We start from the raw sequence: 111,529 nt of genomic DNA on the forward strand, positions 1-111,529 counted from the left end.
AGGCATTACCGATGCGGCGCCGCGCGTTCAAAAACGCGGCGCCACATCGCTCTTCTAAAATAGTTGGCTGGCGGTCAGCCGAGCAACTGGCTGAGCGCCATGGCGACCGTCATGTCGCCCTCGACCTTCAGCTTGCCGGCCATGAAGGCCATGGTCGGGTTGAGGTCGCCGGCGATCAGCGAATCGAGATCGTCGAGCGAGAGCTTGATCGTGCAGTCGGTCGGGGCGTCGGCGGTCGAGACGGTCGCGCCGTCGATCACGATGACGCCGTCGCTGCCAGTGTCGAACTTGACCGAATGCTCGAAGCCGGCGCTTGCCACGCGCGACCTGATCTTGTCGGCAATCTCCTGAACGCCCATGGCGGTTCTCCTCGTTTGGTTGCGTTTGACGCGCATCGGCCTTGGCCGCTGGGCGAAGCGCCGCGTCGCGCGGCAGCGTGACGACAGCCATCGGCGCATATAGCTTCGGGTTGACGTTTACGTCAACGTGGCTGCCATGCGGCATGTCGCATCACCAGACGAGGGTGTGAACCCGCCAGTCGATCGCCGAGAGCCGATCAATGCTCCGGCTGGAACGGCTTGGTCATCGCTTGCGCGGTCTCGCCGGCAGTCTTGCGGCGGCGGATGGCGTTGTCGCGGATTTCGTCCTTGGACAGGAAGTTGACCTGGTCGATCAGCACGTCATGCACCAGCTCGACGCCGACGCGGGCGTTGACGGTCTCGCGGATCGCTTTGCGGAAAGCATCGAGATCGATCGTGTCCTTCTTGGTGAAATCGATCTGCGGATTGGAATAGAGGTAGGAATAGACCTGATCGGTAATGATCGCCGGCGCCGGGATCGACAGTTTCTTTATCTGATCCGGCTCCACCGTGTAGACGAGTTTGGTGAGAAAATAGCCGTCGATTTTGGCATCGCGGACGAGCGGTACCGAAATGATGTCGGTCTTGACGTAGTCGAGACCGCCCAGCATCGGCTTCGGCGGCTCACCGACGCCGCGCTCGCCCGCCGCCTGGAACGAATAAAACACCGCGCCGAGGGTTACGGCGCAGATCCAAAGCGCTGCGGCGAGGAATTTGATCACCGAATCCTACCTTGCTCCGCAGTCATCTCATTCAAGCCCGGGCATATCCGAATTCGCCTGCCGAGTAGGTGCCGTCGGCATCGGCGCGCTGGATGGCGTTCTTCAACAGCGTGGCGACCTCGTTGACGGCATTGAGATGGGCAAGAATAGCCGCCTCGTTCTTTGCCAGCTTCTGGCGCAGCCGCGCCAGCCCTTCGCGATGCTGCTCGAGGAACTCGATCTCATTGGCGCCCTTCAGCGCGCGGGTCAGTTCGTAGAGATAGCGGCTCTTGCGGGCATTCGAGGCCTTAAGGTCGTAGCTGGTGCCGCTGCGGATACCCGCCGTCTCCTCGTCCACCGCCTCCTCGATCCGGCCAATGATGGCGGCGAGGTTGCCAGGCCGTGCAGATGCCATCGGTGCTTCCGCGGCGGTGGTTCGTGCAGGCAGGTTGGAAAGGTCCGTTTGGTCGGCCATGTAGGTCCCTAGATCTTGATGTCCGTTTTTATGGTTGTGTCGTCACCGGTCATAGACCGGGCGGCCTTGCGCTCGAGCTCGTCGACCAGGGAGGTCGAAAGCCTGGTCTGCTGGTCGATCTCGGCTTTCTCCGGTCCGCCCCCAACGGACCCGACCGGCACCTTGTGTTTGCCGTCCAGATAATGGTCGGCAAGCATCGATCCCGCGATGCCGATCCCGCCATGCGCGGCCATGACATCGGCTACCTTTTCGGCAAGCTGCGATTTCCACATGTCGCCGGCCAGACCCTTGCCGTAAACGCCCTCGGTGTCCTTAGGCATCATATTCTGGATAAAAGTGGTCAGCACCATCGCCTCGAAGCGCTGGAACTTTTTAGCCGGATTTGCCGCTTCGGCCTTGTCGGCAGCGGCGCGCGAGAGCACCGAGCCCGCATTGACCGAGGCAGTCTGGTCGATCGAGAAGGTCTCCCCGGCACCGCCGGCCCGCCTCACGAGTGCTGCCCGCGCGGCCTCGACGTCGGCCGGCTCCGCCGCACGGGCGACGTCCATCACGATGTCGCTGGGAGGTGAAATCGCCAAGAAAGCACTGCCTTTTGCCGGTTTTGTCCGCTGCACAATGACGCAACAAGCTTGTGGCAGGCTTGCGGGATGGCGAGGTGCAGTGCAGCCCGCTTCAAGCGGCGGCGCGCCCGCCGCCAGGGAGTCACCTCATCGATCGATCGTTCGGCCGAGTTTGCGGACGTTCGGTCTGCGCGGTTCCTCTTCAGCAAATATCCGAACCCGTCCGTAGCTTCGTACAAGCTCAAATCTTATTTTAGCAGGTATTAATATTTTAACGGCGTTGCCCCGCCGCCGGCGCAATTCGGGGTTTGAAAACGACTAATTAACCCCGCCCCCTCATCCTCGAGACCACGCCTTGGAGACGTTGATCGTGAAAAGCGATGTCGTGCTGATCGCATTTCTGCTGTCGGTTGCCAGCCCATTTGCCGCCCAGGCCGGAACGGCGATGCAAACCAAAGGCAAGGCGTTCCCACCGCCGGCCTTCTATTCGTTCTGCAGCCACCAACCCAGCCTCTGCAGCACGGCCGGCGGAACAAAGGTCGTGGCCCTGCGGCCTCAGCTCAGCGCGCAATTGAACGAGATCAACCTTTCGGTCAATTCACGCATTACCGAGGTCAGTGATCGAGCCGTTGTCGGCAAGAACGACGACTGGCGCGTGCCGACCGTGTCCGGCGATTGCGAGGATATCGCGATACTGAAGAAGCTCGAACTGATGAAGCGCGGCTGGCCGGCCTCGGCGCTGCTGTTGACCGTGGCAAGCTATCACGGCGAGGGACACACGGTGCTGACGGTGCGCACCAACGAGGGCGACCTGGTGCTCGACAACCTCACCAGCGCGGTCCGTGATTGGTCCAGCACGCCCTACAACTATTTCGCCCGGCAGGCGCAGGGCAATGGCAGGCGCTGGGAGCGGATCGGGGCGGCCAAGTCGGTCGGCACGACGGCGACCGGCATCTGACAGCCTCGTTCGCCGCGCGCCGGATCCACCGCTCTATCTCCTTGGTTTGACGCAAGTCCGGACGGGAGGCCACGGCGACGTCGCCGAGCCCAACCGTTTCATGCTTTTCCTGATTGCCCTAGTCATGTCCCCGCTTCTGGGCAATGAGGTCCAGCCGCTCGCGGTCTGAGCGTTCGCGCTCGTCGCGGCGGCGAGCGTCCCTATAGGCGCGCTCGACCATGTTGGTCCGCGCGGTCGCGGCGGCGATCAACGTCGCCTCCTCCCGGGCGCTTTCAAGATTCTGTTTTTGTTGGCCGAGCGCGTTCGCAATCCGGCGATGGTAAAGTTCCGGGAACAGGCTGGCCAGCGAGCTGTCAGCGTCGAAATGCCCGATGAGTTCCTTTGCTTCCGATTCGGCCGCCGCGGCCGCGGAGAGGAAGCCCGCATGACGAGTTTCGTGCACCGCCTTCAACTGCTCCTGCACCTTGACCAACTTCTTCAGTCTGTCCTTGCGCGAGGCCATCGCGGCTACCTCGCTAGCGTCAGGTCGACAAAGCCGTCGACGAACAACGACAGCAAGGTGCCGATGGCAAAGTAGAAGATGATCAGCCCGCCGGCGATGACGAAGGGCAGCGAGATGAAATACACCGGGATCTGCGGCGTCAGCTTGTTGACGAAGCCGATCGTCAAATTGACCAGAATGGCGTAGGCGACGAAGGGACTGCCGAGCCGGATGACCAGGAAGAAGGCGTCCGACACCGTGTCGGTGACGTCGACCAGCGCCGCCTGCGGGTTGAAGAATACATTGACCGGAGCAACCGTGTAGGAGGCGACCAGCGCGCGCACGATCTCGTGGTCGAAGTCGAAGACGAAAAGCAGGAGCAGCGCCGAGAACGAGATGATGGCGGCAAGCGCAGCCTGCGGCTCCGGCTCCTCGATCGCCGGGCCGCCTGAGCCGCCATAGCCGATCATCATGGCGATGGCCGAGCCCATGAAGCGCAGCGCTTCCATATAGAGCCTGGTCATGGCGCCGATCAGCCCGCCGACCAGAAGCTCGGAAACGATCATCGGCACCAGAACCTGCGGGCGCGGGTCGACATAGGGATAGATGCGGTCCCAGAGGAATGCGAGCAGGCCGCCGGTGGCGGCGATCGACACAAACAGCCGGACCTGGAGAGGCACGCGGGCGCTCGACAGGCCGGGCATCAGCATGAAACAGGCGCCGATGCGGCAGAAGGCGAGGAAGGCGGCGATGACGACGCCTTGCGAGAGCGCGTTCACGAGATCGTTCCGAGCACCTTGATCTCGACGCCCTTGGCGATCTCGACGTGGCTGAGCACGGGCAGCGTGGTGAACAGCCGCTCGATGATCATGCGCACATAAGGCCGCGCGTCCGGCGCGGTGACCAGCACGAAGCGCTCGCCGGCTTCGAGATGCTTGCGGATCGCCTTGGTGGCGTCCTGGCCGAATTCCTCGAGCTGGCGCGGATCGATGTCGAACTCGCGCACCTCGCCCTTGGCGTCCCGCTTGAGGCTCTGGTGAAAGGCGAGGTCCCATCGGTTGCCGAGGCGCAGCACCTTGAGCATGCCGCCCTCGGAGAGATCGCCGCAGATCTGCTGCGCCATGCGGATGCGGACATGCTCGACGATCTGCTCGGTGCGGCGCACATGCGGCGCGATCTCGGCGATGGCCTCGATGATCAGGTGCAGGTTGCGGATTGAGACACGCTCGGCAAGCAGAAGCTTCAGCACCGCCTGCAGGCCGGGATAGGAGATGTGCGAGGTGCAGATCTCGTCGGCGAGCTTGCGGTATTCGGGGTCCAGCCGCTCGAGCAGCGCCTTCATGTCCTTGTAGGACAGAAGCTGCGGCAGGTTGTTGCGGATCACCTCGGAGAGGTGGGTGAGCAGCACCGACATGTTGTCGGCAAAGGTGTAGTTCTCGCGCTTCAGATCTTCGGCGAAGGTTTCCAGCACCGAATAGGCGCGCATGCCGAAGGCCGGCTCGCGGATTTCCTCACCGGGGATGTCGGGCACGCCGCGGGTGCCAAGCAGCACCATGATTTCGCCGACGCGCATCTGGTATTCGGCAACGACGGTGCCGTGGACCTTGATCTGATAGCTCTTCGGCGGGATGGCGAAGTCGTCGGCGACGCGCACCTCCGGCACCACGAACCCATATTGCTGGGCGAATTTCTTGCGCATCTTCGACATGCGGAACACCAGCTCCTGATGTGCGACCAGCAGCCTGGTCGAGAGCTGCTTGCCGATCAGCAGCTCGATCTCGGCAGTCGCAAGCGAGGCCTTGACCGAATTCTTCTCCTCCTCGACCTTGTCGGCCTTCTCCTTGTTCTTCTGCGCTTCGGCTGCCGCCAGCGCGCGGTTGTGGCGCAGCGGGATGACGTAGCCGAGGCCGGCCATGGCGCCGGCAAGGGCAAAGAACGGGAATAGCGGCAGACCGGGCATAAGGCCGAGGATGACGAGCAGCGAGGCCGCGACATAGAGCGCGCGCGGATGCGCGCCGAGCTGGCCGAACACCGCCTGATTGGCGGAGCCCCGCGTGCCGCCCTTGGAGACGAGCATGCCGGCGGCGAGCGAGACGATGAGGGCCGGGATCTGGGTGACGAGGCCGTCGCCGACCGACAGCTTGATGAAGACGTCGGCCGCCTGGCCGAGGCCCATGCCGTGGCGCAGATAGCCGATGGCGATGCCGCCGACGATGTTGATGGCGGTGATGATGAGGCCGGCGATGGCGTCGCCGCGCACGAATTTCGACGCGCCGTCCATCGAGCCGAAGAAGGAGGATTCTTCTTCCAATTCGCGGCGGCGAAGCTGCGCCGTCTTCTCGTCGATCATTCCGGCGGAAAGGTCGGCGTCGATCGACATCTGCTTGCCGGGGATGGCGTCGAGGGTGAAGCGCGCACCGACTTCGGCGATGCGGGTGGCGCCCTTGGTGATGACGATGAAGTTCACCACGATCAGGATCATGAAGACGATGAGGCCGATGACGAAGTCGCTCGACATCACCAGCTTCGAGAAACCCGAGATGACGTAACCGGCGGCATGCGTACCCTCATTGCCATGCGACAGGATCATGCGCGTGGTGGCGATGTTGAGCGAGAGCCTGAGCATCGTGGCGATGAGCAGCACGGTCGGGAAGGAGGAGAAATCCAGCGGCCGCTGGATCCAGAGCGCCACCATCAGGATCAGCACCGAGAGCGCGATCGAGAAGGCAAGGCCGATATCGATGAGAAAGGCCGGGATCGGCAGGAACAGCACCGCCAGGATGACGACGATGCCGAGCGCGAAGAAAACGTCGCGGCCGTTCTTGGCCGCCAGGCCGGACGGGATTGTTTCGCTGATCGCCATATCGTCCTCGAATCCAGACTTGCCCAGCGCAAAGGCAGGCTCCCGACCTTAACCGGTCAAGCTTGCGCGAAGGTGGGAGAGGGGCTACGGGATTTGAGCCGGCTGGCGAAAGGAAAGGCGCATGCTCCTCATCATCGGCACGATTCGGCTGCCACCCGACAGGCTCGAGCAGGCAAGGCCGGCGATGGGACGAATGATTTCAGCGAGTCGCGCCGAAGCCGGCTGCCTCGCATATTCCTATGCGCAGGATGTTCTCGATCCCGGCCTGATCCATGTCTCGGAAGCCTGGCGGGATCGTGCGGCGCTCGAGGCGCATTTCAAGTCAGCGCATATAGCCGAATGGCGCGCGAGCTGGGCGGAACTCGGCATTGGGGATCGGAAGCTGGCGCTCTATGAAGCGGGCGGGGGTGCTGCGATCTAACCGGCCGCGCCCGCGATCGCGACGGCGACCAGCCAGCGCCGGACGGCGCGCTCTTCGTTGGCCGAAAGTGCGGCGGTCAGCTCGCGTTCAAGCCGCTGCACCCGCTCGCGACATTTCTTCAGCAAGGCACGGCCGCTGTCGCTAAGATCAAGGTGCTGGATGCGCCCGTGCACCGCATGCGGCCTGCGGACCACGGAACCGGCCTTTTCCAGATTGCCGACGATCACGCTCACCGTCTGCGGCGTCAGCACCGCGAGCCGGGCGAGGTCGGCATTGGAGATGCCTGGATAGGCCGACAGCATGGTCAGCGTCGCGAATTGCGGCTGCGTGACGCCGAACTCATCCAGCGCCCGCTCGACCCGCAGCCTGTAGGCGCCGGCGGCCTGGCGCAGCAGGTAGCCGAGATAACCTTCCTCGCCGCGCTTGCCTTTGCCAGGGGCCGGAATTTCCGGTTTCTGCTTGCGCACGATGTAAGAGCTCTTATATGTTGTTCGAACTCTGATATTATCGCAAGATGGAATGGAAGACGATGGGCTATCGCATCTTTCTTGCTGGTGGTTCCGGCGCGATCGGCCGCCGCCTGATCCCGCAACTGGTCGCTGCCGGCCATCAGGTAGCTGCGACAACGCGCCGGGCCGAGAAGGCCGAGGAGCTCCGCGCGATCGGGGCCAGCCCGGTGGTGATCGATGTGTTCGATGCCGGCGACCTGCTTGCGGCGGTCGCCGAGGTGAAGCCGGAGGTCGTGATCCATCAGCTTACCGATCTGCCGGCCGGACTCGATCCCAACAAGATGGGCGAGGCCATCATCGGAAACGCGCGCGTCCGCGACGAGGGGACCCGCAATCTGGTCGAGGCCGCGGCGTCGGCCGGCGCCCGTCGCCTGATCGCGCAGAGCATCGCCTGGGCCTATGCGCCCGGACCCGAGCCGCATGCCGAAACCGATCCGCTCGACAGCGGGCGGAAGGCGGCCGCGGCATCAGCGTCGGCGGCGTGATCGCGCTCGAACGCCAGGTTCTCGAGGAGCCCATGACGGGCATCGTGCTGCGCTATGGGCATCTCTACGGGCCTGGTACCGGAGCCGACGCTGCCGCCGACCCGGCGCTGCATGTCGATGCCGCCGCTTATGCGGTGCTGCTTGCCGTCGAGCGCGGTGCGCCGGGCGCCTTCAACATCGCCGAGCCGAACGGCCATGTCGCGACCGACAAGGCGGTCAGCGAACTCGGCTGGCGGCCCGACTTCCATCTGGCTGTGTGAGGCAGACGGAGGAATTGCCGCCAAAGGACAGACCTGGTTCGAGCCGCCGGGCACGGTGCATCGTTCGCGGAGAAGGCGAGCGCAATGGAGCCGGCGGAGCTGCTGGCGACCTTCGTCGCGAGGGACGATTGCGGGCCGCTGACCATCTTCGATCAGTGACATTTTCCCGTTCTCGCAGCGAGGGTAGCCGGCCCAACCGTCGCTAATCGACGCAACGCCAAAATGGCGCCACAAGGGGTCGGCATTGCGGTTGCCACTCCATGCCGTCGGGCGTATCAGGCGCGGCAGCATCCATCCTCCGCATACCGGCGAGCCGCTCCGTTGCCTGCCATAGACGAACCGCAAGTCTACGCCCGCCGGCTTCGGGCGGTGCTGATCAATTCCATTCCCGTGCTCGAGGCGCGCGGCATCGTCATTGTGCTGATGGCGGGGATGGTCGGCATGATCGCGGGCGCCCTGGTCACCGGCATGAGCGCGCTGGTGCAAGCCATGCACTTCCTGCTCTTTGACGTGCAGCCGGGCGGGCGTCTTTCAGCGATGTTTTCGCTGGCCAGTCCGGTGCAGGCGATGTTTCCGGCGATCGGGGGACTGCTGCTCGGCCTTTCGGTGATCTGGCTGAGAAGGCGGAAGTTCAGAACGCCTGTCGACCCGATCGAAGCCAACGCGCTCTACGGTGGGCGCATGTCGCTCACCGATACGTTCATCATTGTCGGCCAGACCATGATCTCCAGCGGCTTCGGCGCCTCGGTCGGTCTGGAAGCTGGCTATACGCAGGTTGGTTCCGGCATCGCCTCGCGGCTGGCGCGCGCCTTCCGGCTGCGCCGCAACGACGTGCGAATCCTGGTCGGCTGCGGCGCCGCCGGCGCGATCGCTGCCGCCTTCGACGCGCCGTTGACGGGTGCCTTCTACGGCTTCGAACTGGTCATCGGCATCTACTCGGTGGCCAATGTGGCGCCGGTCATGACGGCGGCGATCGCCGCCTCGCTGACGGCTGAGATGTTCGGCGGCGTGCCGTTTCCACTGGAACTTTCCGGCCTGCCGACGCTGACCGCCAGCCAGTATGTGCCGTTCCTGCTGCTGGGACTGCTCGGCGGGGCGGCGTCCATCGCAATCATGCATCTGGTAAGCCTTATCGAGCGCGTCTTTGTGCGGCTGGCGATCGACGCTTCCGTCAGACCTTTCATCGGCGGCATCGTTGTCGGGCTGCTCGGGCTGGTCACGCCGCAGGTGCTGTCCAGCGGACACGGCGCGCTCCACCGCGAGTTCGCCATGAACTACGCGCTTCCCGTGGTGGCCAGCGTCTTCGTGCTGAAGCTTGCTGCCTCGGCGATCTCGCTCGGCTCCGGTTTCCGGGGCGGTCTGTTCTTCGCCTCGCTGTTTCTGGGGGCGCTGCTCGGCAAGGTCTTTGCCGGCGTCATGGTGATGGCCGCGCCCTCAACCGCGCTCGATCCGGCGGTCGCCGCCGTCGTCGGCATGACCTCGCTTGCCGTCGGTGTCGTCGGCGGCCCGCTGACCATGACTTTTCTCGCGCTGGAATCGACGCGGGACCTGACGCTCACCGGCGTGGTGCTGGCAGCGTCGATCATGTCGGCCATCCTGGTGCGCGAGACCTTCGGCTACTCCTTCTCGACCTGGCGCTTCCATCTGCGCGGCGAGACGATCCGCAGCGCCCACGACGTCGGCTGGATGCGCAGCCTCAATGTCGGGTCGATGATGCGCAAGGACGTCCGTACTATCGCTGCTTCGATTACCTTGGCCGAGTTCCGCAAGGAGATCCCGCTCGGCTCGGCGCAGCGCGTCATCGCCGTCGAAGGGGGCCGGCACTATGTCGGCGTGCTGCTCGTGGCCGAACTGCACAGCGACCTCTCAGACGGCGAGACTCCGGTGCAGGCGCTCGCGCAGTTCAAGGATGCGGTGCTGGTGCCGTCGATGAACGTCCAGTCCGCCGCCGAGACCTTTCAGCGCGCCGGCGCTGAAGAGCTAGCGGTCGTTGAGGATTTCGACGACCGCATCGTGCTTGGCCTGCTCACTGAAAGCCATCTGATGCGGCGCTACGCCGAGGAGCTGGACAAGGCGCGGAGGGATCTTTCCGGCGAGGGCTGAGCCCTGATTTAATCGGCGGTCTTGCGGCCCTGCTTGGCGACTTTCCGCAGCATGGATGGGCCCAAGCGAAGAGACTCGGCTCGAGCTTTTCCATCTGTTTTGGCGCCACCCTGCCTTGCGACGAGATAGTTGGTCATCAACCTTGCCTCAACAGGCTCCGACATAAAGAACCCTTGTGCGCCGTGACAGTGTTCGTGGATCAGAAAGTCGAGTTGGGCTTCGTTCTCCACCCCTTCCGCAACAACGGTCAGGCCTAGCGAATTGGCCAGCGCGATGATGCCTCGGACCACGTTCTGTTTCTTCGTGGAGGAAGCCAGATCGCTGAGGAACGAGCGATCGATCTTCAATTGGTTCAAGTCGAAATCGGCAAGGTATCCGAAGCTCGCATAACCTGACCCAAAATCGTCGAGTGCCAGGCTCACTCCGAGGTTTCTAATCTTGCCGATACTCTCCAGGGCATTGCGGCTGTTCTGCATGAATATCCCTTCAGTGATCTCCAACTGCAGACGCGATGGAAGCAACCCCGTTTGCCGCAGCGTCTCGGTGAGATGCGTCAGATAGGCATCGGTCTGGAGGCTTCTTCCGGAGACGTTGACCGAGCAGATGAACTCTTCGGTGGAAATAGGCATCCATCGGGCGGCTTGCTCGCAAGCCTTGCCCAGAACCATCTTGTCGAGTTCCAGTATCAGCTCACTTCGTTCCGCGATCGGAATGAACGATGCCGGCGCACGAACCGCTCCCGAGACCGGGTCGTGCCAGCGGACCAGCGCCTCGGCCCCGATCATGCGGCCGGTCGCCAGCTCGAACTGGGATTGCCAGACCAGGAAGAACTCGTCGCAATTGAGGGCCCGCTTGATGGCCGCTTCTTCACCGAGCTGCATGTCGATCTGACTGAGGATCGCGGGCGAAAACGTCACGAAACCGGACCGCCCTTCAGCCTTTGCCGTGTAGAGAGCGTTATCGGCACTGTGCAGCAACGTGGAAATGTCGGAACCGTGCTGAGGGAAACATGCCATGCCGATGCTGGCGCCAATGCGCACCTGATGGCCCTCCAACTCTGCGAACCTGTTCAGCCGTTCGCGCAGACGTTGCCCCAAATTGTCATGATCATTCCGATCGGCAATAGCCATGATGGCGAATTCGTCGCCGCCCAATCGCACGGCGGCTACGTCGCCGGGCCGCTCGACCGACTGAAGGACCTCGGCAACCGCCTTCAGCAGCAGATCGCCGACGTGATGGCCGAAGGTGTCGTTCACGCTCTTGAAATGGTCGAGATCGATCAGGAGCAGCTGAAGCTGCCTACCGGTCTCCCTCGCCCGGTCCAGCATGGCGTCCCTGTTGGCTGCCATCCAGGCACGATTCTTCAGTCCGGTGGTCGCATCGCGCCAGGCGAGAAATTCCAGCTTCTTTATCGTTTCCCGGCGCCCGATGAACAGAACCGCCGTCCCGATTGCCAGCAGCGACAGGATCGTCAAAGCAAAGGCTATCTGATAGTTGAACCGATTCAGGCTGACTTCCGACGCATAGAGATCGGCGTTAACGCCCTCGCCGTATTTGTAGTACTCGTCGTTCATCCGGCCGACGATCTGCTCGAGTTCCAGACCCAGTTCCTTCAAGCGCTGCTGATCGAACGGGAGTCCCGCCGCGATTACGGCGTCGAGCCGCGTTACCGCGTCGTTCACGCGCGGCACGATGCCTGCATATGCGGGAATTGCGCTGATCGTTTCGCCGCCGTCGATCCGCGTGAAGCGGATGTAGACCAGGTCGTTTGCAGCGGCCAGATGATCGAGGCTCGCCTGAGAGTTGGGCGCGACCTCAGCGAGCGAGATCATATCCCTCAGGTGGGTCACGTCGCGTATGGCAATATGGAATTCGCGGATGGCGAAGAATCCGAACCGGGGCAGCGAAGACTCGATCTTGCTGATACTGACAAACAGCATGACGATGAGGATTGCGGAACCGATCGCCGCCAGCCCTATGGCACTGCCATAGGTAAGCGGAATTCGCCAGCCTCTCAGTCGAGATCCCACCATGGAGGCCTACCAGCCGGTCAGTTGTCGGACTCGATCGTCTTGATCAGCCAAATCCATCGCGGTTTGCGGATCGGCGTGTCGAAGGCGGGGAAGTCCTTGAGAGGATAGACCAAGCGGGTCGGACCTTGTGTTCGTCGGGTGAGCAACTCCCCGTCCTGGCGCGTCGCGAGAAGCAGAGGACCTTCCGTCCAATCCTCGTGCGGAATCACCTGCACGTAATCGTCCGCGGCCCTTAGAGTGACGGAATCCCTATCCGCCAATCCCACGGACTTGAGCACGTCTCGGAACAGGACGCCTTCAAACGTCAATTGCCCTTGCTCGAAAGGACTTGTGGTGATGACCTTATAGAGGCCGAGCTTTTCCAACTGCCGCAGCGTGAGCGGGATCTGCTTGCCGTCCTTCTGAACGGTGAAAGCTACGGAGTCTGGCGGCTCCGGATAGCTGGCCGGTTCCAACGCCCCTGCAGTCAGAGTGCCGATCGCCAAGACAGCCAGCATCAGCAGGCTGCGCATGAGCATCAACGGTCCTTTTCTTAGCCAGGATGACATATCGCGATCCCTTCCCGCTCAGCTGACCGACAATGGTCCTTGCTGTACGACATCTTGCCGGCCGACATTCGATACTGCCGTTGAATGCTTAATTTTTGGTCGGCTTCCGTTCCCCGCGATGGGATCGTGGAAATGGCATCCACCCCTATTGCCAGCTGTACAGTGGTACTGTACAAGGTGTTAAGTGGAGGAAAACGGGATGCGCGAGGCTTCGGAGGACGGCCAGGCTCCGGCGGCGATCGGTGCCGGCACGGCTGCAGCTCATGCGCAGCAGGTGCTGGGCGTGCGGCTCAAGGCCCTGCGCCTCGCTCGCCGTCTATCATTGCGTGACCTCGCGGAAGCGACCGGAACGAGCGCCAGCTTCATCAGCCAGCTTGAGCGCGGGCTGACCGGCGCCAGTACTGCCTCGCTCAACCAGATGGCTTCGGCGTTGGGCGTGAGCGTCGCGATGCTGTTCGAGGAAAGCGCGACACAGAACCATGGCGTGCTCCGGCGCAGCGAGCGGCCAAGCCTTCCGCCCAGCAACGGCTGCCGTAAGATGCTGCTTTCCCGCCCGCCGCTGAGCGACATGGAGGTCTATGTCGGCGAGTTCGATATCGGCGGCTCGACCGGCTCCGCGCTTTACACGCATGGCGACGCGCAGGAGATGCTGATCGTCCTTCGCGGTGTCGTCGAGGTCTCTCTTGGCGACGCCCGCCACGTCCTCGAAGAAGGCGACAGCATCGAATACGCGACATCGACACCACATCGCAGCGAGAACATCGGCAGTGGTCGGGCCGAGGTGATGTGGATCATCGCACCGCCGACCTCGGCACGCGCCGAGCTCGATCAATACAAGCCCTGGAAACCGCTCGCGGCCAGGTAGTCCGATTAAACGCGGGCATAATGGGAGAGTCAGAGTTATGTTGAAGTCGAAACTTGCAGGTCTTGGCGCCGTGCTGGCGCTCGGAATGCTGACAACCACCGCCTTCGCACAGGAAAAGCCTGTCGCGGGCGAGGTGAAGGAAGGCTCGCTCAAGGGCAAGACCCTGACCTTCGTCTCCTATGGCGGCATCTATCAGGATGGCCAGGTAGCGGCGCTGAAGGAGTTCGTCGAGAAGTCCGGCGTCAAGCTGCTCAATGACGGGCCGACCGAGATCGCCAAGCTGCAGGCCCAGGTCGAATCCGGCAACGTCACCTGGGACGTGGTCGATACCGGCGATCTGCCGCCTTACGTCCATTGCGGAAAGCTGTTCCAGAAGCTCGATCTCTCGAAGCTCGACGTCTCGAAGATACCCGAAGGACAGGTCGGCGAGTGCTCGGTTCCGGCGATGAACTACGGCGTCGTGCTGATGTACAATAAGGAGAAGTACAAAGATAACCCGCCCAAGAACTGGGCTGACTTCTTCGACACCGAAAAGTTCCCCGGCGTGCGCGCCCTGGACGGATCCGGCGATCCGACCGGTGGCCTGCTCGAACAGGCCTTCAAGGTGGCGGGCGGCGATCCGAAGGCGATGACCGCTGCCGACATCGACAAAGCCATCGACGTGATTCGCAAGCTCGGCCCGGACACGATCTACTGGAAGACGGGCGCTGAATCGCAGCAGCTCGCGGAGTCCGGCGAAGCCGACATGCTGATGATGTGGACCGGCCGCGCCATGACGGCGGTCAAGAACGGCGCCAAATACGCGCCCGCCTGGCAGGACTGGCTGGTGGTGATGGACCAGATGACTATCCCCGTCGGTGTCAAGGATACGGATGCCGCCTATGCGCTGCTGAATGCCTATCTCGGCAAGCAGGCGCAGGAGATTCTCACGCAGCAGACCTCCTACACGCCGATCAACAACGATGCGAAGCCGAAGGTTGACGAGTCGGTCGCAGCTTTCCTGACCAACACGCCCGAGCGCCAGAAGCAAGGCTACAAGCAGAACATCAAGTTCTGGGTCGAGAACTTCCCGGTCGCGCAGGAGAAGTGGTCCGCGCTGATGGCCGGCAACTGAGCTGACGGAGGCAAGGCCCGTGAGCGCGCTCGAACCGACGATCCAGACTGCCGAAAAGCGGGCAGGATGGGCCTGGCGGCCGTTCGCGCTCACGCTGCCGGCCATGATCCTGCTCGCCGCGGTGATCGGCTATCCGCTGCTCACCATCGTGCTGCGCAGCCTCTCGGAGCCGGAATGGGGCGTGCAGAACTATGCCTGGTTCTTTGGTGCGCCCGTCAATCTCGCGGTGCTCCAGCGCACCTTCACCATCTCGGCGTGGGTGACGCTGGTCTGCGTGGTTTGCGCTTATCCTTATGCTTACCTCATGACCGCGGTCGGGCCGCGCGTGCGGCTCGTCCTGGTTCTCTGCGTGCTGATCCCCTTCTGGGTGAGCGGCGTGGTGCGCACACTCTCCTGGGTGATCCTGCTGCAGGATTCCGGCGTCATCAACTCGTTGCTGAGATCAGCCGGCTTCGCGGGCATCCGGCTGATCCGCACCCAGACGGGCGTGGTGATCGGCATGGCGCAGGTGCTTTTGCCCTTCATGATCCTGCCGCTTTATTCGGTGATGAAAGGCATCGACCTCAGGCTGGTGCAGGCGGCGCGAAGCCTTGGCGCCCGGCCGTCCCGCGCTTTCTTCACAGTCTACCTGCCGCTGTCGCTGCCGGGCGTCTATGCCGGCGCGATCATCGTCTTCATCCTGGCGCTGGGCTTCTACATCACGCCGGCACTGCTCGGCGGGCCGCGCTCGACGATGCTGTCGACACTGGTGCAGACCCAGGTGCTCAGCCTGCTGCAATGGGGACGCGGCGGCGCGATGGGCGTGGTGCTGCTGGTCACGACCTTCCTGTTGCTGGCGCTTGCAGCGCCGGTGATGCGGTCGCGGCACCGGGAAGCGGGGCGGCGCTGATGGAAATGAAGCCGCTCACCCGTGTCGTTCTTGGCCTTGTCTGCCTGCTGGTGGCGATCTGGCTGGTGGCGCCGACGCTGGTCGTCGTGCCGATGTCGTTCAACGGCAACAAGTCGCTCTCCTTCCCACCGCAAGGCTTCTCCTGGCAGTGGTACGAGAATTTCGTCACGAATCCAGAATGGTCGACCAGCTTCCTCAATTCCCTGAAGGTCGCCTCGATCGTGGCGGTGCTGGCAACGGTGCTCGGCACGCTGGCCGCCTTCGGCCTCGACCGTATGAAGGCGCGGCCTGCCAATCTGCTGCGGATGCTGATGCTGACGCCGATGGTTGTGCCGGGCGTGGTGCTGGCCATCGGCATCTATGCCGTCTATCTCGATGCGCGACTCGTCGGCACGCTGCCCGGCTTCGTGCTCGCCCACACCATCCTGGCGCTGCCCTTCGTGCTGATCGCCGTGTCGGCCAATCTCGAAGTGTTCGACAGGCGGCTGGAGACGGCTGCGGCGAGCCTCGGCGCCGGCGCGCTCACCACGTTCCGGACGGTGACGCTGCCGCTGATCCTGCCCGGCATCCTGTCGGGCCTGCTGTTCGCCTTCGCGACGTCCTTCGACGAGATCATCGTCTCGCTGTTCATCACCAACCCCTATCTGAAGACGCTGCCGGTGCAGATCTTCTCCTCGATCACGCGCGACGCCGACCCGACCGTCGCTGCCGTCGGTACGATCCTTTTGTGCGCCACGACGATCCTGATCGGCGGCGGCATGCTTCTTCTTGGCCGCGAGCGGAAGGGACGCCTATGAACCCAAGACCGGACAATCGCGGCGCGGCGATCGACCTCGAATTCGTCACCAAGGCCTATGGCGCGTTCAAGGCGCTGGACGGCGTGTCGCTCAGGATCGAGCCCGGCGAGTTCATGACGCTGCTTGGGCCGAGCGGCTCCGGCAAGACGACGACGCTCAATGTGATCGCCGGTTTCACGGATGTGTCGAGCGGCAAGCTGCTGGTCGGAGGACAAAGCGTCGTCGGCGTGCCGGCGCACAAGCGCAACATCGGCGTCGTCTTTCAGCACTACGCATTGTTCCCGCATATGACGGTTGGCCGCAACGTCGCCTATCCGCTGACGCTGCGCGGCGTTGGGCAGGACGATCGGAAGCGGCGCGTGGCCAAGGCGCTCGACATGGTCAAGATGGGCGACTTCGCGCATCGCTATCCGAGCGAATTGTCGGGCGGCCAGCAGCAGCGCGTGGCGCTGGCGCGGGCCATCGTCTTCGACCCGCCGCTGCTCCTCATGGACGAGCCGCTCGGCGCGCTCGACAAGAAGCTGCGCGAATGGCTGCAGCTCGAGATCAAGCGCATCCATCGCGAGCTCGGCACCACCTTCGTCTATGTCACGCACGACCAGGAGGAGGCGCTGGTGCTGTCGGATCGCATCGCCGTATTCAACCGTGGCCGGATCGAGCAGGTGGGCACCGGACGGCAGCTCTATGACGAGCCGGCAACGCTGTTCGTCGGCCGCTTCATCGGCGACTCCACGGTGCTGCGCGGCGAAGCCAGAAGTGACGGCACCGGCACTGCGCTGACCATTGCCGGCGAGACGGTCGCCGCGCCGCGACGGCTTGCCGGAGAAGTCAGCCCGGTGATGCTGCTGCGGCCCGAGAAACTTGCCATTCGCCGGCCGGGGCAAGCCGACGGCAAGAACCGCCTGGCGGGAACGATCGCCGAGGCGATCTATCTTGGCTCGGGATCGAAATACGAAGTGAAGCTCGGCGACGGCTCGACCGCGATCGTGCGGTCGCCGCTGACGGGCGAGAATTTCGCCCTCGGCGAGAACGTGGAACTCTGCTTTGACGGCGCCGACGCCAAGCTTCTGCCCGACGACAGCACGGCAGACACGACGCTCACCTGATCCCTCTCTCCGGTCTCCTGGAAGCCATCCCATGCAAGTCAAGCGCAACGGCGACATCTCGTTCTGGTATGCGGATCTGGGCGCGGTCCCAAGCCCGCGTCCGCCCTTGCCCGGCGACATCGAAGCCGATGTTGCGATCGTCGGCGCCGGCTACACCGGGCTCTGGACCGCCTATTATCTGAAGAAGGCGAAGCCCTCGCTTCGCATAGTCCTGCTCGAACGCGAATTCGCCGGCTTCGGTGCCTCGGGGCGCAATGGCGGCTGGCTTTCGGGCGGCTTCGGCTGGTCGCGCGAAAAATATCTAAAGACCTCGACCCGGCAAGCTGTCAGCGCCATGCAGGCAGCGATGGCGGGCTGTGTCGACGAGGTGATCCGGGTGGCGACGGCCGAAGACATCGACGCCGACATCCGCCGTGCCGACAATCTGACGGTCGCCACCAATGCCGCACAGCTCCAACGTGTGCGCGAGGCGTGCGAGACGATCCGCTCCTGGGACGCCGACCCCGAGCGCATCGAATTGCTCGACGCTGCAGCCACACGCGCGCGCATCAATATCGCGAATGTCATGGGCAGCTTCGTCATCCACGGCCAGGCGCGGGTGCAGCCGGCCAAGCTGGTGCGCGGGCTGGCGGAAGCGGTCGAGCGGCTCGGCGTGCCGATCTACGAAAAGACGACCGTGACGTCGATCGCCAAGGGCAGGGTGGCCACCGACCGTGGCACGGTGCGGGCGGAAACGATAATTCGCGCGACGGAGGGGTTCACGGCCGGCATTCCCGGGGAAGAGCGGACATGGCTGGCGCTCAACAGCGCGCAGATCGTGACCGAGCCGCTGCCACAAGAACTCTGGCGCGAGATCGGCTGGGACGGGCATGAGCTCCTCGGCAATGCGGCGCACGCCTATTGCTATGCCCAGCGCACGCGCGAGGGCCGTATCACCATGGGCGGACGCGGCGTGCCCTACCGCTATGGCTCGCACACCGACGTCAACGGTCGGACGCAGCAGGCGACGATCGACCAGCTGCACACGATCCTGACGACGCTGTTGCCGCAGACGGCCGGGTGCCGCATCGACCACGCCTGGTGCGGCGTGCTCGGCGTGCCGCGCGACTGGTGCACGACGGTCGGCCTCGACCCCAGGACGCGCATAGGCTGGGCCGGCGGTTATGTCGGGCTGGGCGTGTCGAGCTCAAACCTTTCCGGGCGCACGCTTGCCGATCTGATCCTCGGCAATGACACGGATCTTACGCGACTGCCCTGGGTCAACCGCAAGGTCAGACCCTGGGAGCCGGAACCGTTCCGCTGGCTCGGCGTCCACTCGATGTACCAGCTCTACCGCATCGCCGACCAACGCGAGGCCGCCGGGCTCAATTACACTTCGAAATTGGCCGCCCTGGCCGACAGCATCACAGGCCACTGAGACGGTTCGGCGTTCGCCGAACCGCTCTAACTCTTTGTTTTCGCGCAATTCCGGACGGAAAACCATTGCACTTTCCTGGAATTGCTTTTGACACTGGAGCCTATCTTGATCGACCTTTCGACCTTCCGCGACCTCGCCACGGCCGATATCGGCGCCTTTTCACCGAAGCCGACCTCGATCGAAGGCGATCAGGTCGAAGCGGTGCGCTCGTTCTTCCAATCGCCGGACGGGACCGTCGATATCGGCATCTGGGAATGCACGCCCGGCCGCTTCACCGCCGACCGCTCGGGTTCATCCGAGATCTGCCACATCATCTCCGGTCGCGTGGAAGTGAGCCGCGCCGACGGCGAGATGCGTGAGCTGGGGCCTGGCGATCTGCTCGTCCTGCCGAAGGGCTGGAAGGGCGAGTGGCTTATTCATGAGACGACGCGCAAGCTCTATATGATCCACAGCGCTGGCTGATCGGAACTAGATATTCCGGGCCAAAAGACGCGGGTTAGTGATCGATCGGCCCCTTGGGCGAGACAAGGGCCGTGCCGGCGGTGGTCGGGCGTTCGATCATGCGGCGCACACGCGGCGGGTTCTCGCCGCTGTGCAGCGCGCGGATGCGCTCGCCGACAACGGCGTCGGCATGGGTGGCACGCCGGTTGTGGCGGATATACTCGACCCAGGTCGGCGTGTGGTAGTGTTCGATCCAGATGCCCGGATTTTCGAGATCGCGGGCGAGCGTCCAGTTGCGGGCGCCGTCGCGGCGGCGGATGCGGCCACGCTCGGCCATGGTTGCGAGGAATTCCGGCACGTCCTCCTCGCGAATGATGTATTCGATCATGATGGCGATCGGGCCGCTGCGCGGCTTCAAATCGAGCGCCAGCATCGGCTCCTTGAACCGGTTGAGCGGATCGAGGTTGAGAGCGGTGTGCTGCGGCAGCGGCAGGATCAGGCCGATGCCGCCACCGACGAGCATGGTGACAGCGGCAACCATCAATGCAGTCTCCGCGCCATGGGCGTCGGCGACGACGCCCCAGATCCAGCTGCCCAGCGCAATGCCGCCGAAGGTTGCTGTCTGGTAGATCGACAGCACGCGCCCGACCACCCAGCGCGGCGTCGACATCTGCACCGTGACGTTGAAATGCGAGAGCGCGATCACCCAGCAGGCACCGCCGATGAGCAGGCCCGCCGACGTCTGCCAGGCATTGTCGCTGACGGCGGCGTTGAAGGCGCAAAGCGCGAAACCGGCGAAGGCGGCGCGCACCATCGTTTCGCTGGAGAGCAATTGTCTGAGCCTCACGCTGATCAGCGCACCGCCGACCGCGCCGATACCGAAGGCGCCAAGCATGATGCCGTAGGTCAGCGCGTCGCCCTTGACGACATCGCGCGCCACCAGGGGCAGCAGCGCCAGCACCGCGCCGGCGCTGAAGCCGAAGGCGAAGCCTCTCGCCAGCACCTTGCCGATGTTCGGCGACATGGCGACATAGCGCAGGCCGGCTCCCATCGCGGCGCCGAGCGATTCCCGCGGCAGGGTCGGCGCGGGCACTTCCGGCTTCCAGCGGAAAAGCACGACGATCAGGCCGATATAGCTGATGGCGTTGGCGGCGAAGGCCGCCGCCGCCCCTGCGGCGGCGACGATGATGCCGCCGATCGCCGGGCCGACGCTGCGCGTGATGTTGAAGCCCATCGAGTTGAGCGCGATCGCCGCCGGCACCTTGGCGCGCGGCACCATGTCGCCAACCGACGCCTGCCAGGACGGGCTGTTCAGCGCCGTGCCGCTGTCGATCAGGAAGGTGAAGGCAAGCAGCGTCCACGGCGTCATCCAGCCGAACCAGGTGAATACGGTGAGCAGTGCCGAAACCACCAGCATGAAGCTCTGCGCCACCAGCATGACCTTGCGGCGGTTGAAGCTGTCGGCAATGGCACCGGCAACAAGCGCGAACAGCATGATCGGCAAGGTGGTCGAGGCCTGCACCAGCGCCACTTGGTAGGATGAGGTGGCGATCGTCGTCATCATCCAGGCGGCGCCCACGCCCTGGATTAAGCCGCCGAAATTCGACACAAGGCTCGCCGACCAGACGGCACGGAAGATGCCGTGCCGGAACGGCGCCAGCGCCGAGACGCGTTCGCTTTCCGGCTCGTCGTCGATCATGGTCGCTGTCCCGCCTTCATCTTGCTGTCTTGCGCTCGCGCGGCGCCATCATCGCGCCGGCGACTCGCCAAAGCATCCCGGTCCAACAACACAGGAAGGCAAAGGCGAAAATGCGTCGGCGAAGCTTTAGGCCAAGCATCTTGCCGGTGTGGACCAAACTTTTGCCGGTCCGCGCGGGCGGGATGCCCGCAGCCCCAGGTCAGAAGCCGTGCTCGATGCGTTCGAAGATGACGTTGGTGAAGGCCGAGATCTGGCTGCCGATGAACGGGCCGGTCAGCGCCACGACCAGCATGATGGCGACGATCTTGGGCACGAAAGTGAGGGTGATTTCCTGAATCTGCGTCAACGCCTGGATAAGCGCGATGCCGATACCGACGGCCATAGCCACGAGCACCACCGGCGCGGAGGCGGTAAGCACCGTCCACACCGCATATTGCACGATATCGAGGGCGTCGGCCTCGTTCATGGGCAGACCCTATGCGAAACTCTAGGCGGCCGGCTTGATCGATACGCCTGCGCCGACAGGGACCTCGGTGCCGTCCTGCAGCACCGCGATCAGGCCGCTGCTGGCGAGCTTCACCGAAGCCACGGTCCCGGTTGTCTTGCCGTCGGCGGAGGTGATCGAACGGCCGATCAGCGCGTCCGCCTGCGACAGCGCCGAGGATTGCATGATCTGGTCGAGCTTGCTGTTGGTCTGCACCGATTGCTCGACCTGCGAGAAGGTCGCGAGCTGGGCGACATATTCCGTCGAATCCATCGGCTTGGTCGGATCCTGGTTCTTCATTTCGGCGATCAGAAGTTTCAGGAACGACTGGTAGTCGACCGCTGTCTTCGAGGTCTGCTGGCTGCTGGCCTGGGTGGCGCCAACCGGGATCGTCGTTGTCATGTCCACGGCCATCTTTATGCTCCCACAGCCAGCGCGCGCGGCGCTTCCGGAATGTCGTCATTGCCGCCAAGCGCTTGGCGCTCGAGCGGATACAGCGCGCGGATCGCCTTCAGCGCCTCGTAGATATGATCCTCGCCGACCATGCGGTCGATCTGCTTCAGCGCGCTGCAGATTTCCTGATTGTCGAAGCTTGCGATCAGCATCGGCAGCGAGCGGCGGAACATGTCGCGGGCCTCGGAGGCTCCCGGCGGGTTTATCAGCATGATCTGCACGATGAAATAGAGCTGCCTGAGCGGCGTCGAGGCCTGCTCGGCTTGGATGACATGGCTTTCGAGCAGGAACTGAACGTCGTTCATCAGCTCGATCGTGACCTTGCGGTCGACCCGGACGACGGCGCCGTTGATGTAGATCTTCTCGTTCGGCTTCAGCGAGATATTCAGCGTGTTGCTCATTGGATGCCGTCTCGGATGATCTGGGAGACCTCGATCAATCCTTCGAAATTGTTGGTGCGGCCCTGCCGGATGTCTTCCGTTTCGCGCAGCAGCCACAGGCCGATCGAGATCAGATTGGCGCGCAGTTCCTTGGGCAGCGCATTGTCGCTGGAGCCGAGATCCTCGACGAAGGTGGTCCAGATGCGGTTGGTGAAGTGCAGCGCCTCGACCGCCTCAATCGACTCCGGCCCAACGGAAGCTGCCGTGGACAACATGTCGATCGATCGGGTGAGCAACTGCCGCTCCCGGTCCTTGGCGTCGGCGACGGAGTCGGTCTGGATGTCGGCGTAGGAGAATTGATACATCGTCGGAGCTCTGGCGTTCCGGTGAGAGTGTTCAGGTGAGATAGTTCAACAGGCTCAGTTGCTGCAGTCGCGCGGTCAATGCGAAGGACGTTTCTATATGCTGCGTCAGGTCGGCCACGCGGGTGGCGGCCTCCGAGGGATCGACGCCTTCGAGGTCGATGATGTGCTTCTCGAACAGATCGACCTGGGTCTTCATGCGATCGCTGGCGTCGGACACGCGCTTCTGGGTGAGGCCGGCTTCGGACTGCACCTGGACGATGCCGCCGATGGCCTCGCCGACCAGCTTTTGCGCGCGGCTGACGATCGTATTCTGCCCGGCCTCGCTGATGTTGCCGGCAAAGAGCGTGCCGACCATGGCGGCCGCCATGGCGAGCTTGCGGATGCCTTGCTCGTTGGCGCTGACCGACGTCTGCGTGGTCTCGTTCAATGAAATGCGGCTGGTGATCTGGTCGTCGGTGGCGTTCGACCAGTTGGCCTGCCATCCGGAGCCCAGGAACTGCGGCTCGACCGCGGTGGTGATGAAGTCGTCCATCTGGGCGGCGGTGATGTTGGCGGCCGCGGGGTCGTTCTGGGTGAAGCCGAAATAGCTGGTGAAGGCGGCGTCGAACGCCGCCTTGGCGGGCGAGCCGGCGGCGCTGAAATCGTCGATCGGCTTGACGTCGGTGTTGGTCCCGGCAAACAGGTATTCGCCGTTGACGCTGGTGTTCAGGATGCCCGTCATCTGCTGCAGCGCCGTGGCGCCGGCGGTCTGGGTGATGCTGGTCGAGGAGTCGCCCGATACGGCGCTGGTCAGCGCCGTCAGCAGATCCTGCGCGACATCGGAGAGCTGACCCAGCGAATCCTGTGTCGAAGTCAGACGCGCGGCGACCAGCGAGTTCGAATCGACGATGCCGTTCAACCGGTCGAGATCGCGCTGGAAGGTGACGGCCTGTGTCGTGCGCCCGCCGAGCGCCAGGCCGACATCCGCTACCTTGCCGGTCTGGGATTCCGTGGTCGCCTTGACGAGATCGGCCTGCATGCGCATCTGCTGATAGCGCAGGGCGTTGGAGATGGCGGCTGAGGAGACGGCTGTCGCTTTCATCGATTATCCCACCGCGCCCAACAAGGCGTCCAGCATGTCGTCGACGGTCTTCATCATGCGCGCCGACGCCTGATAGGTATGCTCGAGGTCGAGAAGCAGGGACATTTCCTGGTCGACATTGACGCCGGTATCGTTCGACAGCGCTTCGGCGGTGCGAGTGGCCAGCGCTTCCTTCGCGTCGGCGTTGGTCGACGCCTGCTGGCGCACGCCTTCGAACCAGCCGATGGTGTTGGCCGCGTAGTCCGAGACGCCGGAGCTGACCGTGATGCCGGCGGAGGTGTCGAAGGCCATCGGCTGGTCGAGCCTGTTGCCGTAGGCGATCAGCAGGTCAGAATAGGAGGCGCCGCCGCCGGTGTTGGAAACATAGGCCGCGCCGTTGGCGCCGCCGTCGCGCAGCAGCGCCGCGCTGCCGCCGGCGCTCGGGTCAAACGCGGCGTTGACGCTGATCGAGCCGGCGAGGCCGTCGACCAGGGTGCCGGCAGCGGGAATAGCCGGCGCGCCGGACCAGGTGAACAGGCCTGCGGCGTTGGGCTGAGACGGCGCGGTCTCGGCAAATGCCGTGATCAGGCCGCGCGCGATCTCGTCGAGCTGGCTCTGCATGGTCACGGCAACGCCGTCGCGCAGCTTCAGCATGCCGGCAAGCTTGCCGTCGGCGCTGGTATTGTCGCCGGTGCCTGCAGAAAGCGGCACATTGTCGATATAGATCGTGTTGCCGGGCGTGCCGGCGGTGTAGCCGGCCGAGGGCGTGAAGGTCACCGACCGCGGCACCGTCTCGAACAGCGTCGTGCCGTCCTTGGTGGTGATGACCATGTCGTTGTCGCCGCGCGTGAAGGTCGAGACCGGGACATATTCGGCGATCTTCTTGAGAAGCGCGTCGCGCTGGTCGAGCGCGTCCGACACATCCGTGCCGGAGCGCGTGCCGGCGATAACGGCCTTGTTGGCGTCCTGGAACTGGCTGAGCAGCGAGTTGAGGTCGTCGACCGCGGTGGCGATCTGGCCGTCCGTCTGGCTGCGGAAATCCTGGATCGCCGTGGTGCCGTCGTTCAGTGAGCTCACCACCTGCTTGGCCGCGTCGATGACGCTGGCGCCGAGATTCTGGTTCGACGGCGTGGTGGCGTAGAGCTGCAGCGCCTGCTGCAGATTGCCGATCGCAGTCGACGCAGACGACGCATTGTCGACTCCATTAACCGATAGGTCGAGCTGATCCATGCCGCTATAAAGCGCGCTCTGCCCGCTCCATGCCGACAGCGCGGAAAGGTTCTGCCGGAACAGAAGATCATTGGCGGCGCGCTGGATCTCCACCGATCGCGCGCCGGGCGCCGTGCTGGTGACGACGGCGACGCGACGGGCATAGTCCGGGTTGGACGCGTCGGCCACATTGCGCGACACGACGCTGGTTTGCTTGGATGTGGCCAGGAGCGCCGACTGGGCGATGCTTAATGCGGTGGAAAGCGACATGCGGGTCTTTCACGGGCTGGCGCCCGATGGGGTTATCTCTTCAGGTTGACCAGGACGTCCATCAGGTCGGAACCGGTCTGGAACACCTTCGAGTTGGCGGTGTAGCTGCGCTGCGCCGCAATCATGTTGGTCAGTTCCTCGGCGATATCGACATTGGAATTTTCGAGCGCGCCCGAGACGACCGAGCCAAGCTTTCCTTCATTGGCAAAGCCGATGCGAACAGCGCCTGAGTCCGCGCTCTGCACATAGACGTTGCCCGGCATCGCGGTGAGGTTGTCGGGGCTCTGAACGTCGGCCAGCGGGATCTTGTAGAGCGGCTTGGTGGAGCCATCCTCGAATTGGGCGTAGATGACGCCGTCCTGGCTGATCTGGATCTTTTCGATCGTGCTCGGCGCATTGCCGTTGACGTTGGCGTCGGAGACCGTGAAGCCGGTTCCGAGCTGCGTCAGCTTGGAGAGGTCGAGGTTGAGAGTCGAACCGTTCGGCACCGTGAAGGACACGCCGGTGGTCGCGCCGGTGAGCTTGCCGGTGGTGGTGTCGAAGGTGAGATTGGCCGAGCCCAGCGCGCCGCCCGCATAGGGGAACGACGTGCCGGCCGTGGCCTTCGACTGATCGAATACCGAAACCTGCCAGGTGCCGGTGCCGGTGTTGGTGAAATAGACGTCGAGCAACACCTTGTTGCCGAGATTGTCGTAGGCGACCAGCGACGATTTCGACGTGTATTGTGACGAGGTGCTGTTGTCGGTGGGTAGGTTGCCGGCGGTGACAGCGGTGGCGCCAGCCGGCAGGTTGCCGGTGAATGTCCCTTCCGTGCTCGGCGTCGCCGTCATCTCCTGATCGGAAATCTGCACCGGCACGAGGCCTTCGAAGCCGTTGGCGGTGGCGGCCGGATCGCCATTGGCGTAGCTGTAGGCCATCAGCTGGTAGCCGGCGGCGTTGACGAGGCGTCCTTGAGCGTCCGGAACGAAGGCGCCGGCGCGGGTGAGATAGGGCGTTCCGCTCGGGTCCTGCACGACGAAGAAGCCGTCGCCGTTGACGGCTAGGTCGGAGACCGAAGTGGTGTATTGCAGAACACCCTGCGAGCTGACGGCCGAGCGGATCGTCGTCGTGACGCCACCCGAATTATAGGCGCCGCCGGTGCTGGGCATGATCAGCGTCGAGAATTCGGCGGAGGAGCGCTTGTAGCCGGTGGTGTCGGAATTCGCGATGTTGTCGGCCACCGTGGACAAGCGGTTGGCCTGGGCGTTCATACCGGAGACGCCGGTGCGCATCATTCCGTAGAGGCTCATCGATACATCTCCTCGGTGCCTTTCTGAGAGGCTACAAAACTAAGCCTCGTGTCTTGCGCGAGGCTGGCGCGGGATGTGCCGGCGACGGCCATCAAAACACCAGCCGGTAGCCGAGGAACCTCTTGGAATCGATCGGGTCGTGGCCGAGCTTCTCGCGCAATTTCTTGCGCAGCTTCGAGATGTGGCTCTCCACCACGTTCTCCTCGACCTCCTCGTCGAAGATGCCGTAGATGGCGTTGAACACCTGCGTCTTGGTCACGCGCCGGCCGCGATTGCTGGCCAAATACTCCAGGATGCGCCGCTCGCGACGCGGCAGCGGCAGCGGCTCGCCGTCGATCTCCGGGTCGCGCCCATCCATGAAGATGCGCATCGAGCCGACCTCGGTGTAGGCGGCCTCTTCGCGGGCGCGGCGGCGGATGGCGGTGATGCGGGCGAGGATTTCGCGGATGTGCACGGGCTTGCGGACGACGTCGTCGACGCCGCTCTCGAAGAGCCTGAGCGTGTGTTCCAGCGAGTGCTGTTCACTGAGCGCGATCACCGGCGCCCCGGTGCGGTCGCGGATCTGGCGCGGCGAGATGGCGCCCTCGCGGCAGTCGCCGATAAGGAAAGCCCTGACCGATCTTAAATCCGTGTCGGCAGCAGAGTTCACCCACTCGCCGAACTCGCCTGGCGCGAAGCCGGCGGTGGCGACGCCCTCGCGATCGAAAAGTGAGCTGTAGCCCTCAGTTACGAGCTCGCGCTCATCAACGATCACGATCATCGGCCCGCCCTCCGAATCATCTCATTTGCCCCGTGCGGAAAGCGGTATCCGGTGCGGTGAATCCTGAAAAACCGTCATTTCTTGTAGCTATTTTCTTGGGAGTTTTTTTGGGGGCCGTAATAAAGCCGGCCGCGAAGGGTCTATTTCGCGGCACTGGATAGAGGGCTGCCGGCGGCCGCTGTGAACCCCATCGCGGCGGACTAAAGGGCATATGCTTGAGCAACTATTGGTTGCAGAACGCGCTGGCGTTCGGCGTCCATTTGCCGAAGCCGGTGGCGACCATGTTGGCGATGACGCGGCAGACATACACCTTCTGCGCCGGATCGTTGTCGGGGCCGGCATGATAGCGGGCGACGGCCATCGACCAAGTCATGTGACGCGCGTGGAGGCTCGCCAGGAAGCGCGCGGCGTAGTCGACGTTCTGGTGCGGGTCTAGCATGTCCTCGACGCTGCGGAACTGCGCGCCATGATAGCGATGATTGATCTGCATGCAGCCGAGATCGATCAGCGTCTTGCCCTCGCGGCGGGCATTCTCGAACGTCGCCAGCGCTTCGCCCCTGCTGCGCGGAAAAACAGCCTTTCCTTCTACATTCAAAGCGTTGGGCTGAAGGCTGCCCTTCTTTCCCGTTTCGGTCAGGCCGACCGCGTAAAGGATACCGGCCGGCACGCCATAGCGATCGGCGGCGCGCAGGATTTCCGGCTCGCAAGGATTGGGCGCGGCTTTGGCGGCGACGGTCGCGGCCAGACTAGATATAGATATCGTCGCCAGCGCGCTCGCCAAGAGGCGAAGCAGCGCGGCCGAGTTCCTGTGCGCCATTGCCGTTGTTCCTTCCCGGTTGCCGATCGCCGCCGGCGCTGTTGCCGCCCGAGTTCCCGGGCTGGAACGAAGGCTGTTCGCGGCCCGTGGACATCGGCGGCGCGCCGCTCGCTTCGACGCGACCGGCCGAATGGACCGCTATCGAGGGTTGCATTATGGTGACGTGATCGACGTCGAAACCAAGACTGCGGAGCGACTTGACGATGGCGTCGCTGTCGGCGGTCAGACGGCGGTACGCCTCGTGCGTTTCCGGCTTCATCTCGATCGAAAGCTGCTCTCCGGACAGACGCAGGCTGGCGGTGACCGTGCCGAGGTCGGCCGGGTGGAGCTCGATCTTCAGAACATGTGTCGAAACGGCAACAGAGTTGGTCGCGTGCGAGCCGATCGGAGCGCTCGAGTAGGCCTGCTGAACGCCGCTGTCCGAGGCGATCGCCTCGGCCAGCGCCGATACCGTCTGGCCGAAGGCGTTTTGGGCCGGCGCGGGGAAGCTCTGCTGGCTGACCACATCCAGGCGCCCGGCGGCAGAGGATGGCTTGGCTTGATTGTTCGATGCGAGGGCTTGCGCCGTTTGCGCGGTCTTCTGGGCGGCCGCCGGACGCCAGCCTTGCGGCGTCGTTGCGTCGGTTGCGGCTCCTTGCGTTCCAGACAGGATGTCGTCCTTGCGGATCGACATGTCCGGGCCCGGACCAGCGCCGGCCGGTTTCTGTCTGAAATCGGGCCCGGGCTTCTCGGTCGCCATCGTCGCGCGACCGGATCGCGGCAACGGCTCGCTGCCTTCGGAAGCGTCGGCCAACATGCGTTTGCCTTGACGGATCGCCAGCTGCGAAGACGCGGCCTGGCCGATCGAGGGCTGGGTTCCTGCCTCTCCCTCGACAGAAGATCCACCGCGCTCGGCATTTGTCGACGTTGCGAAGTGGCGGATGTCGCCCAGCGCCATCAGCAGGGGCAAACCGTCCTGAAGCGGAGCGCTATCTGACGATTGCGCCGCCGCATCGGCATCGTCCGTGGCCTTTGCATGGTCAGCCTCGGCGCCATTCTTCGCGCCCTTTCCGGCCGCTGGCTTCGGCGCGGCAGTCTTGTTCTGGCCATCCTCATCGGGTCGTGGCTTGGGCGAACCGGCGAGGGCGCGCCGCGCCGGCTGCGCATCGGAAGACACAGGTTCGGCGGGATGCTTTGCCTGCCGCGCCGATTGTTCGGCGCCATGCACCATCTCGCCAAAATTCGCGCCGTTTTCCTTGCCGTCGGCAGGATGCTGCCGCGATTGGACCTGGGCGGATGCAAGTCCCTGTGTGGCCTGGCTCACGCTGTTCATTTGGGCGCTGGTCATTTGGGAGCGGCTCCGAGTAGCTGGTCGATCTGGTCGAGCTGGCGGCGCGCTTTGAGCATCGCGGCATCGGTGGGATCGTGCGGATCGAGGCTTGCTGCGGCCGCCGGCGTGGATGCAGGCGGCACGGATGGCGTTTCGGGCTGCGCAGGAGCGGAGGCTTGAGCCTCGGCCGCGGCCTGAGCCGTCGTCGGCGGAGCCGGCGGCGCGGACGCTGCGGCCGGCGCGTCCGCCGGCTTCACCGGGGCCGGCTGCTCGGCCATCGCGCCCTCCACCGGCGGCAACCCTTCGGAGTCGGCCTGGCTCGCAGCCTCGGTTTCAGCGGGTTTCGCGGCATCGCTCTTTGCCGGACCCGCGGCCTCCGTCTCATTCATGACGGCCGCACGCACAGGAGCGACGACCTCGCCGGCAATGGCCTGTGCCGCATCGAGCAAAGCGCGGTCGCTCTCCGAAAGCTTGCCGCGATCAATCGTGCCGAGCCTCGCGCGCACATCGTCGATCGTGGCCGATGTCACCGTGGAGAGACTCGAATAGAGCACTGCGCGCGGGTCGTCCTGATTGCCTTTGCCGTTGCGGCCCTGCTCGGCCCGGGCCGAGGCGAAGGCGGAGAGGTCGCTCAGCCCGTCGATCGCGGCGCGGCGCGCGATGCGCAGATAAATCACCTTCTCGCGCTCGGGGTCCATCATCGAGGTGATGTCTGCGAGCTTGTCTTGGCTGATCGACATGTGCAGCGCAATCACACCGGAGACGAAGGAATCGGCGAACTGGCTGGCATAGGGGGAATAGAGATAGCCGGCGACATATTGCGTCGAGGCAAGCGCGAAGCGCGCGGCGTCGCCTTGTGTCGCTGCGAGGCCGACCGAGCGGCGAAGCGCTGCCTCCTCGACCAGTGTGCCGGGGCTGAGCAGGCGGGCCTCGTCCAGCAGGGTCAGCGCCGTTGCGGGTTCATCGGTCGCAAGCAGCGAGCCCTTGACCAACGCCAGGAAGGCGCCGAGGTCGGCGGGCACGCTCATCGGGTCGATCGGCTTCAGGATTTCGATTGCCGCGGCCGGCCTGCCGTTGAGATAGGCGACGACCCCTTTGGCGATGGCGAGGCTTTGCGGGTCGGTCGCCGCGCGCGAAGCTGCCGCCTTGACAGTGACGGGATTGCCGCCGCTCATGCCATAGACGAGCAGAGCGCGGAAATTCTTCGGGTCCTTGAAATCGCCGGCATCGGCGGCGCGAAGCCTCGCATCGGTCATTTCCAGCAGCTTGGCCTGCATCGGCAGCGCCGCATGATCGCCTCCGGCGATGCGGTCCTGGACCAACTGCAGCGAGCGCACCAGCTGGTAAGGCTGCAGGCCGTCATCCTGTGCAAAAGCGGCAGCGGGCGATCCTGCGGCGAGCAGCAGCAGCCCGACTGCGCGGCCGATGGCGGTTCTGACCCTCATCCGCCGGTCGCCATCAGGATCTCGATGCGGCGGTTGGCGGCGGCCAGCGGATCGGACGCGATCTTGGGCTGGCGGTCGGCGAAGCCCGCGACCTCGGTGATGCGGCTTTCGTCGACGCCGCCGCGCACCAGCATGTAATAGGCGGAGTGGGCGCGGGCGGTGGACAGCCGCCAGTTGTCGTAGGCGTTGCTGCGGAACGGCCGCGCATCGGTATGCCCGCCGATGGTAATGGTGCCCTTCTTCTCGTTGATGATGCGGCCGATCTTCTCCATCGCCAGCACCATCTCGCGGCGCGGCACGGCCGAGCCGATCTCGAACATGCCGAAGTCGAGCTGATCGGTGATCGAGATGACGACGCCCTTGTCCGTTGCCTCGACGGAGACGCCCTCGGCCAGCTTGTCACCGGGCGCGAAAGCCTTGGCCAGTTCCTGCTTGATTTCGGCGGCCGCCTTGAGGGCGGCGCTGCTGGGGATATTCTCTCCCTTTTCGGAGGCTTGCTTCGGCTCCGCCTTTGTCGGCTCGGCCGTCGCCGCTTCGGCCCCTGCGGCTCCCGGCATCGCAGCATCGGTCGCAGCGGCCTCCGCCTTTTCGGCTTCTGCCTTTTCAGCTTGGGCTTTCTCGACCTTGATCGCCTTGCCTTCGGCCTTCCCGACTTTCGTGTCGCCGTCCGATCCGGCGACCACCTTGGCACCGGGTTTTTCCGGTGCCGCCAACGGCTCGAGCGGCGCATCCAACTGCGGCGGTGCCGGCGGAGCGGCCTTGACCTTCGGCACATCGGTCTCCGCGACCTTCTCGCCGGGCCTGGCCGGATCGCCTTCGATCCTCCTGCGTTCGGCGCTGGCCTCGGCGCCGGGTGTCGCAACCTGCTGCGACCAGAAGTCCGGCGCGAAAGGATCTCGATAGGATTCGCCACCGGAAGCGCCGGTCGCCGGACCGGCGTTCTGAGCACCGCCTTCACCCTTGGCGCTGACATTCTGCATCACGCCGGTATCGGTGGCGATCTCCGACAGCACGGCATAGGGATCGGCAAACAGATGCTCGTCGGAGAGATCGGATTTCTGCGAGGCCTCCTTCGTCTGCCTGCGGTCGGAGGAGCCGGCGCCGCCCTTGCCGTCCTCGCCGGCCTTGCTCGCGCCATCCTGCGGATTGTCGGCGGTGAGGCCAACCTTGCTGGGGCCGTCGCCAAGGTCTTCCAGGCCCTTGCGGCTGGAATTGCGATCGATCAGCTCGACCGGGTTGAAGTAGCTGGCGACCGCCGCCTTGGTCTGCTCGTTGGCGGCGTTGATCAGCCACATGACGAGAAAGAAGCACATCATGGCGGTCATGAAGTCGGCAAAGGCGATCTTCCAGACGCCGCCATGATGGCCGTCGTCATGACCGTCGTGGTTGCGCTTGACGATGATGATCTCGTGCCTGGCCTCGCCGTGGTCGATGGCGCTCATGATAGGACCTCCGACAGGGAAGCCGACCACTCGGCGATGCGCGTCTCGAAGACGGTTTCATCGATGGTCACGGTCAGGTCGAAGCCGGCGGCCTCGGTGAAATCGAGATTGGCCGCCCGATCTTCAAGCGCTGCCTTCAGCGGCTCGAACAGCGACAGCGGCCCGCGCACGCCGATACGCACCGCCTCACTGTCGGCAATCGCGGCGCTTACGGTACGGGCAAGAGCTTCGATCGAGCGCTCCTGCAGATCATCGCTGACCACGCCGCCGATGATACGGGCGACGGTGGCGGCGGTGAGCTCGGCCACGCGCGCTTCCATGGCATCGATCCGTGTCGCGACCGCCGCCCCCAGATCGCCGCCGAAGCTTTTGAGGAACGCCTTTGCCGCATCGTCATTGGCCTGGCGTTCGGCCTCGAGGGCCGCCTCGTGGGCGGCCGCGAGCCGCGCCCCGAGTGCTGCTTCCGCATCGGCCACCGCCTCGGCGATCAGCGCGCCGATGTCGGCCTGCGGTGGCGATATGTCTGGCTTGCGCTCGATGTCAGGCGCTGACGGTACCTGGCCGGCGCGCGGGGCGCGCGAACCGAAATCGGGCAGGAGATCGAAAAGGGCCGCCGAAGCCATGGCTTAACCCGCGGCTTCCGGGGCGGCGGCCCATTTGCGCAGGATCTGGGCGGTGCGTTCCTCGTTGAGGTCGACCATGCGTGCTAGCCGTTCCTGCGGCGCAGGCCTGATCTTCTGGCGCAGGTCGTCGAGCGGAGTGGCGCCCGGCCGGGCGCCCGGCAGCGCGCCGACGGCCGTGTCGGCTGCGATTGCGGCCACCGGCGCGTCGGGGGTCGGCAGCGAGCGCTGGACATCGTCGAAGCTCGGGCCGGCGAGGGCCGCGGGCTTGGCCGACGCCGTCAGCGCGGCCGCCATCGGCCGCAGGCCGAAGAAGGCGACCAGGAACACGACGACGATAAAGGCGCCGGCATTGATCAGCGTGCCGGTGTATGTGCCGATCGAGGCGAGGATGCCCGGCTGGTCAATCGGCTCACCGTCCAGCCCGTCGATGAACTCGACCGCCGAGACATCGATGACGTCGCCGCGCTTCTCCTCAAAGCCAGTGGCGGAGGCCACCATCTTCTGGATATCGGCGACGCGCTTGGCAATCTGCTCGGGGGTGGCGTCCTTGCCGAGGATGGTCTTCAGCCGATCCTGGTTGACGACGACGGCGATCGACATCTTGGTCACCGAGTAGCCGTTGGAAACGGTAGCGATCTTCTTGGAGTTGATCTCGTAGTTGGTGATCTCCTCCTTGCGGTCGTTCTGCGAGGAGGACTGCGGCCCTTCAGTCGTGGTCGTCTGCGTCTCGGGCAGGTTCTGCTCGACGCTCGTCGGGTTCGAGGCCTGCTTCTGGTTGCTGGCCTCGTTGGTGCGCACCGACTGCACCGAACGCTCGACGCGGGATTCGGGATCGAAGATCGTTTCTTCGGTCTGGCGGGTGTCGGTATTGACGTCGGCCTTGACGCTGGCGCGGAAATTGTCGGGGCCGAGATAAGGCGTCAGCGCGCGGCGGATGTTGTCGCCGATCTGCGCCTCGACCGTCTGCTCGACGCCGAGCGTGCGGGCCGCGCTTGTGTTGGAAGTGTCGTCGCCGGCGGCGAGCAGATTGCCGTTGGAATCGAGCACGGTCACCTTGTCGGCCGACAGGCCGGGAACCGCTGCGGCGACGAGGTGGCGGATCGACTGGGCGCTCTTTTCGGCATCGACGCCGGCATAACGGATGACCACCGAGGCCGAGGGCTGCTGCTCGTCGCGGCGGAAATTGGCGCGCTCGGACATGACGATGTGTACGCGCGCCGCCTTGACGCCGGCGATCGACTGGATGGTGCGCGCGATCTCGCCTTCCAGCGCACGCACGCGGGTGATCTGCTGCATGAACGAGGTGAGGCCGAGCGAGCCGACATTGTCGAACAGCTCGTAGCCAGCGTTGGCGCTGGTCGGCAGGCCCTTTTCGGCCAGCAGCATGCGCGCCTGCGCGGTGGTGCCGGCCGGCACCAGCACCGATGTTCCGTCGGCGCCGACATCGAAGCCGATGCCGGCCTCGCCCAGCACCAGGCCGATCTGGTTCACGTCGCTGCGGTCGAGCCCGACATAGAGCGTCTCGTAGGCCGGACGGTTGAGATAGACCGAGCCGACGCCGATGACGGCCATGACCAGCGCGGCGATGCCGCCCATGAGAGCGAGACGCCTGACGCCGAAGCCGCGGAGGTTCGCGATGAGGCTCTGGATCTGTTCCGGCACGATTCAACCGCTCCCAGCATGACTTTCCGCCGGAAGACTAGACCGCGAAGCTTGTGCGAGGATGATAGCGCATGCGGCCAGGGGCTATCGAGGCCCGAACGGCCCGGAGGCAGCGGTCCGACGCGCAAGAAAAAGGCCGCGCCCGAGACACGGCCTTGCGATGGAGGGGTTGGCTCAGCGGAAATATCAGCTCTTGAACAAGGCCAGGATCGACTGCGAGTTGCCGTTGGCGATCGACAGCGCCTGGATGCCGAGCTGCTGTTGCACCTGGAGCGCCTGCAGGCGGGTCGATTCCTTGTTCATGTCGGCATCGACGAGGGCACCGACGCCTTTGTCGATCGAATCGGACAGGTTCGACAGGAAGCTCTGCTGGGTGTCGATGCGCGACTTGGCGGCGCCAAGGTAGGCAGCGCCGGTGGAGAGCTTGGCAAGCGCGGTTTCAACGCTGTCGAGCGCGGTGTCGACGGCGGTGTCGGAAACGGCCGCGGCACTCGGATCGAAGAAGGTCGTCGCAAGCAGCCCGCCGACGATGCCGCCCGTGCCGGCGGTGTCAAGAACCTGCGTGTCGGTCGCTGCCACGTCGATGGTGTCGATGGAGACGGTCGTGCCGGTGCGGTTGTACGAAGCCACGACATGCAGGTCCGAGGCGGCCGTTCCGTCATTCTGCAGCAGGTTCGAACCGGCATAGCTGGCATTGGTGACCGACGACCTGATCTGGTCCTGGATGGCCTTGATTTCGGTCGCGATCTTCTGCTGGTTGTCCTGACTGGCGCCGCGCGCGGTGACCAGCTTGGCCTTGATCGCGTCGACCTGGTCCTTGATGTCGGTGATGGCGGTGTAAGCTGTGTCGACCTTGCCGGCGCCGAGGCCGAGCGCGTCCTGGACGGCCGAGAGCGCCTTGTTGTCGGACCGCATCGAGGTGGCGATCGACCAGTAGGCGGCGTTGTCGGAAGCGGTGGCGACACGGTAGCCGGTCGAGATGCGGCCCTGCGTCGTCTCAAGCGCCTTGTTGGTGGCGTTGAGGCTCTGCAGCGCGGTGAGCGCGGCGGCGTTGGTCATGATGCTTGCCAAGATACACCCCTTCTCAAAGCAGGCATGCCTCGCGCATGCCGGTCAACTCTCTGGCGGGGGCGGTCATGCCTGTCGACCGTCGGTCGGCCCGTCATAGCGATTGGTTAACCATAGCTAGCGCGTCACAGTTAACGGCGCGTTAAAAGCCAGCCTTGAAACCGCGGTGCGGTAATATTTCTCGAGGGAAGAGGCGCGCCTCGGAGGGGCAGCAGCATCAAAAATGAAAATCGGGCCGCGCTGGTGGCGCGACCCGACAAAGATGCCTGAAGTTCGCTGGGCGATCAGCCGCGGAAGAGCGACAGGATCTGCTGCGAGTTGCCGTTGGCGATCGACAGCGCCTGGATGCCGAGCTGCTGCTGCACCTGGAGGGCCTGCAGGCGGGTCGATTCCTTGTTCATGTCGGCGTCGACCAGAGCGCCGACGCCCTTGTCGATCGAGTCCGACAGGTTCGACAGGAAGCTCTGCTGGGTATCGATGCGCGACTTTGCGGCACCGAGCGAGGCGGCGCCGGTGGACAGCTTGCCGAGCGCCGTTTCAACAGTGCCGAGCGCGGTGTCGATGGCGGTGTCGGCGACGGCGGCGGAGCTCGGATCGAAGAAGGTCGTCGCAAGCAGACCGCCGACGATGCCGCCGGTGCCCGCCGTGTCGAGGACCTGCGTGTCGGCAGAGGCCACCTTGATGGTGTCAATGGTGACGGTCGAGCCGGTGCGGTTGTACGAAGCAACGATGTTCAGATCGGAAGCAGCCGTGCCGTCGTTCTGCAGCAGGTTCGAGCCGGCGAAGTTGGCGTTGGTGACCGACGACTTGATCTGATCCTGGATGGCCTTGATTTCGGTCGCGATCTTCTGCTGGTCTTCCTGGCTGGCGCCGCGGGCGGTAACCAGCTTGGTCTTGATCAGGTCGACCTGATCCTTGACGTCGTTGATGGCGGTGTAGGCGGTATCGACCTTGCCGGCGCCGAGGCCGAGCGAGTCCTGAACGGCCGAGAGCGCCTTGTTGTCCGACTTCATCGAGGTGGCGATCGACCAGTAAGCGGCGTTGTCGCTGGCGGTGGCGACGCGGTAACCGGTCGAAATGCGGGACTGGGTGGTCTCGAGCTGCTTGTTGGTGTTGTTCAAGCTCTGCAGCGCGGTCAGCGCAGCGGAATTGGTCATGATACTGGACATGATACTCGTACCTTGGTTTACACGGATTTTTTTGACATACCGGCTTGTCCGGTATGACGGTGCGGCATCATGCCAATGATCGCTGAGACCCGATCACCCGCCATCTGGAGCGGACTATGCGGGCAACTTCCTACCAAACGGCTAAACTGGACGGTTAACCCAAAATAATTCGCGCGGGCTTTAGCAGGCGAAGCCTTAAGTGTGGTCCTCGATCCCGGCGGGGCGGTCAGGTAAAGGATCGCACCAGGCTGCCGACCAGAAGGTTCCAGCCGTCGATCAGCACGAAAAACAGGATCTTGAACGGCAGGGAAACCACCGTCGGCGGCAGCATCATCATGCCCATCGCCATGGTCACGGTGGCGACGATGAGATCGATCACCAGGAACGGCAGCACGATCAGAAAACCGATCTCGAAGCCGCGCCTGATTTCCGAGATCATGAAGGCGGGCACCAGAATGCGCAGGTCCACGGTGTCGCGCGAGACAGTCTGGCCGCGCTCGCGGGCGAGATCGGCAAAAAGATCGAAATCCTTGTCGCGCACATTGTGCAGCATGAAGCTGCGGAACGGATCCGAGATCTTCTCGAAGGCCTCGGCCTGGGTGATCTGGTTGTCCATCAGCGGCTTGACGCCGGTGTTCCAAGCCTGGTCGAAGGTCGGCGCCATGACATAGAAGGTCATGAACAGCGACAGCGAGATCAGGATCAGGTTGGCCGGCGTCGACTGCAGGCCGATGCCGGCGCGCAGAATCGAGAAGGCGATGACGAAGCGGGTGAAGCTCGTCACCATGATCAGCAGGCCCGGCGCCACCGAAAGCACGGTGAGCAGCCCGAACATCTGGATGAGATAACCGACCGTGGTGCCGTCGGCCTTGCCTATGCCGCCGAGATCGAGCTGCTGGGCCGCGGCGACAGAGGTGGTGACGACGATGAGCGCCGTGGCGATGAGGAACTTTCTCATTCGAGCAGCATCGTCCTGATGAGAACCTGTTTGACGTGGCCGCCGCTGCGCAGCGCCGCACGCTCGTCGAGATCGGCCTTGAGATGCTGGTAGCCGCTGGCGCCTTCGATCTGATGCATCTTCAGCGTGCGCACGAACGCCAGCAGGTCCTGATGGATCTGCTCGGTCATTTCCTGCGGCTGCGGCGCGTCGTAGAGCACCGATGCCTCCAGCCTTATCCAGATTTCGCTAGGTGCGGCGAGATTGGTGGTGATCGGCGCCAGTTGGACCACCGTCGGTCCGGCGATCTGTTTGCCCACTTCGGCCGACTTCTCCGGGTTGCCGGCGTTCTCAGGTGCGGCAGGAACAGGCGCCGGGGCTTCTCCCTGCTTGAGATAGCCGCCCGAGAACCAGCCCATGCCGACGGCCGCGCCCGTCATGGCCAAGAGCATGGCGAGCTGGACCACAAGGGAAGGTCCCTTCTTGGGCTGGATCTGCTCGACATTTGCCACGCCCGCGCGCTCCTGTCCTAGAAAGGAAGAACCTGGTCGAGGATCTGCTGACCGTAGGCCGGCTGCTGGACCTCGCTCACGCGGCCGCGTCCGCCATAGGAGATACGTGCCTCGGCGATGCGCTCGTAGGGGATGGTGTTTTCGGCGCCGATATCGGAGGGACGCACCATGCCAGCGATGGTGAGGACCCGAAGTTCGTAATTGACGCGCACTTCCTGCGAGCCCCTGATCATCAGATTGCCGTTGGGCAGCACTTCGGTGACGACGGCGGCGACATTGAGCTCGAGATTCTCCGAGCGATTGATCTCGCCGTCGGCGTTGGTCTCGGTGCTGGAGCTCAAGCCGGCATCGCCCTTGCCGCTGGTGCTCTTGCCGTCCCAACCGAGCGTCACGTCGTAGCCGAGCTTGCGCGCGGCGGTGCGGCTGCGGTCGTTCTTGTTCTTGAAATTGGCCTTGTCGTTGAGCTTGATGTTGACGGTCAGGATATCGCCCTCGCGCAGCGCCCGCGGATCGGTGAAAAGCCTGCTCTGGCGATCATCCCAAAGCGAGAATTTCTTGACGGGTCTCGCCGGCGGCTCCGGATAGGAGTAGGGGGCAGCGCCGCCATTGCCGATGCCGGAGCCGACCGGTGAGAGCGCAGGCTCCCGGCCGACTTCCTTGAGGTCGGTGCCGCAGCCGGACAGTGCCGCGACCGCGACAAGGACGAGCAATTTCAACTTCATGACGGATCAACCCTTCGCGCCGCGCTGGCCATGATGCCGGTGAGCGTCGCCGCCGCCTTCTGGTCCATTTCGTTGAGGATGACACCGGCCTTGCGCGCATCGAGCTTCATCAGGATGGCCGCAGCGAGCTCGGCGTTGACCATTGCCAGGCGCTCGGCCGCGGCGTCTGGCTTCATGCCGGCATAGATCTTGACGACGCTCTCTTCGGCGCGCGCCAGGAATACCTCGCGCCGCTTCAGCCACTGCTCGTACTCGGCGCGTTTTGTCTCCAGCGCCTTCATGCGCTCGTCGATGCCTGCCTGGAGCTGCTCCAGCTCCTCGGCCTGCAACGCGTAGCGGCGGTCGCGAGCCGCATCGGCGATGTTGGAGCAGAAGCGCTGGATCTCGCTCTCGTCCCGCGCCTTCCCGCGCGCGAGATCAGCCGGCTGGGCCGGGGCCTGTCCGCCGGGCAGCACCTGGCGGACTTCTTCCGCGCGACCCGGAGTGCCGCCCATCAGCGCAGCGATCGCGACAGCGGCTATCAGCTTCATGGTCGTATGAAGTCTCGGGCGACGATGCGGGTTTGAGGAGAAGAGCTCCATCATCGGCATGCCTATTGGAGAACCAGGTCGGCCTGCAGGGCGCCGGCCGACTTGATGCCTTGCAGGATGGCGATGATGCCGTCGGGCTTCACGCCGAGACGGTTGAGACCGGAAACGAGCGTTTCAAGGTCGGGGCCGTCGAGCACGGCAACGCGGGCGTCGGGTCGCGAGGCCTCGATGGCGGTGAAGGGCTCGACCGCCGTCTCGCCCTTGGAGAAGGGCTCCGGCTGAACCACTTTCGGCGCCTCGGTGATGCGCACGGTGAGAGTGCCGTGGCTGATGGCGACGCGCGAGATCTTGACGTTGTTGCCGATGACGATGGTGCCGGTGCGCTCGTCGATGACGACGCGGGCAGGCGCATCCGACTCGACGACTAGGTTTTCGATCTCGGCATAAAAGCGCGCGGCCGATACGTTCTTCGGCCGTCTGATCTGCACGGTGCGGGCATCGCGCTCGGCCGCAACGCGCATGCCGAAGCGCTGCGAGGTGTAGTCGTTGATGGCGTCTGCGATGCGGATGGCGGTCGAGAAATCGGGATTGCGCAATTGCAGCGTCAGCACGCCCTGGTCGTCGAACTCGGCGGGCACCGAGCGCTCGACGATGGCGCCGTTCGGCACGCGGCCGGCGGTGGGCACGCCTTGCGTCAGCTGCTCGGCCTGGCCCTGGGCGGTGAAACCGCCCACGATCACCGAGCCCTGGCCGACGGCGTAGATCTCGCCGTCCGCGGCCTTGAGCGGCGTCATCACCAGCGTGCCGCCGGCAAGCGAGGTGGCATCTCCCATCGAGGAGACGTCGATGTCGATGCGCGCGCCCGACTGGACGAAGGGCGGCATGTTGGCGGTGACGATGACGGCGGCGACGTTCTTGGCGCGCGCGCTGCCACCTTCGGTGGCGATGCCGAGGTTCTCCAGCATGGCGCGGATCGACTGTTCGGTGAACGGCGAGTTGCGCAGGCTGTCGCCGGTTCCCGCCAGGCCGATGACCAGGCCGTAGCCGACGAGCTGGTTGTCGCGCGCGCTCTGCAGCTGGGCAATGTCCTTGATGCGCGCGGCGACCTGGCCGGGCGGCAGCGTGCTCGGTCCCGTCGAGACGCGGAACATGCGGTTGGTGGTGGCCGGATCGTATTCCGGATCGTCGTAAACGCCGCCATTTTTCTGCGCAAGTTCGCGCTTGGCCTTGGACGTGAGCCCATCGGCCAATGCGGGCTGAAGACCGATCGCGGCGCTCAGCAGAAGGGCAAAGACGCGCCTCACGATGCGCCGACTCGAATCGTGCCGTCGGCCATTACTGTGCCGGAAATGATCTTGCCGCTGTCGACATTGCGAATTTTGATGAGGTCGCCGGCGGCGCCCGGCTGCAGCGTGACGCCCGCGGCCGAGATGGTCAGCGCTCCGGCGGTGAAATAGACCTGCACCGAGGCACCCTGCTCGACCAGCCAGGCATCGCGGATCGCGGCCGCCGGAATGTAGCGGCCGGGCACGAGGGTGCGCTTGGCGACCTTGCCCTGAAGTTCCTCGGAGCGCGTCGCCATTCCGTCCGGCTTGTGCTTGCCCGGGACAAGCGTCACCTGCTTCAGCGCCGCAAGCTCGATCGTCTCGCCGGGATAGATGACCCGGTTGGGGATCAGCACGGCTTCGCCGACCGCTTGATTGGCGGCGAGCTGGTTGGCCGACTCCCCGGATCGCAAGGGAGATGGGCCCGTCTCTTGCGCAAGCGCCGGCACGCCGACGACCACCAGCGCAAGGGCCAGCACGGCGCGACGAAAAGCAGGGCAGGAAGCCGGCATGGCCATCGTCGGTTACCTGATGTTCTTTGAGACCACCGAGGCCATGTCGTCAGCGGCCTGGATGACCTTCGAGTTCATTTCATAGGCGCGCTGCGCCGAGATCAGCTCGGTGATTTCCTTGACCGGATCGACGTTGGAGGACTCCAGATAGCCCTGCTCGATGGTGGCGAAGCCCGGATCGCCTGGAACGCCGACATTGGCCGGGCCAGAGGCCGCCGTCTCCTGGAACAGATTGTCGCCGAGCGGCGCCAGGCCCGCCTCATTGGCGAAGTTGGCGATCTGAAGCTGGCCGAGAAGCTGAAGGTCGGTCTGGCCGTCGATACGGGCAAAGACCTGGCCGGTCTTGTTGACGATGACCTCGACCGCGTCGGTCGGCACGGTGATCGCCGGAATGACGGTGGCGCCGTCGGCGGTGACCAGCTGCCCGGTGGCATTGGTGTTGAAGGCACCGGCGCGGGAGTAGAGCGTGCTGCCGTCGGCGCCCTCGATCTGGAACCAGCCGCGGCCGGTCAGCGCCAGGTCGAAGCTGTTGCCCGTGCTGGTCAGCTCGCCCTGTGTATGGACGTTGCGCACGGCCGTCGTCTTGACGCCGAGGCCGATCGAAACGCCCTCGGGCACAAGCGAGGTGTTGGAGCGGTTGGGCACCCCTTGGGTGCGATCGACCTGGTAGAGCAGGTCGGAGAATTCGGCGCGCGCCCGCTTGTAGCCGGTGGTGTTGATGTTGGCGATGTTGTTGGCGATGACTTCCAGGTTGGTTTGCTGGGCGTTCATGCCGGTCGCGGCGATGGCAAGGGCTTTCATGACGCGGTCCTAGATACTCATGCGGCTGATTTCGAGATAGGCCGAGACGACCTTGTCGCGGATGGCGATCGTCGTCTGCAGGGCCTGCTGGGCGCTCAGCACCGCATCGGCCACTTGGCGGGTGTCGGCGTCGCCTTTGAGCGCCTGGATCGACATCTGCTCGGCGTTCTGCAGCGTGTTGACGGTCTTGGTCGCAGCCTGGCTGAGAGCCTCCGCAAAGCTGCTGCCGACGCCTTCGCCTGCTTTGGTGCCGACACCGCCCTGAAGCAGGCCCGGCGAGGCGGCCTCCGTGCCGTCGATTGCCGGTTTGAACTGTAGTGCCCCGATACCGCCGATCATTACTGGTTCCTCATCAGGTCGATGGTCATGGAAATCAGATCGCGAGCCTGCTTGATGACCTGCAGGTTGGCCTCATAGGAGCGGTTGGCCTCGCTCATGTCGGCCATTTCGACCAGCACGTTGACGTTGGGCATCTTCACGTACCCTTTTGCGTCGGCGGCCTCGTTGCCGGGCTGGAACTCGATCGGGAAGTCCGACGGGTCGCGCGCGATCGAGCTCACCTCGACCAGCGAACCACCGCTCGTCCGGTCGAGCTCGGACTGGAAGCTGATCGTCTTGCGGCGATAGGGATCGGCGCCAGGCGTGTTGCCCGTCGATTGCGCATTGGCGAGGTTCTCAGACACCACACGCAGACGCTCCGACTGGGCGCCAAGGCCGGATGCCGCGACTTTGAGGGCTGCGGTCAGGGCGTCCATGGTCAGCTCTTCACCACCATCGTCATCATCGAATGGAAGGCTTTGACGATCGCCGTGTTGAGCTCGAAGGAGCGGCGCACTTCGCCGGCCTTCATCAGCTCGTCCTCGAGCACCACCGTGTTCTTCGACGGCATTATCGAGCCCGTGACATCCTCAGGCTTGAGATTGAAGCCGGCATTGGTCCCCTCGGCGCCGAGATGGCCGGTCTGGGTGGCCGTCAGCGTCACCGCAGTCCGGTCGAGGACCTTTTCGAACGGTTCGACGTCGTTTGCCGTGTAGCCCGGCGTGTTGGCATTGGCGATGTTGGATGCGATCGCGGACTGGCGCACGGCCAGCCATTGCGACTGCCGGGTGGCGAGGTCAAAGAGGTTGACGGGTTCCATGGGACTCTCCGGGCGAGTACGCACAAGACTAGGCCGCCAGTCTTGCGCGGACCTTGCGCGGAGCGAGCCCGCGGCCCGTTACGAGGCCATCACCTGGAAAGCTGGATCACCTTGTTGGCATCGGTGACGATCACCCACTTGCCACCGCGCTGCTCGATCGCGGCGACGCGGCTGGAGTCCGGCAGGACGGAGCCGCGCTGGACGATCCACAGGCCGGTGTCGTCCTCGATCATCGCGCGGCCATTGGCGACATGCACCATCCTGAATTCCGTCGCGGCCGCAGGGAACGGCTGGTCGCCAGGCGCCGGCGGGGGGTCGTCCTGCACCGTTCCGGTGGCCAGCAGGTCGATATCGGCGTTGGGAACGTCCTTGGCCGTCAGCGGTCCGCTGCGTTCGGCCGCGACGCCGCCGCCGTCGCGTCCCGAATTGCTGCCGCTGCCGCCGAACTTGATGGTCTGGACGCCGAACTGCTCCTGGTTGAAAAAGATATACCAGGGAAACAGCGCGCAGATCAGGCCGAGCGTGATGCCGAGCGCTGCGACGACGAAATCGCTGCGCCGGTCCGCTTTCCTGTTCGCGAGGCGGGGGAACTGGGCCGGCGGCGGCTGCGGCCACTCCACCTTTTTCGGGAACAGGCCGTTGATGAGCGAGTCGCGGCTGGCGTCGGCCTCCTCGGCGGCCTTGGCCTCGGCAATCATCTCACGCAGTATGCGCTCGGTCTGTTGCAGGTCAGTCTCCTTGATCGCCATTCTGCTTCCCCTTGAGATGGCGGGCGAGATCGGTGAACGGATCGGCCGATGCGCGGTCCCTCGGCGACTGCGTGAGCGCCTCGTAGATCAGCGGCACCTGGCGCACGGCGATGTCGAGCTCGGCGTCGGCGCCGCCCTGATAGGCGCCGAGCAGACGGATGTCGCGCGTGTCCTCGAAGCGCGCGATCATCGCTTTCAGCCTTGTCACCAGCATGCGCTGCTCCGCGCTCCAGGCCTTGTCGGCGAGACGTGAGATCGACGACAGCGGATTGACCGGCGGGTAGCGTCCCTGCTCGGCGATCGCGCGGTCGAGCACGACGTGGCCATCGAGGATGCCGCGCACCGAATCGGCCACTGGATCGTTGTGGTCGTCGCCGTCCACCAGCACCGAGATGATGGCGGTGATCGAGCCTTTGCCCTCGGCGCCTGGTCCGGCGCGCTCGAGCAGCTTCGGCAGATCGGTGAAGACCGATGCCGGGTAGCCGCGCGCGACCGGCGGCTCCCCGGTGCCGGTCGCCACCTCACGCAGCGCATGGGCAAAGCGGGTGATCGAATCCAGCACCAGGAGCACGCGATGGCCCTGGTCGCGGAAATGCTCGGCCACGCGCATGGCTGTGTCGGGCGCGCGCCGGCGCATCATGGCGCTCTCGTCGCTGGTGGCGACGACCGCGACGGTCTTGGCCATGCTGTCGGCGCCGATGGTGTCCTCGAGGAATTCGCGCACCTCGCGGCCGCGCTCGCCGATCAGCGCCACGACCACCGTGTCGAAGGCCTCGGCGCCGGCGAGCATGGCAAGCAGCGTCGACTTGCCGACGCCGGAGCCGGCGAAGATGCCGAGCCGCTGGCCGAAGCAGAGCGGCGTGAAGATGTCGATCACCCGCACTCCGGTCAGAAAGCCGGTGTCGACCCGCTGCCGCGACATGGCGCCGGGCGTCAATGTGTCGGCGCTGCCGGCGGCATTCGGCCTGACCAGCGGCGGGCCGCCGTCGATGACGCGAGTCAAAGCGTCGATGGCGCGCCCGCGCCAGGAAACATCCGGCGCGACCGCGAGTGGGCCGCGCCGGAAAACGGTGTCGCCGATGCCGGCATCGGCGTGGCGCTCGAACGGCGCGACCACCACCTCGTCGCGGCCTATCCTGACGATCTCGCCGCGGCGCGTGCCGGTCTTGCCGCGCTGCTCGACGATGTCGCCGAGCCTGGCAATCTCCGAAAGGCCGCGCACCTTGTAGTGAGTGGGCGAGATCTCGACGACGCGGCCGCCGCGGCTGAGCAGCGTTTCCGGGTTGTCGAACCGCCGCCAGATGCGTTCGAGCGCGGCCAGCCGATCCGTGGGACCGGCGTCTGCAAGCTTCTCAGGCGCGCGGAGCAGGGACGAGCCGTTCGCCATCCCGTTACTTGTCGCCGAGCGTCTTGATCGCATCGTCGGTGGACGAAGCACTCTGCCGGATCAGCGCAGCCGTATTCTCGAAGGCGCGCTGCACCTGGATCAGCCGGGTCATCTCCAGCACCGGATTGACGTTCGATTCCTCGAGAAACCCTTGAGCTACGCCGACATCGGAGCGGTCGGTGACCGGTTCCGGGGTCCGCGCGGGAACGATGCCCGAATTGCCGTAGCGGACGAAATTGGCGCCGGGGTCGAAATCGTAGAGGCCGATGGCGCCGACGAGCTGGTCGTTTTGGCGTAGCGAGCCATCGGCGCCGGCCTTGGGCGGACCGTTGCGCGGATCGAGCTGGATCGGCGCGCCGCCGCTGTCCAGCACCGGATAGCCTTCGATCGACATCAGCTCACCGTTCTCGTTCATGGAGAAACGGCCGTCGCGGGTCATCACCGTGCCGGCCGGCGTCTCGATGGCGAACCAGGCGTCGCCTTGGATGGCGAAATCGAAAGGATTGCCGGTTTCGGTCAGCGAGCCGTGCGCGCTGGAAAGATAGGTCTTGCCGGACGATGCGAAGGATACCGACTTCGGCCCGGTGCCGGAGACCACGTCCTCGAATTTCACGCCGGTGGCGCGAAAGCCGATGGTCGAAGCGTTGGCGACATTGTCGGCGATGGTGTCGAGACGGCGTTCGAGCGCAATCTGCGAAGATAGGGCGACGTAGAGACTGTCCTGCATGGTGTTTTCAGAACTTCAGCTTCTGCATGGCCATCATCAGATCGGTCGAGATGCCGACCGTGGTCGGCTGCGCGAACAGCACGCTGACCGAGGTCACGGCAGTGGTCGTCGGGTTGTTGATCTCCCACAGGCTGGTGAAGCGGGTAAGGAAGGTGTTCAGCTTGTCGGGATCCTTGAAGTCGGCGATATCGAGCTTCTGCTCGAACATCTGCGCCTGCTTGTCGATGTCGGCCGACGCGATGGAGTCGGGCAGGCCGAGAGCCGTGCGCACCACGCTCGAAAGGGCCGTGTCGGCGAGCACGTCATACCAGCTGTTGATGTCAGGCGCCTTACGCTGGAAATAGAGCGCCAGCCGCACGCCCTGATTGGTCTCGCCGGCATTCTCCTCCAGCGTCTGGCGCATGTATTTGTCGACCGCGCCTTGCTGGGCGGAAGGATAGAGCGTGGCGGTCGAGCCGTAAGCCGCAAAGTTGAACGCTTTGACGAAGTCGGCGTAACGTTTGTCGCTCAGCTTGTTGGCGAAGCTGTCGGAGTCGGACACGCCTTCCTTGAGCGCCTTGACCATGAAGGCCTTGGCATAGGCCATGTCTTCCAGCCCGTACGCCTTCATCGCGTAGTTGAACAGCCGAGTGTTGTTGACGAAATCGTCGATGCTTTTGACGTTGCCGATATTGGCCAAATAGTAGTCGGTGTCACGCTTCACGACGGGCTGCGACTCGACCTGGTCGATTGCCTTTGGGATGTCCTTGGCGATGAGCTGATAGCTCGTATAGGTGTTCAACATCTGCGCCTCCGGCCGAAGCTTTCCGGTGACGATAGCGATGCTTCCTTGTGCGAGGCTGAATCGGTTTCCGCATCGCGATTCAAGCCTCACACAAGGCACGAGGACTATCCCTGATCCCCGACGTGACATGCGGAAGGACCTGTCGTGGGTATTCTGATCGGACTTGTGGTGACGCTTGGCTGCGTGCTCGGTGGCTTCATGGCCATGGGTGGGCATCTGCATGTGCTGATCCAGCCTTGGGAAGCGGTGGTCATCTGCGGCGCAGCGCTCGGCACTTTCCTTGTCGCCAACCCGATGAAGACGGTCAAGGACACCGGCAAGGGCATTCTCGAGGCCTTCAAGCAGGCCGTGCCGAAGGAGCGCGACTATCTCGAAACGCTTGGCGTCCTGCACAGCCTGATGCGCGAGTTGCGATCGAAGTCGCGCAGCGAGGTCGAGGCGCATATCGACAATCCGGAAGAGTCGGCGATCTTCCAGGCGTTCCCGACGGTGCTCAAGAACCACGACCTGACGCATTTCATCTGCGACTATTGCCGCATCATCATCATCGGCAATGCGCGCTCGCACGAGATCGAGGCGCTGATGGATGAGGAAATCCAGACGATCCGCACCGACAAGCTGAAGGCCTATCACGCGATGGTCGCGGTCGGCGACGGCCTGCCGGCGCTCGGCATCGTCGCGGCCGTGCTCGGCGTGGTGAAGGCGATGGGCGCGCTCGACCAATCGCCGGAAATTCTCGGCGGGCTGATTGGTGCTGCGCTCGTCGGAACCTTCCTCGGCATCTTCCTGTCCTATGCCGTGGTCGGTCCGGTCGCCACCAAGATCAAGACGGTGCGCGAGAAGAAGAACCGCCTCTACATCATCGTCAAGCAGACGCTGCTCGCTTACATGAACGGCGCCTTGCCGCAGGTCGCGATCGAGTTCGGCCGCAAGACCATTTCGTCCTATGAGCGTCCTACTATCGATGCCGTCGAGCAGAGCACGATGAATACCGGCACCGCCGAGAAGAAGGCGGCCTGAGCATGCAGAACTTCAGCCGGGGCCGTTTGGCGTCATGACCAGTCCGGCAAGTCCGTCGCAAACCCGGGCTCTCATCATCGAGCGTCTCGTCGGCGACAGCGGCGAGGCCGCGCAGGTGATCGGCGTCGGCCGCGGCATGGCCGAGCGCTCGCTGCCGCTACTGCAGAAAGCCCTTTCCGGAGAGCTTGGCGCGCCGGTCACCGTCGACCTGCAGGCGGTCGAAGTGGGACGTGTCCCCGATGCGCGTATGCGCGCGGGCGAAACCTTCGCCATGACTATCGTTCCTTCGCCGACCTCGGCCGACGCCATGACGCTCGTCATGGACGCGCCGGCGATCGCCGTCATGGTCCAGGCGCTGTTCGGCGGGGACCCGGATCAGCCGGTGGCGCCGATCGAGCGCGACCTGTCACAGATCGAGACCGACGTCGCCACCACCGTCTTCCAAGAGGTTGCGATGGCGCTGAACGGATCGGGCCGGCGTTCTCTCGAGCTGCGCCAGCCTGTCCCGAGGGCGATGTCCGGCAACGAGGCGAAACGGCGCGTGCTGCGCGACGGGGCGGCGGTTCGCATCATCTATGGCATCTCGACGCCGACCGACACCGGCACGGTGACGGTGATGATCCCGCAGCGAATCCTTTTGGCGACCCGCGGCGCCACCGCCGATCACGGCGGCGACCAGACGACGGAATTCGACTGGCGAGCCCGCTTCTCGGAAGAAGTGATGCGCTCGGCCGTGCGGCTCGAGGCCACCATGCCGCTCGCCCGGCTGTCGCTTGGCGATCTCGCCGCCTTCCAGCCCGGACAGGTGATCGAGTTCGAGGAAGATGCGCAACTGCAGGCAAAGCTCAGCGCGCGCGACAACACGCTGTTTGTCTGCGAGTTCGGCAAGCTCGGACAGAACTACACGGTCCGCATCCGGCATCCCCACGATGGCGGGCAGGATTTCATCGACGGATTGGTGCCGGGCTGAGGCCTGGCTTGGGATTATTGGAGACGAGGCATGGCAAAGACCAACTTGGAAGCCGAACCCGAAGCCGACCAGCCGGACGAGCAGCTCGACCGCGCCATCGAGGAATTGCGCGGCGTGCTGCGGGAGGAGGAGAACCGCCCCGACGCTGCCCTGCAGGCCGGCGCCAATTCCTCGATCATCATGACGATTCCGGTCGATGTGCAGATCATTCTGGGCAGCACCGAAATGCCGGTGTCGGAGCTGATGGCGCTGCAGAAGGGCTCGACGGTAGCGCTCAACCGCCGCATAGGCGAGCCGGTCGACGTGGTGGTCAACGGCCGCAGAATCGCGCGTGGCGAGATCACGGTGCTGGAACACGATCCGTCGCGCTTCGGCATCAGGCTTACCGAAATCAACGCTGCTACCAAGAGCGCCTGAGCATGGACGGCGAGAGCATTCACCGGCAGCGGAGCCAGGCCCAATGACGTCGTTGACGCTGACGCGCCCGCAAAAGGCCGCCGCCATCCTGGTGGCGATGGGCAAGCCCTCGGCCAGCCGGCTGCTCAAATTCTTCAAGCAGGAGGAGCTGAAGGCGTTGATCGAGGGCGCGCGGCTGCTGCGCACCATTCCGCAAACCGACCTGGAGCGCATCGTTGCGGAATTCGAGGCCGAGTTCACCGAGGGCGCAGGCCTGCTCGATTCGGCGGACCGGATGGACACGATCCTCAACGAATCGCTGTCGCCGGAGGAAATGAGCGCGATCATGGGCGAGAAGAAGTTCGAGCCCGCTCCTGAGGGACCGCCGCCGATCTGGCCGGATCTGGAAAAGCTCGAGCCGACGCGCCTGGGCACCTTCCTCGCCGGCGAACACCCGCAAACGTCCGCCATGGTGCTGTCGAAGCTTGCGCCGCAGACCGCGGCCAATGTGCTGCTGACGATGGAAAAGCCGATACGCAGCCAGATCATCAAGCGCATGGTGACGATGGCCAACATTCCGGATGCGGCAGCCAGGATCGTCGAGAACCAGTTGCGCGCCAGCGTGCTTTCGCAAAAAGCGACCAGGGACACCTCGGTCGGCCAGGAGCGCGTCGCCAGCGTGCTCAACGAGATGGCCAAGCCCGAGCTCGACGAACTCATGCAGGATCTGGAGGAAGCGGGCACGCCCGATCTGGCCGGGGTCAGGTCGCGGCTGTTTGCCTTCGACGACTTGCCGCTGCTCGCCCAGAAGGCGCGCGTGCTTCTGTTCGACGGGCTGTCGACGGAGCTCGTCACACTGGCTTTGCGCGGCGCGCCGGCGGAGCTAACCGAATCCGTGCTGTCGGCGATCGGCGCTCGCTCGCGCCGCATGATCGAATCCGAGCTCGGACAGGGATCGGAAGGTATCGCGCTGGCCGACATCATGGCGGCGCGAAAGACGATCGCCGTGGCGACCATTCGTCTCTCGCGGCAGGGAGCGTTCGAGCTTCCCTCGATGCAGACCGCCGCCGAAGCCGCCTGACGATAGCGATGCGGTCAGGGCACCATGGCTGAGGCGGTCGACAAGGATTCCAAAACCGAGGAAGCCACAGAAAAGAAGATCCGCGACACGATCGAGCAGGGCAAGCTGCCTCACTCGCGCGAGACGGCGATCTTCGCTTCCTTCCTCGCCATACTGGTGTTCAGCGTCTTTTACGCCAAGGACGCCACCGTCAATCTCGGCATGTTCCTCGCCATGTTCCTGGAAAAGCCGGAAGCCTGGCCGATGGACACCGAGACCGACGTCATCGAGCTCTACAAGACCGTGCTGTTCGAAATCGGCCGCGCCGTCGTCAGCCTGCTGGTGCTGCTGGTGGTCGCCGGCGTCGGCGCTTCGGTGTTCCAGAACATCCCGCGATTCGTCGGCGAACGGATCCGGCCGCAGCTGTCGCGCATTTCGATCGCCAAGGGCTGGAGCCGCCTGTTCGGCGTGCAGGGCTTTGTCGAATTCGCCAAGTCGCTGGCCAAGCTTGCCTTCGCCATCGCCGTGCTCGCCTTCACGCTGTCGGAAGATCACCGCAGGCTGCTCGCCGGCATGATCACCAACCCGGTGTCGTTCGGCATGGTCATCCGCGGCATCTTCGTCGACATATTGGTGGCGATCGTCTTCGTCATGGGGGCGGTCGCGGTCGCCGACATCGTCTGGTCTCGCTTCCACTGGCGGCGCGACCTGCGCATGACCAAGCAGGAAGTGAAAGACGAGCTGAAGCAGTCGGAAGGCGATCCGATCGTGAAGTCGCGCCTGCGCTCGCTGGCGCGTGACCGGGCGCGGCGGCGCATGATGACGGCGGTGCCGCGCGCGACGCTCGTCATCGCCAATCCGACCCACTATTCCATCGCGCTGAAATATGTGCGCGAAGAGGACTCCGCTCCGCTGGTGCTCGCCAAGGGCCAGGATCTGGTGGCGCTGAAAATCCGCGAGATCGCGAGAGAGAACAACATCCCGATCTTCGAGGATGTGGCGCTTGCCCGCTCCATGTACAAGCAAGTTTCAGTTGATAGCGTGATCCCGTCGCAATTCTACCAGGCCGTCGCCGAATTGGTGCGGATCGTCTACTCGAAGAAGGCCGAGCGAAAAGTAACCCAATGATCGGACGCTGTTTCTATCCATGAACCGGCAACCACACGCCAATTCACGCGAGCAGATCGTCGCCAATGCCATCCAGGACGTGGTGGGCGAGCTGCGCCTGATCGAGGTCGCTGACTATATCGCCTTCATCCGGCTGGAGCATTTCGCCTGCCTGTCGGACCTGGTGGACTCGGCTGCGGAGCTCTATTTCCAGCCGGGCACGCTCAGGCTCGGTCATGGCGGCGAAGCGCATGTCGACTGGAGCGGCAGCCCGCGCATCGTGCTCGATCTCGAGCTTCGGCCGCGCGGCGTAACCGTCTATTTCCAGCTGATGCTGACCGGGCAGGGCACGTCCGTGATCGTCAATTACGTCTCTTTCGAGAAGCCGGGCGAGACGCCGGAGCACAACACCGCCCTGCTCGAGGACGCGATCGACGAGGCGCGCATCCGGAGGACCGAGCCGCTCGCTTTTCCCTGACGATGTTTCAGGTCTCGGCGCCTGGCCTGGGCGAGCTACTCGATCAGGCCAAGGCGCAGCGCCTTCGCGACCGCCTGGTTGCGGTTGACAGCGTTGAGCTTCTGCGTCGACTGGGTGAGATACTGGTTAGCGGTGTGCACCGACAGTTTCAGGAGCTTCGCGATCTCCTCGCTGGTGTTGCCGTTGGCGGTCAGCTTCAGGCATTCGAGTTCGCGCTTGGAAATGGCGCGCGTCCTGCCGGTTTCGCTTGGACGGATGCGGGCGACCGACGCGAACAGGGCAAAGCAGCGCGCGTGGATTTCACATAGCGTGTCGTCCGAAAGGGTCATGTCCGGCCCCAGGAAGACGACCAGCCCGCACTGGCCGCGCTCCGCATGCACCGGAAAGGCGATGCCGTCGGTGCCGGGCGCGAGCGGCGCGGTCGGTTCGGACCATGCCAGGCTCTCCAACCTCTGCTGCGAAACGGCCATGCCGCTTTCGGCCCACCAGCGCGGCGTCGTCGAGATGCGGCTGTGGCGCACCATTTCCTCGCCGCTGGCGCCCGAGATGAATTTGGTGGTGAGGCCGGTCGACGGATAATCCGAATCGAAGCAGGCGACGAGGCGCGCTCGCTCCAGCGAGGGGCTGACGAAGAACAGTCCGAAACCAGAAGCGTTGATATCGACCGCGATCCAGCGGCAGCGGCGCACGGCGTCCGGAATGGTCACCGCGTGATGCGTCTCCGATCCGAGCGAGAAGGCGCCGAACGGATTGCGCTGCTCGTTGAAAAGGGCGGCAGCGGCCTCTTTGATCTGTGCGTGCTTCAAATGATGCCGCTCCTGATAGCGGTCGCAATCGCCATCGCGCGGTTCGAAGCCGCGAATTTCTGGATGGCATGCGTGATGTAGCTGTTGACGGTGTTCGACGAGACGCCAAGGATGAGGGCCACCTCGTCGGTGGTCTTGCCCTCCGATACCCAGAACAGGCATTCGCGCTCGCGGTCCGACAGCGGATCCTGCATGGATGCCGCGGCGATCAATTGCGGGATGCTGGATAACGCGTAGCAGCATTTCAGCTGCGCCTTCATCAAGGCCGTAAGGTCGATCTTGCCGGGCTCGGCGGCGGAAAACAGCACGAAAAGGCGCTGGCGGCCAACATTCAACCTCAGCGAATAGATCTCGGCGTGGCCGAGCACATCGAGCAGCCGCGCTTCCTCGCCGCTCAGTAGCGCGCCGGCGTCGGGCGCATGCGCCGCGACCAATGGCTTCGGGCGCACGCCCGGCGCTGCCGTCAGCGGGCCGAGCGCGAGATTGGCAATCAGCCGCTTGCCGATCAGCTCGATGGCGTCGAAAATCCAGTTCGACGACACGATACGCGCGTCGTTTCGATCCTGATCGTGCACCATGGCGACCAACATATAGCTGTCGGCGCCGATATCGGCTGAAAGCTGCATGAAGAAACTGGTGAGATCGCCGCGCGACGCCAGGCGCGAGCCTGAAGCGTCGGAATGAAGAAGCGCGGCGGGACTGCTCATTTTGATATTCTGACCGGAATCGATCCTTGCGCCCGGTGCTGGCATTGGCCAGCGCTCGGACCCGAAACGCGTCACGTTTACGAAGACACACCCACGGGCGCGCACAGCGCCCAACCGAGCCGAATCCTTACAGGGAACGCGAAGCCGTCCGCGTCTGGTACCGGCAGGACGCCGGAACTTAAGACTTTGGGTGGTCGCCGCGCCCCCCGTGGACCGGCTGATTCGGGTCTAATCTACCCGCAGATGAATCCGACATCAAACGCGATTTGACAAAATCGAATCCGCTGGACTCGTGTTGCGACTCAGCGGCTGCTCATCGCGTTGCTTGGGGTGGCTTCAGAGCTGCATCGAGCCGACGATTTCCCGGTGAAATCGAAAAAATAACGCTCCGTTGCAGGTGGAGCGCGTCCGTTTGATCAGATATGGCTCAGCGGTCCTCGAAGCCGGTCAGCACGCCGACGGCGTTGATGCCGATTTCCTCAACCGCGTAGCCGCCTTCCATGACGAACAGCGTCGGCAGGCCGAGCTTGGCGATGCGCCGGCCGATCTTGGGATAGTCTTCGCTCTTCAGCTTGAACTGGCTGATCGGATCCTTCTCGAAGGTGTCGACGCCGAGCGAGACCACGACCACGTCCGGCGCATAGGCGGCAAGCTTGGCACAGGCGTCTTCCAGCGCTGCGTTCCAGCTGTCCCAGTTGGTGCCGAAGGGCATCGGGTAGTTGACGTTGAAGCCTTCGCCTTCATCCTCGCCGCGCTCGTCGGCATGGCCGAGGAAGAAGGGGTACTCGACCATCGGATCGCCATGCAGGTTGAGCACCTGGACGTCGCCGCGGCGATAGAAAATCTCCTGCGTGCCATTGCCGTGGTGGTAATCGATATCGAGGATCGAGACACGGCTTGCGCCCTGGTCGCGGGACCATTGCGCGACGACGGCGGCGTTGTTGATGAAGCAGTAGCCGCCCATGAAGGCAGCGCCGGCGTGGTGGCCGGGCGGGCGGCAGAGCGCGAAGGCGGTCCGCTCGCCGCCCTTGACCAGGGCGGCCGCCGTCAGCGCGACGTCATAGGATGACTTGATCGCCTTCCATGTGCCTTCGACGAAAGTGGCGCCGGCATCGAAGGAATAGTAGCCGAGCAGGGCGTCGATGCGCTTCGGCGGGACATCGCCGCGCAGGCCGCGCGTCGGCCAGGTGAAGCCCATCGCCGAGCCATTGAAGCCGGCGGCGACCCATTCCGGCCAAACCGTCGGCAGGAAATCGATGTAGTGCGCTTCATGCACGCGCTTGGCGGCGGCAAGGTCGTGCTCGACCGGCCCGATGATCGGCCCCAGCTTCTCGCTTTCCACCCTTGCCTTGATGAATTCGGCCCGCGAGGGCTTCTCGAAACCCGGCACGATCGCCGAGGTGACCAATTCCATCTGGCCGGCGTGACCGGTGTGAAGCGGTGAAAAAACTGTCTTCATTTTGGGAGTTGGCTCGCTGTTCGAGTTCTGGTTTCGGGGCCTCCAACAGCTTTGTGGCAGAGAGTTCCGGCGCCGCCAAGGGGCATTTCAGTTTGTCGTTCGGGCCAGCATGGGACGGCTTGCCAGACGCCAATACTCTGCTAGCCTAGGCACAAATGGGAGAAAATGATGCCGCAAACGGCCGATCTTATCGTCGAGAACGCCAGCATATTGACGATGGATCCGGATACCCCCGCCGCCCAGGCCATTGCCATCAAAGGTGATAAGATAATTGCGATCGCAGATCGCGATAGCGTCCGCGACTGCAAAGGCCCTGCCACTCGTGTCGTCGATGCTCAGGGCGGCTCCGTCCTGCCGGGCTTCATCGAAGCGCACATGCATTTGTTCGGCGGCGCGGCCGAGCTCGACAATCTGCATCTGACAGGCGTGCAGGGCTTCGACGCGCTTCGCGACGCGATCCAGGGCTTTGCGGCGAAGCGTCCGAAAGCCAGGCTGCTGCTCGGCGCCGGTGTAGACTATGCGATCCTGCCCGAGCCGGTGACCCGCCATCACCTCGACCGTATCATTCCCGACCGGCCCTTCGCCATGTCGGCCTCCGACCATCACACGATGTGGGCGAACACCAAGGCGCTGGAAGAGGCCGGCCTGCTGCATGGCAAGCAGGTGGGACCAGGCAACGAAATCGTCATGGGCGCGGACGGGCTTGCCGCCGGCGAGTTGCGCGAAGGCGAGGCGTTCGGTCCCGTACTCGATCATTTCGGCGCGAACCGGACACGGCTCGGCCTCCAAGGTGCGGAGCCGGATCCCTATCCGTCGGCAGCGGAGCTTGCCGCCGACCGCGACCTCATGCATCGCGGGCTTGAGTGGTGCGCAAAGCACGGCATCACCTCGATCCAGAACATGGACGGCAACCTCTACCAGCTCGAGCTGCTCGCCGGGCTGCAAGAGGAAGGACGGCTCATCTGCCGCACCAAGATCCCGTTCCACTTCAAGAATTTCATGAAGCTGGACATGCTGGAAAAAGCCTCGCGCATGGCGGCGGCGTACAATTCCGAGTGGCTGTCGTCCGGCATGGTCAAGGTCTTCTACGACGGGGTGCTGGATTCCTGGACCGCGGTGATGGTCGACGATTATGCCGACCGTCCGGGCTGGCGCGGCGAGCCGCTTTTTTCCCCCGAGCATTTCGCCGAGGCTGCGGTCGAAGCCGACAGGCGCGGCCTGCAGATCGCCGTTCATTCGATCGGAGACGGAGCGGTGCGCGCCGTGCTCGACGGTTACCAGGCGGCAGCGAAGAAAAACGGCAGGCGCGACAGCCGGCACCGCATCGAGCACATCGAAGTGATCACCCCGTCCGATGTGCCGCGTTTCGCCGAGCTCGGCGTGCTCGCCTCGATGCAGCCGCCGCATCCGCCGGGCGCGATGAATTTCCCGCTGGAGCCGACGATCTCGCGCATTGGCCACGATAAGTGGCCGCTGAGCTATGCCTGGCGCACCTTGAAGAATGCCGGCGCGCGGGTCGTCTTCGCATCCGACTGGCCGGTCTCGCCGGTTGACCCGATCCTGGGCATCCAGGCGGCGGTCTTGCGCAAACCTTGGGCAGAAGGCCTGCCGGACCAGAGCTTCTCGCTGCATGAAGCGATTGCCGGCTACACGGTCGAAGGCGCCTATGCCGAGTTCATGGAACACCGCAAGGGGCGCCTGAAGCCCGGATACCTCGCCGATATCGTGGTTTTGTCGGCCGATATCGAGAAGACGGCGCCGGAGGCGCTGCACACCGTGCGGCCGGTCACCACCATCTGTGGCGGCAAGATCACTTTCCAAGCTTAGGATTGACTAGGCCTGAGGCTGGCATGGGTATTGCGTTAAAAAAACGAGTAGCAGCTCCGCAGTTGCCAAGCCGGTGGGCTTATGGTGACAATCAAACAGGAACGCACCTGCCGCCAAGAGCAGGCTCTCTCAATGGGGTAATCGTGCCGGAACAACCGGGTAAGAACGCGATCGAAGTTCGCGGCGTACGAAAAGTATTTGGAACCGGTGAAAACCAGGTAGCCGCTCTCGACACGGTGTCCGTCTCGATCCGCGAGAACGAGTTTTTCACGCTGCTCGGCCCGTCCGGATGCGGAAAGACGACGCTTTTGAGACTGATTGCCGGCTTCGATTTCCCAAGCGCCGGCGAAATCATGCTGCACGGCCAGGACATCGCGCCGCTGCCGCCGTTCAAGCGACCCGTCAACACCGTCTTCCAGAGCTACGCGCTCTTCCCGCACATGACGGTGGCGCAGAACATCGGCTTCGGTCTGGAGATGCTCGGCAAGCCCAAGGGCGAAATCGAGGCACGGGTCGCTCAGATGCTGAAACTGGTCAAGATGGAGGCGCTCAAGGCGCGCCGCACCAGCCAGATCTCGGGCGGCCAGCAGCAGCGCGTGGCGCTCGCCCGGGCGCTCGCGCCACAGCCGAAGGTGCTCTTGCTCGACGAGCCGCTCTCGGCGCTCGACTACAAGCTGCGCAAGGAGATGCAGATCGAACTGAAGCGGCTGCAGCACGAGACCGGCATCACCTTCATCTTCGTCACCCACGACCAAGAAGAAGCGCTGACCATGTCCGACCGCATCGCGGTGATGTCGGCCGGCAAGATCCTCCAGGTCGGCACGCCGCGCGACATCTACGACAAGCCGGCGGAACGCTTCGTCGCCGATTTCATCGGCGAGACGAATTTCTTGGCCGGCACGGTGTTGTCGAAGAAGCCAGGGGCGGCCACGGTCAAATTCGCCAGCAACGCGACGATCGCCGCCGGCTATCCGGAGGGCTTCGATCCGACAGGCGAGGTGACGCTGGTGGTGCGTCCCGAGCATGCCGACCTGGTGCCCGATCCGACCAAGGGCACGATCGCTGGAACGCTTTCCAACATCGTCTATTTCGGCACCGATACGCATTACCACGTGAGGCTCGACGGCGGTGAGAACTTCATCGTGCGCCATCAGAACAGCCGCTCGTCTCCGGTGACCTACGAGACCGGCGCCAAGGTCGGCATCCAGTTCGAGGAGGGCGCCGCGCGCGTCCTGAAAGACTGATGACGACAGCCACGCTCTCCCCGACCATGCCTTCCAAGGCCGCGTTGTTCGAAGCCCAGGCGGTGAAAGCCGGCGCGCGACGCAACCGCCTGCTGTCGCTGCCGGCGCTGCTCATCATCGGCATTTTCGGCGTGCTCCCGCTTTTGATCATCTGCGTCTATTCGTTTCTGGCCGCCGCGCCCTATGGCGGCGTGCAGTGGCGGTTCTCGACCGACGCCTATCTGAACTTCCTGTTCCAGCGCGACATCTTCGACGACACCCTGCAGTTCACGCCGGACTTCCTGATCATCTATCTGCGCTCGTTCCTGTTCGCGGTGGTGACGACGATCATCTGCCTGCTGCTCGGATTTCCGACCGCCTATTTCATGGCGACGCGACCGCCGGCGCAGCGCAACTGGTGGGTGCTTCTGATCACCATCCCGTTCTGGTCGAACCTTTTGGTCCGCACGCTGGCGATCATGTTCATCATCCGCGACGAAGGGCTGATCAATAACGCGCTGCTGGGGCTCGGCGTGATCGATAAGCCGATCACCATGCTCTACACCAATTTCGCAATCCAACTCGGCCTGCTCTATGCCTTTCTGCCGTTCATGGTGCTGCCGCTCTATTCCAGCCTGGAGAAGCTCGATTTCCGGCTGATCGAGGCGGCCTACGACCTCTATGCGACGCGCCGCCAGGTGTTGTGGCGGGTGATCATCCCGCTGTCGAAGCCCGGCATCATCGCCGGCTGCCTGCTCGTCTTCATCCCGGCGCTCGGCGCTTATGTCACGCCGCTGATCCTCGGCGGGGGCGTCCACCTGATGATCGGCGATCTCATCGCCCAGCAATTCGGATCGGGGCGCAACTGGCCGCTCGGCTGCGCGCAGGCGCTGATCCTGATGGCCGCGGTGCTGGTGGCGCTGTTCTTCTACGTCCGCAATACGTCAGGGAAGGTGCAGCATGGCTGAGCCGCGCAGCATCGACATCAAGGAGCAGCCGGGCTTCCGCTCGATTGCTGTCATCTGCCTGCTGGTGCTCTACGTGCCGGTGCTGATCCTGATGATCTTCTCGCTGAACAGCGGCTCGCTGGTCACGCATTGGGAGGGCGTCACGCTCGGCTGGTACGGCAGCGCATTGCGCAACGAGGAATTCCACAACGCTGCCCGCAACACGCTGATCATCTCGATCAGCGCCACGATAATCTCTACCGTGTGCGCGACGCTCGCGGCGATCGGCATGACAAGAGTGAAGCCGTGGCGCGGGCTGGCGGCGGCCTTCATGGTCATCAATCTGCCACTGATGGTGCCGGAAATCATCACGGCGGTGGCGACGCTCTCCTTCTTCGCGCTGATCGCCGGCACGTTCGGGCTGAATTTCGGCATCGGCAATCTGATCCTCGCCCACACCGTGTTCTGCATTCCGTTCGCCTACATGCCGATCCGGGCGCGGCTGGAAGACATGGACCTGACGCTGGAATATGCCGCCGCCGACCTTTACGCGACGCCGTGGAAGGCCTTCAAGCGCATCACGCTGCCGTTGCTTGTTCCCGGCATCATGTCGGGCGCAGCACTCGCCTTCATCGTCTCATTCGACGATTTCACCATCACCCAGCTCGTCGCCGGCCCCGGCCAGACGACTTTGCCCCTCTATATCTGGAACCAGATCCGGCGGCCGATGACGCCGGAGATCAACGCCATCTCCACCATCCTGCTTTTGGTGTCGATCCTGTTCGTCTCGGTCTCGTTCCTGATCGCGCGGCGACGCGCCAAATGATCCGTGAGCTCCAACACAAAACAATGGGAAGGCAAGGAGAACATTAAATGTCTGGAAAACTGATGGCGGCCGTTTCCGCGGCCGTGCTGTTATGGGCCGTTCCGGCGCTCGCCGACGGCGAATTGCATATCTACAACTGGGGCGACTACACCAACCCCAAGCTGATCGAGAAGTTCGAAAAGCAGTACAACGTCAAGGTGACGCTGGACGACTACGATTCCAACGAAACCATGCTGTCCAAGGTGCGCGCCGGCAATTCGGGCTACGACATCGTCGTGCCGTCCGACTACACCGTGAAGATCATGATCGAGGAGGGCCTGCTCGAAAAGACCGAGCCCAACGCGATGCCGAACGGCAAGAACATCGATCCACGCTTCCTCGATATCTACTGGGACTCCGGACGCCATTACACCGCGCCGTGGCAATTCGGCACGACGGCGTTCTCCGTCAATACGGATAAGTTCAAGGGCGACATCAACACGCTGGCCATCCTGTTCAACCCGCCGGACGAACTGAAGGGCCAGATCAACGTGCTCGACGACGTCAACACCGTCATGCACGCGGCCGAGCGCTATGCCGGCGTGCCGCGCTGCGGCTCAGACAAGGCCAGCCTGAAAAAGATCAACGACATACTGATGGCCGCCAAGCCGTCATGGAAGACCTTCAGCTACGACACGATCACCAAGATCACTTCCGGCGACGTGATCGTGACCGAACAGTGGAATGGTGCGGCCTACCGCTCGCGTCAGAAGATCCCGGCGATCAAATATGCCTATCCGAAGGAAGGCATCGAGGGCTGGATGGACAATGTCGCGGTGCTGAAGGGCGCCAAGAACCTGGAGAACGCCAAGCTCTTCCAGGATTTCGTCATGGCGCCTGAGAACGCGGCGCTGATCTCCGAGTATGCCGGTTACGACAACGGCATCGCCGGCAGCCACAAATTTCTGCCTGCAGAGTTCGCCAACTCGCCGGAAATCAGCCCGCCGGCCGGCTCGCCGACGCCGGAATTCGTGCCGCCGTGCCCGCCAGATGTGGTGGAGATCTACAACAAGATCTGGACCAACCTGCGCAAGTAGCTGAGCGGGAACGCATGAAGGGAGGGGAGGCTCCGGCCTCCCTTTCTTATGTGCAGGGAGGATTGATGACATCTTACCGCAACTCCGATCCGCGGCCGCCGATCATGCAGGGCTCGCCACCGGCCATGGCTCTGCCGAAGCTCGACTGGGATCGGCGACCGTGGAACCGCTGGGCCTTCCAGCACGTGCGTGAGTTTTTGCCGACCGTCGAGGTCTGGCGCGGCCAAGGTCATCGCCGTCGGCTCGAGCGCGCCGAGGTCGATCTCGACGACCTGGCGGTGGCGGATAGCGAGGGCCGGCCGACAACGCTCGCGGGCCTGCTCGATGAGACCTACACGGACGGTTTGCTGGTGTTGAAGGACGGCAGGGTCGCCTATGAGCGCTACTTCAACGGCATGGACGAACGCACGCTGCATCTGTCGCAGTCGATGGCAAAGTCGGTCACCGGATCGGTGTTCGGCATCCTGGTCGGGCGCGGCCTGATCGACCCGGCCAGGCTGGTGACGGATTATCTTCCGGAGCTCGGCGAGACCGCCTGGACCGGGGCCACCGTGCAGCAAGTGCTCGACATGACGACCGGCGTGCGCTTCTCGGAAGAGTACACGGATCGCTATTCCGAGATCGGTCAGGTCGATGTCGCCACCGGCTGGAAGCCGATCCCGCCGGGCAGCGATCCTGATTTCCGGTGGCCCGCGCATCTGTTCGAGCTGATCCTGCGTCTGAAGGACAAGGTGCGCGAACATGGCGAGGCCTTCGAGTACCGCTCGATCGAGACCGATGTGCTTGCCTTCATCATGGAGCGGGTGAGCGGCAAGCGCCTGGCGCAGCTGGTCTCGGAAGAACTCTGGCAAAAGCTCGGCGCCGACGAGAGCGCCTGTTTCACAGTCGACAGCGCCGGCTATGCGCTGGCCGATGGCGGCTTCAACGCGACGCTGCGCGATTATGGCCGCTTCGGCCAGTTGATCCTCGACAATGGCGGCGGGGTCATCCCTGCCGAGTGGATCGAGGCGACGCGCAGCGGCAAGCACGGACCGGACTTCAGCCCGAGCCTTCCGGACGGCAGCTACCGCAACCAGTTCTGGATCGAGGATCCACGCTCTCGCGCACTGATGTGCAAGGGCGTGTTCGGCCAGATGATCCATATCAGCTGGGAGCACAGGATGGTCGTCGTGAAGCTTTCGACCTATCCGGATTTCCTCAACGCCGCCTATTCGGTGGCGACGCTTAAGGCCGTGCACGCCATAGCCGCCGCGCTAGGCTGAAAGTCAGAAATGGACGACCGGGAGACAATCGTGACCGGCAACACCGCGTTCGAGACCAGATACGGCTTTGCCCGCAAGGATGTGCGGCTCGATAATTGGCGGCTGAGGCCGTTCTGTCAATGGTCGTTCCAGAATGTCGGCGAACTGGTGCCGAGCGTCCACGTTGCCGCCGCGCCCGGCGGCGAGGAAGAGGTGAAATCGCTCGGCGCGCTGCTCGAGGAGAAAGTCACCTTGACCGGCGGCGCCGAAACAGTCGAAGCATTCCTGAAGCGCTCCGACACTGACGGGCTGACGATCCTGAAGGGCGGCAGGCTGGTCGGCGATTGGTCGGCCCCGCATATGGCGTTCGGTCAGCGCCACATCATCTTTTCGATCAGCAAGTCGGTGACGGCGATCCTCGCCGGCATCCTGCAAGGCGAGGGAGTGTTCGACCCGGAAGCGCCGGTGACAGAATACATCCCCGAAGCCAAGGGCTCGGCCTATGGCGATGCGAGCGTGCGCAATGTGCTCGACATGACGGTCAGCCTCGACTTCGAGGAGGCCTATCTCGATCCGGAAAGCGCCTTCGCCCGCTATCGCCGCGCGACACTGTGGAATCCAGGCGGCGGGTCGGAAAGCCTCGCTGCGTTTTTGTTGACGTTGCCGCGGCTCGCCGAGCCGCATGGGCAGACCTACCGTTACCGCTCACCCAATTCGGATATGCTGGGCATCCTGGTGGAGCGGGCATCCGGCAAACGCGTCAGCGACTTGCTCAGCGAGAAACTGTGGCTGCCGCTGGGCGCCGCGAGCGAGATGTCGGTGACCGTCGACATGGAAGGCACGGCGCGTACCGCCGGCGGCATGTCGATGACGCCGCGCGACCTTGCCCGCATCGGCGAGATGATGCGACAGGGCGGCACGGCCAATGGCCGCCGCATCGTGCCGGAGGCCTGGGTGCGCGACACGGTTGCCAGCGGCGGCAGCCATGAAGCGTGGCGGCGCGGTACGATGGTGTTCCTCTTCCCTAAGGGCCGCTACCGCAACAAATGGTACCAGATGGGCACGCCAAGCGGCGCCTTCTGCGGCATCGGCATTCACGGCCAGTGGATCTACGTCAACCCGAGCGACGAGGTGGTCATCGCCAAGATGTCGTCGCAGCCGGAACCGGTCGACGATCAGCTTGATCTCGATGTCGTCGCCTTCTTCGAGGCCCTGAGCCGGATGGTTTGAGCCGTTCGGCTGGTCGTTCCTCGCAGCTCTTTCCTGTGGAGCTTTCCTGTCGGGTGGAGACAGCGCGGTTGGCGCAGCCGTCGTCCCGGCCTATTGTCGCCGCTCTTTTCGGCAGGAACCAGCATGGCATCGGACATCAAGCGCATCGCAGCAATCATCGCGGCCGAGATCGGCTCGCGGCCGGAGCAGGCGGCAGCCGCAATCGGGCTGCTGGACGAGGGCGCAACGGTGCCTTTCGTGGCGCGCTACCGCAAGGAGGTCACCGGCGGCCTCGACGACACGCAGTTGCGCGACCTTTCCGAGCGGCTTGCCTATCTGCGCGAGCTGGATGCGCGCCGCGACACCATCCTCGGCTCGATCCGTGAGCAGGGCAAGCTGACCGAGGACCTCGAGGCAAAAATCGCGGCGGCGACCACCAAGGCCGAGCTCGAAGACATCTACCTGCCATACAAGCCGAAGCGCCGCACCAAGGCCGAGATCGCCAGGGAACGTGGACTGGTGCCGCTGGCCGAGGCGATCCTCGCCGACCGTTCGGCGGTGCCTGCCGAACTCGCGCTAGCCTATCTCACAGAGGAGGTTCCCGACGCCAAGGCGGCGCTCGAAGGCGCGCGCGACATCCTGTCGGAGCAGTTGGCCGAGAATGCGGATCTGGTCGGCAAGCTGCGCGCCTATATGAAGGAGCGCGCCTTCCTGCGCGCCAGGGTCGTCGCCGGCAAGCAGGAGGCGGGCGCGAAATTCTCCGACTATTTCGATCATGTCGAGCGCTGGGCGAACGTGCCCAGCCATCGCGCCTTGGCCATGCTGCGTGGCCGCAACGAAGAGGTGCTGTCGCTCGACATCGAAGTCGATGCCGACGATCAATCGCCGGTGAAACCGGTCGAGCGGATGATCGCCAACGCCTATGCGATTGGTAGCACCCTGCCGGGCGACCGCTGGCTGATGGAAGTGGCCGGCTGGACCTGGCGGATAAAACTATCGCTCCATCTGACGCTTGATTTGATGCGCGACCTGCGCGAGCGGGCCGAGGACGAGGCCATCCATGTCTTTGCCCGCAACCTCAAGGACCTGCTGCTCGCCGCGCCCGCCGGCTCCCGGCCCACGATGGGTCTCGATCCCGGCATCCGCACCGGCGTCAAGGTGGCTGTGGTCGACGGTACCGGCAAGCTGGTGGCGACGACCACCGTCTATCCGTTTCCGCCAAAGAACGATGTGCGCGGCACGCAGGCGGAACTTGCCAGGCTCATTCGCTTCCACAAGGTGGAGCTGATCTCGATCGGCAACGGCACCGGCAGCCGCGAGACCGAGAAGCTGGTGGCCGACATGCTCGCCAGCCTGCCGTCCGACGGCGGGCCGAAGCCGATCAAGGTGATCGTCAGCGAGGCCGGCGCGTCGGTCTATTCGGCCTCGGCGACGGCGGCCGCCGAGTTTCCCGACCTCGACGTGTCGCTGCGCGGCGCGGTGTCGATCGCCAGGCGCCTGCAGGACCCGCTCGCCGAGCTGGTCAAGATCGAGCCGAAGTCGATCGGTGTCGGCCAGTATCAGCACGATGTCGACCAGTACCGGCTCGGCCGCTCGCTGGAGGCGGTGGTGGAGGATGCGGTCAATGCCGTCGGCGTCGACCTCAACACGGCATCGGCGCCGCTCTTGGCGCGCGTGTCGGGACTGGGGCCATCGCTTGCCGAAGCGATCGTCGCGCATCGCGACGTCGGCGGCCCGTTCGCTACGCGCCGCGATCTGCTGAACGTGGCGCGGCTTGGACCGCGCGCGTTCGAGCAGTGCGCAGGCTTCCTGCGCATCCCGAACGGCTCCGAGCCGCTCGACGCTTCATCCGTGCATCCGGAAGCCTATGGCGTGGCAAAGAAGATCGTCGCCGCCTGCGGCCGCGACGTGCGCGCGCTGATGGGCGACAGTGCCGCGCTCAAGGCACTCGACCCTCGTGTTTTCGTCGACGAGCGCTTCGGCCTGCCGACGGTACGCGACATCATCGCGGAACTGGAAAAGCCCGGACGCGACCCGCGGCCGGGCTTCAAGACGGCGACCTTTGCCGAAGGCGTCGACGACATCAAGGACCTGAAGCCCGGCATGCTGCTCGAAGGCACGGTCACCAATGTCGCCGCCTTCGGCGCCTTCGTGGACATCGGCGTGCACCAGGACGGGCTGGTGCATGTCTCGCAGCTGGCCGACCGCTTCATCAAGGACGCGCATGAGGTGGTAAAGGCCGGCGATGTCGTGAAAGTTCGAGTGGTCGATGTCGACATCAAGCGCAATCGCATCGGCCTCTCGATGCGCAAGGATGGCGGCCAGGGTGGGGCGCCTCGGGTCGGCCAGCGCGACAGCGGCGGCGGCAAGCCCGTACCGCGCTCGCCGGCGCCGCAGCGCCAGCCTGAAAAGCCGTCACAGGGTGCGTTCGGCGCGGCGCTCGCCGAGGCGATGAAGCGGAAATAGCTACCACGCCAGAACAGCCGGCTCCTTCTCAACCTGGCCCCGCAGCCAGTCGCGAAAGCTGGCAACCGGCGGATGGCCGCGCTTGGCGTGCGGCACGACGAGATAATAGGCACTGCGGCTCTGCATCGGCTTGCCCGGCGCCGGCGCCAACTGGCCACGCTGCAATTCTCCGGCGATCAGGATCTGCGGCAGCAGCGCCACGCCGAGCCCCGCCATGCAGGCCTGCGCGACCGTACCGAACTGCTCGAACTGCATGCCGGGGCCGGTCGGCGCGTCGAGCTCCTGATGCTCGAACCATTCGCTCCAGGCGTCGGGACGCGTTGCCATGTGCAGCAACGGCAGGCGGCCGATATCGGCCGGCGTCGCGACCTTCCGCTGCGCCAGGAATTCGGGCGCGGCGACCGGCATCACGGTCTCGCGCATCAAAAGCGTGCAATCAGCGTCCGGCCAATCAGGCATGCCGTGGTGGATTGCGGCGTCGAGCCGCTCGCGCGCGAAGTCGAAGCGGCCAATGCGCGTGGCGAAATTGATCGTGATGTCCGGATGACGGGCGACGAAATCCGGAATGAGCGGCATCAGCCAGCGCGTGCCGAAGGTCGGCAGGATGGCAAGGTTGAGAACACCGCTATGCCGATTGCTCATCAATCCAATCGCCGCATCGCGCAACTGCGCGAGTGCTGAGCGCACCGCGCCGGCGTAGATTTCGCCCGCCGTGGACAGCCTGACATTGCGGCTGTCGCGTTCGAAAAGCCGGCGCCCGAACTGCTCTTCCAGCAGATTGATCTGCCGGCTGACGGCACCTTGCGTGAGATCGAGCTCGCGGGCCGCGGCGGTGAAGGAGCCGAGACGCGCCACCGCCTCGAAGGCGGCAAGCGCGCTGATGTTTGGCAAGAGGCGGCGCTGGACGTTCATGACCTATTACTATCGCTCATTGATGCTTGATGCAATTTCGTTTGATTTTTTCCAGATGGAGGCGGATAAGCCGGGCCATCCAAGATTTTACCGGGAGACCCACCTCATGGCCGCCGAGAAGAACGCCTTCGTCTGGAACGATCCCTTCCTGATCGAGGACCAGCTTTCCGAAGACGAGCGGATGGTGCGCGACGGCGCAGCGGCGTTCGCCGCCGACAAGCTGGCGCCCCGCATCGAGGAAGCCTATGCCGATGAGAAAACCGATCCCTCGATCTTCCGCGAGATGGGCGAGGCGGGCCTGCTCGGCATCACCATTCCAGAGGAATATGGCGGGCTCGGCGCCAATTACGTCACCTACGGGCTGGTGGCGCGCGAAGTCGAACGCATCGATTCCGGCTACCGCTCGATGATGAGCGTGCAGTCGTCGCTGGTCATGTATCCGATCCATGCCTACGGCTCGGAAGAGCAGCGCAAGAAGTACCTGCCGAAGCTCGCCTCCGGCGAATGGATCGGCTGCTTCGGCCTCACCGAGCCGGATGCCGGCTCCGATCCGGGCGGCATGAAGACACGGGCCGAGAAGACGGCGAACGGCTACAGGCTTTCCGGCTCCAAGATGTGGATTTCCAACGCGCCGATCGCCGACGTCTTCGTCGTCTGGGCAAAGTCGGCCGCGCATGACAACCAGATCCGCGGCTTCGTGCTGGAAAAGGGCCTGAAGGGGCTGTCGGCGCCGAAGATCGGCGGCAAGCTTTCGCTGCGAGCCTCAATCACCGGCGAGGTTGTGATGGAAGGCGTCGAGGTCGGCGAGGAGGCGCTGCTGCCCAATGTCTCGGGCCTGAAGGGACCCTTCGGCTGTCTCAACCGCGCGCGCTACGGCATCTCGTGGGGCGCCATGGGCGCGGCCGAGGATTGCTGGCACCGCGCGCGGCAGTACGGCCTCGACCGCAAGCAGTTCGGCAAGCCGCTCGCCGGCACGCAGCTCTTCCAGAAGAAGCTCGCCGACATGCAGACCGAGATCGCGCTCGGCCTGCAGGGTTCGCTGCGCGTCGGCCGGCTGATGGACGAGGGCAAGATGGCGCCGGAGATGATTTCGATCGTCAAGCGCAACAATTGCGGCAAGGCGCTCGACATCGCCCGCCAGGCTCGCGACATGCATGGCGGCAACGGCATCCAGATCGGCTATCACGTGATGCGTCATGCCCAGAACCTGGAGACGGTCAACACCTATGAGGGCACGCATGACGTGCATGCGCTGATACTGGGTAGGGCGCAGACGGGGCTTCAGGCGTTTTTCTAAGCTGGCAACGCTGCTTAAATTAGGTGCAGCGCAACATCTCAGCTTGGAGAATGCCCAGCACTTATGTCAGGGTTCGGCGATTGAAACGCCGTTCCCCGGGGCACCATGGCAATTCTGGCAGCCGTCCACCACCTGACCCATTACAAATACGACCGGCCGGTCGTTCTCGGCCCTCAGGTGATCAGGCTGCACCCGGCGCCGCATTCGCGCACCAAGGTGCTCAGCCATTCGCTGAAGGTCGAGCCGAAGAAGCATTTCGTCAACCTGCAGCAGGACCCGTACGGCAACTTCCTCGCCCGCTTCGTCTTCCCGGAGCCGGTGACGGAACTGAAGATCCAAGTCGATCTAGTCGCCGATATGACGGTCTATAATCCGTTCGATTTCTTCGTCGAGGAATCAGCCGAGAATTTCCCGTTCGAGTACCCGGAAGAGATCAGGCAAGACCTCGCTATATACCGCACGCCCGAGCCGGCCGGCCCGTTGCTGTCGGCCTTCCTGAAAACCATCGACCGCAGTCCGACAAACACGGTCAACTTCCTGGTCGGCCTCAACGCGCGGCTGCAGCGCGAAATCGCTTATATCGTGCGCATGGAGACCGGCGTCTATTCGCCGGAGGAGACGCTGGCCGCCGGCAAAGGCTCGTGCCGAGATTCGAGCTGGCTGCTGGTGCAGATCCTGCGCAACCTCGGCATCGCAGCGCGTTTTGTCTCCGGTTACCTGATCCAGTTGAAGCCGGACCTCGTCTCGTTGGACGGACCGCCTGGAACCTCGGTCGATTTCACCGACCTGCACGCCTGGTGCGAAGTCTATATTCCGGGCGCCGGCTGGATCGGCTTCGACCCGACTTCCGGTTTGCTCACCGGCGAAAGCCATGTGCCGCTGGCGGCGACGCCGCATTTCCGCAATGCCGCGCCGATCTCCGGCATGGCGAGCTTCGCCAATGTCGATTTCGACTTCGACATGCGCGTCGATCGCATCGCCGAGCATCCGCGCATCACCAAGCCGTTCTCGGATGAAAGCTGGGAGGCGCTCGACGCCTTGGGCAACAAGGTCGACGCGGTTTTGCGCGAACAGGATGTGCGGCTCACCATGGGCGGCGAGCCGACCTTCGTGTCGATCGATGATTTCGAGGCTGCCGAATGGAATACGGCGGCCGTCGGGCCGACCAAGCGCGACAAGGCGGATCAGCTGATCCGCCGGCTGCGCGAGCGCTTCGCGCCGGGCGGTTTCCTCCACTACGGGCAAGGCAAGTGGTATCCGGGCGAGAGCCTGCCGCGCTGGACCTTCTCGCTCTTTTGGCGCACCGATGGCGAGCCGGTCTGGCGCGACCCGTCGCTGATCGCGCGCGAAACGAGCACCGTCTCTGTCGGGCCTGAGCAGGCCGCAAGCTTGCTCACGGCGATCGCCGCCGAGCTCGGCATCGACAAGGCGATGGTCGGCGAGGCCTATGAGGATCCGGCCGAATGGCTGCTCAAGGAAGGCAAGCTGCCGGATAATGTCGACCCGTCCAACTCGAAGCTGGAGGATCCGGAAGAGCGCAGCCGCATGGCACGTGTGTTCGAGCGCGGCCTGACCAAGCCGTCAGGCTATGTGCTGCCGGTGCAGCGCTGGAACAGCCAGGCCGCCGGGCAGCGCTGGCGTTCGGAAAAGTGGAAGACGCGGCGCGGCCGGCTGTTCCTGGTGCCGGGCGATTCCCCGGTCGGTTATCGGCTGCCGCTCGGCGCGCTGCCCTACGTGCCGCCGGCGCAATACCCCTATATCGTGCCGGTCGATCCGTCGCTGCCGCGCGCTACGCTGCCGGCGCGCGACGCTCTCTTGCCGGAACCTGCCCCAGCAGAACTTGAGGGCCCCGACGAAATGGCGCGCCGCCAGCTGGCAGCGTCCTTCACCGCGACAACGGGCCAGCAGGACCGCATCGAGCAGGAGATCACCGAGATCGGCGGTGCGGTGCGCACGGCGCTCACCGTCGAGCCTCGTGACGGGCGGCTCTGCGTGTTCATGCCGCCGGTCGAGGCGCTTGAGGACTATCTTGAGCTGGTGGCGGCGGCCGAGAACGCGGCCAAGGCGATCGGCCTGCCGGTGCATATCGAGGGTTATGGGCCGCCGCACGACCCGCGCCTCAACGTCATCCGCGTGGCGCCCGATCCCGGCGTCATCGAGGTAAACATCCACCCGGCCGCCGACTGGCGGGAATGCGTCGCGACGACCACGGCGATCTATGAGGAAGCCAGGCAGTCGCGGCTCGGCACCGACAAGTTCATGATCGACGGCCGTCACACCGGCACGGGCGGCGGCAATCATGTCGTTGTCGGCGGCGCGACGCCCAACGATAGTCCGTTCCTGCGCCGGCCGGACCTGTTGAAGAGCCTGGTGCTGCAATGGCAGCGGCACCCATCGCTCTCCTATCTGTTTTCCGGCCTGTTCATCGGCCCCACCAGCCAGGCGCCGCGCATCGACGAGGCACGGCATGACTCCCTCTATGAACTCGAGATCGCGCTGGCCCAGGTGCCGCATCCCGACAAGGGCGAGGCGCCGTTGCCGTGGCTGGTCGACCGGCTGTTCCGCAATCTCTTGACCGACGTGACCGGCAACACGCACCGTTCGGAAATCTGCATCGACAAATTGTTCTCGCCGGACGGTCCGACGGGACGGCTCGGTTTGGTCGAGTTCCGCGGCTTCGAAATGCCACCCAATGCCCGGATGTCGCTCGCCCAGCAATTGCTGGTCCGCGCTATCATCGCGCGGGCTTGGAAGAACCCGCTCGACGGCCGCTTCGCGCGCTGGGGCACGTCGCTGCATGACCGTTTCATGCTGCCGCATTATGTCTGGGCGGATTTCCTCGACGTGCTGGAAGATCTGAAGCTCAACGGCTTCGACTTCCGCCCGGAATGGTTCGCAGCCCAACTCGAATTTCGCTTCCCGTTCTGCGGCCAGGTGCAGCATGGCGGCGTCAAGCTGGAGCTCAGGCAGGCGCTGGAGCCTTGGCATGTGATGGGCGAGCAAGGCGCGATCGGCGGCACGGTCCGCTTCGTCGATTCGTCCATCGAGCGGCTGCAGGTGAGGACGCAAGGCCTCAATCCGGAGCGTCACGCGGTCGTCTGCAACGGCCGCATCGTACCGATGAAGGCGACCGACAGCAGAGAGGTCGCGGTGGCAGGCGTGCGCTTCAAGGCCTGGCAGCCGGCCTCCGGCCTGCATCCGGCCCTTCCGGTCAACACGCCGTTGGTGTTCGACATCTACGACCGCTGGTCGGGCCGCTCGTTGGGAGGCTGCGTCTATCATGTCGCGCATCCGGGCGGCCGCAACTACGAGACCTTCCCGGTCAACGGCAACGAGGCGGAGGCGCGGCGGCTGGCCCGCTTCGAGCCGCGCGGCCATACGCCGGGTGCCTATGTGCTGCGTGAAGAACAAGGTTCTGAAGAGTTTCCCATGACCCTTGACCTCAGGCGACCGGCGAGATTCTGATCGAGCATGGCCAAGGGGAATCAGCAACGGGCGGGCGGCAGGCCGCGGGCGCAGAGCCTGTTGGAGCATTACCGGCCGATTGAAGGCGTCGTCGACGAGATGGTCGACGCGTCGGGCAATCCGCGCCCGGCCTGGCAGTCCTTCATCGGAGCGCTGGACGATCTGGGGGCTGAGGCGCTCGGACAGCGCTTTGCCCGCGCCGACCAATATCTGCGCGATGCCGGCGTCTACTACCGCGTCTACGACAAAGCCGGCGCCAACGAGCGCGAATGGCCGCTGGCGCATGTCCCGCTGCTGATCGACGAGAAGGAATGGGCCGAGATCAGCGCCGGCCTCGTCCAGCGCGCCGACCTGTTCGAGACGATGCTGGCCGACATTTACGGGCCGAACCGGCTGATCGAGAAGGGAATCCTGCCGGCGGGGCTGATTGCGGCGAGCCCGGAATATCTGCGCCCGGTGGTCGGCGTCCGTCCGGCCAGCGGCCATTTCCTGCACATGGTCGCCTTCGAGCTCGGCCGCGGCCCCGACGGCCGCTGGTGGGTTCTGGGCGACCGCACGCAAGCGCCGTCGGGCGCCGGCTTTGCGCTGGAGAACCGCGTTGCCACCACGCGCGCCTTGTCTGACATCTATGGCGAGCTGCATGTGCATCGCCTGGCCGGCTTCTTCCGCCGCTTCCGTGATGCGCTGAACGGCATGGCGAAGGATTCCGGCGGCCGTGTCGCCATCCTGACGCCCGGACCGCTCAACGAGACCTATTACGAGCACGCCTATATCGCGCGTTATCTCGGCATTATGCTGCTCGAAGGCGAGGACCTGACGGTGTCCGGCGGCCGGCTGATGGTGCGCACGGTTTCGGGCCTGATGCCGATCGGCGTTTTGTGGCGGCGGCTCGATGCCGCTTTCGCCGATCCGCTGGAGCTCAAACCGGACTCGCAGATCGGCACGCCGGGGCTGGTCGAGGCGATCCGGCGCGGCACCGTCTCGGCCGTCAACGGGCTCGGTTCCGGCTTGGCGGAAACGCGGGCGCTGCTTTCTTTCCTGCCGCGGATCGCACGGGAATTGCATGGCGAGGAACTCAAGCTGCCGAACATTGCGACCTGGTGGTGCGGACAGCAGGCGGAACGCGACCATGTGCTGGCCAATATCGACCGCATGGTGGTTGGCCCGGCGCTGTCGACACGGCTTGCCTTCGAGGACGATGGCGCGACCAGGCTCGGTTCGGCGCTTTCGGCCGGCGAGCGGGCGGAGCTTATCGCGCGGATCGAAGCCGACGGGGTTGGCTTCGTCGGCCAGGAGGCGGTCACGCTCTCGACTACGCCGGTCTTTGCCGGCGGCCGCTTGGAGCCGCGGCCCGCCAGCCTGCGCGTCTACCTGGCGCGAACACACGAAGGCTGGACGGTGATGCCCGGCGGCTTTGCACGCGTCGGCTTCTCGCTCGACCCGACCGCGATGGCCATGCAGCGCGGCGGTCAGGCGGCGGATGTCTGGGTGGTCAGCCACAGGCCTGTCGAGCGGGAGACGCTGCTGCCGCAGGAGACCGACGGCTTCACCCGCACCATGCCCGGCAGCCTGCCGAGCCGCGCCGCGGAAAACCTGACCTGGCTCGGCCGCTATATCGAGCGCTCGGAAGACACGGTGCGGGTGCTGCGCGCTTATCACGTCAGGCTGGCGGAGACATCCGATCCCGAGATGCCGCTGCTCGCCGACATCAGAGACTATCTCGAACCGTTCGGCATCGAGGTCGAAACCGCGATCCCGCTTGGATTGATCGGCACATTGGACAGCGCCGTCTACAGCGCCGGCCAGATCCGCGACCGCTTCTCGCCGGATGGCTGGCTGGCGCTGAAGGATCTGTCGAAGACCATCCACAAATTCGCGGAGACGGTCGCTCCGGGCGACGACGCGACGCGGGCGATGACCGTGATGCTGCGAAAGCTTGCGGGCTTCTCGGGGCTGCTGCACGAGAACATGTACCGCTTCACCGGTTGGCGCTTCCTGGAGATCGGCCGCCGACTGGAACGTGGCATCCAGATCGCGCGCACGCTAGCCAGACTGACAAAGGCAGACGCGCCCGACGGCGCACTCGACATAATGCTGGAGATCGGCGACAGCGTCATGACCCACCGCCGGCAATATCCGGTTCAGTCAGGCCGGCGCACGGTTATAGACCTCTTGGCGCTCGATCCGCTCAACCCGCGCTCGATCCTGTTCCAGCTCGAGCGGCTCAAGGCCGAGATCGGCATGCTGCCTTCCGTCGGGGGCGAGGGACATATGTCGCCCGCGGCGAAAGAAATCCTGCAGCTCAACACGGCGCTCGCCGTGATGGAGCCTCAGGACATGACCGCGAAGGTGCTGGACGATCTCGCCATTCAGATCGGCGATCTCTACAACAGTCTCGCCAGGGCCTATTTTGGATAAATGCTCTACGACATCAGGCTCCATCTTCATTACGGCTATGCGGCCGCAGCCGGCGGCGGCAGGCACCAGGTGCGCGTGCTGCCACAGACGATCGCCGGCGTGCAGCGGGTTATCGCCGCCTCGCTGTCGTTCCAGCCGAATCCGGCCGAGCGCGCGGATTTTTCCGATTTCTTCGGCAACAACGTCACTGCGATCGCCGTTCGCGACGCGCATGAGGAGCTCCACGTCAGGATGAGCGCCCGTGTGTCGGTATCGCGGCCGGAAGCCGGCCTCGACGTCTCGCCCGACATTCACGGCTTGAGGGCGGAACTCGACGCGGTGCGTTCGCTGTTCCCCGACGCGCCGCATCACTTCCTCGCCGCCAGCGACCACGCCAGCATCGATCCGGTAATCACGGACTATGCGCGGGAAAGCCTCGCCGGTTCGGCGATCGCCACGGCGGTCGATCTCTGCAATCGGATCCACCGCGATTTCACCTATGACGGCAAGGCAACTACCGTGCAGACGCGCGCCAGCGATGCCTTTGCGCTTCAGCGTGGAGTTTGCCAGGATTTCTCGCACATCATGATCGCCGGGCTGCGCGGGCTTGGCATCCCCGCCGGCTATGTCAGCGGCTTCCTGCGCACGATCCCGCCCAAGGGTAAGCCGAGGCTCGAAGGCGCCGACGCCATGCATGCCTGGGTCAAGGCCTGGTGCGGGCGCGATGCCGGCTGGCAGGAATTCGATCCGACCAACGGCATGCGGGCGAGCAACGACCATATCACGGTGGGATACGGCCGCGACTATTCCGACGTGGCGCCGATTGTCGGCGTCCTGAAAACCACCGGCGAGCAGATCGGCGAGCAGGCGGTCGATGTCATCCCGGTCGCTGCCTGAAGGCGCACGATCGGTGATGCGGCTGCTTCTCAAATCGCGATCCCGCCGCTATCTTGCCGCCGGACCGTGGACCGGCCTGCCGGGCACTTGCGCGGAGTTCAATTGTTGACATCGGTCAGCATCATCATTCCAGCACACAACGCGTCGGCAACCGTTGCAGACACGTTGGCAACCTTGCGCTCGGAAGCCGAGATCATCGGCGAAGTGATACTGGTCGACGATTCCTCGACGGACAACACGGCGGCCGTGGCCGCGGACGCAGCCTCGCGGCTGGCGCTGCCGTTCCGGATCATCCGGTCCAATTGTCGAGACGCGGGCGGCTCCCGCAATCTTGCGCTGGCCGAGGCGCGCTTCCCCTGGATTTACATGATCGACGCCGACGATCTGCATATCGAGGGTGGGTTGCGGACGCTGCTGTCCAAGACCAGGACCAAGCCAGGCGCCGACATGGTGGTCGGCGCCTACCGCCGGCGGACCGATGGCCGGGACCGACAGTTCAAAACGCCGGCCGGCTACATGACTGCCGGGCTCGCCAATGCCTCCGCCTATGTGGAAGGCAGGATACGGTCGATTGCCGTCGGCAGCGCGCTGGTGTCGCGGCATACGGTCGGCGACACGCGCTTCCCGACCGGTCTTGCCTACGACGAGGACACATTGTTCTGGGCGCGGGTTATGAGCAAGGCATCGCTCGCGGTCGTGAGGCAACCGATCATGATCTACTTCGTATCGTCGGACCGTTCGGATGACCGCTTCGCGATAAAGCCTGCGCGACGCTTCCTCGAATGGCGCCTGGCGTTGCGCGAACTCGCCGACTGCGGCATTGCGAAATCGTCGTTGAAAGCGAGGGAAGGGCTTGTGGCGCTCAAGATCGCCCGCGTACACTACGCTCGCGGCGATCTCGAAACGGCGGCAAAATTCCTGGCGGTTGCCGAAGCGGCGCCCAAGGTTTCCACCGACATCTGGCGCTGCATGCGCTACCGGCTCAAAATCGCGGCGCGGCGCCGGTTCCCGGCCCATCGCGTCCAACTGCAAAGTGCCTGATGGCCGACGGGCCGGAACTTGCAGTCGTGGTGATAGGTTTTCGGGCTCCGACCGATCTGGTCGCGGCGGTCAGGTCGGTGCTCGGCCAGAACATCCCGCTCGAGGTGGTGGTCGTGAATTCCGGCGGCGGGAATGCCCAGGCGCTTCTGGCCAATGCCGGACTCGACGTGCCAGTCATCGAGTGCGAAGAAAGGCTCTTTGCCGGGGCCGCGAGAAATCGCGGCATAGCGGCGACGAAAGCTCCTTTCATCGCCTTTCTCGCGGATGATTGCCTGGCATACCCGCGATGGGCAGAGGTCCGGCTGCGCCATCACCGGGAAGGCGTCGCGGCCGTGGCAAGCGCCATCGCCAACAGTCATCCGCGCAATCTGGTCGCGTGCGCGGCCCATCTCGTTACCTATATGCGGCGCCTGCCAGGTCTTCCCGCTCATCAGGCACTTCGCTACGGCGTTTCTTTCGACCGAAAATTGTTCGATCGGTATGGCCTGTTCGACGAACAAATGGCGACGGGAGAAGACACGGAATTCCTGGAAAGGCTGCCAAAGGCGATCGTGCCGCTATGGGAGCCAGCGGTGCTTACCGTCCATCGCAACGAGACACGGCTGATCCGAGTGATTGTCGACCAGTATCTGCGCGGATACCGATATGGGACCTACCTCAAATCCGTTGGGCACCGAAAGCCATTGCGGATTTTCAAAGGGGTGTTTCGGGACCGGCGCAATGTCGGCAAGTTCGCAAAAGAAGGCCTGGCCGAAGAGGATAGACGTTTCGCGATGTTATCGCTGCCGATCGTATGGGCTGCATTGTTCGCAAAATCGCTGGGGGCAGCCGTCGGCGTAACGCATGGCGATAGGACAGGCACGCGGCCATGATCACCATGGAGATGAAGCAGCCGCGCCGGCGGCGCGGTCGATGGCTTTGGTCGCGGCAAAGGATCGTCGCCATTTTCAGCTATCGCTACGATGCGCATCTGGTGCCAGACCTCCTCGCCAATCTCGACGCAATCGTCGATGGCTGGATCGCCTATGACGATCGCTCGGCGGATGCGGTCTTCAGCAATGAACCGCAGAGGCGGCGCGCGCTTATTGCCGCGGCCTATGAGGCCGGTGCCGATTGGCTTCTGGCAATCGATCCGGACGAAAGGCTGGAAGATGCCGTGGCAAGCCGGATAGGCCAACTGACCAGCGGGTCCAGGCGCAATGCCTGGGGATTTCGCCTAAGGGAGATGTATACGCCGGCAAGCTATCGCATCGACGGCGTCTGGGGCCAAAAGATGCAGCACAGGCTTTTCCCCGCTTATCACCCGGATCTGAGCCGGTCGCAAGGGCTGCATGAGGCCTGGTTCCCCGAAGATCTGCGCTTCAAGCTTCGGGACAGCGGCCTTAACCTTTATCATTTGAAGATGATCGAGCCGAAACGGCGCGTGGCACGTCGCGACCTCTACAATCATCTCGATCCGGAGCAACGTTTGCAGCAGATCGGCTACGACTATCTGACGGACGAGTCGGGAGCGGTTCTGGAAGCGATACCGGCCGGGCGAGACTACTTTCCCACCCATGTCGACGACGGCAGGCTTTGGATGGCTGAGGTGTCCGCCGACCGGCGGAGCTGAAGGACGCCCTCTGGGGACGGCGGAACCAGCCGCTGTCGCGCGGCTTATCTACGGACCAGTTCCGTGGAGTTACCATGCTGCAACGAGCACAATCGTCCTTCGGCCGCCTGGCGGGTGGTCTGGAAATACAAGGGAACGGCGCGCAGAGTTCCGCCGAGCGCGCCGCGCTCAGCTATGTCAGCGATGCCGATCCGGGCATCCGGCGCCTGAGAAAAGGCAAGGGATTTTCCTATGTCGGCCCGAACGGGAGTGCGGTCACCGCGGCCACCCTTGACCGTATCAAGGCGATCGTCATTCCGCCCGCGTGGACGGATGTATGGATCTCGCCCGACCCGAACGGCCATATCCAGGCGACCGGCCGGGATCAGCGCGGACGCAAGCAGTACCGCTATCATCCGCAGTGGACCGAGGAACGGGACGGCGTCAAATACTCCAGCCTCGTTGCTTTCGCGCAAAGCCTGCCCTCCTTGAGGCGCCAGGTCGATGCCGACCTGCGCCGTCATGGACTTCCGCTGGAGCGCGTTGTCGCCTCTGTCGTCTGGCTGCTCGACAACACCATGATCCGTGTCGGCAATGCCGCCTATGCCCGCGACAACAAGAGTTTCGGCCTGACCACGCTGCGCGACCGCCATGTCGAAATCACCGGTTCCAGCCTGCGCTTCTCCTTCACGGGCAAGTCCGGCAAGGAATGGAAGCTGAAGCTCGTCGACCAACGCATCGCCAAAATCGTGCGCGGCGCGCAGGACCTGCCTGGCCAGAAGCTGTTTCAGTATCTTGATGACGAGGGAACACGCCGGCCGCTGCGGTCGGAGGACGTCAATCGCTATATTCGCGAGGCATCTGGCCCGGAGTTCAGCTCCAAGCATTTTCGCACCTGGGGCGGCACCATCCATGCGGCATCCCTGTTCGCGCAGGCGGAGTTGCCCGAGAGCATGACCCAGAAAAACCGCGTGATGAACAGTATCGTCGACAAGGTCGCCGAACGACTCGGCAATACGCGAGCCGTCTGCCGCCGGTGCTATATCCATCCGCTCGTCTTCGAGGCGTGGGCCGAAGGGAAGCTGCTCGGCGAAATGGCCGAAGCCAACAAACGAAAGCGCCTTATACCGGGCCTCGACGAGGAGGAGACGCTGGTGCTGAGATGGCTGCAGGCGCGCGAAGCCTGACCACCAGGAGGACAGCGTAAACCCTCGATAGCTCTACAACTTTTTTGTCGACCTTGTGTCGGGAAGGGTCCTACTGTTGCGTCCTTTGATACGGAAAGGACGCACCATGCTCTATGCCATTCTCTGCTACGCCTCCGAAGACGTGGTCTGCTCCTGGAGCAAGGAACAGGACGAGGAGGTCATGGCAAAGCTCCTCAACGTACAGGACAAATACGCCAGGGCAGGCCGGCTGGGGCCGGTGGCGCGCCTGCTGCCGACCACAGCCGCGACGACGCTTCGCAAGGTCAAGGGCGAATCGGTGGTGCTCGACGGCCCGTTCGCCGAGACCAAGGAGCAGTTCCTCGGCTTCTACACGCTCGAATGCAATCACCTGGACGAAGCCGTCGAGTTCGCTCGCGAACTCTCCGAGGTCAATCCGAGCGGTGGTTCCTACGAGATCAGGCCGATCTCGGTCTTCAATCCGACAAAGGTTCCCGCATGACCGAGCTTGCCTGGATCAGCAACGCGATCAGCACCGCCCGTCCGCAGGCGATGGGCGCGCTGCTGCGCTATTTCCGCGACCTCGACGCCGCGGAAGAAGCTTTCCAGGATGCATGCCTGAGGGCGCTGAAGAACTGGCCGAAAAACGGGCCGCCGCGCGATCCGGCGGCCTGGCTGATCTTCGTCGGCCGCAACAGCGGCATCGACGCGGTGCGCAAGCGCGCCAAGCAGGCGCCGATGCCGGAAGAGGACCAGATCTCCGATCTCGAGGATGCCGAAGGCGATATGGCCGAGCGGCTGGACGGCGCGCATTATCGCGACGATATCCTGCGGCTCCTGTTCATCTGCTGCCATCCGGACCTGCCGGCGACGCAGCAGATCGCGGTCGCGCTGCGCATCGTCTCCGGCCTGACCGTCAAGCAGATCGCGCGCGCCTTTCTCGTCGGCGAGAGCGCCATGGAGCAGCGCATCACCCGGGCCAAGGCGCGCATCGCCGATGCCGGCGTGCCGTTCGAGACGCCAGGCGCGGTCGAGCGTTCCGAGCGCTTGGCGGCGGTCGCGGCCATGATCTATCTGATCTTCAACGAGGGCTATTCGACCAATGGCGGCGAGGCGCCGGCCCGCGCGCCGCTTTGCGAGGAGGCGATCCGGCTCGCCCGGCTGCTGCTCAGGCTGTTTCAGCAGGAACCGGAGATCATGGGGCTGACGGCGCTGCTGCTTCTCCAGCATGCACGCGCGCCGGCGCGCTTCGACGCGCATGGCGAGATCGTGCTGCTCGAGGATCAGGACCGGTCGCTCTGGAGCCGCAAGATGATCGACGAGGGCCTGGCGCTGGTCGACAAGGCGCTGCGTCATCGCAAGCCTGGCCCATACCAGGTGCAAGCGGCGATCGCGGCATTGCATGCGCGGGCGGCAACACCCGAGGATACGGACTGGACCGAGATCGACCTGCTCTACGGCTTGCTCGAGCAGATGCAGCCGTCGCCGGTAGTGACGCTGAACCGCGCGGTTGCGGTGAGCAAGGTGCGCGGCCCCGAAGCGGCGCTGGCGATGATCGAGCCGCTAGAGGATCGGCTGGCAGGCTATTTCCACTTCTTCGGCCTGAAGGGCGGCCTGCTGATGCAGCTCGGCCGTGGCGAGGAGGCGCGCGTGACCTTCGACCGCGCGATCGCTTTAGCCAACACCGCCGCCGAAGCCGCTCATATCCGCATGCATATCGACCGGCTGATCAAGGAAAGCACCGAGAAGTCGCAGGCCAAGAAGGCGCGCTGATCCCATTTTCACTGCTGGCCCAATTTTGCGCGCCGGGGTTGGACCATCCCGGGGTGGCGATTTTTCCCTGAAACGAGTAATGCCACGCCATGAAAGCGCCGTCGTGCCTGAGGGCGCCGACAAGACGTGGCGCAAGGCTTCGACGCTCGCCATATCCAAGGCGAGATCTGAAAAGGAACCAACATGACGATTGCGAAGGAAACGGCCTCACTTCTGGAGAAACTTGGCGTCGCCAAGGATGCACTTTCCGGTGGCGACCTCATCGTGCGCAGCCCGGTGACGGGCGAGCAGATCGCGGCACTGAAGTCGATCTCGGCGGTCGATGCCGGCAAGGCTATCGATGCCGCGCACAAGGCCTTCCACGCCTGGCGGCTGGTGCCGGGGCCGAAGCGGGGCGAGCTGGTGCGCCTGCTCGGCGAGGAGTTGCGTGCTCACAAGGCGGAGCTCGGCCGGCTGGTGTCGATCGAGGTCGGCAAGATCCCGTCCGAGGGTCTTGGTGAAGTGCAGGAGATGATCGACATCTGCGATTTCGCAGTCGGTCTTTCGCGCCAGCTCTACGGCCTGACCATCGCCACCGAGCGCCCTGGACACCGCATGATGGAAACCTGGCATCCGCTCGGCGTCGTCGGCGTGATCTCGGCCTTCAACTTCCCCGTCGCGGTGTGGTCGTGGAACGCGGCACTTGCACTCGTGTGCGGTGACGCGGTGGTGTGGAAGCCGTCGGAAAAGACGCCGCTGACGGCGTTTGCCTGCGGGGCGATCTTCGAGCGCGCCGCCAGGCGTTTCGGCGCCGATGCGCCGGAAGGCCTGCTCCAGGTGCTGATCGGCGACCGCGCCGTCGGCGAGGTGCTGGTCGACCATCCGAAGGTGCCGCTGGTCTCGGCCACGGGCTCGACCCGCATGGGCCGCGAGGTCGGTCCGCGGCTGGCCAAGCGTTTTGCACGCGCGGTGCTCGAGCTCGGCGGCAACAATGCCGGCATCGTCTGCCCGAGCGCCGATCTCGACATGGCGCTGCGCGCCATTGCGTTCGGCGCCATGGGCACCGCCGGCCAGCGCTGCACGACGCTCAGGCGTTTGTTCGTGCACGAGAGCGTCTATGACGCGCTGCTGCCGCGCCTGAAGAAGGCCTATCAGAGCGTTTCGGTCGGCAATCCGCTGGAGACCTCGGCGCTGGTCGGTCCGCTGATCGACAAGGCCGCCTTCGACAATATGCAGAAGGCGTTGAACGAAGCGGAAGCGCATGGCGGCAAGGTGACCGGCGGCACGCGGTTCGAGAACGGCCATCCCGAGGCCTACTATGTGCATCCGGCGCTCGTCGAAATGCCGAAGCAGGTTTCGCCGGTGACGGAAGAGACCTTCGCGCCGATCCTCTATGTGATGAAATATGCCGATTTCGACGAGGCGCTCGACCTGCACAATGCGGTCGGCGCAGGCCTGTCATCCTCGATCTTTACCCGTGACCTGCAGGAATCGGAGCGCTTTCTCGGCGTCGACGGTTCGGACTGCGGCATCGCCAATGTCAATATCGGCACGTCGGGCGCCGAGATCGGCGGCGCATTCGGCGGCGAGAAGGAAACCGGCGGCGGCCGGGAGAGCGGCTCGGACGCCTGGAAGGCCTATATGCGGCGCGCCACCAACACGGTGAACTTCTCCAAGGCCCTGCCCTTGGCGCAAGGCGTGTCGTTCGACATCGACTGAGGACATAGAGCGGTTCACCGTTCCACGGAAACGGCAAACCGCCCTATCTCTTTGATTTGACAATTCCGGACGGAAGACCGTTTCACACTATCCTGGAATTGCTCTGAGCGCCGCGTCATGGTCGAAGCGGCTCAACGGCGCGTCTCTTTGCGCGCCGTCACGGCAAGCTCGGAGCAGGCGCCGCGGCGCTCAGCCTTCGCTCGCGCCGGAAAAACTCGCCTCGAAGGCTGCGTCGACGATGGCGAGCTTGGCTGCCTGGACGGCCATGTATTCGTCGAAGAACTGCCGCGACACCCACATGACGGAATGTCCGCGCTGGCCGACCCAGCCGATGCTGCCGAGCGCCTCGGCGTCGCGGAGCTTGCGCGCCAGATGCGTGCGCGACAGCTTCAGCCAATGCGCAAATTCGCTGATCGAGATGACGCCGGTCGGAATCTTCTCGAGGCTGGCGTCCTCCGGATCGATACCCGACATCAGCCAGTCCATGACGATGCCGCCGTTGTTGAGCCAGATGAACAACGAGAAGGTTTGCTGGGGTTCCCGCACCGGAATGGATGCGAGCAATCCGTCGCAGATCAATGGCTGCAGCTTGGCCAGCATATCGGGGTGTCCGAGGAAAGTCGTCAGCCGGGCTCCGCCATCGATGCGGTCGAGCGTTCGCAAATGGGCATGGATCCAGCCGGTAAAGGTCTCGATGGTGGCCGCGGTCACCCGCAACGGATGAGCCCGGCCATCGCCACGCGACGAAATATATTCGGCGACGTTGTAACGGAGCATTTCCTTGACGAACGCTTCGGCGGTGTTGCGGCTGGCGACTGAATTGCGGCGCACGACCTCGATGAAACGCGCTACGGTCATTTCGGTGCGACGGTCATCGGGGTCGCGCCTGAAATGCAGCGCAAGTCCGACATGGCCGAGCAGCCAGCGCTGCTGAGTGGCAAAAACGGCGGCAAGGCGCGGGCTGGTTTCGTAGATATGGATGAGCGCGCGCGACTGCTCCTTGACACCGCGCAGAGCTGCCGGATGACTGGCGATTTCTTCGGCGCTCAGGGGCATTTCCTCGGGCACTCCATTCAATTCGAAGCAACGACCAAAGAAGATTCCCCGCCTTCCACGGTCGTGTCCAGTTACCCATTGGAACAACAGCTGATGTTTCGGCGCGTTCTTGCTAACCCTTTGCATCGATTCGAAAAACCCGGATAATAATTCGCTCGACGGTCCAGCGTTCAATGGGCGGCCTCTTCGCCGAATCGGCGAAGGAGCATCGACGCTTGGGCTTCGTGAGTGGACAGGTCGGCAACGTCCAAAACCGGTCTTTGCAACCTGCTGGCGGCGACCTATCCTGGAGGCTTGAAATCCGTTGCCTCTAGGCCGCCGCCGAGTGAAGCCATGCCGAGAACGATCCGGACGCTGACCGCCAGCGAGGTCGAAACGCTCGTCGAGTGGGCGGCGAGGGAGGGATGGAATCCGGGCATCGACGATGCCGCCGCGCTCAGGGCTGCCGATCCTGAAGGGTTCATCGGCGCCTTCGTCGGCGGCGAGATGGTGGCCGGCATCTCGGCCGTCGCCTATGGCGCGGAGTTCGGTTTCATCGGCCTCTATATCTGCCGGCCCGATCGGCGCGGCGAAGGCCATGGCAAGGCGGTCTGGGATGCCGGCATGGCTCGGCTCGGCGACCGCATTGTCGGCCTCGACGGCGTGGCCGAGCAGCGGGCCAACTACCAGCACAAAGGCTTCGTGCCGGCTTATGAGACCGTCCGCTTCAGCGGTCGTCCGGCCGGACTGACCGGCGGTCGCGATATCCGGTCCGTTGCCGCCGCCGAGACAGCCGAGATCCTGGCCTATGACCGCCAGTGCTTCCCTGCGCCTCGGGAGGCCTTCGTGCGGGAATGGCTGCAGCCGCCCCGGATCGCGATGATGTCCACTGGCTCTGCTGGGCATGCCGGCTACGGCGTGGCGCGCCGATGTCGCGAAGGTTCCAAGGTCGGTCCGCTGTTCGCGGACGACATGGATACAGCCCTGGCTTTGATGGCGGAACTGGCGGGCAGGACGGCAGGCGAGGCGCTGCATATCGACGTGCCGGCTACCCAGATCGGCTTCACCGCCGTGCTTCAGGCTGTCGGCATGGTCCCCGGTTTCGCGACGACCCGCATGTATCGGGGCGGCAAACCAGGTAATGCGCCGTCGAAGGTTTTCGGCATCACGACGCTGGAGTTGGGGTGATCGCGAAGCGGATGGCTTCGGTCGTGTGATCATTGATTGTCCGGCCTGGCGCATGCGAGATGTCTCTTCGACGTGGTTCGGATGCCCGGACTGTGTCTCGCCGCAACGATCATCGCACAGTGCGGAGGTTATCGAATGGCTGCAAGAACCGTGCTGATCGCGGGCGGCGCCGGGGGAATGGGTCTTGCGACGGGACTGCGCCTGGCGGCCGACGGCGAGCGGATCGTGCTCGCCGACCTTCCCGGCGCGAAACTCGACGAGGCCGTGTCAAAGATTGCCGCGACCGGTGCGAACGCGATCGGTCTGCCGCTCGATATCCGTTCCGTCGCTGCCTGCCGAGAGGTTGTGGATAAGGCACGCGAATGGGGAGGCGGCCTGGACATTCTCGTCAACGCCGCCGGCGTCTGGCTCGAGGGAGCGGCAAGCGAGGTCCGCGAAGAGCAATGGGACCTGGTGCTGGACGTCAATCTCAAAGGCGCCTTCTTCCTGATCTCGGCCGCCATTCCGCACCTGTCGGCGGTGCAGGGCGTTATCATCAACATCGCCTCCGACGCGGGCATCGTCGGCAACAACGGCGCGGCGGTCTATTGCGCCTCCAAAGGCGGGCTGGTGCTGCTGACCAAGGCTCTCGCCCTGGAGCTTGCGCCGCACGGCATCAGGGTCAACGCCGTCTGTCCTGGCGACACGGCGACGCCGATGATCGAGTATCAGGCAAGGACCTATGGCGGAGATGACCCGGACGGCTACAAGCGCCGGCTCCTTGGGCACTACCCGCAAGGGGAAAGAGCACGGTTCATCGGCGTGGAAGAGATCGCCTCCTTCATCCATTATCTTTGCCAGCCCGGCGCGGCGCCGATCACCGGGGCCGCGCTTTCGATCGATTTCGGCATCAGCGCCGGCTACTGACTCGCGGCATCGGCGTCATCGCCTGGGAGGCTTCATGACCATGTTTCGCAAATCCCGCACGGCGCTGGTGACCGGCGCGGGCGCCGCCGACGGCACCGGCGCCGCGGTGGCGCGTGCGCTCGGAGACGCCGGGCTTGCGGTCGCGATCACCGCCTCGTCGCATCGCGTCGAGCAGCGCGCTGAAGAGCTGCGGGCGGAGGGGCTCGACGTTCGTGCGGTGGTGGCCGATCTGACGCGTGCAGCGGATGTCGAGCGGCTCTGCTCGGAGGTCGGCGAAATCGATATCCTCGTCAACAATGCCGGGATGGGAACAGTCGCCCAGCCGGCGCTGCAGCGGCGATTTCTCGATCTCAGCGAGAGCGACTGGGACCGCGGCATCGATGTCAGCCTGAAGACCACATTCCTTGCCACACGCGCATTTCTGGCCGGCATGGTCCGACGCGGTCATGGACGCGTGGTGAACATGGCCTCGGTCACCGGCCCTTACGTCTCCAACGAAGGCGAGGCCGCTTATTCCGCCGCCAAGGCAGGCATGGTCGGGCTGACGCATGCGCTTGCGCTGGAGGTCGGCCGCAGCGGCGTCACCGTTAACGCCGTGGCGCCGGGCTGGATCGCGACGGGCGCCTCGACGCCGGAAGAGCTCCTCGCGGCGCAAAACACGCCGCTTGGACGCGCCGGCACTCCGGAGGAGGTCGCTGCGGCTGTGCTGTTCCTGGCGTCCGACGGCGCCAGCTATGTCAACGGGGCCGTCCTCGTCGTGGATGGCGGCAACATCCTTCAGGAGCGCAAGGGCTGACCGCGAAGGTCAACTAACGGCCGCCGCTATCGGCCGTTACTTGTTCGTGTCGGCAATCGCGTCCGGCACCACCACCAGCTTGCCGACGAAGTCCTTGGCCATGAAGTCGGTCTGGGCGCGGTGGAAGTCCGACAGCTTGTAGACGCCGCCGACCAGCGGGCGGATCTTCTTCTCCTCGATGTAGCGCACGATGCGGCGGAAATCGGCCCTGGTGCCCTGGCTCGAGCCGTGCAGCTGAAGCTGCTTGAGATACATGGTGCGCAGGTCCAACTGCACCACCGGCCCCGCGATGGCGCCTGCGGTGGTGTAGCGTCCCTCGGGCCGCAGGATGCGCAGCAGATCATTGAAGATGGCGCCGCCGACAAGATCGGCGACCACGTCGATGGGTTGGCCAGCGGTCGCTTCGTTGACGGCGGCAGGCAGGTCGGCCACGCCGCGCGTGATCACTTTCTCGGCGCCGATGTCGAGCACCGCTTGCTCCTTGCCCTTGCCGACCACGGCATAGGGAATGGCGCCCCGCGCCCGCGCCAGCTGCACGATGCCGGAGCCGACACCGCCGGAGGCGCCGGTGACCAGCACCCGTTCGCCGGCCTTCAAGCCTGCACGTTCCAGCATCTGCTCGCCGGTGAGATAGGCGCAGCAGAAGGTGGCGAGCTCGACATCGCTCAAATCGGTATTGACGACATGCGCGTTCTCGGCCGGCAGCGCCTGGTATTCGGCATAGCCGCCGTCACGGCCGTGGCCCATATAGTCGATGTCGGCAAGCGAATCGTCGTCACGGTTGTAGATGGAGAAGTCGACCATGACGCGTTCGCCGATGCGCTCGGCGGGTACGCCGTCACCGACGGCGACGATGGTGCCGACCGTATCGGTGCCCTGGATGCGAGGAAAGGTCAGCGTGTTGCCTTGCCGGCGCCAGGTCGATACCGCGGCCGCATCTTCTTCCGTGCCATAGGCGCCCTGGCGCACCCACACGTCGGTGTTGTTCATGCCGCAGGCGCTGACCTTGACCAGCACCTCGCCGGCAGCCGGCGACGGCACCTTCACATCGGTGCGGTAGACGAGTTTTTCCAGGCCGCCGTGGCCGGTGAGCTGCACGGCGGCCATCGTGGCCGGGACGGTTCTGGTCATGGCAATCATGTCAATCTGTTCCTTTGCCTTCGCGCAATTCCCCACGGAAAACCGTTTCACACCTTTCTTGGATTGCCTCAGAGGCTGGCAAACACGCTGTTCACGGCGTCGGCGGTCTTGGCGACGATGGTGTCGGCCTCCTCGCGCGTCAGGCAAAGCGGCGGCGCGAAGCCGAGGATGTCGCCCTGCGGCATGGCGCGGGCGATGACGCCGCTTGCCGCGAGCGCCGTGGCGATCTGCGGGCCCACTTTGAGCGCCGGATCGAAGAAGACGCGATCGTCGCGATCCCTGACGAACTCGACCGCAGCCAGCATGCCGTCGCCGCGGACCTCGCCGACGTTTCTGTGGTCGCCGACGGCCTTGGTTAGCTCGGCGCGGAAATAAGCGCCGGTCTCGCCGGCATTCCTCACCAGATCCATCTCGTCGATCAGTTCGAGATTGGCGACGCCCGCGGCGACGCAGATGGGATGCGCCGAATAGGTCCAGCCGTGGCCCAGCGAGCCCAGCTTGTCGGAACCCCTGACCAGCACCTGCCAGACCTTGTCGGAGACGATGACGCCGGAAAGCGGCGCATAGGCAGACGTCAGGCCCTTCGCGATGGTGATCAGGTCCGGCTTGATGCCGTAATGGTCGGAGCCGAACATGGTGCCGAGACGGCCGAAGCCGGTCACCACCTCGTCGGCGACAAGCAGCACGTCGTATTTGTTCAGCACTGCCTGGATCTTTTCCCAATAGCCGGCGGGCGGCGGCACGATGCCGCCGGTGCCGAGGATCGGCTCGCCGATAAAGGCCGCGACGGTGTCCGGGCCCTCGGCAAGGATCATCTCCTCGAGCTTGTCGGCGCAATATTGCGAAAACTGCTCCTCGCTCATCGAGCGGTCGGCGCGGCGGAAATAATAGGGGGCCTCGGTGTGCATGATCGGCGCGCGCGGCAGGTCGAAGGCGTTGTGGAACAGCTCGAGCCCGGTCAGCGATCCTGTCATGACGCCGGAGCCGTGGTAGCCGCGCCAGCGCGAGATGATCTTCTTCTTCTCCGGCCGACCGAGAACGTTGTTGTAATACCAGATCAGCTTGATGTTGGTCTCGTTGGCGTCGGAGCCGGAGAGGCCGAAATAGACCCTCGACATGCCCTTCGGCGCGCGGTCGATGATCATCTTGGCGAGCGTAATCGAGGCCTCGGTGCCGTGCCCGACATAGGCGTGATAATAAGCGAGGTTCTTGGCCTGCTCGGCAATGGCATCGGCGATCTTGTGGCGGCCATAGCCGACATTGACGCAATAGAGGCCGGCAAAGGCATCGATGCTCTTCTTGCCGGTGTTGTCCCAGACGGTGACGCCTTCGCCGCCGGCCATGATGCGTGCCGGGGACTCGCCCCGCGCATGCGTGCCCATATGCGTCGAGGGATGGAAGAAGTGGTCGCGATCCCAGGCCGAAAGTTCGTTGGACTGTTCGAGCATCTTTTTTCTCCTTGCAGGGAATTCTTCCGGCGTGCGCTAGGCGACGTCCAGACAAAGGTATTTCAGATCGGTGAAGGCTTCGAGGCCATGGCGCGAGCCTTCGCGGCCGATGCCGGACTGCTTGACTCCGCCGAACGGGATCGGCGCGCCGGTGATCTTCACCCGGTTGATCGCGACCATACCGTATTCAAGCGCGCGACCCATGCGCGCCTGGCGCGCGCCGTTCTCGGTCACGACATAGGCGACAAGGCCATATTCGGTAGCATTGGCGCGGGCGACGACTTCCGCTTCCTCGTCGAACGGGGTGACGGCGGCGACCGGGCCGAAGGTTTCCTCATGCATGATCAGCGCCTCGTCCGGCACATCGACGAGCAGCGTTGGCTGATAGAACAGCGGCCCGGCCGCATGGCGCTTGCCGCCGATGAGGCAGCGCGCGCCGCGAGCCAGCGCGTCTGCGACCTGCTCCTCCACCTTCTTGACGGCGCGCTCATGCATCAGCGGGCCGATATCGGCGTCGGGTGAAAGCCCGTTGCCGGTGCGCAGACGCTCGATGCGACGGGCGAGGGCGGCGCAGAAGCGGTCATAGATCTGGCGCTGCACATAGATGCGGTTGGCGGCAAGACAATCCTGGCCGGAGGTGGCGAATTTGGCGTCGAGGGCGATCGTCACCGCCTTTTCGATATCGGCATCACCGAAGACGATCAGCGGCGCATGGCCGCCGAGCTCCATGACCAGTCGCTTCATCGTCGGCGCGCTCTGCGCGGCAATCAGCCGGCCGACGTCGGTCGAACCGGTGAAGCTCATGGCGCGCACCCGGGCGTCAGCGCACATCGCGCCGACGATGGTGCGCGCATCCCCGGTGACAACGTTGAAGACGCCGGCGGGCAGGCCGGCACGCTCGCCGAGCTCGGCCAGCGCCAGCGCCGAAAGCGGCGTTTCCGAGGACGGATGCGCCACCACGGTGCAGCCGGCGGCAAGCGCCGCAGCGGCCTTGCGGGTGAGCATGGCCGACGGAAAGTTCCATGGGGTGACGACGCCGACGACGCCGAGCGGCTCGCGGCGAACGGTCATCTGAGCATTCGGCAAATGGCTGGTGACGCTTTCGGCATTGAGGCGCTTTGCTTCCTCGGCATACCACTCGAGGAAGGAGGCGGCGTAGTCGATCTCGCCCAGCGATTCCTTTAGCGGCTTGCCCTGTTCAAGCGTCATCAGCAGCGCCAGGTCGTCCTTGGCGGCGACGATCAGCTCGAACCATTTTCGCAAGATTCCGGAGCGCTCCTGCGGCAGCGCGGAGCGCCAGGCCGGCAGGGCACGCGCTGCCGCGTCGACAGCCTCCGCCGTTTGGCTTGCGCCGAGGGCGGCAACGAAGGCGACTGTAGCGCCGGTGGCCGGATCGGTGACTGCGAAGCTCGCAGCCGAGTCGCCGGCGGTCCAATGGCCCCCGATATAGCCGAGATCGCGCAGCAGCCGGCGATCGGCGAGACGATCCAGTGCTTCGTGGCGGTGTGGGCGTGCAAAATGCGCGGACATCGTTTGTCTCCCGGTGCCAAGGCGATGCGGAGAGATTAGCCGCGCGACCGAGACAGAGAGGCTTTTTCGTCAGCCGCCAGGAGAGAGATTGTCTCTCATCCCCCGCCGGGCCAGACGATCTCTCCGGCTTCAGCCTGGCAACAGGTCGGCGACAGGCACCACGGACTCCTCCTTCACCGTCTTGGTGACGATGTAGGTGAAGTAGCGGTCGATGCCAATCTCGCGTTCCAGCAGGGCGTCGACCAGCCGCTGATAGGCGTCGATGTCCCGCGCCATCACTTTCACCACATAGTCGACGCCGCCGCCGACCGACCAGCAGGCGACGATCTCGGGCACGTCGCGGATGACCCGCTCGAAACGGTCGAAATCGGCTTGCCGGTGGCTGGCCAATGTCACCTCCATCAGCACGGTCGCCACCGGCGCGATCGCGCGCATGGCGATTGCGGCGTGGTAGCCGGCGACGATGCCGGCCTTTTCCAGCTTGCGCAGCCGCATCCAGCAAGGCGTCGGCGACAGGCCGACCTTCTCGGCCAGCGCCAGCTTGGTGATGCGCCCGTCGCGCTGGATGGCGTCGAGGATCTTGAGGTCGATCGGATCGAGTTTCGCTGCCGCCATGCCGGCCCCGCTTTTTGTTCCGGACACCATGACGATGCATTATTTCGATTGTCAATTGCACTGATTTCGATCTCTAATAAAGTCATGACATTATGGCAGCCAGATCCTGCGCTCATCCGCCGCCCGGCCTACCTCTCGCTGGCCGATCAGTTCGCGCGCGCCATCCATGACGGAAAGCTCGCCAATGGCGCGCGACTGCCGACGCACCGGCGGCTTGCCGACGACCTGAAACTTTCGGTCCAGACGGTCAGCCGCGCCTATGAGGAACTGATCCGCCGCGGTCTGATTGCCGGCGAGGTCGGCCGCGGCAGCTTCGTGCAGACGCAGCGCCGGGAGCCGGAGCCGCCCTACCTTCCGGAACGGTTGGGCGAGGTCATCGACCTCTCGATCCTGAAGCCGGTCTGCGAGCCGATGCATCTGGAGAAGCTGAAGCAGGCGTTGGGGTGGCTGGCCGAGAACCTGCCGTCGAGTTCGGCGCTGTCGTTCCGGCCGAACATGGTGTTCCCGCGTCATCGCACGGTGGCGGTCGAATGGCTGAAGCTCTGCGGCCTCGACGCCTCACCGCAGAACATCAGCCTCACCAACGGCGCCACCGCCGGCATGACGGTAGCGCTGATGAGCGTCGCACCGCCCGGTTCGACGGTCGCCACCGAGGCGATCGGCCACCACACGCTGGTGCCGCTCGCCCGCTATCTCGGCTTCAACCTCGAGGGCCTGCCGATCGACGGCAACGGCCTGGTCCCGGAAGCGTTGGACGAGGCCTGCCGTCTCTCCGGCATTCGCGCTGTTTTCGTCCAGCCATCGGTCATCAACCCGACGGCGAGCTTGATGGACGACAGCCGGCGCGAGCAGATCGCCGCGGTCGCGCGCAAACATGACATCGCCATCATCGAGAACGACGTGCTCGGGCCGCTCGTCGAAGGCCGGCCTCCGGCGGTTGCCGCCTTCGCGCCCGAGCGGACGCTCTACGTCACCTCCTTCACCAAGATCACCGTGCCCGGCCTGCGCATCGGCTATCTCGCCGTGCCCGACCGCTATGTCGCGGCCGTCGCCAACCGCCATCTCGTCTCGAACTGGATGGCGACGCCGATGGTGGCGGAAATCGCGACGCGGTGGGTGAATGACGGCACGGCTTTTGAGTTGGTCAACTGGCAACGCGGGGCGTTGAGACGCCGGCAGGAAATCGCAGCCGAAATGCTGGCCGGCGTCGACTATCGCTCCCATCGCGAAGGGCTGCATCTGTGGCTCGAATTGCCGGGCGACCGCGCCGAGGAGAGCTTCGTTGCGCAGGCGCGCCTGCGCGGCGTGGCGATTGCCCCGGGCACGTCGTTCCGCATCGCCGACACGCCGTGGCATCCGGCCGTGCGCATCTCGCTCGGCTCGACCACCGAAGGGGAACTGCGCTCGGGCTTGAGCGTTGTCGCCAAGCTCCTGCTGGGCGATCCGGAGCATCTTCTGCTCGCCATCTGATGCAAAAGCGGATCGCCAATTGCCCTGAAATTGTGCAGCGCTCGAAAAATTGTCATGATATTATTTTCCTAATTGACATGATTTAGCGCGTTTCGCATCGTTAGGAGCATAGGCCGCTTCAGAACGGGGAAATGGATTGCCCGCGCCCATCATCAAGGTCGACGCCATTTCGAAGAGCTTCGGCGCCTTCAAGGTGCTGGACGGCCTGTCGATGCAGGTCATGCCAGGCGAGAAGCTGGCGCTGATCGGCCCATCCGGATCGGGCAAGACGACGATCCTGCGCATCCTGATGACGCTGGAAAAGATCGACGGCGGCCATATCCAGATCGACGGCGAGCAGCTCTATCACATGGAGCGCAACGGCCAGCTGGTGCCGGCCGACGAGCGGCACCTGGCCAAGATGCGCCAGAAGATCGGCATGGTCTTCCAGCTCTTCAATCTTTTCCCGCACAAATGCGTCATGGACAATGTCACGCTGGCGCCGATGCTGACCAAGGGCGTGGCGCGAGCCGCCGCCGAAAAACGGGCGATGGAACTGCTCGACATGGTGGGCCTCGCCGATAAGGCGAAGAGCATGCCGGCACAGCTTTCCGGCGGCCAGAAGCAGCGCGTCGCGATCGCCCGCGCGCTGGCGCTGTCGCCAAAGATCATGCTGTTCGACGAGGTCACCTCGGCGCTCGACCCCGAGCTGGTCGAGGAGGTGCTCAATGTCATGCGCAAGCTCGCCGCCGAAACCGACATGACGATGTTGCTCGTCACTCATGAGATGGGCTTTGCCCACGACTTCGCCGATCGCGTGCTGTTCTTCGATCGCGGCAGGATCGTCGAGGAAGGCAAGCCCGATGAGATTTTCCGCCATCCCAAGCAGGAACGCACGCAGGGCTTCCTGAAGAAGATCATCGCGGCCGGACATCGCGTCTGACCGTCATGCCAGGGCGGCGAAGCCGTCCCGAAAGCCAGAAACGGGTGGCAAGGACGCCATCCGAACCGAGCGAACCAAGAAGAGAAACAAGGAGTTGGGAACGATGAAGAAACTTGGCATCCTGGCTGGCGTCGCCGGTCTCGCCGTAAGCACCATGCTGCTCGCCTCCGGCGCGCGTTCAGCAGACGACGCAAAGCTCGAGCAGCTCAAGCAGCAGGGCTTTGCCCGCGTCGCCATTGCCAACGAGCCGCCTTACACGGCGGTCGCCGCGGACGGCAAGGTCTCGGGCGCTGCACCCGACGTAGCGCGCGAGATCTTCAAGCGCCTCGGCGTCAACGATATCGTCGCCTCCATCTCCGAATACGGCGCCATGATCCCCGGCCTGCAGGCCGGCCGCTTCGACGTCGTCACCGCCGGCCTGTTCATGAAGCCCGAGCGCTGCGCGGCGGTCGCCTATTCCGAGCCGGTGCTCTGCGATGCGGAAGCGATGCTGGTGAAGAAGGGCAACCCGAAGGGTTTCAAGAGCTATGAGGACGTCGCCAAGGACACGTCGGCCACTATCGGCGCGCCGGGCGGCGGCACCGAGGAGAAGCTGGCGCTCAATGCCGGCGTGCCGCGCGACCGCGTCATCGTCGTGCCGGACGGCCAGAGCGGTCTGAAGATGGTGCAGGACGGCCGCATCGACGCCTATTCGCTGCCCGTTCTGTCGATCAACGACCTCATCAAGAAGGCCAATGATCCGAACCTCGAAGTGATCGCGCCGGTGCAGGGCGCGCCGGTCTATTGCGACGGCGCCGCCTTCAAGAAGGGCGACGAGGCGCTGCGCGATGCCTATGACGTCGAGCTCGCCAAGATGAAGAAATCCGGCGAGTTCGCCAAGATCATCGAGCCTTACGGCTTCTCGGCCAAGGCGGCGATGTCGACGACGCGCGAGAAGCTCTGCGCGGCGAAGTAATCTCCCTTTTTCCCGCCTGCGGCGAGAAGGTGGCTCGAAGAGCCGGATGAAGGGCGGCGCGCCAGCATTTCAAGGTCAGCGCTGCTCCTCATCTGCCTGCCGGCATCTTCTCCCCGTGAACGGGGAGAAGGGGCTGTCGCAGCCATCTCGAAATAACTGAAAACGTTAGGAAAATTCGAAACTCAATGACCCAGTGGTCCGGCTATCTCGGCCTGATATTGCAGGGAGCGCTTGTCACCATCGAGCTGACGCTGATGGGGTCGGTGCTTGCGCTCGTCATGGCCTTTCTCGCCGGCATGGGACGCGTGTCGCGCTTCTTCATCGTGCGCGCGATCGCCACGACCTACATCGAGTTCTTCCGCGGCACCTCCATCTTCGTGCAGCTGTTCTGGGCCTATTTCGTGCTGCCCTTCGCCGGTCTGTCTCTGACGCCTTTACAAGCCGGCGTGCTGGCGCTGGGGCTCAATGTCGGGGCTTATGCGGCGGAAGTTGTGCGCGGCGCCATCCTGGCGATCGGCCGTGAGCAATATGAGGCCTGCACGGCACTCAATCTCGGCCGCTGGCAAGGCATGCGCCACGTCATCCTGCCGCAGGCGCTGCTCATCATGCTGCCAACCTTCGGCAACAATGCGATCGAGCTGCTCAAGGCGACTTCGGTGGTATCGCTGATCTCGCTTGCCGATCTCACCTTCCAGGCGCAAGTGGTGCGCTCGCAGACGGGCAGCACGCTAATGCCCTTCCTCTCAGTTCTCGTCATCTATTTCGCGCTCGCGCTGATCATCTCCTGGGGCGTGCGCTCGCTGGAGCGCCGCATGGCGCGCGGTCTCGACGGAGTGCGTGTCTGATGGAATGGGCCCGCTAATGGAATGGGATTGGAACTTTGTCTGGGAGATCATGCCGACCCTGATCCAGGGGGTGAAGATCACGATCCTGGCGACCGTGCTCGGCTCGATCCTGGCCGGGATCGTCGGTCTGGCGATCGCGCTGGCGCGGCGCTCGCCTAACCGCACGGTGTCGCGCAGCGTCGGCTGGTTCGCCGAATTCATCCGCGGCACGCCGCTTCTGGTGCAGCTCTATTTCATCTTCTACGTCCTGCCCGATATCGGCATCCTGCTGCCGCCCTTGGTGGCGGGCGTCATCGGGCTTGGACTGCACTACGGCACCTATACGGCCGAGGTCTATCGCGCCGGCATCGACAATGTGCCGCGCGGCCAGTGGGAGGCTGCCAAGGCCTGCAATCTTAACGGCCGCCACACCTGGACGCATGTCATCCTGCCGCAGGCGATCCCGCCGATGATCCCGGCCTTGGCCAACTACTTCATCGCCATGTTCAAGGAGACGCCGCTGCTTTCGGCGATCACCGTGCTGGAGCTGATGAACCAAGCCAAGAGCGTCGCCAATACCTATTACCGCTACATCGAGCCGATGACGCTGGTTGGCGCCTTCTTCCTCGTCATCAGCCTCTGCTCCGTCGTGCTGTTGCGCTGGCTGGAGCGTCGTTACGGCAGGATCGAGAGATGAAAGTCATGAAACTGTTGCCCGAAATCGAGCTGGCATCGACCCGGCCCGCACTCGATGCGCGTCCGCTCGAAAAGCGCGTCGGGCTGATTGCTTTGGCCACCGATCATACCAGCGAGGTCGACTTCCGCCGCATGGTGGCGAGCGAGCGGATCGGCGTCTACGTCGCGCGCATCCCCTACGCCAATCCGACGACGCCGGACAATCTGCGCAAGATGCAGCCCTCGCTTTCGGCGGGCGCGGCACTGATCCTGCCGGACGAGACGCTCGATGCCGTCTGCTATTCCTGCACGTCTGCTTCCGTGGTGATCGGCGACGCCGAGATCGAGCAGGCGATCCAGGCGGCCAAGCCGAATGTTCCCGTGGTCACGCCGCCCATGGCCGGCGTGCGCGGCCTCAACGCTTTTGGCGTGAAGCGGATCAGCATTCTCACCCCTTACACTGTCGAGACCAGCCGGCCGATGGCCGCCTATTTCGCCGCGCACGGCTTCGACATCGAGAGCGTCACCTGCCTCGGCTTCGAGGACGATCGGGAGATGGCACGCATCGAGCCTACCTCGCTCGTCGATCTGGCGCGCAAGGCGACGCATGCGCAGGCGGATGCGCTGTTCGTTTCATGCACCGCGCTACGCGCGGCGCTCGCCGTTCCAGGCATGGAGGAGGCAATCGGCCGCCCGGTCGTCACCAGCAACCAGGCGAGCGCCTGGAACTGCCTGCGGCTTTGCGGCGACGACACGGCGCGGCCGCAGTTCGGCCGGCTGATGACGAAGCCATTGGCCCGGTGAGCGGGCATGCCAATGACCAAAACGGAAGTCACGCTTCAGCATATCCGCGTTGCGCGCGAACGCATTGCCGGAAAGGTCGAGTGGACGCCGACTGTGTTGTCGCAAAGCCTCTCGGATCGCGTGGGCCATCCCGTTCACCTCAAGCTGGAACATCACCAGACGACCGGCGCGTTCAAGCTGCGTGGCGCGTCCAACGCGATCGCCGCGTTGAGTCCGGAGGAAAGGTCGCGCGGCGTCGTCGCGGCATCGACCGGCAATCACGGCCGCGCGCTGGCCCATGCGGCGAAGCTCGAGGGCATGCGCGCGGTGATCTGCATGTCGAGGCTGGTGCCCGAGAACAAGCTCGACGCAATCCGCCGCCTCGGCGCGGATATTCGCATCGTCGGCAACAGCCAGGACGATGCCCAGCAGGAGGTCGACAGGCTGGTCGCGGAGGAGCGGCTGGTCATGCTGCCGCCCTTCGACCATCCCGACATCGTCGCCGGGCAGGGCACGCTGGGGCTGGAGATCATGGAGCAGGTTCCGGACGCACCAAGTGTGCTAGTGCCGCTCTCCGGCGGCGGCCTGGCAGCCGGCGTTGCGGCGGCGGTCAAGGGGGTGAGCCCGGCCACCAAAGTCGTCGGCGTCTCGATGTCGCGCGGTGCCGCGATGAAGGCGAGCCTCGATGCCGGCCGCCCCGTGCAGATCGAGGAATTGCCGACGCTTGCGGACTCGCTGGGCGGCGGCATCGGCCTCGATAACCGGCTGACCTTTGCCATGTGCCGTGAGCTGCTCGACGACGTCATCCTGCTTTCCGAGGACGAGATCGCCGCCGGCATTCGGCATGCCTATGAGCAGGAGCGCGAGATCGTCGAAGGCGCGGGCGCGGTCGGCATCGGCGCGCTGCTTGCTGGGAAGGTCACTGCGAAAGGACCGGTGGTGGCCATCCTGTCTGGCCGCAACATCGACATGAGCCTGCATCGCCGCATCGTCTGCGGCAACGCTGCACTGACGGAGCGCCCCACATGAGCCGCATGACCATCCTCACCGAAACAGACCTGCGCAAGATCGTGACGCTCGATCTGGATGCGGTCGCCTGCGTCGAGAACGCCTTTCGGGCTTTGGCGACAATGCCGGTGGCGATGCCGCCAATCTTGAGGCTCGACATTCACGAGCATCGCGGCGAGGTCGACGTGAAGTCCGCCTACGTGCCCGGCATAGATGGCTTCGCCGTCAAGATAAGCTCCGGCTTCTTCGACAATCCGAAGCTCGGCCTGCCGAGCGGCGGCGGCATGATGGTGCTGCTTTCGGCCAAGACCGGTGTGGTCGAGGCGCTGCTGCTCGACAATGGCTATCTGACCGATGTGCGCACCGCCGCAGCCGGCGCAGTCGCGGCCAAGCATCTGTCGCGCGAAGACTCCAGCATAGCGGCGATCTTCGGCGCCGGTTTGCAGGCCGGCCTGCAATTGGAAGCGCTGCGTCTCGTCAGGCCGATCGCGGAGGTGCGCGTCTGGGCGCGCGATGCGGCCAAGGCCGAGGCGACCGCGGCCCGCTTGCGCGAGAGACTGGGCATCATGGTGCGTGCCGAGCCGGATGCGGCGAGGACGGCAGCGGGCGCCGACATCATCGTCACCACCACGCCTTCGACCGAGCCGCTGATCAAGGCCGGGTTCGTCTCGGCCGGCCAGCACATCACCGCGATGGGCTCGGATGCCGAGCACAAGAACGAGATCGCGCCGGCGATCCTTCGCCTGGCAGATCTCTATGTCGCAGACAGCGCGAAGCAGACGCGGCGCTTGGGCGAGCTTCACCACGCCATCGAGGCAGGGGCGATGGCGGCCGACGCGGAAGTCACCGAGCTCGGCCAGATCATCGCCGGGAAAAAGCACGGACGACGATCGGCCGGTGACATCACCCTCGCCGATCTCACTGGCACCGGCGTGCAGGACACCGCGATCGCCACTTTAGCCCGCGACCGCGCGCGGGCAGCGAAAGCGGGAACGATTTTCGAAAGCTGAATATGGCCGCGAGGCCCAACAAACGAGGACCAACAAAATGCAGCCAAACCTGAAATTCTCGCGAAGCGAATTTGCCGATCGCCTTGCCAAGACGCGGAAAGCCATGGAGGCCAAGCGGGTCGATCTGCTGATCGTCAGCGATCCCTCCAACATGGCCTGGCTGACCGGCTATGACGGCTGGTCCTTCTATGTGCATCAGGCGGTCATCGTGCCGCCTTCGGGCGAGCCGGTCTGGTATGGCCGCGGCCAGGACGCCAACGGCGCCAAGCGCACCGCCTATCTCGCGCATGACAACATCATTGGCTACGCCGACCACTACGTGCAGTCGACCGAGCGGCACCCGATGGACTATCTCGCCAGCGTGCTTGCCGATCGCCGCTGGGACAAGCTGACCATCGGCGTCGAGATGGACAACTATTGGTTCTCGGCGGCGGCCTTCGCCTCGCTGCAGAAGCACCTGCCCAACGCCCGCTTCGTCGACGCCACCGCTCTGGTCAACTGGCGGCGCGCCGTGAAGAGCCCGACCGAGATCGACTATATGCGCAAGGCCGCCCGCATCGTCGAGGCCATGCATCAGCGTATCGTCGACAAGATCGAGGTCGGCATGCGCAAATGCGATCTGGTCGCCGAGATCTATGATGCCGGCACGCGCGGCGTTGAGGGCATCGGTGGCGACTATCCGGCGATCGTGCCGCTCTTGCCATCGGGCGCCGACGCCTCGGCGCCGCATCTCACCTGGGACGACCAGCCGATGAAGGTGGGCGAGGGCACCTTCTTCGAGATCGCTGGCTGCTACAACCGCTACCACTGCCCGCTGTCGCGCACCGTCTTCCTCGGCAAGCCGACGCAGGCCTTCCTCGACGCCGAGAAGGCGACGCTCGAGGGCATGGAGGCGGGCCTTGCCGCCGCCAAGCCGGGCAATGCCTGCGAGGACATCGCCAATGCCTTCTTCGCCGTGCTGAAGAAGTACGGCATCGTCAAGGACAACCGCACCGGCTACTCGATCGGTCTTTCCTATCCGCCGGATTGGGGCGAGCGCACGATGAGCCTGCGCCCCGGCGATCGCACCCTGCTCAAGCCCGGTATGACCTTCCATTTCATGACGGGTCTATGGCTCGAGACAATGGGACTTGAGATCACCGAGTCGATCCTGATCACCGAGACCGGCGTCGAGTGCCTGGCCAATGTGCCGCGCAAGCTGTTCGTCAAGGATTGAGCCCGATGTCAGCTCTGCCTCCATCGCCGATCACGCCGACGGTCGATTTCGAGCGCGACGGTGTCCAGCACGGCTTCCTGCGCCTGCCCTACAGCCGCGACGATTCCGCCTGGGGGTCGGTGATGATTCCGATCTGTGTCGTCCGTAACGGCAAGGGGCAGACGGCGCTGCTCACCGGGGGAAATCACGGCGACGAATATGAAGGCCCGCTGGCGCTCTACGAGCTCGCCCGCACGCTCGACCCGAAGGATGTCACCGGTACCGTCATCATCGTGCCGGCGATGAACTATCCGGCGTTCCGCGCCGGCAGCCGCACCTCGCCGATCGACAAGGGCAACATGAACCGCAGCTTTCCTGGCCGGCCGGACGGTAGCGTGACGGAAAAGATCGCCGACTATTTCCAGCGCGAATTGTTGCCGCGGGCGGACATCGTGTTCGACTTCCACTCCGGCGGAAAGACGCTGGACTTCGTGCCGTTCTGCGCCGCGCATACGCTGCTGGACAAGGAGCAGGAGGAAAAGGCCTTCGCCGCGGTCGAGGCCTTCGCGGCTCCGTTCTCGATGCGCATGACCGAGATCGATACCGTTGGCATGTATGACACCGCGGCCGAGCAGATGGGCAAGGTCTTCGTCACCACCGAGCTCGGCGGTGGCGGCACGGCCCGGGCCGAGACGGTGCGCATCGCTCGCCGTGGCATCCTCAATGTGCTTCGCCATGCCGGCATCGTTGATGGTGCTATCGAGAAAAATCGAACTCAATGGCTCGACATGCCCTCGGGGGACTGCTTTGCGTTTGCCGAGGACGAGGGCATGATCGAGACCATGATCGATCTCGGCGAGAAGGTGGAGGAAGGCCAGGTCGTGGCGCGCATCCATTCGACCGGTCGCACCGGCACCGCGCCCCAGGAGATCAAGGCCAGGATGTCAGGGCTCCTGGCCGCGCGCCATTTCCCCGGCCTGGTCAAGGCCGGCGATTGTGTCGCGGTGCTTGCCGTCGAGGTTGACTGAAGCGCGCCAGGTAGAAGCGACGCCGTAACGCCGCCAAGGCCACCTGCGTTACGGCTCGCATTCAACTGTGGAATAGGTAGGCGGCAATCGAGTCCGGCTTCATCTCGATCGAGAAGCCCGGCGCCGTCGGCGGCATGTAGGCCGCATTCTCAATGACACAGGGCTCGAGGAAATGCTCGTGCAGGTGATCGACATACTCGATCACCCGTCCATCCTTGGTGCCCGACACCGCGATATAGTCGATCATCGACAGATGCTGGACATATTCGCACAGGCCGACGCCGCCGGCATGCGGCCAGACCGGCAAGCCGAACTTGGCGGCGATCAAAAGCACGGCCAGCACCTCGTTCAGGCCGCCCATGCGGCAGGAATCGATCTGCACGACGTCGATCGCGCCGCCGGCGATGAACTGCTTGAACATGATGCGGTTCTGGCACATCTCGCCGGTCGCAACCTTGATCGGCGCCACCGCCTTGCGGATCTTGGCATGGCCGGCGACATCGTCCGGGCTGGTCGGCTCCTCAATGAAGAAGGGCTTGGCGAAGGCAAGATGGCGCAGCCAGTCGATCGCCTGGTCGACCTCCCAGACCTGATTGGCGTCGATCATCAGGTAACGGTCCGGACCGATCACCTCGCGGGCGATCCTGAGGCGGCGGATGTCGTCGGCGCGATCGCGGCCGACCTTCAGCTTGATGTGATTGAACCCCTCCTCGACTGCTTCCTGGCAGAGGCGCCTCAGCTTGTCGTCGGGATAGCCGAGCCAGCCGGCCGATGTGGTATAGCAGGCATAGCCTTCGCGCTCGAGGCTGGCGATGCGCTCGGCCTTGCCGGCCTCGGCCTTCCTCAGGATCTCCAGCGCTTCGGCCGGCGTGATCGCATCGGTGAGATAGCGGAAGTCGACGATGCGCACGATCTCTTCCGGGCTCATCTCGGCGACAAGGCGCCAGACCGGCTTGCCGGCTTCCTTGGCCCAAAGATCCCAGACCGCATTGACAACCGCGCCGACGGCGAGGTGCATGGCGCCCTTGTCCGGGCCGATCCAGCGCAATTGGCTGTCGCCGGTCACGTGGTGCCAGAAGCGGCCGGGATCGTGCTTCACCCAGTCGAGGTCGATCCCGACGACGAGATGGCGCAGTGCCTCGATCGCCGCGCAGCAGATCTCGTTGCCGCGGCCGATGGTGAAGGTGAGCCCGTGGCCGCTAAGCCCCTCGCTATCGGTGTCGAGGATGACATAGGCGGCCGAATAATCGGGGTCCGGATTCATCGCGTCCGACCCGTCGAGGCTCTGCGACGTCGGGAAGCGCAGATCGAAGACGCGAAGATCGGTAATGCGGGTCATGCTCGGTGCCTCATCAGATCGACCAGCCGCCGTCGATATTATAGGCCTGCCCGGTGGTATAGGTGGCGCCGGCGAGATAGACGGCAAGGTCGGCGATCTCCTCCGCCGTGCCCAACCTTCCCATTGGCTGGCGGGCGATGAAGGCGGCACGGGCGGCCTCATAGTCGCCTTGCGCCCGCATGCGGCTTTCGAGCGAGGGGCTCTCCACCGTGCCGGGGCAGATCGCGTTGCAGCGAATGCCTATGCCGACATAGTCGGCGGCGATCGACTTGGTCAGCCCGATCACGGCCGCCTTGGTCACGCCATAGGCGAAGCGGTTGGGCACGCCTTTCGGGGCGCCGGCGACCGATCCCATGTTGATGATCGAACCATCGCCGCGCTCCAGCATGCCGGGCAGCACGGCGCGGATAGTGCGGATCATGGCGCGCACATTGAGGTTGAAGGCAAAGTCGAGGTCCTCGTCCTTCATCTCCAGGATCGAGCCGGAGTGGACGAAGCCGGCGCAGTTGAAAAGCACATCGACGCGGCCGATTTCGGCGAAGGCGGCCTTCACGGCGTCGTCGTTCAGCACGTCGAGCTTGCGACTGACGATGCCTTTGTGGCCGCCGAGATCGGCCAGCGCCGCTTCATTGATGTCGGTGGCGTGGACGTTCGCGCCAGCCTTGGCGAAAGCCAACGCGCTAGCCCGACCGATGCCTTGCGCAGCGGCCGTTACGACCACCACCTTGCCTGTCAGATCAGCCATGTTGTGTCTCCATCTTCAGCCGAGCCGGGGGCGCCGCTCGACGATATAGATGTGATCGGCGGCCAGCACGACTTCGTCGCGCTGGTTCAAAACCTCGACGCGTTCGATGACGCGCCCGGAGGCCGGCCGCTTCGGATCGTCTTCCTTCGCGGCGATCGTCGTGCGCGTGCGGATCGTGTCGCCGATGAAGACCGGCCTGATGAAGCGCAGCCTGTCATAACCGTAGGAGAAGGCGACCGGGTTGATGACGCTCGCGGTCAGGCCGACGCCGACCGAGAACACCAGCGTGCCATGCGCGATGCGTTGGCCGAAGGGCGTCGTCTTCATGAACTCGGCGTCCATGTGATGCGGAAAGAAATCGCCGGTGTGGCCGGCATGGACGACAAAGTCGGTCTCGGTGATGGTGCGGCCGCTGGTCAGCCGCGACGAGCCGATCTCGTAGTCGTCGAAATAGGTGACCTGTTCCATGCCGTTCCTTACGGTTTTGCGGTGAGCGGCGTCGCCGGCGCGGCGCTCGAACGATAGGCGGCTTCCACCAGTGCCATGGTGTTCCAGGCATCTTCGACGGAGCTGACCAGCTCTTTGTCTTCCCCGGAGGCGAAGCGCTGCACATTGGCCATGCGCCCGACAAAGGCGTCGGGGAACCATTCGCCGGTGAGCGGCACGCCGACCCAATCGGAGCCGCCTTTAGGGTGGATTTCCAGCACGTCGGGCTCACCGCGCGGATAGTCGAGATTGAGGCCAAGCTTGACGTAGGCGGCGCCCTCGGTGCCGCAGATACGGAACTCGCAGGCCTGATGCCGCCGTCCGAACTTATGATCGTGATTGATCGAGAGCGCGCAGCGCACCGTGTCGCCATAGTCGAGGATGGCGCTTGTCCGGGTCTGCGCGACCTTGTGATTGGGATGGCCGAGCGTCTTGGCATGCACGCCCTTCGGGTCGCCGAGAAGCTGCCGGATCAGGTCGAGATAGTGGATCGAATGCATGGCGATCTCGACACGCGGCGCCGCGAGCAGGAATTCCCAGAGCTGCCACGGCGTTGCGAGCGCCAGCCAGGCATCGAAGTCGACGACCTCGCCAAGCCAGCCCTTGGCGATCGCGTCCTTCAGCGCCAGCATCATCGGCGCGAAGCGAAGCTGGAAATTCGCCGCAGCCTTGAGCTTCTTGGCGCGACAGATTTCAAGGATCTCGGTTGCCTCGCCAAGGTAGTTGCCCATCGGCTTCTGGATCAATGCGACCGCGTCGTCGGGCAGGGCCTTCAGCACCTCGGCGTGCCGGCCGGGCGGCGTTGCGAGATCGAAGATCGCATCCTTGACGGCAGCCGCTTCGTCCACCGAGCCGAATGCCGTCACGCCCCATTGTTCGGCCAGTTTCCGAGCCTTGGCCTGGTCCGGATCGTAGAGACCCACCACTGGAAAACCAGCCTTGCGATAGGCCGGGAAATGCGCATCGCCAACGATCGAGCCGGCGCCGAAGGTGACGATCGGACGCGGCTTTGCAGGCATCGGCCAGGATTGCGCCAGCGAGGCGGGATCGAAGGCATCAGTCATGGTGGAAGACTTCATCCATCGTCGCCCACCACTCGCCCTCCTGCCTTGTCGGCAAGGGTTCCTGGCATGGCATGCAGACCGACCACCATTCCTGGGTCTTCGGATCGGCGGCCATCTTGGCCATGTCGGCGGCATAGTCGGTGCCGTGATACTCGAAATAGGAGAACAGCAGGTTCTCCGGCCGCTTGAGGTAGATCGAGTAGTTCTTGATGTTGCAGGCGGCGATCATCTCGAGCACGTCCGGCCAGACGGCGGCGTGCAGGCGCACATATTCCTCGACCTTTTCCGGCTTCAGGCCAAGCACCATGCCCATTCGCTGCATACTCAGTTCCTCCGTTCCGTGACGGTGACGCTGAATTCGGCGATGCTCAGGGCCCTGATCGCATCGAAATCCCAGTCGATGCCGAGGCCCGGCTCGTCCGGCGCCAGCGCGTGGCCGTTTTCGATCACCATCTTCTTGCCCGTCAACTCATCCAGCTGCGGAATATATTCCACATATTTGCCGTTCGGCACCGCGCAGGCCAGGCTGACATGCAGTTCCATCAGGAAATGCGGGCAGATCGGCATGTCGAAGGCTTCCGCCATATGCGCCACCTTCAGCCAGGGCGTGATGCCGCCGATGCGGCCGACATCGACCTGGACGATGCTGCAGCCGCCCTTCTGCATATATTCGCGGAAATGGCGGATCGAATAGAGCGACTCGCCGACGGCGATAGGCGTCGCCGTCGAATTCGATAGCCGCACATGGCCGTCTATGTCGTCGGCCGGCAGCGGTTCCTCCATCCAGGCGAGATCGAGATCGCGCAGCCGCTCGGCGCGCCGGATGGCTTCGTCGACGGTAAAACCCTGGTTGCAGTCGGTCATGATCTCATAGCCGTCGCCGACCGCTTTGCGCACGGCCGACAACCGGGCAAAATCCTCGGCGCCGTGCGGCTTGCCGATCTTGACCTTCGAGCCGGTGAAGCCTTTCGCCTTGGCGGCCAGCGCATCTTCGACAAGCGCGTCAGTCTCGATGTGCAGCCAGCCGCCTTCGGTGGTGTAAAGCGGACAGCGGTCCTTGGCGCCGCCGGCAAGCTTCCAGAGCGGCAGCTTCTGCTTCTTCGCCCGAAGGTCCCAGAGCGCAGTGTCGATGGCGGCGAGCGCGATGGCCGTGATGGCGCCGATGGTGGTGGCGTGCGTGGCGAATTCGAGATCGTGCCAGATGGCCTCGATCCGGTCGGCATCCTCACCGATCAGGCGCGGCGCGAGGTGGTCGGCCAGAAGCCGCATCACCGAAGAGCCGCCGGTGCCGATCGTGTAGCTGTAGCCCATGCCGACCGCCCCGTCGACGTCGGTGATGGTGACGATCGGCGTCTCCTGGCTGACGAAACTCTGGATGGCGTCGGTGCGCTTCACCTTCGGCACCAGATCGACCATTGCAAGCTCGACTTTCTCGATCTTCGCCATCGTCAGGCCCTCAAGGATTTGCCGGTTTCCGCGGAAAAGAGATGCGCCTGCGACAGGTCGAAGCTCATCGCTACACGATCGCCCGCCCGCAATGGCCTCGGGTTCAGCATCCGCGAAACCCAGTCGCGGCGGTCGAATTCGGCGAACACCAGCGTCTCGTTGCCGAGCGGCTCGGTCACCGTCACCGGCAGCTCGATCTCGTGGACGTCAGCGGCATCGCCCGAATGCAGGCCGTGGCCCACGGGGTAGAGGTCGTCGGGACGCAGGCCGAACACTACCTTGTCGCCGGCGTTCACCTTGGCCTTGAAGCGGCCGGGCAGCGGCAGGCTCTGTCCGCCGGAAAAGACGATCTTACCGTCGGCCACGGTCGCCTCCTGCAGGTTCATCGGGGGCGAGCCGATGAAGCCCGCCACGAAGCGTGTCGCCGGTCGCTGGAAGACCTCCTCCGGCGTGCCGACCTGCTCGATGTTGCCGTCCCGCATGATGACGATGCGGTCGGCGAGCGTCATTGCCTCGACCTGGTCGTGGGTGACGTAGATGACCGTGGACTTCACCTTGGCGTGCAGCTTCTTGATCTCGGTGCGCATCTGCGTGCGCAGCTTGGCGTCGAGATTGCTGAGCGGCTCGTCGAACAGGAAAACGTCCGGATCGCGCACGATGGCGCGGCCCATGGCGACGCGCTGGCGTTGGCCGCCGGAAAGCTGGGAGGGGCGGCGCTCGAGCAGCGCGTCGAGGCCGAGAATGGCCGAGGCCTCGGCGACGCGACGGTCCATCTCTTCCTTGGGCGCGCCGGCGATCTTCAGCGAGAAGCCGAGATTTTCGCGCACCGTCATGTGCGGATAAAGCGCGTAGGATTGGAATACCATCGAGATGTTGCGCGAACGCGGCGGCAGATCGTTGACGATGCGGTCGCCGATCTCGATCGTGCCGCCGGAGATGTCTTCCAGCCCGGCGATCATGCGTAGCGTGGTCGACTTGCCGCAGCCGGACGGCCCGACCAGCGCGATGAATTCACGGTCGGCGACATCGAGATCGATGCCGTGCACGATCTCCATGTTGCCGTAACGCTTGGTCAGTTTCTTGAGCGAGACAATCGCCATCGGATCAACCTTTCACCGCGCCGGAAGTCAGGCCCCCGACGAGGTGTTTCTGGACGATGAAGGTAAGGAGCAGCGCCGGGATGATCATCACCACCGCCAGCGCGCACATGCCGCGCCAGTCGATGGTGAATTCGGCGGTGTAGTCGAGCAGCCCGACGGGGAGCGTCTTGGAATTGATCGAGCGCGTCAGCTGCGAGGCGAGCGCGAATTCGTTCCAGGAGGTAAGGAAGGCGAAGATGCCGGCCGACGCGATGCCAGGCCCGGCGAGTGGAAACTCGACCTGCCAGAAGGCCTGCCAGCGCGTGCAGCCGTCGATTTGCGCGGCCTCGGCGAGATCCTTCGGCACCTGGCGGAAGAAGCCGTCGATCAGCCAGATGGTGAACGGCACATTGAGCGCGACATAGGCGAGGATCAGGCCGAAATGCGTGTCGATGATGTCGAGCCGCGCATAGACGAAAAACAGCGGCAGCGACAGCGCGATGCCAGGCACGGTGCGGGTCAGCATAAGGCCGAGGAACATCGCCGACTTGCCACGAAACCGGTAGCGCGCGAAAGCGTAGCCGCCGGCCATGCCGATCGCGATGGCAATGACGGTCGAGGTCACCGAGATGATCAGGGAATTGCGGAAATAGTCGAAGACGGGAATGCCGCCCTTGCCGACACCGCTGAACATGGCGACGTAGGCATCGAGCGAGACCTGCTGCGGGATCCAGACCGGCGGCTTGGCAAGGATCTCGACCGTCGGCCGCAGCGAGGACAGCACGATCCAGATGCCGGGCAGACAGATCAAAAGCATGGCGAGGAACAGGCCGACGCGGTGGGCGACGACGCCGGCGCGGCGCTTCAGGCGGGCGGATGCGTTGGCGTCCATCCTCACCACTCCGCGCCGATCTGGGTCCGTGCCGCGGCGAGCTTCTTAAAGAAATAGACGGTGAAGACGATCGACAGCAGGATCGAGAAGTAGGCCATCGCATTGGCCACGCCCATGCGCGCGTCACTGTAGGCGGTGCGCGCGACCAGCGTCCACAACAGTTCCGTGCGGCCGGCTGGGCCGCCATCGGTCATGATCTTGACGATGTCGTAGGCGCGCGCAACGTCGAGCGAGCGGATGGTCATGGCGATATAGGCGAAGGGCATGATGAAGGGCCAGGTCACATAGCGGAAGGTTTGCCACGGCGTGCAGCCGTCGACGCGCGCCGCTTCGACCGGCTCCTTCGGCATGGCGAGCAGGCCGGCGAGGATCAGGATCGCGAAGATCGAGGTCGACGACCAGATCTCGGCGATCGAAATGGCGATGAAGGCGAGATGGCCTTCGATCAGCCAGGGGATGGCGTCCCGCGTGATGCCTAGCGACTGCAGCGCGTTGTTCACCAAGCCGATGTTGTCGTTGAACATGAACTTGAACTGGAAGCCGACCAGGATCGGCGAGAACATCATCGGGAACATCATGATGGTGCGCAGCAGCCGCTGGCCGCGGCTCGCCTTCTCGACCAGCAACGCGAGGCCGAGACCGAGCAGCATTTCGAGATTGAGCGCGATGGTGAGCAGGAGCACGGTGCGGCCGAAGGCCCACCAGAAATTCGCGTCGGACAGAATGTTGCGATAGTTGCGCAGGCCGATGAAGGTGAAGAAGGTTTCCGGCCGCGTCAGCCTGAACGGCGTGAAGCTCGAATAGAATGACAGGCAGAGCGGCACGACCACCACCGCCGCCAGAACGAGCACGGCCGGCAGCAGAAGAAGCGTTGGCGCGGAAAGCCGCTTGGCCCTCATGCAAAGTCCCAAAATTGTTTGCACGGCCGGCGATCCAATCGCAGGGCGGCCGCCTCGGTCAAAGCGGCGCCGGTCGCGAAGACCGGCGCCGCTGGGAGGATAGTCCTTAGAGCTTGCCGGCGTCCTCGAGGATCTGCGTCGCCTTGTCGGCAGCGTCGTCGAGCGCCTGCTTGGAGGTCTTGTCGCCGAGGATGGCGGCCTGAAGTTCGGGATAGACCGCGTTGGAGATCTCGATCCATTCCGGCGTCTGCGGCACCGGGAAGGCGTTCTTGGCGGCTTCCTGGAATGCCTGCAGCACTTCGGTTTTGTAAGGATCGGACTTGGCCTGCTCGAGGTCCCATTCCCACACCTTGGTGCGGGTGGGCAGCGGGCCGGCCGCGGCTTCCAGCTTCTGACTGTCCTCGTTGGTCAGCCACCAGACGAGCGAGGCGGCGGCCTCCTTGTTGGCGCAGTTTTCGGTCACCGAGAAGCCATGCGCGCCGGACCAGCCCGAGCGCTTGCCGGACGAGCCTTTCGGCTGCACCTTGATGCCGACATTGCCGGCGACCTTGGACGACTTCGGGTCGTTGAAGAAGCCAGCCCAGCCCGGCCAGTCGAGGTTGAGCGCCACCGTGCCGGACGCGAACCCCTGGCCGAGATCATCCCACAAATAGTTGGTCGTGCCGGCGGGCACAGCCTTGGCCTTGTAGAGCTTGACGAACCAGTCGAGCGCCTTGACGCCGGCCTCGGAGTTGAAGGCCGGCTTGCCGTCCTTGTCGAGATATTCGCCGCCGTCGGCGATCAGCATCTCGTAGAAGCGGCCGTTGATCGCCTCTTCCTTGCCGGCATATTGCGTGCCGTAGAAGTCGGGCGGGCTGGCGAAGAATTCCGCCTGCTGGGCCATCTCGTCGAAGGTGTCCGGCGGGGCGAGCTCCTCGCCGTATTTCTCCTTGTAGGCCTTCTTCTTGGCTTCGTCCTGGTAGAGGCTCTTCTGGTAGTAGAGCGCCGATACGTCGAACTGCGCGCGCGGCAGCATCACCAGCTTGCCGTCGAGCGTGCCGGCGGCGATGTTGGCCGGGACGAAAGCGTCGATCTCCTCCTTCGGCAGCAGCTTAGCGAGGTCGGTGTAGATGCCCGGATATTGCGGCGCGAACGAAGTGTGGTTGGAGCCGACGCACCAGGTGATCGAGTTGGAGGCGATGTCCGACTTGATCTCCTTGTCGAGATCGAAGTGGTTCTTCTTGGAGACGACGTTGACCTTGGCGCCGGTCGCTTTCTCCCACTCGCCGATGCGCGCGTAGAGTTTTTCGTATTGCTGGCCGCCGATCAGCTTGGCGTCGATCGTGACGCCGGTGAACTTGCCCGGCAGGTCGGCAGCCAAGACCGCACCCGATGCCATGAGCAATGCGCCGGCGGCGACGCCGGAAAGCAGTCTGTTCATGAATATCCTCCCTGGAACGGCCGTAGGCCGTCGTGGCTGAAGCTCCATGCTTCATTCATATGCAAACAAATTATTCATACGTCGTCAAGCCGAAACTTCTTCCCTATGAAGGCTGTCTTGCGTATATGAAGATCACAATTCACCAGAGGGCACCGGGTGCAGGACGACGAGGAAGACCGCTATCGCGCGCCGGCACTGGACAAGGGGCTGGACATTCTGGAACTGCTCGCCAGCGTCGATGGCGGCCTGACCCAGGCCGAGATCGCCAAGCGGCTCGACCGCAGCCCCAACGAATTTTACCGGATGCTCGACCGTCTGGTGAAACGCGGCTACGTCACCCGGCCAGACGGCGACCGCTATTCGCTGACGCTGAGGCTGTTCGGGCTTGGCCAGCTGCATGCACCGGTGCGCAGGCTGGTCTCCTACGCCACCTCGATCATGCGCGAGCTGGCCGAGACCTCCTGGCAGGCAAACCAGCTCGTCGTGTTCGACCGCGGCAGCGCCGTGGTCATTGCCCAGCAGGAAGCGCCGCGATACTGGGGCATCTCGATCCGCGTCGGCTCGCATATCAGCCTGTTCGACACCGGCTCGGGACATGTGCTGCTGGCCTTCCGCTCGCCGGAAGAGCGCGAGATGATGATCGCCGAGCATTTGCGCAGCAACGAGGAGATGAAGTTGTCGCCCGACTTCTTCGCACGCCTCGACCAGGTGCGCGATCGTGGCTACGAGATGATGGCTTCGTTGCAGACGGCCGGCGTCTACAATCTGTCGGCGCCGGTGCTCGGTTCCGACGGGCACGGCATCGCCGCGCTCACCATACCCTATATCACTCTGGTCAACGCGCCGGCAGCGCCCGATATCACCAGGACCATCACGCTGCTCCAGGCAGCAGCGGCCCGCCTGTCGCAACTCGCCGGGTCGGATGTCAGGTCAAAGGAATAATTCTTATTTGAATGGCGAATTCTCAGGTGAGATGATCGAGTCCATGTCTGAAGCATGTCGTTTGCGCAAAAGCCGCTGCGCAATTCGGGCCACGTGGATAGCGCGACAAGGGAGGAAGCCATGATCGTCGATACCCACCTGCATCTCATCGACAGGGCGGCGCTACGCTATCCCTGGCTGTCCGGCGTGCCGGCCCTCGACCGCGATTTTTCCCACGACGAATACGCCACCGAGGCGCGCCGCGCGGGCATAGAATTGGCGCTCCATATGGAGGTCGACGTCCACCCGGCAGATATCGCGGCTGAGACAGCCCTTGTCGAAGGACTGTCGAAGAAGCCGGGCAGCCTGGTGCGGGGCGCGATCGTGTCGTGCCGGCCGGAAGAACCTGGCTTCGCCGCCTGGCTGGACAAGGTGAAGGCCGATCCATTTGTCAAAGGATTCCGCCGCGTGCTGCATGTCGTGCCCGACGACGTCTCCGAGGGCGCCCTGTTCCGCGAGAACGTCGGGCGCATCGCCGGCAGCGGGCTGACCTTCGATCTTTGCGTCCTGCCGCGACAGATGAGCCAAGCGATCGCGCTGGTCGATCTGGCGCCTGACGTGCAATTCGTTCTCGATCATTGC

At 64.4% G+C, this 111,529-nt stretch carries 112 protein-coding genes (1 of these 112 cut by a window edge); 52 read left to right on the forward strand and 60 right to left on the reverse strand.

Going from position 1 to position 111,529, the window contains the following annotated elements; translation table 11 throughout:
- Positions 1–74: 74 nt before the first annotated feature.
- The 4 genes from EJ078_RS20035 to EJ078_RS20050 form a co-directional block, all read right to left on the reverse strand.
- Positions 75–359, reverse strand: coding sequence for an SCP2 sterol-binding domain-containing protein (locus tag EJ078_RS20035; protein ID WP_067002744.1), 285 nt, complete (start codon positions 357–359; stop codon positions 75–77).
- A 197-nt stretch (positions 360–556) separates the two neighbouring features.
- Complete coding sequence (locus EJ078_RS20040) at positions 557–1,081, reverse strand: hypothetical protein (protein ID WP_067002470.1); 525 nt, start codon at positions 1,079–1,081, stop codon at positions 557–559.
- A gap of 31 nt (positions 1,082–1,112) precedes the next feature.
- Complete coding sequence (locus EJ078_RS20045) at positions 1,113–1,535, reverse strand: hypothetical protein (RefSeq protein WP_095800460.1); 423 nt, start codon at positions 1,533–1,535, stop codon at positions 1,113–1,115.
- 8 nt (positions 1,536–1,543) lie between these two features.
- On the reverse strand, positions 1,544–2,113 hold the full coding sequence (locus EJ078_RS20050) for a rod-binding protein (protein WP_245458873.1): 570 nt from the start codon (positions 2,111–2,113) through the stop codon (positions 1,544–1,546).
- A 352-nt stretch (positions 2,114–2,465) separates the two neighbouring features.
- On the opposite strand from EJ078_RS20050, the gene EJ078_RS20055 reads away from it, so the two are divergent.
- Complete coding sequence (locus EJ078_RS20055; RefSeq protein WP_245458875.1) at positions 2,466–3,053, forward strand: transglutaminase-like cysteine peptidase; 588 nt, start codon at positions 2,466–2,468, stop codon at positions 3,051–3,053.
- 118 nt (positions 3,054–3,171) lie between these two features.
- Here the strand turns inward: EJ078_RS20055 and EJ078_RS20060 are convergent, their stop codons facing one another.
- From EJ078_RS20060 to flhA, 3 genes are read right to left on the reverse strand one after another with little or no spacing between them, the layout of a single operon-like run.
- The gene (locus EJ078_RS20060; protein WP_127403680.1) at positions 3,172–3,555 is read right to left on the reverse strand and encodes a hypothetical protein; all 384 of its coding nucleotides are present in this window, start codon (positions 3,553–3,555) and stop codon (positions 3,172–3,174) included.
- A 5-nt stretch (positions 3,556–3,560) separates the two neighbouring features.
- Complete coding sequence (gene fliR, locus EJ078_RS20065) at positions 3,561–4,313, reverse strand: flagellar biosynthetic protein FliR (RefSeq protein ID WP_067326000.1); 753 nt, start codon at positions 4,311–4,313, stop codon at positions 3,561–3,563.
- On the reverse strand, positions 4,310–6,397 hold the full coding sequence (flhA, locus tag EJ078_RS20070; RefSeq protein ID WP_067326003.1) for a flagellar biosynthesis protein FlhA: 2,088 nt from the start codon (positions 6,395–6,397) through the stop codon (positions 4,310–4,312). Before flhA ends, fliR begins: the two co-directional genes overlap by 4 nt.
- A 121-nt stretch (positions 6,398–6,518) precedes the next feature.
- Here flhA and EJ078_RS20075 point away from each other — a divergent pair, with 121 nt between their 5' ends.
- Positions 6,519–6,818 (forward strand): putative quinol monooxygenase, encoded by a 300-nt coding sequence (locus EJ078_RS20075; protein WP_127240422.1) that lies wholly within the window; start codon positions 6,519–6,521, stop codon positions 6,816–6,818.
- Here the strand turns inward: EJ078_RS20075 and EJ078_RS20080 are convergent.
- Positions 6,815–7,285, reverse strand: coding sequence for a MarR family transcriptional regulator (locus tag EJ078_RS20080; protein ID WP_127403681.1), 471 nt, complete (start codon positions 7,283–7,285; stop codon positions 6,815–6,817). The genes EJ078_RS20075 and EJ078_RS20080 overlap by 4 nt on opposite strands.
- A gap of 47 nt (positions 7,286–7,332) precedes the next feature.
- On the opposite strand from EJ078_RS20080, the gene EJ078_RS30460 reads away from it, so the two are divergent.
- From EJ078_RS30460 to EJ078_RS20090, 3 genes are all read left to right on the forward strand, one after another.
- Entirely contained in the window at positions 7,333–7,812 is a 480-nt protein-coding gene (locus tag EJ078_RS30460) for an NAD(P)-binding oxidoreductase (RefSeq protein ID WP_245458877.1), read from the forward strand.
- A 32-nt stretch (positions 7,813–7,844) separates the two neighbouring features.
- Entirely contained in the window at positions 7,845–8,072 is a 228-nt protein-coding gene (locus EJ078_RS30465; protein WP_245458878.1) for a hypothetical protein, read from the forward strand.
- 321 nt (positions 8,073–8,393) lie between these two features.
- Positions 8,394–10,175 carry a chloride channel protein gene (locus tag EJ078_RS20090; protein WP_164757311.1) on the forward strand — a complete coding sequence of 594 codons (1,782 nt, stop codon included), beginning with the start codon at positions 8,394–8,396 and terminating at the stop codon, positions 10,173–10,175.
- 8 nt (positions 10,176–10,183) lie between these two features.
- Here EJ078_RS20090 and EJ078_RS20095 read toward each other — a convergent pair whose 3' ends face one another.
- Together EJ078_RS20095 and EJ078_RS20100 are read right to left on the reverse strand one after the other, a co-directional pair.
- Positions 10,184–12,208, reverse strand: a complete 2,025-nt coding sequence (locus EJ078_RS20095) for a bifunctional diguanylate cyclase/phosphodiesterase (RefSeq protein WP_127215263.1) — start codon at positions 12,206–12,208, stop codon at positions 10,184–10,186.
- 17 nt (positions 12,209–12,225) lie between these two features.
- Positions 12,226–12,726 carry a molybdopterin-dependent oxidoreductase gene (locus EJ078_RS20100; protein ID WP_164750432.1) on the reverse strand — a complete coding sequence of 167 codons (501 nt, stop codon included), beginning with the start codon at positions 12,724–12,726 and terminating at the stop codon, positions 12,226–12,228.
- A gap of 229 nt (positions 12,727–12,955) precedes the next feature.
- Between EJ078_RS20100 and EJ078_RS20105 the strand changes: the two genes are divergently transcribed.
- The 7 genes from EJ078_RS20105 (at position 12,956) to EJ078_RS20135 (ending at position 19,406) form a co-directional block, all read left to right on the forward strand.
- Positions 12,956–13,621, forward strand: a complete 666-nt coding sequence (locus EJ078_RS20105; RefSeq protein WP_095781141.1) for an XRE family transcriptional regulator — start codon at positions 12,956–12,958, stop codon at positions 13,619–13,621.
- A gap of 37 nt (positions 13,622–13,658) precedes the next feature.
- Complete coding sequence (locus EJ078_RS20110) at positions 13,659–14,735, forward strand: extracellular solute-binding protein (protein WP_067326018.1); 1,077 nt, start codon at positions 13,659–13,661, stop codon at positions 14,733–14,735.
- 19 nt (positions 14,736–14,754) lie between these two features.
- The gene (locus EJ078_RS20115) at positions 14,755–15,624 is read left to right on the forward strand and encodes an ABC transporter permease (protein ID WP_095800452.1); all 870 of its coding nucleotides are present in this window, start codon (positions 14,755–14,757) and stop codon (positions 15,622–15,624) included.
- Positions 15,624–16,421: an ABC transporter permease gene (locus EJ078_RS20120; protein WP_095800451.1), complete on the forward strand. Its 798-nt coding sequence runs from the start codon at positions 15,624–15,626 to the stop codon at positions 16,419–16,421. The genes EJ078_RS20115 and EJ078_RS20120 overlap by 1 nt, the downstream gene beginning before the upstream one ends.
- Positions 16,418–17,527: an ABC transporter ATP-binding protein gene (locus EJ078_RS20125; RefSeq protein ID WP_095800450.1), complete on the forward strand. Its 1,110-nt coding sequence runs from the start codon at positions 16,418–16,420 to the stop codon at positions 17,525–17,527. The genes EJ078_RS20120 and EJ078_RS20125 overlap by 4 nt, the downstream gene beginning before the upstream one ends.
- A gap of 31 nt (positions 17,528–17,558) precedes the next feature.
- Positions 17,559–18,944: an FAD-binding oxidoreductase gene (locus EJ078_RS20130; protein ID WP_127403683.1), complete on the forward strand. Its 1,386-nt coding sequence runs from the start codon at positions 17,559–17,561 to the stop codon at positions 18,942–18,944.
- Between the two features lie 105 nt (positions 18,945–19,049).
- A complete protein-coding gene (locus EJ078_RS20135) occupies positions 19,050–19,406 on the forward strand; it encodes a cupin domain-containing protein (RefSeq protein ID WP_067326033.1) in 357 nt (118 codons plus the stop codon).
- 34 nt (positions 19,407–19,440) lie between these two features.
- Here the strand turns inward: EJ078_RS20135 and EJ078_RS20140 are convergent, their stop codons facing one another.
- The 31 genes from EJ078_RS20140 to EJ078_RS20290 form a co-directional block, all read right to left on the reverse strand.
- Complete coding sequence (locus tag EJ078_RS20140; protein WP_067326036.1) at positions 19,441–21,084, reverse strand: MFS transporter; 1,644 nt, start codon at positions 21,082–21,084, stop codon at positions 19,441–19,443.
- Between the two features lie 199 nt (positions 21,085–21,283).
- Complete coding sequence (gene fliQ / locus EJ078_RS20145) at positions 21,284–21,550, reverse strand: flagellar biosynthesis protein FliQ (RefSeq protein WP_027165133.1); 267 nt, start codon at positions 21,548–21,550, stop codon at positions 21,284–21,286.
- 21 nt (positions 21,551–21,571) lie between these two features.
- Positions 21,572–21,982: a flagellar hook assembly protein FlgD gene (gene flgD / locus EJ078_RS20150; protein ID WP_127403684.1), complete on the reverse strand. Its 411-nt coding sequence runs from the start codon at positions 21,980–21,982 to the stop codon at positions 21,572–21,574.
- A gap of 2 nt (positions 21,983–21,984) precedes the next feature.
- On the reverse strand, positions 21,985–22,422 hold the full coding sequence (gene flbT, locus EJ078_RS20155) for a flagellar biosynthesis repressor FlbT (RefSeq protein WP_208720793.1): 438 nt from the start codon (positions 22,420–22,422) through the stop codon (positions 21,985–21,987).
- The gene (flaF, locus tag EJ078_RS20160) at positions 22,419–22,766 is read right to left on the reverse strand and encodes a flagellar biosynthesis regulator FlaF (protein WP_067002429.1); all 348 of its coding nucleotides are present in this window, start codon (positions 22,764–22,766) and stop codon (positions 22,419–22,421) included. Before flaF ends, flbT begins: the two co-directional genes overlap by 4 nt.
- A gap of 31 nt (positions 22,767–22,797) precedes the next feature.
- A complete protein-coding gene (locus tag EJ078_RS20165) occupies positions 22,798–23,847 on the reverse strand; it encodes a flagellar hook-associated family protein (protein WP_095800446.1) in 1,050 nt (349 codons plus the stop codon).
- 3 nt (positions 23,848–23,850) lie between these two features.
- Entirely contained in the window at positions 23,851–25,305 is a 1,455-nt protein-coding gene (flgK, locus tag EJ078_RS20170; protein ID WP_127216041.1) for a flagellar hook-associated protein FlgK, read from the reverse strand.
- A gap of 32 nt (positions 25,306–25,337) precedes the next feature.
- Positions 25,338–26,594, reverse strand: coding sequence for a flagellar hook protein FlgE (locus EJ078_RS20175; RefSeq protein WP_067002423.1), 1,257 nt, complete (start codon positions 26,592–26,594; stop codon positions 25,338–25,340).
- A 91-nt stretch (positions 26,595–26,685) separates the two neighbouring features.
- The gene (locus tag EJ078_RS20180) at positions 26,686–27,354 is read right to left on the reverse strand and encodes a response regulator transcription factor (protein ID WP_067002421.1); all 669 of its coding nucleotides are present in this window, start codon (positions 27,352–27,354) and stop codon (positions 26,686–26,688) included.
- Between the two features lie 223 nt (positions 27,355–27,577).
- A complete protein-coding gene (locus EJ078_RS20185; RefSeq protein ID WP_245457095.1) occupies positions 27,578–28,171 on the reverse strand; it encodes a transglycosylase SLT domain-containing protein in 594 nt (197 codons plus the stop codon).
- Entirely contained in the window at positions 28,101–29,498 is a 1,398-nt protein-coding gene (locus EJ078_RS20190) for a flagellar hook-length control protein FliK (protein WP_127216040.1), read from the reverse strand. Before EJ078_RS20190 ends, EJ078_RS20185 begins: the two co-directional genes overlap by 71 nt.
- Positions 29,495–30,925 carry a chemotaxis protein MotC gene (locus EJ078_RS20195; RefSeq protein WP_127216039.1) on the reverse strand — a complete coding sequence of 477 codons (1,431 nt, stop codon included), beginning with the start codon at positions 30,923–30,925 and terminating at the stop codon, positions 29,495–29,497. Before EJ078_RS20195 ends, EJ078_RS20190 begins: the two co-directional genes overlap by 4 nt.
- Positions 30,922–32,367: a MotB family protein gene (locus EJ078_RS20200; protein WP_127216038.1), complete on the reverse strand. Its 1,446-nt coding sequence runs from the start codon at positions 32,365–32,367 to the stop codon at positions 30,922–30,924. The genes EJ078_RS20195 and EJ078_RS20200 overlap by 4 nt, the downstream gene beginning before the upstream one ends.
- On the reverse strand, positions 32,364–32,990 hold the full coding sequence (locus tag EJ078_RS20205) for a hypothetical protein (RefSeq protein WP_127216037.1): 627 nt from the start codon (positions 32,988–32,990) through the stop codon (positions 32,364–32,366). Before EJ078_RS20205 ends, EJ078_RS20200 begins: the two co-directional genes overlap by 4 nt.
- 3 nt (positions 32,991–32,993) lie before the next feature.
- The gene (gene fliF, locus EJ078_RS20210; RefSeq protein WP_095823391.1) at positions 32,994–34,652 is read right to left on the reverse strand and encodes a flagellar basal-body MS-ring/collar protein FliF; all 1,659 of its coding nucleotides are present in this window, start codon (positions 34,650–34,652) and stop codon (positions 32,994–32,996) included.
- A gap of 186 nt (positions 34,653–34,838) precedes the next feature.
- On the reverse strand, positions 34,839–35,723 hold the full coding sequence (locus EJ078_RS20215) for a flagellin (protein WP_067002412.1): 885 nt from the start codon (positions 35,721–35,723) through the stop codon (positions 34,839–34,841).
- Between the two features lie 281 nt (positions 35,724–36,004).
- Complete coding sequence (locus EJ078_RS20220) at positions 36,005–36,889, reverse strand: flagellin (protein ID WP_067002410.1); 885 nt, start codon at positions 36,887–36,889, stop codon at positions 36,005–36,007.
- 226 nt (positions 36,890–37,115) lie between these two features.
- Positions 37,116–37,847 (reverse strand): flagellar type III secretion system pore protein FliP, encoded by a 732-nt coding sequence (gene fliP, locus EJ078_RS20225; protein WP_095777164.1) that lies wholly within the window; start codon positions 37,845–37,847, stop codon positions 37,116–37,118.
- The gene (locus EJ078_RS20230; RefSeq protein WP_127216562.1) at positions 37,844–38,338 is read right to left on the reverse strand and encodes a flagellar basal body-associated FliL family protein; all 495 of its coding nucleotides are present in this window, start codon (positions 38,336–38,338) and stop codon (positions 37,844–37,846) included. Before EJ078_RS20230 ends, fliP begins: the two co-directional genes overlap by 4 nt.
- Before the next feature lie 17 nt (positions 38,339–38,355).
- On the reverse strand, positions 38,356–39,060 hold the full coding sequence (gene flgH / locus EJ078_RS20235) for a flagellar basal body L-ring protein FlgH (protein WP_067002405.1): 705 nt from the start codon (positions 39,058–39,060) through the stop codon (positions 38,356–38,358).
- A complete protein-coding gene (locus EJ078_RS20240; protein ID WP_245457146.1) occupies positions 39,057–39,590 on the reverse strand; it encodes a MotE family protein in 534 nt (177 codons plus the stop codon). The genes flgH and EJ078_RS20240 overlap by 4 nt, the downstream gene beginning before the upstream one ends.
- A gap of 62 nt (positions 39,591–39,652) precedes the next feature.
- Positions 39,653–40,894: a flagellar basal body P-ring protein FlgI gene (locus EJ078_RS20245; RefSeq protein ID WP_127216564.1), complete on the reverse strand. Its 1,242-nt coding sequence runs from the start codon at positions 40,892–40,894 to the stop codon at positions 39,653–39,655.
- Positions 40,891–41,433, reverse strand: a complete 543-nt coding sequence (flgA, locus tag EJ078_RS20250; protein ID WP_095823388.1) for a flagellar basal body P-ring formation chaperone FlgA — start codon at positions 41,431–41,433, stop codon at positions 40,891–40,893. Before flgA ends, EJ078_RS20245 begins: the two co-directional genes overlap by 4 nt.
- A 6-nt stretch (positions 41,434–41,439) precedes the next feature.
- A complete protein-coding gene (flgG, locus tag EJ078_RS20255; protein ID WP_067002397.1) occupies positions 41,440–42,228 on the reverse strand; it encodes a flagellar basal-body rod protein FlgG in 789 nt (262 codons plus the stop codon).
- A gap of 9 nt (positions 42,229–42,237) precedes the next feature.
- Positions 42,238–42,567 carry a flagellar hook-basal body complex protein FliE gene (locus EJ078_RS20260; protein WP_095800438.1) on the reverse strand — a complete coding sequence of 110 codons (330 nt, stop codon included), beginning with the start codon at positions 42,565–42,567 and terminating at the stop codon, positions 42,238–42,240.
- A complete protein-coding gene (flgC, locus tag EJ078_RS20265; protein ID WP_067326083.1) occupies positions 42,567–42,983 on the reverse strand; it encodes a flagellar basal body rod protein FlgC in 417 nt (138 codons plus the stop codon). The genes EJ078_RS20260 and flgC overlap by 1 nt, the downstream gene beginning before the upstream one ends.
- A gap of 2 nt (positions 42,984–42,985) precedes the next feature.
- Positions 42,986–43,366, reverse strand: coding sequence for a flagellar basal body rod protein FlgB (flgB, locus tag EJ078_RS20270; protein WP_127216565.1), 381 nt, complete (start codon positions 43,364–43,366; stop codon positions 42,986–42,988).
- An 89-nt stretch (positions 43,367–43,455) separates the two neighbouring features.
- A complete protein-coding gene (locus EJ078_RS20275) occupies positions 43,456–44,115 on the reverse strand; it encodes a hypothetical protein (RefSeq protein ID WP_127403493.1) in 660 nt (219 codons plus the stop codon).
- Positions 44,096–45,502, reverse strand: a complete 1,407-nt coding sequence (gene fliI, locus EJ078_RS20280; protein ID WP_127847404.1) for a flagellar protein export ATPase FliI — start codon at positions 45,500–45,502, stop codon at positions 44,096–44,098. Before fliI ends, EJ078_RS20275 begins: the two co-directional genes overlap by 20 nt.
- A 4-nt stretch (positions 45,503–45,506) precedes the next feature.
- Positions 45,507–46,229 (reverse strand): flagellar basal-body rod protein FlgF, encoded by a 723-nt coding sequence (gene flgF, locus EJ078_RS20285; protein ID WP_067002386.1) that lies wholly within the window; start codon positions 46,227–46,229, stop codon positions 45,507–45,509.
- A 7-nt stretch (positions 46,230–46,236) separates the two neighbouring features.
- Positions 46,237–47,013, reverse strand: a complete 777-nt coding sequence (locus EJ078_RS20290) for a DUF1217 domain-containing protein (RefSeq protein ID WP_067326092.1) — start codon at positions 47,011–47,013, stop codon at positions 46,237–46,239.
- A 144-nt stretch (positions 47,014–47,157) separates the two neighbouring features.
- On the opposite strand from EJ078_RS20290, the gene motA reads away from it, so the two are divergent.
- The 6 genes from motA to EJ078_RS20320 are packed head-to-tail and all read left to right on the forward strand — an operon-like array spanning position 47,158 to position 52,044.
- Positions 47,158–48,033, forward strand: coding sequence for a flagellar motor stator protein MotA (gene motA / locus EJ078_RS20295; RefSeq protein WP_067002381.1), 876 nt, complete (start codon positions 47,158–47,160; stop codon positions 48,031–48,033).
- A gap of 34 nt (positions 48,034–48,067) precedes the next feature.
- Positions 48,068–49,003 (forward strand): FliM/FliN family flagellar motor switch protein, encoded by a 936-nt coding sequence (locus tag EJ078_RS20300; RefSeq protein WP_127215194.1) that lies wholly within the window; start codon positions 48,068–48,070, stop codon positions 49,001–49,003.
- 30 nt (positions 49,004–49,033) lie between these two features.
- Complete coding sequence (gene fliN / locus EJ078_RS20305) at positions 49,034–49,420, forward strand: flagellar motor switch protein FliN (RefSeq protein WP_095800432.1); 387 nt, start codon at positions 49,034–49,036, stop codon at positions 49,418–49,420.
- Positions 49,421–49,463: 43 nt separating this feature from the next.
- Positions 49,464–50,480, forward strand: a complete 1,017-nt coding sequence (locus EJ078_RS20310; protein WP_127215193.1) for a flagellar motor switch protein FliG — start codon at positions 49,464–49,466, stop codon at positions 50,478–50,480.
- 24 nt (positions 50,481–50,504) lie between these two features.
- Positions 50,505–51,587 carry a flagellar biosynthesis protein FlhB gene (flhB, locus tag EJ078_RS20315; protein WP_127215192.1) on the forward strand — a complete coding sequence of 361 codons (1,083 nt, stop codon included), beginning with the start codon at positions 50,505–50,507 and terminating at the stop codon, positions 51,585–51,587.
- 19 nt (positions 51,588–51,606) lie between these two features.
- Positions 51,607–52,044, forward strand: coding sequence for a hypothetical protein (locus tag EJ078_RS20320; RefSeq protein WP_067002370.1), 438 nt, complete (start codon positions 51,607–51,609; stop codon positions 52,042–52,044).
- 35 nt (positions 52,045–52,079) lie between these two features.
- Here the strand turns inward: EJ078_RS20320 and EJ078_RS20325 are convergent, their stop codons facing one another.
- The 3 genes from EJ078_RS20325 to EJ078_RS20335 all read right to left on the reverse strand — a co-directional run bounded on the left by EJ078_RS20325 (position 52,080) and on the right by EJ078_RS20335 (position 55,016).
- Entirely contained in the window at positions 52,080–52,850 is a 771-nt protein-coding gene (locus tag EJ078_RS20325) for a helix-turn-helix transcriptional regulator (protein ID WP_127215191.1), read from the reverse strand.
- Positions 52,847–53,557: a helix-turn-helix transcriptional regulator gene (locus EJ078_RS20330; protein ID WP_127215190.1), complete on the reverse strand. Its 711-nt coding sequence runs from the start codon at positions 53,555–53,557 to the stop codon at positions 52,847–52,849. The genes EJ078_RS20325 and EJ078_RS20330 overlap by 4 nt, the downstream gene beginning before the upstream one ends.
- A gap of 427 nt (positions 53,558–53,984) precedes the next feature.
- A complete protein-coding gene (locus EJ078_RS20335; protein WP_127215189.1) occupies positions 53,985–55,016 on the reverse strand; it encodes a histone deacetylase family protein in 1,032 nt (343 codons plus the stop codon).
- A 168-nt stretch (positions 55,017–55,184) separates the two neighbouring features.
- Here EJ078_RS20335 and EJ078_RS20340 point away from each other — a divergent pair, with 168 nt between their 5' ends.
- The 8 genes from EJ078_RS20340 (at position 55,185) to EJ078_RS20375 (ending at position 65,831) form a co-directional block, all read left to right on the forward strand.
- A complete protein-coding gene (locus EJ078_RS20340; protein WP_127215188.1) occupies positions 55,185–56,843 on the forward strand; it encodes an amidohydrolase in 1,659 nt (552 codons plus the stop codon).
- A 143-nt stretch (positions 56,844–56,986) separates the two neighbouring features.
- Positions 56,987–58,087, forward strand: a complete 1,101-nt coding sequence (locus EJ078_RS20345) for an ABC transporter ATP-binding protein (RefSeq protein WP_067326113.1) — start codon at positions 56,987–56,989, stop codon at positions 58,085–58,087.
- Positions 58,087–59,034, forward strand: coding sequence for an ABC transporter permease (locus tag EJ078_RS20350; protein ID WP_082953946.1), 948 nt, complete (start codon positions 58,087–58,089; stop codon positions 59,032–59,034). Before EJ078_RS20345 ends, EJ078_RS20350 begins: the two co-directional genes overlap by 1 nt.
- Positions 59,027–59,839 carry an ABC transporter permease gene (locus EJ078_RS20355; protein WP_095777180.1) on the forward strand — a complete coding sequence of 271 codons (813 nt, stop codon included), beginning with the start codon at positions 59,027–59,029 and terminating at the stop codon, positions 59,837–59,839. The genes EJ078_RS20350 and EJ078_RS20355 overlap by 8 nt, the downstream gene beginning before the upstream one ends.
- A gap of 47 nt (positions 59,840–59,886) precedes the next feature.
- Positions 59,887–60,915, forward strand: coding sequence for an extracellular solute-binding protein (locus EJ078_RS20360; protein WP_164757288.1), 1,029 nt, complete (start codon positions 59,887–59,889; stop codon positions 60,913–60,915).
- 65 nt (positions 60,916–60,980) lie between these two features.
- A complete protein-coding gene (locus EJ078_RS20365) occupies positions 60,981–62,177 on the forward strand; it encodes a serine hydrolase (RefSeq protein ID WP_127215187.1) in 1,197 nt (398 codons plus the stop codon).
- 30 nt (positions 62,178–62,207) lie between these two features.
- Positions 62,208–63,386, forward strand: a complete 1,179-nt coding sequence (locus tag EJ078_RS20370; RefSeq protein WP_127215186.1) for a serine hydrolase — start codon at positions 62,208–62,210, stop codon at positions 63,384–63,386.
- Positions 63,387–63,509: 123 nt separating this feature from the next.
- Positions 63,510–65,831: a Tex family protein gene (locus tag EJ078_RS20375; protein ID WP_127403491.1), complete on the forward strand. Its 2,322-nt coding sequence runs from the start codon at positions 63,510–63,512 to the stop codon at positions 65,829–65,831.
- Here EJ078_RS20375 and EJ078_RS20380 read toward each other — a convergent pair whose 3' ends face one another.
- Complete coding sequence (locus EJ078_RS20380) at positions 65,832–66,743, reverse strand: LysR family transcriptional regulator (RefSeq protein ID WP_127217261.1); 912 nt, start codon at positions 66,741–66,743, stop codon at positions 65,832–65,834.
- A 106-nt stretch (positions 66,744–66,849) separates the two neighbouring features.
- On the opposite strand from EJ078_RS20380, the gene EJ078_RS20385 reads away from it, so the two are divergent.
- The 11 genes from EJ078_RS20385 (at position 66,850) to EJ078_RS20435 (ending at position 82,068) form a co-directional block, all read left to right on the forward strand.
- Positions 66,850–68,040: an acyl-CoA dehydrogenase gene (locus EJ078_RS20385; protein WP_067002729.1), complete on the forward strand. Its 1,191-nt coding sequence runs from the start codon at positions 66,850–66,852 to the stop codon at positions 68,038–68,040.
- A 105-nt stretch (positions 68,041–68,145) separates the two neighbouring features.
- Positions 68,146–71,505: a transglutaminase family protein gene (locus EJ078_RS20390; RefSeq protein WP_127847409.1), complete on the forward strand. Its 3,360-nt coding sequence runs from the start codon at positions 68,146–68,148 to the stop codon at positions 71,503–71,505.
- A 6-nt stretch (positions 71,506–71,511) separates the two neighbouring features.
- Entirely contained in the window at positions 71,512–73,923 is a 2,412-nt protein-coding gene (locus EJ078_RS20395) for a circularly permuted type 2 ATP-grasp protein (RefSeq protein WP_127216949.1), read from the forward strand.
- Entirely contained in the window at positions 73,924–74,799 is an 876-nt protein-coding gene (locus EJ078_RS20400; protein WP_127216948.1) for a transglutaminase family protein, read from the forward strand.
- Positions 74,800–74,904: 105 nt separating this feature from the next.
- Positions 74,905–75,840 carry a glycosyltransferase family 2 protein gene (locus EJ078_RS20405; protein WP_127216947.1) on the forward strand — a complete coding sequence of 312 codons (936 nt, stop codon included), beginning with the start codon at positions 74,905–74,907 and terminating at the stop codon, positions 75,838–75,840.
- Entirely contained in the window at positions 75,840–76,712 is an 873-nt protein-coding gene (locus EJ078_RS20410; protein WP_127404205.1) for a glycosyltransferase, read from the forward strand. Before EJ078_RS20405 ends, EJ078_RS20410 begins: the two co-directional genes overlap by 1 nt.
- Positions 76,709–77,452: a hypothetical protein gene (locus EJ078_RS20415; RefSeq protein ID WP_095823368.1), complete on the forward strand. Its 744-nt coding sequence runs from the start codon at positions 76,709–76,711 to the stop codon at positions 77,450–77,452. The genes EJ078_RS20410 and EJ078_RS20415 overlap by 4 nt, the downstream gene beginning before the upstream one ends.
- Before the next feature lie 74 nt (positions 77,453–77,526).
- Positions 77,527–78,618 (forward strand): DNA topoisomerase IB, encoded by a 1,092-nt coding sequence (locus EJ078_RS20420; protein ID WP_067326145.1) that lies wholly within the window; start codon positions 77,527–77,529, stop codon positions 78,616–78,618.
- A 106-nt stretch (positions 78,619–78,724) separates the two neighbouring features.
- Complete coding sequence (locus EJ078_RS20425) at positions 78,725–79,099, forward strand: YciI family protein (RefSeq protein ID WP_067002334.1); 375 nt, start codon at positions 78,725–78,727, stop codon at positions 79,097–79,099.
- Positions 79,096–80,370, forward strand: coding sequence for an RNA polymerase sigma factor (locus EJ078_RS20430; protein WP_208720794.1), 1,275 nt, complete (start codon positions 79,096–79,098; stop codon positions 80,368–80,370). Before EJ078_RS20425 ends, EJ078_RS20430 begins: the two co-directional genes overlap by 4 nt.
- Positions 80,371–80,553: 183 nt before the next feature.
- Positions 80,554–82,068 (forward strand): aldehyde dehydrogenase family protein, encoded by a 1,515-nt coding sequence (locus tag EJ078_RS20435; RefSeq protein WP_127216195.1) that lies wholly within the window; start codon positions 80,554–80,556, stop codon positions 82,066–82,068.
- 189 nt (positions 82,069–82,257) lie between these two features.
- Here EJ078_RS20435 and EJ078_RS20440 read toward each other — a convergent pair whose 3' ends face one another.
- Entirely contained in the window at positions 82,258–83,124 is an 867-nt protein-coding gene (locus EJ078_RS20440) for a hypothetical protein (protein ID WP_095800417.1), read from the reverse strand.
- Positions 83,125–83,457: 333 nt separating this feature from the next.
- Here EJ078_RS20440 and EJ078_RS20445 point away from each other — a divergent pair, with 333 nt between their 5' ends.
- The 3 genes from EJ078_RS20445 to EJ078_RS20455 all read left to right on the forward strand — a co-directional run bounded on the left by EJ078_RS20445 (position 83,458) and on the right by EJ078_RS20455 (position 85,993).
- Positions 83,458–84,291, forward strand: a complete 834-nt coding sequence (locus tag EJ078_RS20445; RefSeq protein ID WP_127216194.1) for a GNAT family N-acetyltransferase — start codon at positions 83,458–83,460, stop codon at positions 84,289–84,291.
- A gap of 135 nt (positions 84,292–84,426) precedes the next feature.
- Positions 84,427–85,197, forward strand: coding sequence for an SDR family oxidoreductase (locus EJ078_RS20450; protein WP_127216193.1), 771 nt, complete (start codon positions 84,427–84,429; stop codon positions 85,195–85,197).
- 34 nt (positions 85,198–85,231) lie between these two features.
- Positions 85,232–85,993, forward strand: a complete 762-nt coding sequence (locus EJ078_RS20455; RefSeq protein WP_127216192.1) for an SDR family NAD(P)-dependent oxidoreductase — start codon at positions 85,232–85,234, stop codon at positions 85,991–85,993.
- A gap of 36 nt (positions 85,994–86,029) precedes the next feature.
- Here the strand turns inward: EJ078_RS20455 and EJ078_RS20460 are convergent, their stop codons facing one another.
- The 4 genes from EJ078_RS20460 to EJ078_RS20475 form a co-directional block, all read right to left on the reverse strand.
- Positions 86,030–87,133, reverse strand: coding sequence for an alcohol dehydrogenase family protein (locus tag EJ078_RS20460; RefSeq protein WP_127403652.1), 1,104 nt, complete (start codon positions 87,131–87,133; stop codon positions 86,030–86,032).
- Between the two features lie 68 nt (positions 87,134–87,201).
- Complete coding sequence (locus EJ078_RS20465; protein ID WP_095800412.1) at positions 87,202–88,581, reverse strand: aspartate aminotransferase family protein; 1,380 nt, start codon at positions 88,579–88,581, stop codon at positions 87,202–87,204.
- Positions 88,582–88,617: 36 nt separating this feature from the next.
- Positions 88,618–90,111, reverse strand: coding sequence for an NAD-dependent succinate-semialdehyde dehydrogenase (locus EJ078_RS20470; protein WP_127243074.1), 1,494 nt, complete (start codon positions 90,109–90,111; stop codon positions 88,618–88,620).
- Between the two features lie 129 nt (positions 90,112–90,240).
- Complete coding sequence (locus EJ078_RS20475; RefSeq protein WP_095800633.1) at positions 90,241–90,726, reverse strand: Lrp/AsnC family transcriptional regulator; 486 nt, start codon at positions 90,724–90,726, stop codon at positions 90,241–90,243.
- A gap of 84 nt (positions 90,727–90,810) precedes the next feature.
- Here EJ078_RS20475 and EJ078_RS20480 point away from each other — a divergent pair, with 84 nt between their 5' ends.
- The 10 genes from EJ078_RS20480 (at position 90,811) to doeB (ending at position 100,596) form a co-directional block, all read left to right on the forward strand.
- Positions 90,811–92,196 carry a PLP-dependent aminotransferase family protein gene (locus tag EJ078_RS20480; protein WP_067326174.1) on the forward strand — a complete coding sequence of 462 codons (1,386 nt, stop codon included), beginning with the start codon at positions 90,811–90,813 and terminating at the stop codon, positions 92,194–92,196.
- 136 nt (positions 92,197–92,332) lie between these two features.
- On the forward strand, positions 92,333–93,118 hold the full coding sequence (ehuA, locus tag EJ078_RS20485; RefSeq protein ID WP_067326178.1) for an ectoine/hydroxyectoine ABC transporter ATP-binding protein EhuA: 786 nt from the start codon (positions 92,333–92,335) through the stop codon (positions 93,116–93,118).
- 103 nt (positions 93,119–93,221) lie between these two features.
- Positions 93,222–94,073, forward strand: coding sequence for an ectoine/hydroxyectoine ABC transporter substrate-binding protein EhuB (gene ehuB, locus EJ078_RS20490; protein WP_067326181.1), 852 nt, complete (start codon positions 93,222–93,224; stop codon positions 94,071–94,073).
- Positions 94,074–94,258: 185 nt separating this feature from the next.
- Positions 94,259–94,918: an ectoine/hydroxyectoine ABC transporter permease subunit EhuC gene (gene ehuC, locus EJ078_RS20495; protein ID WP_127215514.1), complete on the forward strand. Its 660-nt coding sequence runs from the start codon at positions 94,259–94,261 to the stop codon at positions 94,916–94,918.
- Between the two features lie 16 nt (positions 94,919–94,934).
- A complete protein-coding gene (gene ehuD / locus EJ078_RS20500; RefSeq protein ID WP_067002307.1) occupies positions 94,935–95,594 on the forward strand; it encodes an ectoine/hydroxyectoine ABC transporter permease subunit EhuD in 660 nt (219 codons plus the stop codon).
- Between the two features lie 5 nt (positions 95,595–95,599).
- The gene (eutA, locus tag EJ078_RS20505; RefSeq protein WP_067327080.1) at positions 95,600–96,376 is read left to right on the forward strand and encodes an ectoine utilization protein EutA; all 777 of its coding nucleotides are present in this window, start codon (positions 95,600–95,602) and stop codon (positions 96,374–96,376) included.
- Between the two features lie 12 nt (positions 96,377–96,388).
- Complete coding sequence (eutB, locus tag EJ078_RS20510) at positions 96,389–97,384, forward strand: hydroxyectoine utilization dehydratase EutB (RefSeq protein ID WP_127215516.1); 996 nt, start codon at positions 96,389–96,391, stop codon at positions 97,382–97,384.
- A complete protein-coding gene (locus tag EJ078_RS20515; RefSeq protein WP_127215513.1) occupies positions 97,381–98,373 on the forward strand; it encodes a cyclodeaminase in 993 nt (330 codons plus the stop codon). Before eutB ends, EJ078_RS20515 begins: the two co-directional genes overlap by 4 nt.
- Positions 98,374–98,410: 37 nt before the next feature.
- Positions 98,411–99,589 (forward strand): ectoine hydrolase DoeA, encoded by a 1,179-nt coding sequence (doeA, locus tag EJ078_RS20520; RefSeq protein ID WP_127215512.1) that lies wholly within the window; start codon positions 98,411–98,413, stop codon positions 99,587–99,589.
- Positions 99,590–99,594: 5 nt separating this feature from the next.
- A complete protein-coding gene (doeB, locus tag EJ078_RS20525) occupies positions 99,595–100,596 on the forward strand; it encodes a N(2)-acetyl-L-2,4-diaminobutanoate deacetylase DoeB (RefSeq protein WP_127215511.1) in 1,002 nt (333 codons plus the stop codon).
- 61 nt (positions 100,597–100,657) lie between these two features.
- Here doeB and EJ078_RS20530 read toward each other — a convergent pair whose 3' ends face one another.
- The 10 genes from EJ078_RS20530 to EJ078_RS20575 all read right to left on the reverse strand — a co-directional run bounded on the left by EJ078_RS20530 (position 100,658) and on the right by EJ078_RS20575 (position 109,966).
- Positions 100,658–101,935 (reverse strand): L-fuconate dehydratase, encoded by a 1,278-nt coding sequence (locus EJ078_RS20530; protein ID WP_208720795.1) that lies wholly within the window; start codon positions 101,933–101,935, stop codon positions 100,658–100,660.
- A 13-nt stretch (positions 101,936–101,948) separates the two neighbouring features.
- Positions 101,949–102,680: an SDR family oxidoreductase gene (locus EJ078_RS20535; RefSeq protein ID WP_208720796.1), complete on the reverse strand. Its 732-nt coding sequence runs from the start codon at positions 102,678–102,680 to the stop codon at positions 101,949–101,951.
- A gap of 15 nt (positions 102,681–102,695) precedes the next feature.
- Entirely contained in the window at positions 102,696–103,148 is a 453-nt protein-coding gene (locus EJ078_RS20540; RefSeq protein ID WP_067326205.1) for a MaoC/PaaZ C-terminal domain-containing protein, read from the reverse strand.
- An 8-nt stretch (positions 103,149–103,156) separates the two neighbouring features.
- Positions 103,157–104,230: a Gfo/Idh/MocA family oxidoreductase gene (locus EJ078_RS20545; RefSeq protein ID WP_127215515.1), complete on the reverse strand. Its 1,074-nt coding sequence runs from the start codon at positions 104,228–104,230 to the stop codon at positions 103,157–103,159.
- On the reverse strand, positions 104,223–104,552 hold the full coding sequence (locus tag EJ078_RS20550; RefSeq protein ID WP_095800403.1) for an L-rhamnose mutarotase: 330 nt from the start codon (positions 104,550–104,552) through the stop codon (positions 104,223–104,225). The genes EJ078_RS20545 and EJ078_RS20550 overlap by 8 nt, the downstream gene beginning before the upstream one ends.
- Before the next feature lie 2 nt (positions 104,553–104,554).
- Entirely contained in the window at positions 104,555–105,676 is a 1,122-nt protein-coding gene (locus EJ078_RS20555) for a mandelate racemase/muconate lactonizing enzyme family protein (RefSeq protein WP_127215508.1), read from the reverse strand.
- Positions 105,677–105,678: 2 nt separating this feature from the next.
- The gene (ugpC, locus tag EJ078_RS20560) at positions 105,679–106,776 is read right to left on the reverse strand and encodes a sn-glycerol-3-phosphate ABC transporter ATP-binding protein UgpC (RefSeq protein ID WP_128294491.1); all 1,098 of its coding nucleotides are present in this window, start codon (positions 106,774–106,776) and stop codon (positions 105,679–105,681) included.
- A 4-nt stretch (positions 106,777–106,780) separates the two neighbouring features.
- Entirely contained in the window at positions 106,781–107,647 is an 867-nt protein-coding gene (locus EJ078_RS20565; RefSeq protein ID WP_095800400.1) for a carbohydrate ABC transporter permease, read from the reverse strand.
- 2 nt (positions 107,648–107,649) lie between these two features.
- Entirely contained in the window at positions 107,650–108,546 is an 897-nt protein-coding gene (locus EJ078_RS20570) for a sugar ABC transporter permease (protein WP_095800399.1), read from the reverse strand.
- A 106-nt stretch (positions 108,547–108,652) separates the two neighbouring features.
- Positions 108,653–109,966, reverse strand: a complete 1,314-nt coding sequence (locus tag EJ078_RS20575) for an extracellular solute-binding protein (RefSeq protein ID WP_095800398.1) — start codon at positions 109,964–109,966, stop codon at positions 108,653–108,655.
- Positions 109,967–110,122: 156 nt separating this feature from the next.
- Between EJ078_RS20575 and EJ078_RS20580 the strand changes: the two genes are divergently transcribed.
- The gene (locus EJ078_RS20580; RefSeq protein WP_127217258.1) at positions 110,123–110,908 is read left to right on the forward strand and encodes an IclR family transcriptional regulator; all 786 of its coding nucleotides are present in this window, start codon (positions 110,123–110,125) and stop codon (positions 110,906–110,908) included.
- 120 nt (positions 110,909–111,028) lie between these two features.
- On the forward strand, positions 111,029–111,529 hold the 5' portion of the coding sequence (locus EJ078_RS20585) for an amidohydrolase (RefSeq protein ID WP_127217259.1). It continues 336 nt past the right edge of the window; the window shows 501 of its 837 coding nt (coding positions 1–501); its start codon is at positions 111,029–111,031; its stop codon lies off the right edge, out of view.

It is taken from the genome of Mesorhizobium sp. M1A.F.Ca.IN.022.06.1.1, from assembly GCF_003952605.1.
Taxonomy (GTDB): Bacteria; Pseudomonadota; Alphaproteobacteria; order Rhizobiales; family Rhizobiaceae; genus Mesorhizobium.

What these genes read in the sequence shown, in the direction of transcription:
- EJ078_RS20035 (WP_067002744.1), bottom strand. Translation starts at nt 359, where the DNA reads ATGGGCGTTCAGGAGATTGCCGACAAGATCAGGTCGCGCGTGGCAAGC.
- EJ078_RS20045 (WP_095800460.1), bottom strand. Translation starts at nt 1,535, where the DNA reads ATGGCCGACCAAACGGACCTTTCCAACCTGCCTGCACGAACCACCGCC.
- EJ078_RS20060 (WP_127403680.1), bottom strand. Translation starts at nt 3,555, where the DNA reads ATGGCCTCGCGCAAGGACAGACTGAAGAAGTTGGTCAAGGTGCAGGAG.
- flhA (WP_067326003.1), bottom strand. Translation starts at nt 6,397, where the DNA reads ATGGCGATCAGCGAAACAATCCCGTCCGGCCTGGCGGCCAAGAACGGC.
- EJ078_RS20075 (WP_127240422.1), top strand. Translation starts at nt 6,519, where the DNA reads ATGCTCCTCATCATCGGCACGATTCGGCTGCCACCCGACAGGCTCGAG.
- EJ078_RS30460 (WP_245458877.1), top strand. Translation starts at nt 7,333, where the DNA reads ATGGAATGGAAGACGATGGGCTATCGCATCTTTCTTGCTGGTGGTTCC.
- EJ078_RS30465 (WP_245458878.1), top strand. Translation starts at nt 7,845, where the DNA reads ATGACGGGCATCGTGCTGCGCTATGGGCATCTCTACGGGCCTGGTACC.
- EJ078_RS20095 (WP_127215263.1), bottom strand. Translation starts at nt 12,208, where the DNA reads ATGGTGGGATCTCGACTGAGAGGCTGGCGAATTCCGCTTACCTATGGC.
- EJ078_RS20100 (WP_164750432.1), bottom strand. Translation starts at nt 12,726, where the DNA reads ATGCTCATGCGCAGCCTGCTGATGCTGGCTGTCTTGGCGATCGGCACT.
- EJ078_RS20105 (WP_095781141.1), top strand. Translation starts at nt 12,956, where the DNA reads ATGCGCGAGGCTTCGGAGGACGGCCAGGCTCCGGCGGCGATCGGTGCC.
- EJ078_RS20110 (WP_067326018.1), top strand. Translation starts at nt 13,659, where the DNA reads ATGTTGAAGTCGAAACTTGCAGGTCTTGGCGCCGTGCTGGCGCTCGGA.
- EJ078_RS20120 (WP_095800451.1), top strand. Translation starts at nt 15,624, where the DNA reads ATGGAAATGAAGCCGCTCACCCGTGTCGTTCTTGGCCTTGTCTGCCTG.
- EJ078_RS20125 (WP_095800450.1), top strand. Translation starts at nt 16,418, where the DNA reads ATGAACCCAAGACCGGACAATCGCGGCGCGGCGATCGACCTCGAATTC.
- EJ078_RS20130 (WP_127403683.1), top strand. Translation starts at nt 17,559, where the DNA reads ATGCAAGTCAAGCGCAACGGCGACATCTCGTTCTGGTATGCGGATCTG.
- EJ078_RS20140 (WP_067326036.1), bottom strand. Translation starts at nt 21,084, where the DNA reads ATGATCGACGACGAGCCGGAAAGCGAACGCGTCTCGGCGCTGGCGCCG.
- fliQ (WP_027165133.1), bottom strand. Translation starts at nt 21,550, where the DNA reads ATGAACGAGGCCGACGCCCTCGATATCGTGCAATATGCGGTGTGGACG.
- flgD (WP_127403684.1), bottom strand. Translation starts at nt 21,982, where the DNA reads ATGGCCGTGGACATGACAACGACGATCCCGGTTGGCGCCACCCAGGCC.
- flbT (WP_208720793.1), bottom strand. Translation starts at nt 22,422, where the DNA reads ATGAGCAACACGCTGAATATCTCGCTGAAGCCGAACGAGAAGATCTAC.
- flaF (WP_067002429.1), bottom strand. Translation starts at nt 22,766, where the DNA reads ATGTATCAATTCTCCTACGCCGACATCCAGACCGACTCCGTCGCCGAC.
- EJ078_RS20165 (WP_095800446.1), bottom strand. Translation starts at nt 23,847, where the DNA reads ATGAAAGCGACAGCCGTCTCCTCAGCCGCCATCTCCAACGCCCTGCGC.
- flgK (WP_127216041.1), bottom strand. Translation starts at nt 25,305, where the DNA reads ATGTCGCTTTCCACCGCATTAAGCATCGCCCAGTCGGCGCTCCTGGCC.
- EJ078_RS20175 (WP_067002423.1), bottom strand. Translation starts at nt 26,594, where the DNA reads ATGAGCCTCTACGGAATGATGCGCACCGGCGTCTCCGGTATGAACGCC.
- EJ078_RS20180 (WP_067002421.1), bottom strand. Translation starts at nt 27,354, where the DNA reads ATGATCGTGATCGTTGATGAGCGCGAGCTCGTAACTGAGGGCTACAGC.
- EJ078_RS20185 (WP_245457095.1), bottom strand. Translation starts at nt 28,171, where the DNA reads ATGGCGCACAGGAACTCGGCCGCGCTGCTTCGCCTCTTGGCGAGCGCG.
- EJ078_RS20190 (WP_127216040.1), bottom strand. Translation starts at nt 29,498, where the DNA reads ATGACCAGCGCCCAAATGAACAGCGTGAGCCAGGCCACACAGGGACTT.
- EJ078_RS20195 (WP_127216039.1), bottom strand. Translation starts at nt 30,925, where the DNA reads ATGAGGGTCAGAACCGCCATCGGCCGCGCAGTCGGGCTGCTGCTGCTC.
- EJ078_RS20200 (WP_127216038.1), bottom strand. Translation starts at nt 32,367, where the DNA reads ATGAGCGCCATCGACCACGGCGAGGCCAGGCACGAGATCATCATCGTC.
- EJ078_RS20205 (WP_127216037.1), bottom strand. Translation starts at nt 32,990, where the DNA reads ATGGCTTCGGCGGCCCTTTTCGATCTCCTGCCCGATTTCGGTTCGCGC.
- EJ078_RS20220 (WP_067002410.1), bottom strand. Translation starts at nt 36,889, where the DNA reads ATGTCCAGTATCATGACCAATTCCGCTGCGCTGACCGCGCTGCAGAGC.
- fliP (WP_095777164.1), bottom strand. Translation starts at nt 37,847, where the DNA reads ATGAGAAAGTTCCTCATCGCCACGGCGCTCATCGTCGTCACCACCTCT.
- flgH (WP_067002405.1), bottom strand. Translation starts at nt 39,060, where the DNA reads ATGAAGTTGAAATTGCTCGTCCTTGTCGCGGTCGCGGCACTGTCCGGC.
- EJ078_RS20240 (WP_245457146.1), bottom strand. Translation starts at nt 39,590, where the DNA reads ATGAAGCTGATAGCCGCTGTCGCGATCGCTGCGCTGATGGGCGGCACT.
- flgA (WP_095823388.1), bottom strand. Translation starts at nt 41,433, where the DNA reads ATGGCCATGCCGGCTTCCTGCCCTGCTTTTCGTCGCGCCGTGCTGGCC.
- flgG (WP_067002397.1), bottom strand. Translation starts at nt 42,228, where the DNA reads ATGAAAGCCCTTGCCATCGCCGCGACCGGCATGAACGCCCAGCAAACC.
- EJ078_RS20260 (WP_095800438.1), bottom strand. Translation starts at nt 42,567, where the DNA reads ATGATCGGCGGTATCGGGGCACTACAGTTCAAACCGGCAATCGACGGC.
- flgC (WP_067326083.1), bottom strand. Translation starts at nt 42,983, where the DNA reads ATGGACGCCCTGACCGCAGCCCTCAAAGTCGCGGCATCCGGCCTTGGC.
- flgB (WP_127216565.1), bottom strand. Translation starts at nt 43,366, where the DNA reads ATGGAACCCGTCAACCTCTTTGACCTCGCCACCCGGCAGTCGCAATGG.
- EJ078_RS20275 (WP_127403493.1), bottom strand. Translation starts at nt 44,115, where the DNA reads ATGGCGATCAAGGAGACTGACCTGCAACAGACCGAGCGCATACTGCGT.
- fliI (WP_127847404.1), bottom strand. Translation starts at nt 45,502, where the DNA reads ATGGCGAACGGCTCGTCCCTGCTCCGCGCGCCTGAGAAGCTTGCAGAC.
- flgF (WP_067002386.1), bottom strand. Translation starts at nt 46,229, where the DNA reads ATGCAGGACAGTCTCTACGTCGCCCTATCTTCGCAGATTGCGCTCGAA.
- EJ078_RS20290 (WP_067326092.1), bottom strand. Translation starts at nt 47,013, where the DNA reads ATGTTGAACACCTATACGAGCTATCAGCTCATCGCCAAGGACATCCCA.
- EJ078_RS20300 (WP_127215194.1), top strand. Translation starts at nt 48,068, where the DNA reads ATGACCAGTCCGGCAAGTCCGTCGCAAACCCGGGCTCTCATCATCGAG.
- fliN (WP_095800432.1), top strand. Translation starts at nt 49,034, where the DNA reads ATGGCAAAGACCAACTTGGAAGCCGAACCCGAAGCCGACCAGCCGGAC.
- EJ078_RS20310 (WP_127215193.1), top strand. Translation starts at nt 49,464, where the DNA reads ATGACGTCGTTGACGCTGACGCGCCCGCAAAAGGCCGCCGCCATCCTG.
- flhB (WP_127215192.1), top strand. Translation starts at nt 50,505, where the DNA reads ATGGCTGAGGCGGTCGACAAGGATTCCAAAACCGAGGAAGCCACAGAA.
- EJ078_RS20320 (WP_067002370.1), top strand. Translation starts at nt 51,607, where the DNA reads ATGAACCGGCAACCACACGCCAATTCACGCGAGCAGATCGTCGCCAAT.
- EJ078_RS20330 (WP_127215190.1), bottom strand. Translation starts at nt 53,557, where the DNA reads ATGAGCAGTCCCGCCGCGCTTCTTCATTCCGACGCTTCAGGCTCGCGC.
- EJ078_RS20335 (WP_127215189.1), bottom strand. Translation starts at nt 55,016, where the DNA reads ATGAAGACAGTTTTTTCACCGCTTCACACCGGTCACGCCGGCCAGATG.
- EJ078_RS20340 (WP_127215188.1), top strand. Translation starts at nt 55,185, where the DNA reads ATGCCGCAAACGGCCGATCTTATCGTCGAGAACGCCAGCATATTGACG.
- EJ078_RS20350 (WP_082953946.1), top strand. Translation starts at nt 58,087, where the DNA reads ATGACGACAGCCACGCTCTCCCCGACCATGCCTTCCAAGGCCGCGTTG.
- EJ078_RS20355 (WP_095777180.1), top strand. Translation starts at nt 59,027, where the DNA reads ATGGCTGAGCCGCGCAGCATCGACATCAAGGAGCAGCCGGGCTTCCGC.
- EJ078_RS20360 (WP_164757288.1), top strand. Translation starts at nt 59,887, where the DNA reads ATGTCTGGAAAACTGATGGCGGCCGTTTCCGCGGCCGTGCTGTTATGG.
- EJ078_RS20365 (WP_127215187.1), top strand. Translation starts at nt 60,981, where the DNA reads ATGACATCTTACCGCAACTCCGATCCGCGGCCGCCGATCATGCAGGGC.
- EJ078_RS20375 (WP_127403491.1), top strand. Translation starts at nt 63,510, where the DNA reads ATGGCATCGGACATCAAGCGCATCGCAGCAATCATCGCGGCCGAGATC.
- EJ078_RS20380 (WP_127217261.1), bottom strand. Translation starts at nt 66,743, where the DNA reads ATGAACGTCCAGCGCCGCCTCTTGCCAAACATCAGCGCGCTTGCCGCC.
- EJ078_RS20385 (WP_067002729.1), top strand. Translation starts at nt 66,850, where the DNA reads ATGGCCGCCGAGAAGAACGCCTTCGTCTGGAACGATCCCTTCCTGATC.
- EJ078_RS20390 (WP_127847409.1), top strand. Translation starts at nt 68,146, where the DNA reads ATGGCAATTCTGGCAGCCGTCCACCACCTGACCCATTACAAATACGAC.
- EJ078_RS20395 (WP_127216949.1), top strand. Translation starts at nt 71,512, where the DNA reads ATGGCCAAGGGGAATCAGCAACGGGCGGGCGGCAGGCCGCGGGCGCAG.
- EJ078_RS20400 (WP_127216948.1), top strand. Translation starts at nt 73,924, where the DNA reads ATGCTCTACGACATCAGGCTCCATCTTCATTACGGCTATGCGGCCGCA.
- EJ078_RS20410 (WP_127404205.1), top strand. Translation starts at nt 75,840, where the DNA reads ATGGCCGACGGGCCGGAACTTGCAGTCGTGGTGATAGGTTTTCGGGCT.
- EJ078_RS20415 (WP_095823368.1), top strand. Translation starts at nt 76,709, where the DNA reads ATGATCACCATGGAGATGAAGCAGCCGCGCCGGCGGCGCGGTCGATGG.
- EJ078_RS20420 (WP_067326145.1), top strand. Translation starts at nt 77,527, where the DNA reads ATGCTGCAACGAGCACAATCGTCCTTCGGCCGCCTGGCGGGTGGTCTG.
- EJ078_RS20425 (WP_067002334.1), top strand. Translation starts at nt 78,725, where the DNA reads ATGCTCTATGCCATTCTCTGCTACGCCTCCGAAGACGTGGTCTGCTCC.
- EJ078_RS20430 (WP_208720794.1), top strand. Translation starts at nt 79,096, where the DNA reads ATGACCGAGCTTGCCTGGATCAGCAACGCGATCAGCACCGCCCGTCCG.
- EJ078_RS20435 (WP_127216195.1), top strand. Translation starts at nt 80,554, where the DNA reads ATGACGATTGCGAAGGAAACGGCCTCACTTCTGGAGAAACTTGGCGTC.
- EJ078_RS20440 (WP_095800417.1), bottom strand. Translation starts at nt 83,124, where the DNA reads ATGCCCCTGAGCGCCGAAGAAATCGCCAGTCATCCGGCAGCTCTGCGC.
- EJ078_RS20445 (WP_127216194.1), top strand. Translation starts at nt 83,458, where the DNA reads ATGCCGAGAACGATCCGGACGCTGACCGCCAGCGAGGTCGAAACGCTC.
- EJ078_RS20450 (WP_127216193.1), top strand. Translation starts at nt 84,427, where the DNA reads ATGGCTGCAAGAACCGTGCTGATCGCGGGCGGCGCCGGGGGAATGGGT.
- EJ078_RS20455 (WP_127216192.1), top strand. Translation starts at nt 85,232, where the DNA reads ATGACCATGTTTCGCAAATCCCGCACGGCGCTGGTGACCGGCGCGGGC.
- EJ078_RS20460 (WP_127403652.1), bottom strand. Translation starts at nt 87,133, where the DNA reads ATGATTGCCATGACCAGAACCGTCCCGGCCACGATGGCCGCCGTGCAG.
- EJ078_RS20465 (WP_095800412.1), bottom strand. Translation starts at nt 88,581, where the DNA reads ATGCTCGAACAGTCCAACGAACTTTCGGCCTGGGATCGCGACCACTTC.
- EJ078_RS20470 (WP_127243074.1), bottom strand. Translation starts at nt 90,111, where the DNA reads ATGTCCGCGCATTTTGCACGCCCACACCGCCACGAAGCACTGGATCGT.
- EJ078_RS20475 (WP_095800633.1), bottom strand. Translation starts at nt 90,726, where the DNA reads ATGGCGGCAGCGAAACTCGATCCGATCGACCTCAAGATCCTCGACGCC.
- EJ078_RS20480 (WP_067326174.1), top strand. Translation starts at nt 90,811, where the DNA reads ATGACATTATGGCAGCCAGATCCTGCGCTCATCCGCCGCCCGGCCTAC.
- ehuB (WP_067326181.1), top strand. Translation starts at nt 93,222, where the DNA reads ATGAAGAAACTTGGCATCCTGGCTGGCGTCGCCGGTCTCGCCGTAAGC.
- ehuC (WP_127215514.1), top strand. Translation starts at nt 94,259, where the DNA reads ATGACCCAGTGGTCCGGCTATCTCGGCCTGATATTGCAGGGAGCGCTT.
- ehuD (WP_067002307.1), top strand. Translation starts at nt 94,935, where the DNA reads ATGGAATGGGATTGGAACTTTGTCTGGGAGATCATGCCGACCCTGATC.
- eutA (WP_067327080.1), top strand. Translation starts at nt 95,600, where the DNA reads ATGAAACTGTTGCCCGAAATCGAGCTGGCATCGACCCGGCCCGCACTC.
- eutB (WP_127215516.1), top strand. Translation starts at nt 96,389, where the DNA reads ATGACCAAAACGGAAGTCACGCTTCAGCATATCCGCGTTGCGCGCGAA.
- EJ078_RS20515 (WP_127215513.1), top strand. Translation starts at nt 97,381, where the DNA reads ATGAGCCGCATGACCATCCTCACCGAAACAGACCTGCGCAAGATCGTG.
- doeA (WP_127215512.1), top strand. Translation starts at nt 98,411, where the DNA reads ATGCAGCCAAACCTGAAATTCTCGCGAAGCGAATTTGCCGATCGCCTT.
- doeB (WP_127215511.1), top strand. Translation starts at nt 99,595, where the DNA reads ATGTCAGCTCTGCCTCCATCGCCGATCACGCCGACGGTCGATTTCGAG.
- EJ078_RS20530 (WP_208720795.1), bottom strand. Translation starts at nt 101,935, where the DNA reads ATGACCCGCATTACCGATCTTCGCGTCTTCGATCTGCGCTTCCCGACG.
- EJ078_RS20535 (WP_208720796.1), bottom strand. Translation starts at nt 102,680, where the DNA reads ATGGCTGATCTGACAGGCAAGGTGGTGGTCGTAACGGCCGCTGCGCAA.
- EJ078_RS20540 (WP_067326205.1), bottom strand. Translation starts at nt 103,148, where the DNA reads ATGGAACAGGTCACCTATTTCGACGACTACGAGATCGGCTCGTCGCGG.
- EJ078_RS20545 (WP_127215515.1), bottom strand. Translation starts at nt 104,230, where the DNA reads ATGACTGATGCCTTCGATCCCGCCTCGCTGGCGCAATCCTGGCCGATG.
- EJ078_RS20550 (WP_095800403.1), bottom strand. Translation starts at nt 104,552, where the DNA reads ATGCAGCGAATGGGCATGGTGCTTGGCCTGAAGCCGGAAAAGGTCGAG.
- EJ078_RS20555 (WP_127215508.1), bottom strand. Translation starts at nt 105,676, where the DNA reads ATGGCGAAGATCGAGAAAGTCGAGCTTGCAATGGTCGATCTGGTGCCG.
- ugpC (WP_128294491.1), bottom strand. Translation starts at nt 106,776, where the DNA reads ATGGCGATTGTCTCGCTCAAGAAACTGACCAAGCGTTACGGCAACATG.
- EJ078_RS20565 (WP_095800400.1), bottom strand. Translation starts at nt 107,647, where the DNA reads ATGGACGCCAACGCATCCGCCCGCCTGAAGCGCCGCGCCGGCGTCGTC.
- EJ078_RS20570 (WP_095800399.1), bottom strand. Translation starts at nt 108,546, where the DNA reads ATGAGGGCCAAGCGGCTTTCCGCGCCAACGCTTCTTCTGCTGCCGGCC.
- EJ078_RS20575 (WP_095800398.1), bottom strand. Translation starts at nt 109,966, where the DNA reads ATGAACAGACTGCTTTCCGGCGTCGCCGCCGGCGCATTGCTCATGGCA.